The 113,241-nt window shown below is 74.3% G+C and carries 103 protein-coding genes, 5 tRNA genes and 1 pseudogene (2 of these 109 running past the window's edge); 56 read left to right on the top strand and 53 right to left on the bottom strand.

What is annotated here, in order from left to right; translation table 11 throughout:
• Positions 1-193, top strand: the 3' portion of a protein-coding gene (locus GA0070564_RS22735; protein WP_091612322.1) for an OB-fold nucleic acid binding domain-containing protein. 188 nt of this gene lie to the left of the window's left edge; the window shows 193 of its 381 coding nt (coding positions 189-381); its start codon lies beyond the left edge, outside the window; it ends in the stop codon at positions 191-193.
• A 31-nt stretch (positions 194-224) separates the two neighbouring features.
• Complete coding sequence (locus GA0070564_RS22730; RefSeq protein ID WP_091612319.1) at positions 225-908, top strand: DUF3159 domain-containing protein; 684 nt, start codon at positions 225-227, stop codon at positions 906-908.
• An 85-nt stretch (positions 909-993) separates the two neighbouring features.
• Here GA0070564_RS22730 and GA0070564_RS22725 read toward each other — a convergent pair whose 3' ends face one another.
• Together GA0070564_RS22725 and GA0070564_RS22720 are read right to left on the bottom strand one after the other, a co-directional pair.
• A complete protein-coding gene (locus GA0070564_RS22725) occupies positions 994-1,683 on the bottom strand; it encodes a potassium channel family protein (protein ID WP_091612316.1) in 690 nt (229 codons plus the stop codon).
• Positions 1,684-1,687: 4 nt separating this feature from the next.
• Positions 1,688-2,353 (bottom strand): potassium channel family protein, encoded by a 666-nt coding sequence (locus GA0070564_RS22720; RefSeq protein WP_091612311.1) that lies wholly within the window; start codon positions 2,351-2,353, stop codon positions 1,688-1,690.
• 161 nt (positions 2,354-2,514) lie between these two features.
• Between GA0070564_RS22720 and GA0070564_RS22715 the strand changes: the two genes are divergently transcribed.
• The 4 genes from GA0070564_RS22715 to dxs all read left to right on the top strand — a co-directional run bounded on the left by GA0070564_RS22715 (position 2,515) and on the right by dxs (position 9,095).
• Positions 2,515-4,587 carry an APC family permease gene (locus GA0070564_RS22715; protein WP_091612307.1) on the top strand — a complete coding sequence of 691 codons (2,073 nt, stop codon included), beginning with the start codon at positions 2,515-2,517 and terminating at the stop codon, positions 4,585-4,587.
• Positions 4,588-4,655: 68 nt separating this feature from the next.
• Complete coding sequence (locus GA0070564_RS22710) at positions 4,656-5,861, top strand: class I SAM-dependent RNA methyltransferase (RefSeq protein ID WP_091612821.1); 1,206 nt, start codon at positions 4,656-4,658, stop codon at positions 5,859-5,861.
• A gap of 32 nt (positions 5,862-5,893) precedes the next feature.
• Entirely contained in the window at positions 5,894-7,084 is a 1,191-nt protein-coding gene (locus GA0070564_RS22705; protein WP_281182189.1) for an anhydro-N-acetylmuramic acid kinase, read from the top strand.
• A 58-nt stretch (positions 7,085-7,142) separates the two neighbouring features.
• Positions 7,143-9,095, top strand: coding sequence for a 1-deoxy-D-xylulose-5-phosphate synthase (gene dxs / locus GA0070564_RS22700; protein ID WP_091612301.1), 1,953 nt, complete (start codon positions 7,143-7,145; stop codon positions 9,093-9,095).
• 61 nt (positions 9,096-9,156) lie between these two features.
• On the opposite strand, the gene GA0070564_RS22695 is transcribed toward dxs, so the two are convergent.
• Positions 9,157-10,350, bottom strand: a complete 1,194-nt coding sequence (locus GA0070564_RS22695) for a hypothetical protein (RefSeq protein WP_425412515.1) — start codon at positions 10,348-10,350, stop codon at positions 9,157-9,159.
• Between the two features lie 240 nt (positions 10,351-10,590).
• Here GA0070564_RS22695 and GA0070564_RS22690 point away from each other — a divergent pair, with 240 nt between their 5' ends.
• Positions 10,591-12,456: a DUF6311 domain-containing protein gene (locus tag GA0070564_RS22690; RefSeq protein ID WP_425412521.1), complete on the top strand. Its 1,866-nt coding sequence runs from the start codon at positions 10,591-10,593 to the stop codon at positions 12,454-12,456.
• Between the two features lie 10 nt (positions 12,457-12,466).
• Here GA0070564_RS22690 and GA0070564_RS22685 read toward each other — a convergent pair whose 3' ends face one another.
• A complete protein-coding gene (locus GA0070564_RS22685; protein WP_091612291.1) occupies positions 12,467-14,293 on the bottom strand; it encodes a DUF6311 domain-containing protein in 1,827 nt (608 codons plus the stop codon).
• A 64-nt stretch (positions 14,294-14,357) separates the two neighbouring features.
• On the opposite strand from GA0070564_RS22685, the gene GA0070564_RS22680 reads away from it, so the two are divergent.
• The 6 genes from GA0070564_RS22680 to GA0070564_RS22655 all read left to right on the top strand — a co-directional run bounded on the left by GA0070564_RS22680 (position 14,358) and on the right by GA0070564_RS22655 (position 20,270).
• Positions 14,358-15,653, top strand: a complete 1,296-nt coding sequence (locus tag GA0070564_RS22680; RefSeq protein WP_141714844.1) for an outer membrane protein assembly factor BamB family protein — start codon at positions 14,358-14,360, stop codon at positions 15,651-15,653.
• Between the two features lie 11 nt (positions 15,654-15,664).
• Positions 15,665-16,951 carry an outer membrane protein assembly factor BamB family protein gene (locus tag GA0070564_RS22675; protein WP_245670178.1) on the top strand — a complete coding sequence of 429 codons (1,287 nt, stop codon included), beginning with the start codon at positions 15,665-15,667 and terminating at the stop codon, positions 16,949-16,951.
• 72 nt (positions 16,952-17,023) lie between these two features.
• Positions 17,024-17,692 carry a response regulator transcription factor gene (locus GA0070564_RS22670; RefSeq protein WP_091612818.1) on the top strand — a complete coding sequence of 223 codons (669 nt, stop codon included), beginning with the start codon at positions 17,024-17,026 and terminating at the stop codon, positions 17,690-17,692.
• Positions 17,689-18,903, top strand: coding sequence for a sensor histidine kinase (locus GA0070564_RS22665; RefSeq protein WP_245670158.1), 1,215 nt, complete (start codon positions 17,689-17,691; stop codon positions 18,901-18,903). The genes GA0070564_RS22670 and GA0070564_RS22665 overlap by 4 nt, the downstream gene beginning before the upstream one ends.
• A gap of 7 nt (positions 18,904-18,910) precedes the next feature.
• Positions 18,911-19,816 carry an AEC family transporter gene (locus GA0070564_RS22660; protein ID WP_091612274.1) on the top strand — a complete coding sequence of 302 codons (906 nt, stop codon included), beginning with the start codon at positions 18,911-18,913 and terminating at the stop codon, positions 19,814-19,816.
• 67 nt (positions 19,817-19,883) lie between these two features.
• On the top strand, positions 19,884-20,270 hold the full coding sequence (locus GA0070564_RS22655; RefSeq protein WP_091612271.1) for a VOC family protein: 387 nt from the start codon (positions 19,884-19,886) through the stop codon (positions 20,268-20,270).
• Between the two features lie 44 nt (positions 20,271-20,314).
• Here the strand turns inward: GA0070564_RS22655 and GA0070564_RS29475 are convergent, their stop codons facing one another.
• The 5 genes from GA0070564_RS29475 to GA0070564_RS22635 all read right to left on the bottom strand — a co-directional run bounded on the left by GA0070564_RS29475 (position 20,315) and on the right by GA0070564_RS22635 (position 27,264).
• Positions 20,315-20,476 (bottom strand): hypothetical protein, encoded by a 162-nt coding sequence (locus tag GA0070564_RS29475; RefSeq protein WP_176730794.1) that lies wholly within the window; start codon positions 20,474-20,476, stop codon positions 20,315-20,317.
• An 811-nt stretch (positions 20,477-21,287) separates the two neighbouring features.
• Complete coding sequence (locus GA0070564_RS22650) at positions 21,288-22,397, bottom strand: hypothetical protein (RefSeq protein WP_141714842.1); 1,110 nt, start codon at positions 22,395-22,397, stop codon at positions 21,288-21,290.
• 133 nt (positions 22,398-22,530) lie between these two features.
• Positions 22,531-24,597: a 3-hydroxyacyl-CoA dehydrogenase NAD-binding domain-containing protein gene (locus tag GA0070564_RS22645; RefSeq protein WP_091612264.1), complete on the bottom strand. Its 2,067-nt coding sequence runs from the start codon at positions 24,595-24,597 to the stop codon at positions 22,531-22,533.
• Entirely contained in the window at positions 24,594-25,790 is a 1,197-nt protein-coding gene (locus GA0070564_RS22640; protein ID WP_091612259.1) for a thiolase family protein, read from the bottom strand. Before GA0070564_RS22640 ends, GA0070564_RS22645 begins: the two co-directional genes overlap by 4 nt.
• A 160-nt stretch (positions 25,791-25,950) precedes the next feature.
• The gene (locus GA0070564_RS22635) at positions 25,951-27,264 is read right to left on the bottom strand and encodes a ribonuclease D (protein ID WP_091612255.1); all 1,314 of its coding nucleotides are present in this window, start codon (positions 27,262-27,264) and stop codon (positions 25,951-25,953) included.
• 201 nt (positions 27,265-27,465) lie between these two features.
• On the opposite strand from GA0070564_RS22635, the gene GA0070564_RS22630 reads away from it, so the two are divergent.
• Positions 27,466-28,719 carry a S1C family serine protease gene (locus tag GA0070564_RS22630; protein ID WP_091612252.1) on the top strand — a complete coding sequence of 418 codons (1,254 nt, stop codon included), beginning with the start codon at positions 27,466-27,468 and terminating at the stop codon, positions 28,717-28,719.
• A gap of 141 nt (positions 28,720-28,860) precedes the next feature.
• Positions 28,861-29,826: a hypothetical protein gene (locus GA0070564_RS22625; RefSeq protein ID WP_091612250.1), complete on the top strand. Its 966-nt coding sequence runs from the start codon at positions 28,861-28,863 to the stop codon at positions 29,824-29,826.
• 47 nt (positions 29,827-29,873) lie between these two features.
• On the opposite strand, the gene GA0070564_RS22620 is transcribed toward GA0070564_RS22625, so the two are convergent.
• Positions 29,874-30,446, bottom strand: coding sequence for a DUF3000 domain-containing protein (locus tag GA0070564_RS22620; RefSeq protein ID WP_091612246.1), 573 nt, complete (start codon positions 30,444-30,446; stop codon positions 29,874-29,876).
• 189 nt (positions 30,447-30,635) lie between these two features.
• On the opposite strand from GA0070564_RS22620, the gene hemE reads away from it, so the two are divergent.
• The 3 genes from hemE to hemQ are packed head-to-tail and all read left to right on the top strand — an operon-like array spanning position 30,636 to position 33,897.
• On the top strand, positions 30,636-31,784 hold the full coding sequence (gene hemE, locus GA0070564_RS22615) for a uroporphyrinogen decarboxylase (RefSeq protein ID WP_091612241.1): 1,149 nt from the start codon (positions 30,636-30,638) through the stop codon (positions 31,782-31,784).
• Between the two features lie 2 nt (positions 31,785-31,786).
• Complete coding sequence (hemG, locus tag GA0070564_RS22610) at positions 31,787-33,199, top strand: protoporphyrinogen oxidase (protein ID WP_091612237.1); 1,413 nt, start codon at positions 31,787-31,789, stop codon at positions 33,197-33,199.
• On the top strand, positions 33,196-33,897 hold the full coding sequence (gene hemQ / locus GA0070564_RS22605) for a hydrogen peroxide-dependent heme synthase (RefSeq protein WP_091612233.1): 702 nt from the start codon (positions 33,196-33,198) through the stop codon (positions 33,895-33,897). The genes hemG and hemQ overlap by 4 nt, the downstream gene beginning before the upstream one ends.
• Positions 33,898-33,981: 84 nt before the next feature.
• Here the strand turns inward: hemQ and GA0070564_RS29470 are convergent, their stop codons facing one another.
• Both GA0070564_RS29470 and GA0070564_RS22595 read right to left on the bottom strand, forming a co-directional pair.
• Positions 33,982-36,357, bottom strand: a complete 2,376-nt coding sequence (locus tag GA0070564_RS29470; protein WP_176730793.1) for an N-acetylmuramoyl-L-alanine amidase — start codon at positions 36,355-36,357, stop codon at positions 33,982-33,984.
• Between the two features lie 62 nt (positions 36,358-36,419).
• Positions 36,420-36,884 (bottom strand): GNAT family N-acetyltransferase, encoded by a 465-nt coding sequence (locus tag GA0070564_RS22595; RefSeq protein WP_091612227.1) that lies wholly within the window; start codon positions 36,882-36,884, stop codon positions 36,420-36,422.
• Positions 36,885-36,949: 65 nt separating this feature from the next.
• Here GA0070564_RS22595 and GA0070564_RS22590 point away from each other — a divergent pair, with 65 nt between their 5' ends.
• A complete protein-coding gene (locus tag GA0070564_RS22590; RefSeq protein WP_141714839.1) occupies positions 36,950-37,474 on the top strand; it encodes a ribonuclease FAU-1 family protein in 525 nt (174 codons plus the stop codon).
• A 30-nt stretch (positions 37,475-37,504) separates the two neighbouring features.
• Here GA0070564_RS22590 and GA0070564_RS22585 read toward each other — a convergent pair whose 3' ends face one another.
• On the bottom strand, positions 37,505-37,762 hold the full coding sequence (locus tag GA0070564_RS22585) for a Prokaryotic metallothionein (protein WP_088973608.1): 258 nt from the start codon (positions 37,760-37,762) through the stop codon (positions 37,505-37,507).
• A 152-nt stretch (positions 37,763-37,914) separates the two neighbouring features.
• Here GA0070564_RS22585 and GA0070564_RS22580 point away from each other — a divergent pair, with 152 nt between their 5' ends.
• Complete coding sequence (locus GA0070564_RS22580) at positions 37,915-38,190, top strand: early set domain-containing protein (RefSeq protein ID WP_091612815.1); 276 nt, start codon at positions 37,915-37,917, stop codon at positions 38,188-38,190.
• A 60-nt stretch (positions 38,191-38,250) separates the two neighbouring features.
• On the opposite strand, the gene msrB is transcribed toward GA0070564_RS22580, so the two are convergent.
• Complete coding sequence (gene msrB / locus GA0070564_RS22575; protein WP_091612217.1) at positions 38,251-38,661, bottom strand: peptide-methionine (R)-S-oxide reductase MsrB; 411 nt, start codon at positions 38,659-38,661, stop codon at positions 38,251-38,253.
• A 47-nt stretch (positions 38,662-38,708) separates the two neighbouring features.
• Here msrB and ligD point away from each other — a divergent pair, with 47 nt between their 5' ends.
• From ligD to GA0070564_RS22550, 5 genes are all read left to right on the top strand, one after another.
• Positions 38,709-39,737, top strand: a complete 1,029-nt coding sequence (ligD, locus tag GA0070564_RS22570) for a non-homologous end-joining DNA ligase (RefSeq protein ID WP_091612213.1) — start codon at positions 38,709-38,711, stop codon at positions 39,735-39,737.
• Between the two features lie 118 nt (positions 39,738-39,855).
• A complete protein-coding gene (locus GA0070564_RS22565) occupies positions 39,856-43,047 on the top strand; it encodes an FtsX-like permease family protein (protein ID WP_091612208.1) in 3,192 nt (1,063 codons plus the stop codon).
• 46 nt (positions 43,048-43,093) lie between these two features.
• Positions 43,094-45,796: an FtsX-like permease family protein gene (locus tag GA0070564_RS22560; RefSeq protein WP_091612203.1), complete on the top strand. Its 2,703-nt coding sequence runs from the start codon at positions 43,094-43,096 to the stop codon at positions 45,794-45,796.
• On the top strand, positions 45,793-46,791 hold the full coding sequence (locus GA0070564_RS22555) for an ABC transporter ATP-binding protein (RefSeq protein ID WP_091612201.1): 999 nt from the start codon (positions 45,793-45,795) through the stop codon (positions 46,789-46,791). The genes GA0070564_RS22560 and GA0070564_RS22555 overlap by 4 nt, the downstream gene beginning before the upstream one ends.
• Positions 46,788-47,507, top strand: coding sequence for an ABC transporter ATP-binding protein (locus tag GA0070564_RS22550; protein WP_091612198.1), 720 nt, complete (start codon positions 46,788-46,790; stop codon positions 47,505-47,507). The genes GA0070564_RS22555 and GA0070564_RS22550 overlap by 4 nt, the downstream gene beginning before the upstream one ends.
• Before the next feature lie 69 nt (positions 47,508-47,576).
• Here GA0070564_RS22550 and GA0070564_RS22545 read toward each other — a convergent pair whose 3' ends face one another.
• Positions 47,577-48,113 (bottom strand): hypothetical protein, encoded by a 537-nt coding sequence (locus tag GA0070564_RS22545; protein ID WP_091612193.1) that lies wholly within the window; start codon positions 48,111-48,113, stop codon positions 47,577-47,579.
• Between the two features lie 118 nt (positions 48,114-48,231).
• Complete coding sequence (locus GA0070564_RS22540) at positions 48,232-48,684, bottom strand: GNAT family N-acetyltransferase (protein WP_091612188.1); 453 nt, start codon at positions 48,682-48,684, stop codon at positions 48,232-48,234.
• A gap of 72 nt (positions 48,685-48,756) precedes the next feature.
• Here GA0070564_RS22540 and GA0070564_RS22535 point away from each other — a divergent pair, with 72 nt between their 5' ends.
• Positions 48,757-49,269: a potassium channel family protein gene (locus GA0070564_RS22535; protein ID WP_091612811.1), complete on the top strand. Its 513-nt coding sequence runs from the start codon at positions 48,757-48,759 to the stop codon at positions 49,267-49,269.
• Here the strand turns inward: GA0070564_RS22535 and GA0070564_RS22530 are convergent.
• Both GA0070564_RS22530 and GA0070564_RS22525 read right to left on the bottom strand, forming a co-directional pair.
• On the bottom strand, positions 49,196-50,761 hold the full coding sequence (locus GA0070564_RS22530) for an alpha/beta hydrolase (RefSeq protein ID WP_245670177.1): 1,566 nt from the start codon (positions 50,759-50,761) through the stop codon (positions 49,196-49,198). The two genes, GA0070564_RS22535 and GA0070564_RS22530, sit on opposite strands and share 74 nt — an antisense overlap.
• A gap of 51 nt (positions 50,762-50,812) precedes the next feature.
• Complete coding sequence (locus GA0070564_RS22525) at positions 50,813-51,922, bottom strand: ATP-dependent DNA ligase (RefSeq protein ID WP_091612182.1); 1,110 nt, start codon at positions 51,920-51,922, stop codon at positions 50,813-50,815.
• Between the two features lie 135 nt (positions 51,923-52,057).
• Between GA0070564_RS22525 and GA0070564_RS22520 the strand changes: the two genes are divergently transcribed.
• Together GA0070564_RS22520 and GA0070564_RS22515 are read left to right on the top strand one after the other, a co-directional pair.
• The gene (locus GA0070564_RS22520; RefSeq protein WP_091612178.1) at positions 52,058-52,285 is read left to right on the top strand and encodes a hypothetical protein; all 228 of its coding nucleotides are present in this window, start codon (positions 52,058-52,060) and stop codon (positions 52,283-52,285) included.
• A gap of 111 nt (positions 52,286-52,396) precedes the next feature.
• On the top strand, positions 52,397-52,819 hold the full coding sequence (locus tag GA0070564_RS22515) for an SRPBCC family protein (RefSeq protein WP_091612174.1): 423 nt from the start codon (positions 52,397-52,399) through the stop codon (positions 52,817-52,819).
• Here GA0070564_RS22515 and GA0070564_RS22510 read toward each other — a convergent pair.
• On the bottom strand, positions 52,794-53,291 hold the full coding sequence (locus GA0070564_RS22510; protein ID WP_091612170.1) for a GNAT family N-acetyltransferase: 498 nt from the start codon (positions 53,289-53,291) through the stop codon (positions 52,794-52,796). The two genes, GA0070564_RS22515 and GA0070564_RS22510, sit on opposite strands and share 26 nt — an antisense overlap.
• A 134-nt stretch (positions 53,292-53,425) precedes the next feature.
• Here GA0070564_RS22510 and GA0070564_RS22505 point away from each other — a divergent pair, with 134 nt between their 5' ends.
• Positions 53,426-53,938 carry a DUF1990 domain-containing protein gene (locus tag GA0070564_RS22505; protein WP_091612165.1) on the top strand — a complete coding sequence of 171 codons (513 nt, stop codon included), beginning with the start codon at positions 53,426-53,428 and terminating at the stop codon, positions 53,936-53,938.
• A 43-nt stretch (positions 53,939-53,981) separates the two neighbouring features.
• On the opposite strand, the gene GA0070564_RS22500 is transcribed toward GA0070564_RS22505, so the two are convergent.
• The 9 genes from GA0070564_RS22500 to GA0070564_RS22460 all read right to left on the bottom strand — a co-directional run bounded on the left by GA0070564_RS22500 (position 53,982) and on the right by GA0070564_RS22460 (position 64,899).
• Positions 53,982-54,902, bottom strand: a complete 921-nt coding sequence (locus GA0070564_RS22500; RefSeq protein ID WP_091612161.1) for a DNA-3-methyladenine glycosylase family protein — start codon at positions 54,900-54,902, stop codon at positions 53,982-53,984.
• Positions 54,903-55,240: 338 nt separating this feature from the next.
• Positions 55,241-55,909, bottom strand: coding sequence for a hypothetical protein (locus tag GA0070564_RS22495; protein ID WP_091612158.1), 669 nt, complete (start codon positions 55,907-55,909; stop codon positions 55,241-55,243).
• A gap of 201 nt (positions 55,910-56,110) precedes the next feature.
• Complete coding sequence (locus GA0070564_RS22490; RefSeq protein WP_091612155.1) at positions 56,111-56,893, bottom strand: anti-sigma factor family protein; 783 nt, start codon at positions 56,891-56,893, stop codon at positions 56,111-56,113.
• Entirely contained in the window at positions 56,890-57,588 is a 699-nt protein-coding gene (locus GA0070564_RS22485; protein ID WP_091612150.1) for a sigma-70 family RNA polymerase sigma factor, read from the bottom strand. The genes GA0070564_RS22490 and GA0070564_RS22485 overlap by 4 nt, the downstream gene beginning before the upstream one ends.
• A gap of 81 nt (positions 57,589-57,669) precedes the next feature.
• Positions 57,670-58,527: a spermidine synthase gene (locus GA0070564_RS22480; protein WP_091612146.1), complete on the bottom strand. Its 858-nt coding sequence runs from the start codon at positions 58,525-58,527 to the stop codon at positions 57,670-57,672.
• Positions 58,527-59,501, bottom strand: coding sequence for a hypothetical protein (locus GA0070564_RS22475; RefSeq protein ID WP_091612806.1), 975 nt, complete (start codon positions 59,499-59,501; stop codon positions 58,527-58,529). The genes GA0070564_RS22480 and GA0070564_RS22475 overlap by 1 nt, the downstream gene beginning before the upstream one ends.
• An 8-nt stretch (positions 59,502-59,509) precedes the next feature.
• Positions 59,510-61,984: an AAA family ATPase gene (locus GA0070564_RS22470; protein ID WP_091612142.1), complete on the bottom strand. Its 2,475-nt coding sequence runs from the start codon at positions 61,982-61,984 to the stop codon at positions 59,510-59,512.
• Complete coding sequence (locus GA0070564_RS22465; RefSeq protein ID WP_091612139.1) at positions 61,984-63,132, bottom strand: exonuclease SbcCD subunit D; 1,149 nt, start codon at positions 63,130-63,132, stop codon at positions 61,984-61,986. The genes GA0070564_RS22470 and GA0070564_RS22465 overlap by 1 nt, the downstream gene beginning before the upstream one ends.
• Before the next feature lie 18 nt (positions 63,133-63,150).
• Entirely contained in the window at positions 63,151-64,899 is a 1,749-nt protein-coding gene (locus GA0070564_RS22460) for an ATP-binding protein (protein WP_091612135.1), read from the bottom strand.
• Between the two features lie 217 nt (positions 64,900-65,116).
• On the opposite strand from GA0070564_RS22460, the gene GA0070564_RS22455 reads away from it, so the two are divergent.
• Positions 65,117-65,470 carry a PRC-barrel domain-containing protein gene (locus GA0070564_RS22455; protein WP_091612131.1) on the top strand — a complete coding sequence of 118 codons (354 nt, stop codon included), beginning with the start codon at positions 65,117-65,119 and terminating at the stop codon, positions 65,468-65,470.
• Positions 65,471-65,517: 47 nt separating this feature from the next.
• Here GA0070564_RS22455 and GA0070564_RS22450 read toward each other — a convergent pair whose 3' ends face one another.
• Both GA0070564_RS22450 and GA0070564_RS22445 read right to left on the bottom strand, forming a co-directional pair.
• On the bottom strand, positions 65,518-66,144 hold the full coding sequence (locus GA0070564_RS22450; protein WP_091612128.1) for a hypothetical protein: 627 nt from the start codon (positions 66,142-66,144) through the stop codon (positions 65,518-65,520).
• Positions 66,141-66,638 (bottom strand): SigE family RNA polymerase sigma factor, encoded by a 498-nt coding sequence (locus GA0070564_RS22445; protein WP_218104984.1) that lies wholly within the window; start codon positions 66,636-66,638, stop codon positions 66,141-66,143. The genes GA0070564_RS22450 and GA0070564_RS22445 overlap by 4 nt, the downstream gene beginning before the upstream one ends.
• 366 nt (positions 66,639-67,004) lie before the next feature.
• Here GA0070564_RS22445 and GA0070564_RS22440 point away from each other — a divergent pair, with 366 nt between their 5' ends.
• Positions 67,005-68,546 (top strand): M4 family metallopeptidase, encoded by a 1,542-nt coding sequence (locus tag GA0070564_RS22440; protein ID WP_091612119.1) that lies wholly within the window; start codon positions 67,005-67,007, stop codon positions 68,544-68,546.
• Between the two features lie 118 nt (positions 68,547-68,664).
• Here the strand turns inward: GA0070564_RS22440 and yidD are convergent, their stop codons facing one another.
• Together yidD and GA0070564_RS22430 are read right to left on the bottom strand one after the other, a co-directional pair.
• A complete protein-coding gene (gene yidD, locus GA0070564_RS30525; RefSeq protein WP_091612115.1) occupies positions 68,665-69,138 on the bottom strand; it encodes a membrane protein insertion efficiency factor YidD in 474 nt (157 codons plus the stop codon).
• 42 nt (positions 69,139-69,180) lie between these two features.
• Positions 69,181-69,963, bottom strand: coding sequence for a pyrimidine reductase family protein (locus GA0070564_RS22430; protein WP_091612111.1), 783 nt, complete (start codon positions 69,961-69,963; stop codon positions 69,181-69,183).
• Between the two features lie 150 nt (positions 69,964-70,113).
• Between GA0070564_RS22430 and GA0070564_RS22425 the strand changes: the two are divergent.
• The 6 genes and pseudogenes from GA0070564_RS22425 (at position 70,114) to GA0070564_RS22400 (ending at position 76,521) form a co-directional block, all read left to right on the top strand.
• Positions 70,114-70,364 (top strand): annotated as a pseudogene (locus tag GA0070564_RS22425) (IS1096 element passenger TnpR family protein).
• 278 nt (positions 70,365-70,642) lie between these two features.
• Positions 70,643-71,959 (top strand): ABC transporter substrate-binding protein, encoded by a 1,317-nt coding sequence (locus GA0070564_RS22420; RefSeq protein WP_091612107.1) that lies wholly within the window; start codon positions 70,643-70,645, stop codon positions 71,957-71,959.
• 121 nt (positions 71,960-72,080) lie between these two features.
• A complete protein-coding gene (locus GA0070564_RS22415) occupies positions 72,081-73,061 on the top strand; it encodes a carbohydrate ABC transporter permease (protein ID WP_091612102.1) in 981 nt (326 codons plus the stop codon).
• A gap of 10 nt (positions 73,062-73,071) precedes the next feature.
• The gene (locus GA0070564_RS22410; RefSeq protein ID WP_091612099.1) at positions 73,072-73,971 is read left to right on the top strand and encodes a carbohydrate ABC transporter permease; all 900 of its coding nucleotides are present in this window, start codon (positions 73,072-73,074) and stop codon (positions 73,969-73,971) included.
• The gene (locus tag GA0070564_RS22405; protein WP_091612096.1) at positions 73,968-75,392 is read left to right on the top strand and encodes a GH1 family beta-glucosidase; all 1,425 of its coding nucleotides are present in this window, start codon (positions 73,968-73,970) and stop codon (positions 75,390-75,392) included. The genes GA0070564_RS22410 and GA0070564_RS22405 overlap by 4 nt, the downstream gene beginning before the upstream one ends.
• An 82-nt stretch (positions 75,393-75,474) precedes the next feature.
• Entirely contained in the window at positions 75,475-76,521 is a 1,047-nt protein-coding gene (locus GA0070564_RS22400) for a LacI family DNA-binding transcriptional regulator (protein ID WP_091612803.1), read from the top strand.
• A gap of 22 nt (positions 76,522-76,543) precedes the next feature.
• On the opposite strand, the gene GA0070564_RS22395 is transcribed toward GA0070564_RS22400, so the two are convergent.
• Positions 76,544-77,731 (bottom strand): phosphotransferase family protein, encoded by a 1,188-nt coding sequence (locus tag GA0070564_RS22395; protein WP_091612093.1) that lies wholly within the window; start codon positions 77,729-77,731, stop codon positions 76,544-76,546.
• 150 nt (positions 77,732-77,881) lie between these two features.
• Between GA0070564_RS22395 and GA0070564_RS22390 the strand changes: the two genes are divergently transcribed.
• The gene (locus tag GA0070564_RS22390; RefSeq protein ID WP_091612090.1) at positions 77,882-78,583 is read left to right on the top strand and encodes an ACT domain-containing protein; all 702 of its coding nucleotides are present in this window, start codon (positions 77,882-77,884) and stop codon (positions 78,581-78,583) included.
• A gap of 80 nt (positions 78,584-78,663) precedes the next feature.
• Positions 78,664-79,746, top strand: a complete 1,083-nt coding sequence (locus GA0070564_RS22385) for a GNAT family N-acetyltransferase (protein ID WP_091612086.1) — start codon at positions 78,664-78,666, stop codon at positions 79,744-79,746.
• A gap of 119 nt (positions 79,747-79,865) precedes the next feature.
• On the opposite strand, the gene GA0070564_RS22380 is transcribed toward GA0070564_RS22385, so the two are convergent.
• Positions 79,866-81,428, bottom strand: coding sequence for an aldehyde dehydrogenase family protein (locus GA0070564_RS22380; protein ID WP_091612083.1), 1,563 nt, complete (start codon positions 81,426-81,428; stop codon positions 79,866-79,868).
• A gap of 321 nt (positions 81,429-81,749) precedes the next feature.
• Entirely contained in the window at positions 81,750-82,553 is an 804-nt protein-coding gene (locus GA0070564_RS29465) for an LPXTG cell wall anchor domain-containing protein (protein WP_176730792.1), read from the bottom strand.
• Positions 82,554-82,924: 371 nt separating this feature from the next.
• Here GA0070564_RS29465 and GA0070564_RS22370 point away from each other — a divergent pair, with 371 nt between their 5' ends.
• Positions 82,925-85,858, top strand: coding sequence for a glycoside hydrolase family 9 protein (locus tag GA0070564_RS22370; protein ID WP_091612800.1), 2,934 nt, complete (start codon positions 82,925-82,927; stop codon positions 85,856-85,858).
• Between the two features lie 59 nt (positions 85,859-85,917).
• On the opposite strand, the gene GA0070564_RS22365 is transcribed toward GA0070564_RS22370, so the two are convergent.
• A complete protein-coding gene (locus GA0070564_RS22365; RefSeq protein WP_245670157.1) occupies positions 85,918-86,874 on the bottom strand; it encodes an endonuclease domain-containing protein in 957 nt (318 codons plus the stop codon).
• Between the two features lie 63 nt (positions 86,875-86,937).
• On the opposite strand from GA0070564_RS22365, the gene GA0070564_RS22360 reads away from it, so the two are divergent.
• Complete coding sequence (locus GA0070564_RS22360; RefSeq protein WP_141714838.1) at positions 86,938-88,338, top strand: WD40 repeat domain-containing protein; 1,401 nt, start codon at positions 86,938-86,940, stop codon at positions 88,336-88,338.
• 29 nt (positions 88,339-88,367) lie between these two features.
• Positions 88,368-88,898, top strand: coding sequence for a DUF488 domain-containing protein (locus GA0070564_RS22355; protein WP_245670156.1), 531 nt, complete (start codon positions 88,368-88,370; stop codon positions 88,896-88,898).
• A 22-nt stretch (positions 88,899-88,920) separates the two neighbouring features.
• On the opposite strand, the gene GA0070564_RS22350 is transcribed toward GA0070564_RS22355, so the two are convergent.
• Genes GA0070564_RS22350 through bioB form a run of 3 tightly spaced genes read right to left on the bottom strand, consistent with a single transcriptional unit; the run spans position 88,921 to position 90,645 of the window.
• Positions 88,921-89,424, bottom strand: coding sequence for a GNAT family N-acetyltransferase (locus GA0070564_RS22350; RefSeq protein WP_091612074.1), 504 nt, complete (start codon positions 89,422-89,424; stop codon positions 88,921-88,923).
• 5 nt (positions 89,425-89,429) lie between these two features.
• Positions 89,430-89,639 carry a biotin synthase auxiliary protein BsaP gene (gene bsaP, locus GA0070564_RS22345; protein ID WP_091612067.1) on the bottom strand — a complete coding sequence of 70 codons (210 nt, stop codon included), beginning with the start codon at positions 89,637-89,639 and terminating at the stop codon, positions 89,430-89,432.
• Positions 89,640-89,649: 10 nt separating this feature from the next.
• The gene (bioB, locus tag GA0070564_RS22340; protein ID WP_091612064.1) at positions 89,650-90,645 is read right to left on the bottom strand and encodes a biotin synthase BioB; all 996 of its coding nucleotides are present in this window, start codon (positions 90,643-90,645) and stop codon (positions 89,650-89,652) included.
• A 155-nt stretch (positions 90,646-90,800) separates the two neighbouring features.
• Here bioB and GA0070564_RS22335 point away from each other — a divergent pair, with 155 nt between their 5' ends.
• The 4 genes from GA0070564_RS22335 to GA0070564_RS22320 are packed head-to-tail and all read left to right on the top strand — an operon-like array spanning position 90,801 to position 94,950.
• On the top strand, positions 90,801-91,937 hold the full coding sequence (locus GA0070564_RS22335; protein WP_091612061.1) for an 8-amino-7-oxononanoate synthase: 1,137 nt from the start codon (positions 90,801-90,803) through the stop codon (positions 91,935-91,937).
• A 20-nt stretch (positions 91,938-91,957) separates the two neighbouring features.
• A complete protein-coding gene (bioD, locus tag GA0070564_RS22330; protein ID WP_176730806.1) occupies positions 91,958-92,662 on the top strand; it encodes a dethiobiotin synthase in 705 nt (234 codons plus the stop codon).
• A 45-nt stretch (positions 92,663-92,707) separates the two neighbouring features.
• Positions 92,708-94,297 (top strand): sensor histidine kinase, encoded by a 1,590-nt coding sequence (locus GA0070564_RS22325; RefSeq protein WP_091612051.1) that lies wholly within the window; start codon positions 92,708-92,710, stop codon positions 94,295-94,297.
• Entirely contained in the window at positions 94,294-94,950 is a 657-nt protein-coding gene (locus GA0070564_RS22320) for a response regulator (RefSeq protein WP_091612048.1), read from the top strand. Before GA0070564_RS22325 ends, GA0070564_RS22320 begins: the two co-directional genes overlap by 4 nt.
• Positions 94,951-94,977: 27 nt before the next feature.
• Here GA0070564_RS22320 and GA0070564_RS30270 read toward each other — a convergent pair whose 3' ends face one another.
• The 4 genes from GA0070564_RS30270 to GA0070564_RS22300 all read right to left on the bottom strand — a co-directional run bounded on the left by GA0070564_RS30270 (position 94,978) and on the right by GA0070564_RS22300 (position 98,681).
• Positions 94,978-95,793, bottom strand: coding sequence for an ABC-2 transporter permease (locus GA0070564_RS30270; protein ID WP_091612045.1), 816 nt, complete (start codon positions 95,791-95,793; stop codon positions 94,978-94,980).
• Entirely contained in the window at positions 95,790-96,707 is a 918-nt protein-coding gene (locus GA0070564_RS22310; RefSeq protein ID WP_091612042.1) for an ABC transporter ATP-binding protein, read from the bottom strand. Before GA0070564_RS22310 ends, GA0070564_RS30270 begins: the two co-directional genes overlap by 4 nt.
• 69 nt (positions 96,708-96,776) lie before the next feature.
• Entirely contained in the window at positions 96,777-98,000 is a 1,224-nt protein-coding gene (locus GA0070564_RS22305) for a cytochrome P450 (RefSeq protein ID WP_091612039.1), read from the bottom strand.
• Positions 98,001-98,009: 9 nt separating this feature from the next.
• The gene (locus GA0070564_RS22300) at positions 98,010-98,681 is read right to left on the bottom strand and encodes a class I SAM-dependent methyltransferase (RefSeq protein WP_091612035.1); all 672 of its coding nucleotides are present in this window, start codon (positions 98,679-98,681) and stop codon (positions 98,010-98,012) included.
• 182 nt (positions 98,682-98,863) lie between these two features.
• On the opposite strand from GA0070564_RS22300, the gene GA0070564_RS22295 reads away from it, so the two are divergent.
• Both GA0070564_RS22295 and GA0070564_RS22290 read left to right on the top strand, forming a co-directional pair.
• Positions 98,864-99,751: an RAD23 family protein gene (locus GA0070564_RS22295; RefSeq protein ID WP_245670155.1), complete on the top strand. Its 888-nt coding sequence runs from the start codon at positions 98,864-98,866 to the stop codon at positions 99,749-99,751.
• Between the two features lie 84 nt (positions 99,752-99,835).
• Positions 99,836-100,981, top strand: coding sequence for an alkane 1-monooxygenase (locus GA0070564_RS22290; RefSeq protein WP_091612032.1), 1,146 nt, complete (start codon positions 99,836-99,838; stop codon positions 100,979-100,981).
• 15 nt (positions 100,982-100,996) lie between these two features.
• Here the strand turns inward: GA0070564_RS22290 and GA0070564_RS22285 are convergent, their stop codons facing one another.
• Positions 100,997-101,599, bottom strand: a complete 603-nt coding sequence (locus GA0070564_RS22285) for a TetR/AcrR family transcriptional regulator (protein ID WP_091612786.1) — start codon at positions 101,597-101,599, stop codon at positions 100,997-100,999.
• A gap of 238 nt (positions 101,600-101,837) precedes the next feature.
• Between GA0070564_RS22285 and GA0070564_RS22280 the strand changes: the two genes are divergently transcribed.
• The 3 genes from GA0070564_RS22280 (at position 101,838) to GA0070564_RS22270 (ending at position 102,102) form a co-directional block, all read left to right on the top strand.
• A tRNA-Gly gene (locus GA0070564_RS22280) sits at positions 101,838-101,910 on the top strand.
• Positions 101,911-101,944: 34 nt separating this feature from the next.
• Positions 101,945-102,015, top strand: a tRNA-Cys gene (locus tag GA0070564_RS22275).
• A gap of 12 nt (positions 102,016-102,027) precedes the next feature.
• Positions 102,028-102,102 (top strand) — tRNA-Val (locus GA0070564_RS22270).
• Positions 102,103-102,306: 204 nt separating this feature from the next.
• Here GA0070564_RS22270 and GA0070564_RS22265 read toward each other — a convergent pair.
• Positions 102,307-102,531, bottom strand: coding sequence for a toll/interleukin-1 receptor domain-containing protein (locus GA0070564_RS22265; protein WP_091612029.1), 225 nt, complete (start codon positions 102,529-102,531; stop codon positions 102,307-102,309).
• A 554-nt stretch (positions 102,532-103,085) separates the two neighbouring features.
• Here GA0070564_RS22265 and GA0070564_RS22260 point away from each other — a divergent pair.
• Positions 103,086-103,931 carry an AfsR/SARP family transcriptional regulator gene (locus GA0070564_RS22260; protein ID WP_091612026.1) on the top strand — a complete coding sequence of 282 codons (846 nt, stop codon included), beginning with the start codon at positions 103,086-103,088 and terminating at the stop codon, positions 103,929-103,931.
• 88 nt (positions 103,932-104,019) lie between these two features.
• Here the strand turns inward: GA0070564_RS22260 and GA0070564_RS22255 are convergent, their stop codons facing one another.
• The 4 genes from GA0070564_RS22255 to GA0070564_RS29455 form a co-directional block, all read right to left on the bottom strand.
• Positions 104,020-105,504, bottom strand: coding sequence for an MmgE/PrpD family protein (locus GA0070564_RS22255; protein ID WP_091612023.1), 1,485 nt, complete (start codon positions 105,502-105,504; stop codon positions 104,020-104,022).
• A 3-nt stretch (positions 105,505-105,507) separates the two neighbouring features.
• Entirely contained in the window at positions 105,508-106,461 is a 954-nt protein-coding gene (locus GA0070564_RS22250) for a diacylglycerol/lipid kinase family protein (protein ID WP_091612020.1), read from the bottom strand.
• Positions 106,462-106,505: 44 nt separating this feature from the next.
• Positions 106,506-106,602: transfer RNA gene (locus GA0070564_RS29460), tRNA-Glu, on the bottom strand.
• Positions 106,603-106,638: 36 nt separating this feature from the next.
• A tRNA-Trp gene (locus tag GA0070564_RS29455) sits at positions 106,639-106,732 on the bottom strand.
• 288 nt (positions 106,733-107,020) lie between these two features.
• On the opposite strand from GA0070564_RS29455, the gene GA0070564_RS22245 reads away from it, so the two are divergent.
• Positions 107,021-108,016: a bifunctional lysylphosphatidylglycerol flippase/synthetase MprF gene (locus GA0070564_RS22245; RefSeq protein ID WP_091612017.1), complete on the top strand. Its 996-nt coding sequence runs from the start codon at positions 107,021-107,023 to the stop codon at positions 108,014-108,016.
• Between the two features lie 47 nt (positions 108,017-108,063).
• Complete coding sequence (locus GA0070564_RS29450) at positions 108,064-108,228, top strand: hypothetical protein (RefSeq protein WP_176730791.1); 165 nt, start codon at positions 108,064-108,066, stop codon at positions 108,226-108,228.
• 76 nt (positions 108,229-108,304) lie between these two features.
• On the opposite strand, the gene GA0070564_RS22240 is transcribed toward GA0070564_RS29450, so the two are convergent.
• The 3 genes from GA0070564_RS22240 to fabI form a co-directional block, all read right to left on the bottom strand.
• A complete protein-coding gene (locus GA0070564_RS22240; RefSeq protein ID WP_091612014.1) occupies positions 108,305-108,673 on the bottom strand; it encodes a nuclear transport factor 2-like protein in 369 nt (122 codons plus the stop codon).
• Between the two features lie 88 nt (positions 108,674-108,761).
• Positions 108,762-109,271, bottom strand: a complete 510-nt coding sequence (locus GA0070564_RS22235) for a MaoC family dehydratase (RefSeq protein ID WP_245670154.1) — start codon at positions 109,269-109,271, stop codon at positions 108,762-108,764.
• A gap of 5 nt (positions 109,272-109,276) precedes the next feature.
• A complete protein-coding gene (gene fabI, locus GA0070564_RS22230; RefSeq protein WP_245670153.1) occupies positions 109,277-110,059 on the bottom strand; it encodes an enoyl-ACP reductase FabI in 783 nt (260 codons plus the stop codon).
• A gap of 284 nt (positions 110,060-110,343) precedes the next feature.
• Between fabI and GA0070564_RS22225 the strand changes: the two genes are divergently transcribed.
• Together GA0070564_RS22225 and GA0070564_RS22220 are read left to right on the top strand one after the other, a co-directional pair.
• Positions 110,344-110,715, top strand: a complete 372-nt coding sequence (locus GA0070564_RS22225; protein WP_091612007.1) for a nuclear transport factor 2 family protein — start codon at positions 110,344-110,346, stop codon at positions 110,713-110,715.
• Between the two features lie 100 nt (positions 110,716-110,815).
• Positions 110,816-112,303, top strand: a complete 1,488-nt coding sequence (locus GA0070564_RS22220; protein WP_218104983.1) for an MFS transporter — start codon at positions 110,816-110,818, stop codon at positions 112,301-112,303.
• A 68-nt stretch (positions 112,304-112,371) separates the two neighbouring features.
• On the opposite strand, the gene GA0070564_RS22215 is transcribed toward GA0070564_RS22220, so the two are convergent.
• Positions 112,372-113,241 carry the 3' portion of a ketoacyl-ACP synthase III family protein gene (locus GA0070564_RS22215; protein ID WP_091612004.1) on the bottom strand. The gene runs 150 nt beyond the window's last position, so the window shows 870 of its 1,020 coding nt (coding positions 151-1,020); the start codon falls outside the window, past its right edge — the gene reads right to left on this strand; its stop codon occupies positions 112,372-112,374.

Genomic DNA, 113,241 nt, shown 5'->3' with positions numbered 1-113,241 from the left:
CCGGACGAACCTGCCGACCCTCGAGGCCGACCTGTACGACGGCAGCGACGTGGTCACCCTGGTCTGGCTGGGCCGGCGGCACATCGCCGGGATCGAGCCGGGCCGGCATCTGATCGCCCGCGGCCGGGTGGCCGTACGGGACGACCGCAAGGTCATCTACAACCCGCACTACGAGCTGGAGTCGCCGAAGTGACGACGCGGACACGGCGGACGGAAGACCCACGATGACCGCCGGAGCCCAGCGGCCGACGCAGCCGGCGACCGGCGTGCCCGACGAGGAGCCGCTGCCCACCCTCGCCGAGCAGATGGCCGACCAGCTCGGCGGCTGGCGGGGGCTGGTCGAGTCCAGCATCCCCGTGGTGGTCTTCGTGCTCGCCAACGTGATCGGCGACCTGCGCCCCGCGGTGCTCGCCTCGGTCGGGGTGGCGCTGCTGATCGCCGTGGTGCGGCTGGCCCAGCGGCGGCCGGTCCGGCACGCGATCAACGGGCTGTTCGGCGTGGCGATCGGTGCGGCCATCGCCTGGCGCACCGGCGACGAGCGGGACTTCTACCTCCCCGGCATCCTCTACGGCATCGGCTACGGCCTGGCGCTGCTGGTCTCCGCGCTGCTGCGGCAGCCGCTGGTCGGCTGGATCTGGTCGGTGCTGGTGGCCAAGGGGCGCGCCGAGTGGCGGGACGACCCCCGGCTGGTGCGCACCTTCACCCAGCTCACCGTGCTCTGGGGGGTGGTCTGGCTGGCCAAGGTGGGAGTGCAGGCCGCGCTCTACCTGGCGCAGCAGGACACCGCGCTGGGCATCGCCCGGCTGGCCCTGGGCTACCCGCCGTACGCCCTGCTGCTGCTGATCACCGTCTGGACGGTGCGCCGGGTGACCCGGGAGCCGGCGCCGGATCCGCTGCCCGGCGCCTGACGGCCCGCAGAGCCACCGTCCGGCGCTCGGCCGTGCGGACGGTGGGCGGGGCCAGGAACCCGACCCCCGGGGCGCGGCGGCCCGCTCAGCCCGTGCCGCGGGTCCGCTCGACGCTGTCCGGGCCGAGGATCACCGCGCGGACCTCGTCCTCCACCTCGGCGGTGCAGACGAAGACCAGCTCGTCGCCGGCCTCGATCGGGTCGTCCGGGCTGGGCACCAGCACCCGCTTGCCGCGCAGGATCGCCACCAGGGCGGCGTCGCGGGGGATCGGCACCTGGTGGATCGGCTGCCCCACGTAGGGGGCGGTGGGCGGCAGGGTGATCTCGACCAGGTTCGCCTCGCCCTGCCGGAAGGTCATCAACCGGACCAGGTCGCCGACGGTGACCGCCTCCTCGACCAGCGCGGCCATCACCCGCGGCTTGCTGACCGCGACGTCGACCCCCCACTGCTCGGTGAAGAGCCACTCGTTCTCCGCGCGGTTCACCCGCGCCACCACCCGGGGCACCGCGAACTCGGTCTTGGCCAGCAGCGACACCACCAGGTTGACCTTGTCGTCGCCGGTCGCGGCGACCACCACGTCACAGCCGGAGACGTTCGCCTCCTCCAGGCTGGCCAGCTCGCACGCGTCGGCCAGCACCCAGTCGGCGGCCGGCACCCGGTCCGGCCGGAGCATCTTGGGCTGGCGCTCGATGAGCATCACCTGGTGGCCGTTGTCGATCAGCTCCTGGGCGATCGACCGGCCCACGTTGCCGGCGCCCGCGATGGCGATCCGCATGGCTCTACAGCCCTCCTTCCGGCGGCGTCGCCGCCACCGACGTGACCGCCGCGGTGATGTCGTCGGTCACCAGCATGAAGATCTGGTCACCCTCCTGCACGACCGTGGAGGCGGTGGGCAGGGTGCCGATGCCGAAACGGATGAGGTACGCCACCCGGGCGCCCGCCGCGTCCTCCAGGACGCGCAGCGGCCGACCGATCCAGTCCTTGTGGACCGGCACTTCCATGATCGACACGGTGCTGGTCGGGTCGCGGAAGATCTCCACGTTCCCCTCGGGCACCAGGTGCCGCAGCATCCGGTCGGCGGTCCACCGCACGGTGGCCACCGTGGGGATGCCCAGCCGCTCGTAGACCTGCGCCCGGCGCTGGTCGTAGATCCGGGCGGCGACCCGGGACACGCCGAACGTCTCGCGGGCCAGCCGGGCCGAGATGATGTTGGAGTTGTCGCCGCTGGAGACAGCCGCGAACGCGTCGGCCCGCTCGATGCCCGCCTGGCGCAGCACCTCGCCGTCGAAGCCGGCGCCGGTGACCGTGATCCCGGCGAAGTCGGGCCCCAGCCGGCGGAACGCGTCGGCGTCCTGGTCGATCACCGCCACGGAGTGCCCCCGGGACTCCAGGCTGTGGGCCAGGGTCGACCCGACCCGGCCACAGCCCATGATCACGACATGCACGGTGTCCTCCCAAGGTGCGCGCCCGTCGCTGTGGGCGGTGCATCTTTCGAGCCTGCCACGTCCCCGGCGCGGGCGGGGGACCGACCGTACCGTGTCCCATCGGTCCCCGGTGATCAGGCACCCCCACCACCGGACGGGCGGTGGTCGTACTCTTGGCGCTTGTGGCCAGACCCACCTCGCTGCTGAAGCGGCTCCTCGTCGGTCGACCGTTCCGGTCCGACCGGCTCCAGCACACCCTCCTGCCGAAGCGCATCGCGCTGCCGGTCTTCGCCTCGGACGCCCTCTCCAGCGTGGCGTACGCCCCGGACGAGATCCTGCTGACGCTCTCCATCGCGGGCGCGTCGGCCTACCTGTTCTCCCCGTGGATCGCGCTGGCCGTGGTGGTGGTGATGCTCACGGTCGTCGCCAGCTACCGGCAGAACGTGCACGCCTACCCATCCGGGGGCGGCGACTACGAGGTGGCCACGGTCAACCTCGGTCCCCGCGCCGGCCTGGCGGTCGGCAGCGCGCTGCTCGTGGACTACGTGCTGACGGTGGCGGTGTCGGTCTCCTCCGGCGTGGCCAACCTGGGCTCGGTGGTGCCCTTCGTGGCCACCCACAAGGTGTCGGTCGCGGTCGCCGCGGTGGTGCTGCTGACCGCGATGAACCTGCGCGGGCTGCGGGAGTCGGGGACGGCGTTCGCCATCCCCACCTACGGCTTCATCATCGTGATGGTCGGGATGATCCTCACCGGCCTGTTCCGGGTCTTCGTCCTCGGTGACGAGCTGCTCGCCCCGAGCGCCGGCCTGGAGATCCAGGCCGAACACAGCGTGACCGGCTTCGCCCTGGTCTTCCTGCTGCTGCGGACCTTCTCCTCCGGCTGCGCCGCGTTGACCGGCGTGGAGGCGATCTCCAACGGGGTGCCCGCGTTCAAGGCGCCGAAGTCCCGCAACGCGGCCACCACGCTGCTGCTGCTCGGCACCATCGCGGTGGGGATGCTGGTCGGCATCATCTGGCTGGCCCGCCTGACCCACCTCCAGTTCGTCGAGGACCCCAGCACGCAGATCCTCTCCGGGCCCGACGGGTACGTGCAGAAGACCGTCACCACCCAGCTCGGCGAGACGGTCTTCGGCTCCGGCTCGGCGCTGCTCTTCGTGGTCGCCGGGATGACCGCGCTGATCCTCTTCCTGGCCGCGAACACCGCGTTCAACGGCTTCCCGGTGCTCGGCTCGATCCTGGCCCAGGACCGCTACCTGCCCCGGCAGTTCCACACCCGGGGCGACCGGCTGGCCTTCTCCAACGGCATCGTCTTCCTGGCCAGCTTCGCGATCGTGCTGATCGTCGGCTTCCAGGCCGAGGTGACGCGGCTGATCCAGCTCTACATCGTCGGGGTGTTCGTCTCGTTCACCCTCTCCCAGGCCGGCATGATCCGGCACTGGAACCGGCACCTGCGTACCGAGCGGGACCCGGAGGCCCGGCGCCGGATGGTGCGGTCCCGGGCGATCAACGCCTTCGGCATGGCCCTGACCGGCATCGTGCTGGTCATCGTGCTGCTCACCAAGTTCCTGCTCGGCGCCTGGATCGCCATCGCCGCGATGGCGGTGATCTACCTGCTGATGCTGGCCATCCGGCGGCACTACGACCGGGTCGCCGCCGAGCTGGAGCCGACCGAGGTGCGCGGCGTGCTGCCCGCCCGCAACCACGCCATCGTGCTGGTCAGCAAGCTGCACCAGCCGACACTGCGGGCCATCGCGTACGCCCGGGCCACCCGCCCCGACACGCTGACCGCGGTGACCGTCAACGTGGACGAGAAGGACACCCGGGACCTCCAGGCGGACTGGGAACGCCGCGAGCTGCCGGTGCCGCTGACCGTGGTCGACTCCCCGTACCGGGAGATCACCCGCCCGATCCTGAACTTCGTGGCCTCGGTCCGCCGGGAGTCGCCCCGCGACGTGGTCACCGTCTTCATTCCCGAGTACGTCGTCGGCCGCTGGTGGGAGAACCTGTTGCACAATCAGAGCGCGCTGCGCCTCAAGGGCCGGCTGCTGTTCGAACCGGGAGTGATGGTGACCAGCGTGCCGTGGCAGCTCGCCTCCACCGCCGGCAAGAACCTGGACCGGTTGGACGCCACGCTGACCCGGGGACCGGCCCGTGGGCCGCGGGTGGTGCCGCGCGGCACCCTGCCGCCGAGCGTGCCGCCGGTGGTCTCCGCGCCGCCCGGTGAGAGCGGCCCGGGCGCGGGGGAGTCCCGGTGACCGCCGCGACCGGCGGCTCGGGCGTGCCCCGCCCCTCGGCGACCGGGCCGGACGTCGACGGGCGGCGGGTGCTGGAGGAGGCCGAGCGGGTCGAGCTGACCGTCGACGCGATCGCCCCGGGCGGGCACTGCGTGGCCCGGGTCGACGGGCAGGTGGTCTTCGTCCGGCACGCGCTCCCCGGTGAGCGGGTGGTCGCCGAGATCACCGAGCTGCACCGCGGGTTCGCCCGCGCCGACGCCGTCGAGGTGCTCGACGCCTCCCCGGACCGGGTGGTTCCGCCCTGCCCGTACGCGAAGCCGGGCGCGTGCGGCGGTTGCGACCTCCAGCACGTCGCCCCCGCCGCCCAGCTGGCCTGGAAGGTCGCGGTGGTGCGCGAGCAGCTGACCCGGCTGGGGGGCCTCACCGACGCCGAGGTGGACGCGCTGGGCGTGGCCGTCGAGGCGCTGCCCGGCGGTCCGCTGGGCTGGCGGTCCCGGGTGCGGTACGCGGTCGACGCCGCCGGCCGGGCCGGCCTGCTCAAGCACCGCTCGCACGAGGTGGTGCCGATCGACCGTTGCCGGATCGCCCACCCGGCGATCCAGGAGCTGCCGGTGCTGGGCACGCCCTGGCCGGAGGCGGACGCCGTCGAGACTGTCGCCTCCACCGGCGGCGACGTGAGCGTCACCGCCGTCCGTGAGGGGGTCACGACCCCGGTCAGCGGGCCGGAGACGGTCCGCGAGCGGGCCGCCGGACGGGACTGGACGCTGCCCGCGTCCGGTTTCTGGCAGGTCCACCCGGCCGCCGCGGACACCCTGGTCGGCGCGGTGCTGCAACTGTTGGACCCGAAGCCGGGAGAGCGGGCCTGGGACCTCTACGGCGGTGCCGGCCTCTTCGCCGCGGCGCTGGCCGGCCGGGTCGGCGACGCCCGGGTCACCCTGGTGGAGTCCTCCGCCGACGGGGTGGCGGCGGCCCGGCAGAACCTGGCCGACCTGCCCCGGGTGGAGGTGGTCGCCGCCCGGGTGGAGACCGCCCTGGCCCGCCGGCGGATCACCGGCCCGGTGGAGCTGGTGGTGCTGGACCCGCCGCGCTCCGGCGCGGGCGCGCAGGTGGTCCGGGACGTGCTGGCCGCCGGGCCGCGCGCGGTGGCCTACGTGGCCTGCGACCCGGCCGCCTTCGCCCGCGACGTGCGGACGTTCACCGACGCCGGGTGGCGGCTGGCCGCGCTGCGCGGGTACGACCTCTTCCCGATGACCCAGCACGTCGAGCTGGTCGGCCTCTTCCTGCCCCCGGCCTGAGCCCGCCCGGGTGTTAAGAAGGGGCCCTTCCTATGCCGAAAGCGTTAAGAGGGGGCCCTTCCTTGCGGATCGTCGGATTGATGTCGGGGACGTCGTACGACGGGGTGGACGTGGTGGCGGCCGAGTTCACGCCCGACGGGGAGACGCTGCGGATGCGCCCGCTCGGGCACCGGGAGCTGGACTACGACGAGGCGTTGCGGGCCGAGATCGGCGCGCTGCTGCCCCCGGCGGCCACCACGATCGAGGCGGTCTGCCGGCTGGACAACCGGCTCGGGGAGGTCTTCGCCGAGGCGGCGGCGCTCGGCGTGGAGCTGGCCGGCGGGCAGGCCGACGCGGTGGTCTCGCCGGGGCAGACCGTCTTCCACTGGGTCGAGCGGGGGACGGTCCGGGGCACCCTCCAGCTGGGCGCGCCGGCCCGGGTGGCGGCGCGGGTGGGCGTACCGGTGCTGTCGGACCTGCGGTCGGCGGACGTGGCCGCCGGCGGGCAGGGCGCGCCGCTGGTGCCGGCCTTCGACGCGCTGCTGCTCGACCCGGCCGGCGGGCCGCGGGCGGCGCTGAACCTGGGCGGGATCGCCAACCTCACCGTGGTCGCGCCGGACGCGCCGGTGCTCGGGTACGACGTGGGCCCGGCCAACGCGCTGCTCGACGCGGCGTCCCGGCGGCTGCTGGACCGGCCGTGCGACACCGACGGGGCCCGGGCGGCGGCCGGCCGGGTGCACCCCGCCCTGCTGGACCTGCTGCTCGCCGAGCCCTACTACGCGGCGGCGCCGCCCAAGTCCACCGGCAAGGAGTTGTTCCACGCCGGCTACCTCGACGACCGGCTGACGGCGCTCGGCGAGCCGGTGGCCGCCGACGACGTGCTGGCCACGCTCACCGAGGTGACCGCCCGGACGGTGGCCGCCGAGTGCGACCGGCACCGGGTGACCGAGGTGGTCGCCGCCGGCGGTGGGGTGCGCAATCCCACACTGACCGGCCGGCTGGCCGCGCTGGGGGCGGGCCGGTGGCGGCTGCGTACCACCGACGAGCTGGGCGTCCCGGCCCAGGCCAAGGAGGCGTACGCGTTCGCCCTGCTGGGCTGGCTCTCCTGGCACGGGCTGCCCGGCGCGCTGCCCTCGGTCACCGGCGCCCGGCGGGCCGCCGTGCTGGGCTCCTGGACCCCGTCCGGGCCGGCCCGACCCGCCGAACCGCCCGTGCCGCCGCGCCGGCTGGTGGTGTCGGACTGACCTGCGATCGCGCCCGGCCGAGCTGCGCGGTGTCGGACGGCCGATAGACTCTCCGGTCATGAGTGTTGAAGAGGACACGGCCAACCACGGTCGGCTGCTGGACACCGTTCGTGGCCCGCAGGACGTCAAGCGGATGTCCGGGGAGCAGCTGGACATCCTCGCCGCCGAGATCCGTGACTTCCTGATCGCGAAGGTCTCCCGCACCGGCGGGCACGTCGGCCCGAACCTGGGCGTGGTGGAGCTCACCCTGGCCATGCACCGGGTCTTCGACTCCCCGCGGGACCGCCTCCTGTTCGACACCGGCCACCAGGCGTACGTGCACAAGATCGTCACCGGCCGGCAGGCCGGCTTCGACAAGTTGCGCCAGCGCGGCGGCATCTCGGGCTACCCGAGCCAGGCCGAGAGCGAGCACGACCTGGTCGAGAACTCGCACGCCTCCACCGCCCTGTCCTACGCCGACGGCCTGGCCAAGGCGTACGCGCTGCGCGGCGAGCAGCGCGCCGTGGTGGCCGTGGTCGGCGACGGCGCGCTCACCGGCGGCATGTGCTGGGAGGCGCTGAACAACATCGCCACCTCCGGCAACCCGCTGGTGATCGTGGTCAACGACAACGGCCGGTCCTACTCGCCGACCATCGGCGGCCTCGCCGACCACCTCTCCTCGCTGCGGCTCAACCCCGGCTACGAGAAGGTGCTCGACACCGTCAAGGACGCGCTGGGCAACACCCCGTTCGTCGGCAAGCCGATGTACGAGGTGCTGCACGCGGTCAAGAAGGGCATCAAGGACGCGGTCGCCCCGCAGGCGATGTTCGAGGACCTCGGCATCAAGTACGTCGGCCCGGTCGACGGCCACGACGTCGCCGCCGTCGAGTCGGCGCTGCGCGCCGCGAAGAACTTCGGCGCCCCGGTGATCGTGCACGCGGTCACCCGCAAGGGCTACGGCTACCGCGCCGCCGAGGAGGACGAGGCGGACCGCCTGCACGGCCCCGGCGGCGCCTTCGACATCGAGACCGGCAAGCTGCTGGCCGCCCCGTCGGTGAAGTGGACCCACGTCTTCGCCAACGAGCTGGTGAAGATCGCCGACGAGCGCCCCGACGTGGTGGGCATCACCGCCGCGATGGCCGAGCCGACCGGCATCGCCACCCTGGCCCGCAAGTACCCCGAGCGGGTGTACGACGTGGGCATCGCCGAGCAGCACGCCGCCACCTCGGCGGCCGGCCTGGCGCTCGGCGGCCTGCACCCGGTGGTCGCGGTCTACGCGACCTTCCTCAACCGGGCCTTCGACCAGGTCCTGCTGGACGTGGCGATGCACCGGCTGCCGGTCACCTTCGTGCTGGACCGGGCCGGGATCACCGGCCCGGACGGGCCCAGCCACTACGGCATCTGGGACATGTCCGTCTTCGGGGTGGTGCCCGGCCTGCGGATCGCCGCCCCGCGCGACGCGGCCTCCCTGCGCGAGGAGCTGCGCGAGGCGGTGGCCGTCGACGACGGCCCGACCGTCGTGCGCTTCCCGACCGGCACCGTCGCCGCCGACCTGCCCGCGCTGCGCCGGGTCGGCACGGTGGACGTGCTGGCCGAGTCGGCCCGTACCGACGTGCTGCTGGTGGCGGTCGGCTCCTTCGGCCAGCTCGGCATGGAGGTCGCCACCCGGGTCGCCGAGCAGGGCTACGGGGTGACCGTTGTCGACCCGCGCTGGGTCCGCCCGGTCCCGGCCGAGCTGGTCGAGCTGGCCGCCGGGCACCGCCTGGTGGTCACGGTCGAGGACGGCGTCCGGGTCGGCGGGGTGGGCGACGCGCTCGCCCAGGCGATGCGGGACGCCGACGTCCGGGTGCCGCTGAAGGACCTGGGCGTGCCGGCCGACTGGCACCCGCACGGCACCCGGGCCCAGATCCTCACCGACCTGCGGCTCACCGCGCAGGACGTGGCCCGCGACGTGACCGGCTGGCTCTCCGGCCTGGACGCGCAGCCGATCGAGCCCGCCGGCCAGCCCGACGGGGCCGCGGCCCAGAACTGACGTACGGCGCGGGAAGGGGCGGCCCGGGGATCCCCGGGCCGCCCCTTCCGTGTCTTCGGGGTCAGCGACCGCCGACGGAGCGCTGGTACGTCTTGTCGGAGCCGGTCAACCGGAAGGTCTGCCGGTCGGCGGCCTGCGGCACCACCACCAGACCCGGCCGGTCCACCAGTCGGGGGGTGCCCGGCGGCACCGCCAGCGGGGCGTCCAGGTCGGCCTGCCAGGTCAGCACCACCAGCGGGCGGCCGGGCACCGGCAGCACGTACGCCTGCAGCGGGTTGGACCGGTCGGCCCGGGACAGGACCGGCCGGCCGCCGTCCGGTGGCCGGTAGCCCACCGCGCTCATCTCGCCGTGGTCGGTCCGCCAGGCCAGCCGGGTCAGCCGGCCCGCCCGGCGGCCGTCCGGCGCGACCGGGCCGAGCGCGCGTTCGGTCAGCTCCGCAAGCGGCCAGGACTCGGGCACCGAGGCCGGCGCGTCCCGGTCGCCGATCCGGCGCGGGACGCTGCCGAACGGCCCGTCCCGGCCGGCCAGCAGGCAGGTGTCCAGCCCGGCGAGGGCCTGCCGGCCGGAGCCGGTCTCGTCGCGGACCAGCGGGTAGCGCGGGTCGGTGGTGGCGCTGCCCAGGTCGAGCAGCCGGTCGGCGGCCCGGCCCCGGGGCAGCGTGGCGGTCGCCCGCAGCGTCGCGGTGACTCCGACGGCGCGGCAGGCGGGCACGTCCACCGGTTCGCTGAGCCCGTCGGCGACGGACAGCGGCCGGCCGTCCGGCCCGAGCAGCCGCTCGACCCGGGCGGAGGTGAGGTAGCGCCGGCCGGCGTCGGAGACCACCGGCAGCACGTCGGCGTAGACCAGGTAGCCCGGGTCGGTGTACTCGCTGGCCCGGCGGACCGCGTACCGGTCGCCGTCGCGGGCGAGTTGCAGCAGCCAGGAGGCGCCCTCGCCGGGCACGTCGGCGGCGACCAGGGCGACCGGCCCGCCGTCCATCTCACCGGACCAGAGGATGCCGGAGGAGGAGAGGTGGGCCCGGTCGTCCTCGGGGGAGCGCCAGCGGCGTACCGCCTCGGTCACCTCCGCGGTGGCGGCGGCGTCACCGGCGAGGGACCCCCGGGCCGGCCACACCTTCAGCTTGCCGTCCAGGCTGTCGTACCCGACGGGCAGGGTTTCGGGCTTGAGGTCGGCGACCGGGCCGCAGCCGGCGGCGGCGAGCAGCAGGGTGAGCAGCGCGGTGGCCATGGTGCCGCGCCGGCGGGCTGGAGCCACCTGTACGCCCCCGAATTCACGTCGCGGTCGGTGTCGACGGCCCATGGTACGAGACGTCCGTCGGGCGGGATCGGGAAGCGAACCCGGGTATCGTTCGTAACACAAGTGACACCCGTGGGCATTCGCGAAGTATTTCCGCCCCGGTAGACTCCGCAAACTGTGACGTCTACCGACCTACGTGGCGAATCCCCGCCGGCCGTCGACGCCCGACACGTCGAGTCGCACGCCGTTGCCGCCACCCTGGTCGACGCCACAGTGCCGCTGGGCGACCTCCGGCCGGCGCCGCCGACCGCCCCGGCGCCCGCCCGGACCACCCCGTCGCCGGCACCCGTTCCCCGGCCCCGACGCCGCCCGGACCGCCGCGACCTGGCCGTGTACGGCCTCTTCCTGCTGACCGCGCTCTGGGTGACCAGCCGGCTCTGGGCCGACCCGGCCGGCCGGGTGGCGTCGCTCTACAGTAGCGACCCGGCCCAGGTGCAGTTCTTCCTCGCCCACTCGGTACGCGTGGTCCTGCACGGCGACTTCCCGTTCTACACCGACCAGTTCAACTATCCGGACGGCGTGAACCTGATGGCCAACACGGCCATCCTGGCGCTCGGCATCCCGATGGTGCCGATCACCCTCCTGTTCGGACCGGCGGTCTCCTTCGTCACCCTGGTGACCCTGGGCCTGGCCGGCACCGCGACCGCCTGGTACCACGTGCTCTCCCGGCACGTCCTGCGCCACCGGCCGGCCGCCCTGGTCGCCGGCTGGTTATGCGGCTTCTCCCCGTCGATGCTCGCGCACGCCAACTGGCACCCGAACATCATCTCCCAGTTCCTGCTGCCCTTCCTGGTGTGGCGGGCGCTGGCGCTCACCCGCACCACCCGCCCGGTACGCGACGGCGCGCTGCTGGCCCTGCTGGTCACCGCCCAGGCCTTCGTCAACGAGGAGATCCTGCTCTTCACCGCCCTGGGCATCGGGGTCTTCCTGCTCGCCATGGTGGCCCAGCGGCCGGCCCTCTGGCGGTCGGCGTGGCGCCCGCTCGGCGCCGGCCTGGCGGTCTGCGCGGCGGTCGCCGGGGCGCTGCTGGCGTACCCGCTGCACGTCCAGTTCGCCGGCCCGATGGCGTACCACGGGCTCAGCGACGCGGTCCGCGACTACGGCAACGACATCGCCGCCTTCGTCACCCCCGGCTCGGCCACTCTCGGCGGCAACCAGCGGGCCAACGCCAACCTGGCCCCGAACTACTCCGAGGAGAACGCCTTCTTCGGCTGGAGCCTGACCCTGATCGCGGTCGGCATCGTGGTCTGGCTGCGCCGGGAACCGCTGGTCCGGGCGCTCGCCGCGACCGGCCTGTTCTTCGCCGTGCTCTCCCTCGGCGAGCGGGTCTCCTGGTGGGACCGGGACCTGGTCACCGGCCCGTGGGAGCTGCTGGTCCGGCTGCCGCTGCTGGACGCCGTGGTGCCCACCCGGTTCGGGATGATCACCAGCGTGGTGGTGGCCGTGCTGCTGGCCCTGGCCGTGCGGCGGGCCCTCGCGCTGCGGGTGCCGGACCGGCGGACGGTGCGTACCCTCACCGGCGCGGTGCTGGCCGTCGCCCTGCTGCCGATCGCACCGATGCCGTTGCAGGTCGTCTCCCGCCCGGCGGTGCCGGACTTCATCACCTCCGGCCGCTGGCGGCCCTACGTCGGGCCGGAGCAGACCCTGGTGCCGGTCCCGGTGCCCAGCATGGGCAACACCAACGGGATGCGCTGGGCGGCCTCGGCCAACCTCGACTTCAAGATCCCCGGCGGCTACTTCCTCGCCCCGCGCAACGGCAACACCGGCGACCCCGGTCAGTTCGGTGGCCGCCCCAGCGGCTTCGGGGACCTGGTGCAGCAGGTGGCGCGGACCGGCCGGGCGGACCGGCTGGACGAGCGGCAGCGCCGCCGCAGCCTGGACGAGCTGCGGCACTGGCGGGCGGCCGTGCTGGTGCTGCCGGTCGACCAGCCCAACGCCGAGCCGCTGCGGCGCACCGTCGAGCAGGTGGCCGGACCGGGCCGGCGCGAGCTGGACGTCTGGGTGTGGGACGTCCGCCGGCTGACCGAGCCGCGCGGCCCGCGGTCCCGGGCCACCGCCCGCTGACCCGGGCCGGTCAGGGCACCAGCGGCCGGACGTCCCAGAGCCAGACGTCGTCGACCCGGCGGCCCGGGCCGAGCAGGCCGGTGAGCAGTTCCCGCAGGGCCACCTCGCGGGGGTGGGCGCCGAGCACCACCACCGACGCCCGCCAGAAGGTCAGGTCCTCGACCGCCCGGCGGCGGTCCGCCTCCGTCAGCGCCGGCACCCGGCCGGTGTCCACCGTGGCGTAGATCAGCTTGGTGGTCGGCCGGTTCGGGGTGCCGAAGACCCCCTCGCCGTCGCTGTTCGGGCCGATGAAGTAGCCCCCCGGCACCGGAAACTCGTGCAGGGTCAGCGCGCTCCAGCGCAGCGTCGCCAGCCCGTGCCCGTTGTTCGGCACCGGCACCGGCACCAGGGTCCGCCCGGCCGGTACGTACGGCCGCCAACCACCCGAGGTGATGAAGTGCGGCGGCGGGTCCACCGGCTGCGCCGGCAGCGGCCGGGGGACCAGTGGCAGCACGGCCAGCGCGATGGCGGCGTGGCCGACCGGCCGGAGCCAGCGGCGCCGGCCCGTCACGTCCGGCGCGGGGGTCAACGCGTCCCAGGCCAGGGCGAGCAGGACGCCCAGCGCGCCGGCCACCACCAGCGCCAGCCGGGTCGGCATCATCATCTCGACCAGCGGCAGGTCGTCCGGCACGTACGCCCACGGGCCGTCGACGCCGGTCAGCTTCCCGTCGAAGCGCACCTGCGGCCCGATGGAGGCGACGGTGAAGACCAGCACCAGCACCGCGACGACCCGGGCGGCCGGCGAACGCCGCCAGAGCAGCACCAGCGCGGCCAGGGCCAGCAGCACCAGCGGCCAGCCGAACCAGGTGTTCTGCTCGGTCAGGCCGATGGTCCTCTCCACCGCCTCGTCACCGGCCCAGGTGTCCCGGGCGAACGTCACGAACGCCATCAGGTCCTCGCCCCAGCTGTGGAACACCCCGCCCTGCAACCCGCGGTAGGACTGCGGGCCGTTGAACTGGAACCACACCGGGTAGGCGGTCAGCAGCAGGGCCACCGCGCCACCGACGCCCAGGCCGGCCACGAAGACCCCGGCCCGGGCCCGCGCCGCCCGCGGTCGGGCCAGCAGGTAGGTGAGCACCACCACCAGGCAGGCCAGCGCGGTGAGCAGCAGCATCTCCTCGTTGACGAAGACCTGGTACGCCACCAGCAGGCCGAGCACCACGCCGTCGCGCCGCCAACTCCGCCCCGGACCACCGAGCAGCAGCACCCGGGCCACGATCAGCGGCAGCAGGAAGTTGGAGGCGAAGTTCGGCTGGCCGTTGGCGTGGTGCACCACCCCGGGCGCGAAGCCGACGAAGGCGCCGCCGACGAAGGCCGCCGCCCGGGACCGCACCAGGTGCCGGGAGAGCACCCAGTACGCCGTGCCGGCCGTCGCGGCCAGCGCCCCGCCCAGATAGAGGGCGTAGGTGACCTGCGGGCCGAGCAGCAGGGTCAGCGGCGCCAGCGGCAGGGTCACCCCGAGCAGCGAGGTGTTGGCCATCATGTTCACCCCGTCCGGGGCGTTCTGCCGGGTGCTGAACAGCGGGTTCTCCAGGTGCCGCACGGAGTGCGCGCCGTGGGCGAAGAGCCACTCGAACCAGCTGTGGTCGGTCGGCAGGTGGGACGACACCCGGTGCTGCACGTCCACCCAGTAGTTGAGGCAGACGAAAACACCGAGGAGCGCATAGGCTCCGATGGCCAACACGTCGACACGGGTCGGCCGCCGGTGTCGCCGGCCGGCTCCACCGTCGTCGACGGGCCCGTCGACCACGGATTCGGTCGCAGTGTTCAACGAGGGTTCCACCACCGGCACAGCCACGACGCGCCATCGTACAGGCGGGGAGGCGTCGCACCTGCCGGCCCGGGACGGTCGGGAGGTCCTGGTGACGGTCATCGACCTGGGTGAGCTGCGCCAGGAACCCGACGAGGAACGGCGCGAACCGCGGCCGCCCCGGTCCGTCGGGCGACCGCTGCGGCTGGCCCTGGTGCTGGCCCTGGTGGTCGCCACCGTGGCCGGCGCCGACGCCGGCCGGGTCACCGCGCCGACCCTGGTGCCCGCCCCGACCGGCGCCCAGCCCTTCCTCGCCGCGGACCGGCTCTACGTGGCCGAGCCCGGCACCGACAACCAGGGTCCACGCGACCTGGTCGCCTACCCGCTGCCCAGGGCCGGCCGTCGGGGACCGACCCGACCGGCCCCGCTGTGGCGGACCACGATGCCCGGGCGGGGCGAGACCGTCGGGGTGCTGGAGCTGGCCGGGGTGGTCGTGGTCACCGGGCCGACCATCGGCGGCGACACCTACCTGACCGCCGCCTTCGACCGGGCCACCGGCGTCCTGCGGTGGCAGCAGTCCGGGGTGGCGACCAGCGGCGGCCGGGAACTGCTGGTGCAGACGGGCCTGGACGAGGGGACCACCGGGAGGGTCCGCCGGGTCGACCCGGACACCGGGCGGACGCTCTGGTCGGTGCCCACCGCACCGGAGGCGGTGCACTTCGGGTTCCGGGACGACCGGGTGGACCGGCTGGTGCTGGTGCCGGCCGAGGGCCCCGTGGAGGTGTGGGACACCGGGTCCGGGCGTCGACTGCGCAGCGCCGACCTCGCCGCCGGTGCGCTGCCGCGGTACCAGGGCGCCTACGTCGTCGACGACCTGCTGGTCCTCACGCCCGACAACAGCACCCTCGTCGCGTACGGGCTGGCCGGGCTGGACCGGCGCTGGCAGATCGACCTTCCACTGGTCGGCTACCTGGTGCGCTGCGCCGAACTGGTCTGCGCGCTGGGCCAGACCGGCGGGATCCGCGCGCTGGACCCGGCGACCGGCCGTACCGTCTGGAGCGATCCCCGATGGCAGCCGCTCGACGAGCGGGACGGCCGGTTGCTGGTCGCCGAGCCCGGGCCGAGCAGCGTCGTTGCGCTGCGGGTGCTCGACGCAGCCAGCGGCCGCGGCGTGGCCGACCTCGGCGACTGGGAGCTGGTCCGGCGGATGTGGCGCGACGATCCGCTGGTGGGCGTCCGCCGGGCCGGCGAGCACAAGGTGCTGGTCGCCGACCTCGACCTGACCACCGGCGAGGCCGGCAACCTGGACGTGCTGGTCGGCGCCACCGGCGACTGTCAGGCCGGCCCCGCGGTGCTGCTCTGCGGACGCGACGACGGCACGTTCGGCCTGTGGCCGCGGCGGCGGTGACGGGGGTGTCGATGATCGAGCTGGGCGAGCTGCGGCACGAGGACGACGACGACCCACGGCCGGAGCCGGTCCGCGCCGCCCCACCGGCCCGCGCCGCCCGGGTTCTGCTGGCCCTGCTGCTGGTGCTGCTCACCGCCGCCGGGTCCGCGCCCGGTCCGGTCCGGCGGGAGTACGTGACGCTGCCCGGCCCCCAGGTGTCCACCTTCCAGCTGGCCGACGGCCGGCTCTTCGTGGCGGACGGGCCGCAGAGCATGCGCCCGTCGTCGGAGGTGGTCGCCTACCAGGTGCCCGACGGGCGGCGACTGTGGCGGATGCCGCTCGCCCCCGGCCACCGCGTGCTCGGCCTCACCGTCGACGCCGGCATCCTGCTGGTGGCGAGCATCCCGGCCGGCAACGGCGAACCGGTGGCCACGGCCGTCGACGTGGCCACCGGGCGGGTGCGCTGGCAGCGGGCCGGCTACCCGCTCTCCGGCCGGGAGGGCACCGTGCTCCTCCAGTCCGGATCGGGTGCCGGCGCGGGCACCCTCGAGGCGGTCGGCCTCACCTCGGGTCAGGCGCGCTGGAGCCGGCCGTTGCCGACCACCGGATCCACCTTCGAGTACGGCGATCCGGCCGGCGTGGGTCGCTTCCTGGTGATCGATGCCCGGGGTCGGGTGCAGGTGTACGACGCGCGCACCGGTGACCTGCTGGTCGCCGGTCCGATCGCGCCCGCCCGCGCCGGGTTCTACGACCGGGTCGAGACCATCGACGGGCTGCTGCTGGTCCAGGACGGCTCGGGGACGCTGTACGCGTACGGCCTGGACCGGCTCGACCCGCGGTGGCGCCTGCGGCTGCCCGTGGCCTCGCGGGACGGGTGGGGCTACCAGGACTGCGGCGCGCTCATCTGCATGATCTTCGGTGAGTCCGGCGTCCAGGTGATCGACCCGGCGACCGGGCGGATCCGCTGGACCGCGGAGCGGGCGGACGGGTTCTTCCCGGTCGGTGACCGGCTCCTCGTCGGCCTCCTCGCCCAGGGCCAGGAGGCGGAGCTGACCGTCCTCGACCCGGCCAACGGGCGGCTGCTGGCCGACCTGGGGCGCTGGCGGGTTGCCGTCACCGACCCCACCCGGGAGCAGCTGTTCGGGCTGCACCGGTTGAAGGACAGCCGGGAGCTGGTGGCCGAGCTGGACGTCGCCGCCGGTCAGGCCCGGGTGCTCGACGTGCTGCCCGGCTACTGGGACGACTGCGCCACCCGGGACCGGGTGCTGGTCTGCCGCCGGCTGGACGGCACACTGGGCGTGTGGCAGCTCGGCCGCTGAACGCTGGTGCCGGGGCACTAGGTTGTCGGGCAGGTCAGCCGCGTGGCGTGGCGGCCGGCGCGGGAGGTCGGGATGCGGGTACTGGTGGTCGAGGACGAACGCAACCTCGCCGATGCGATCGCGCGGGGACTGCGCAAGCGCGGCATGGCGGTGGACGTCGCGTACGACGGGGACACCGGCCACGAGGCGGCCTTCGTCACCCGCTACGACGTGGTGGTCCTCGACCGTGACCTGCCCGGCCGGCACGGCGACGAGATCTGCGCGGACCTGGTCGCCTCCGGCACCCTCACCCGGGTGCTGATGCTCACCGCCAGCGGCACCGTGGCCGAGAGGGTGGAGGGCCTCCAGCTCGGCGCGGACGACTACCTGCCCAAGCCGTTCGCCTTCGACGAGCTGGTGGCCCGGGTGCAGGCGCTCGGCCGGCGGGCCACCCCGGCCGCGCCGCCGGTGCTGGAGCTGGCGGACCTGTCGCTGGACCCGGCCCGCCGGGTGGTCACCCGCGCCGGCACGCCGGTGGACCTGACCAACAAGGAGTTCGGGGTGCTCTGCGAGCTGCTCAAGGCGCGCGGGGCGGTGGTCTCCAGCGAGGAGCTGCTGGAGCGGGTCTGGGACGCCAACACCGACCCGTTCACCACAATCGTCCGGGTCACCGTGATGACCCTGCGCAAGAAGCTGGGCGATCCGCCGCTGATCGAGACGGTGGTCGGCGCGGGTTACCGCACCGCCGAGGCGGCCGCGTGAGGAGGTGGCGGCCGGACGGCTGGGTGCGGCCCACCCTGCGGCTGCGGCTGACCCTGCTCAACGGGGTGCTGCTGGTCGGCGCCGGGGCGATCCTGCTGATCCTGGCCTGGCTGCTGGTCCGCGACGCGTTGCGCCCCACCGACGAGTTGCTGCCCGGCACCACCGTGCTGCTCGCCGACGGCCGGTCGCTGGACGCCGGGCAGTGGCAGCGGCAGCTGGTCGACGCCGCCTCCCGGGAGCTGCTCGCCAAGGGGCTGGGCGCGCTGGTCGCGGTGGGCGTGGTCGGCGTCGCCGGGGCGTACGCGGTCGCCGGCCGGGCGCTGCGTCCGCTGCACCAGGTCACCGCCACCGCCCAGCGGCTCGGCGAGGCCACCCTGGACCAGCGGATCGGCTGGTCGGGGGCGGACGACGAGGTGGCGGAACTGGCGAAGACGTTCGACGCCATGCTGGACCGGCTGGCCGACTCGTTCGAGGCGCAGAAGCGGTTCGTGGCCAACGCCTCGCACGAGCTGCGTACCCCGCTGGCGGTGATGCGGACCGAGATCGACGTGACGCTCAGCGACGACGAGGCGGACCTGGCTGAGTACCGCCGGATGGCCACCGTCGTCCGGGACGCCTCGGAACGGGCCAACGGCCTGGTCGACGCGCTGCTGCTGCTGGCCCGCAGCGAGGCCCAGGCGGGCCGGGCGCTCGGCCGGCGTACGGAGTGCGACCTGGCCACCGGCGTGGCGAGCGCCTTGTCGGCGGTCCGCCGGGAGGTGGAGCGGATCGGCCTGCGGGTGCAGACCTCGGTGGAGCCGGCGCCGGTGCTCGGCGATCCGGGGCTGCTGGACCGGCTGGTCGGCAACCTGGTCGAGAACGCGGTCCGCTACAACCACCTGCACGGCCGGCTGTGGGTGCGGACCGGCTCGGACGGCCGGCGCTCCTGGCTGGTGGTGGGGAACACCGGCTTCGAGGTGAACCAGGCCGACGTGCCGGGGCTCTTCGAGCCGTTCCGCCGGGGCGGCCAGGAGCGCACCGGGGCGCGCGGGTCGGGGCTCGGGCTCTCCATCGTCCGCGCGGTCTGCGACGCGCACGGCGGCCGGGTGAAGGTGCTCGCCCAGCCGGGCGGCGGGCTGGAGGTCACCGTGACGCTGCCCGCGCCGGGCGCCGCGCCGACCCCGGCGGTACGCTCCGCCGGCCGGCCGGCGGACGGCTCACCGACCCGCTGACCGGCCGGTGCTCGCCGCCTTCGTGCCGATCTGGCTGCTCACCGGCCTGGGTTGGCTCACCGGTCGGCGGGGGCTGCTGGGTGCTGAGGCGGAACGGGTGCTGGGCGGCTTCGTCCTCCACCTCGCGATGCCGGCGGCCCTGTTCACCGCGCTGTCCCGCAGCCGGTTGTCGTTCCACCCGGACGCCCTGGGCGCCTTCGCCGTCGGCACGACGCTCACCATGGTCCTGGGTTTCCTGCTCTGTGCCGGGCCGCTGCGCCGCGGCCCGGGCGAGGCGACCATCGGGGCGATGGCGGCCGGCTACGTCAACTCCGCCAACCTCGGCATCCCGGTCGCCCTGCACGTGCTGGGCGACGTCGCCTTCCTCACCGAGGTGCTGCTGTTCCAGGTCCTGGTGGTCACCCCGGTGATCCTGGTGCTGCTGGACCGGGCGACCGGGCAGGCGCTGCGGCCGGGGCGCCTGGCGAGCATGCCGCTGCGCAATCCGGTGATCGCCGGCCTGGCGCTGGGGGCGCTCTCCTCGGCCCTGCACCGGCCTGCGCCGCAGTGGCTGGCCGGGCCGCTGGAGCTGCTCGGCCAGGCGGCCGTGCCGACTGCGCTGGTGGCCCTCGGGTTGTCGCTGACCACCGCCGGCCCCCGGTCGACCGGCGCGGGCGGCGAGGTGGTCGCGCTCTGCGGGCTGAAGCTGCTGGTCCAGCCGGCGCTGGCCGGCCTGGCGGGCTGGGCGGTCGGGCTCGACCGCGCCGAGCTGCTGGCGGTGGTGGTGTGCGCCGCGCTGCCCACCGCGCAGAACACCTGGGTCTACGCCACCGGGTACGCCCAGGGGGAGTTGGTGGCGCGCCGTACGGTGCTGGCCAGCACCGGGCTCTCGATGGTCACGCTGGCGGTCGCCGGGTGGCTGCTGGCCGGCTGAAATCGGGTTGCGCCGGGGGCGCCCGGCTGGCAGGTTCGGTCGCTCCCACCACCTGGAGGAGCCTGCGTTGAGTTCCCGCATCTACAACGTCAGCGTCGACTGCCGCGACACGTACGCACTGGCCGGCTTCTGGGCCGAGGTCTGGGGGTGTCCCCGGCATCCGGACGACTTCCCGGGCGATCCGGAGGCCCGGCTCGACCCGCCCGGCGGCCCGATGGTGCTCTTCCTCGCCGTACCCGAGGGCAAGGCGGTGAAGAACCGGCTCCACTTCGACCTGGAGCCGACGGATCGGAGCCGGGCCGAGGAGGTCGAGCGCCTGCTCGGCCTCGGCGCGACCCTGGTCGCCGACCACAGTCGACCCGACGGCGGGGGCTGGGTGGTGCTGGCCGATCCGGAGGGCAACGAGTTCTGCGTGCTGCGCAGCGCGGCCGAGCGCGCCGCGACGTCCGGCTGACCCGGCGCGGCCCCGCCCACCGTGGAGCGGGCGGGGCCCCGACGTCAGGACTTCTTCTCGACCTGGCCGCGGATCTCGACCAGCTCGGCCGCGGCCTGCGCACCGGTCTTGAAGTACAGGATGACCATGCCGAGGCTGCCCTTGTCGCTCCAGACGCAGATGCCCAGCGGGACGTTGGAGGCCTCCGCGTCGCCGCACTGGGCCACCCCGCCGAGTGGTCCGGCGTCAGTTGAAGGACGTACGGCTGGAGCATTCGAGAGGACTCCCTTCCTTCAGCCCTCTCTCTAGCGAGAGGGCGGGGCTGGCCCCTGAAGTGCTTCTGTCTTAGCGCTCAACCAAAATCCAGGGTTACCTGCATAGATGTGCCGTAGAGGCGCTTCGAAGCATAGCTGCGGTTGACAGTAAATCGGAACTCGTGATATCTATTTACAGACGTCGAAGCGGTTTGCTGTGGTGGGCTGCTCAAGAGTGGCGTAACGGTGTTCAGTGAATGGAAGGGTTGGGCGTGAAGAGGACGAAAAAGAGAGCTTTCGGGACCGCGATCTGTGCCGCAGTGCTGTCGGTTGGAGCGGTAGCTGTTGCTTCTCCCGCGCAAGCAGCATGGGTCTTCGTCTCGAGCTACGATCACACCACGAATGGGCTTACGGCGTGTACGGCGCAAGCGGCAATCTCCAGTGGCTTCGGTAGTTCGAGGTACCGCTGTGTGGACGTTGGTTACGCCTACCACGTGCAGCGGGAAATCTAGTCAATCGGATCCGCGATTAACTAGATCAGCGTTGCGGAGCAGCCTAGTAGGCGACTTCGTGAGTCATCTGATTCAGGCCGCAAGAATGCCAAAATCGCGTGAAACCGGCAATTTCTTGGTGTCGTTCCTATGGGATCGAAATCGCATTGAATGGTTTGCGCTCCTTCTTGCCAGCCCCTCGGGTATGCGGTAAGGCAGGGCGTAGTCGACGCTATCGATGCGAACAATTGGCCGCGGTGCTCGTGGAAACCTGAGCGCCGTGGCCAATTCCGTCAGGCCTGCTTCTCGATCTGCCCGCGCACCTTGACGAACTGCGCCTCCGCCTTCGCCGCGTCGGAGAAGAAGAAGATCAGCACACCGGTGCTGCCGGTGTCCGCCCAGACGCAGACGCCCATCCGGACGCCGGAGCCACTGCCGTTGCCGCACCGGGCCTTGCCGCCCAGCGGCCCCGGGGCGACCCGGGTCATCCCGGTGAGCGACAGGTCCCGGGTGAGCGCGGTGACCGCGTCGGTCATCTCCTTGCCGGGATCGAGGATCAGGCCCGAGGCGGCGGCCACCATCACCATGTTCCGCTGCTCCGGGCTGCCGTAGAAGGCGCCCACCGTCCCGGTCTGGTTGCGCACGGTCGACCTCATCTCGGACACCATGTCGGCGGCGAGCGCCCGGAGTTGCGGGTCGCTGCTCTTCGGCCGTCCGGAGAGCGTCTTCGGGGTGACCAGCCGGATCCGGGGGAACGAGGAGTCGCCCTCGGGCTCCTCGTCGTCGGTCGAGGGGGTCGGCCGGGTCGTGCCGGGCGAGGCCGCGCCGGTTGCCGCCGGGCGGGCCGAACCGGGCTTGTCGTCGTCGCCGGAGAGCGTCACGTAGGCCAGGCCGCCCCCGCCGAGGCAGAGCACCAGCAGACCGGCCAGGGAGAGGGAGAGCACCAGTGGCAGGCGGGACCCGCGGGCCGGCGGAACCGGCGCCGGGCCGTACCCGTGCTGCGGTGCCGGCGGGTACGCCGGGGCGGGCGGGAACCCACCGACCGGCGGCGGGTACGCCGAGCCGGGTCCCGGCCCGGCCGGCGGGCCCCACGGCGCCCCCGTCGGAGCCCCCGCGCCCGGGTAGGCGGCGGTGTGGCCCGCGCCGGGCGGCCCGGAAACGGCCGGGTAGGCGGCGGTGTGGCCCGCGCCGGGCGGCCCGGGAACGGCCGGGTAGGCGGCGGTCGGGTCCCCGCCCGGGACGCCTGGATACGCGGCCGTCGGGTCCTCGCCGGCGTGCGGAACGGGGACGCCCGGGTACGCGGCGGTGGGCCAGTCGTCGGCCGCGGCCGGCTCGGGCGGCTGTCCGTGCACAGCGGGGTGTGCCGGCTGCCGGGACCAGGGGTCGACCGGTGGTGAGGACATCGGATCAGCTCCAGGCGGAAGGTGGGCGGCTGATCGTAGCCCAGGGGCCGGACATGACGATCGCGGTGGCCGGACCGTCCATCAGGGACGGCCGACCACCGCGATCGCGGGGGAGCGGGATGTCTGGGACGCCTCAGCGCAGGCTGGCGGCTCCGCGCGGCAGGAACCGCTTGCCGGCGACCCGCTCGGAGGTGCCGGTCCGGTCCAGGTACGGCGTGACGCCGCCCAGGTGGAACGGCCAGCCGGCGCCGAGGATCATGCACAGGTCGATGTCCTGCGCCTCGGCGACGACGCCCTCGTCCAGCATCAGCCGGATCTCCTGGGCCAGCGCGTCCAGCGCGTTCTGCCGGACCTGCTCCTCGGTGAGCGGCTGGTCGCCGACCACGAGCAGCTTGGCGACCTCGTCGTTGATCTGGTCGTCGGTCACGATGGGCTGGCCGGAGTCGGCGATCCGCTTGAGGTTCTCGCTGACCGAGAACCGGTCCGGGAACGCGGCGTGCAGCGTGCCACCCACGTGGTACGCCACGGCCGGCCCGACCAGCTGGAGCAGGGCCAGCGGACGCATCGGCAGGCCCAGCGGGTCCAGCGCGCGGTTCGCCACCTCCAGCGGGGTGCCCGCGTCGACGGCGGCGAAGACGGTGCCGAGGAAGCGGGTCAGCAGCCGGTTCACCACGAACGCCGGGGCGTCGGAGACCAGCACCGACGACTTCTTCAGCTGCTTGCCGACCGCGAACGCGGTGGCCAGCGTGGCGTCGTCGGTGCGCTCGCCCCGGACGATCTCCAGCAGCGGCATCATCGCCACCGGGTTGAAGAAGTGGAAGCCGACCACCCGCTCCGGGTGCTCCAGCTCCGCCGCCATCGCCGAGACGGAGAGCGACGAGGTGTTCGTCGCCAGCACCGCCTCCGGCTTGACGATCTTCTCCAGCTCGGCCCAGACCTGCTTCTTGACGTTCAGGTCCTCGAAGACGGCCTCGATGACGAAGTCGGCGTCCGCGAACGCGCCCTTGTCGACCGTGCCGCTGACCAGGCCGTACAGCTTGGCGGCGGTGCCCTTGTCCATCCGGCCCTTGCTGACGGCCTTCTCGATCTGGGTGTGCACGTAGCCGACGCCCTTGTCCACCCGGGACTGGTCCAGGTCGGTCATGACGACCGGCACCTGGAGGCGGCGGGCGAAGAGCAGGGCGAGCTGGCTGGCCATCAGGCCGGCGCCGACGATGCCCACCTTGGTGACCGGGCGGGCCAGGCCCTTGTCCGGCGCGCCGGCCGGCCGCTTGGCCCGCCGCTGCACCAGGTCGAAGGCGTACAGGCCGCTGCGCAGCTCCTCGGAGAAGACCAGGTCCGCCAGGGCCTCGTCCTCCGCCGCGGTGCCGGTGGCGAAGTCGGCGTCCTTCGCCGTCTCCAGCAGGTCCAGCGCCTTGTACGCGGCCGGGACCGCGCCGTGCAGTCGCTGGTCGAGGGTCTGCCGGGCGAAGTAGAGCACGCCCGCCCACATGTCCTTGTCCACCTCGGGCCGGGTGACGTTGACCTCGCCGGAGACCACGCCGGCGGCCCACTCCAGCGACCGCTCCAGGAAGTCGGCCGGCTCCAGCAGCACGTCCGCGATGCCCAGCTCGGCGGCCTGCTTCGGCTTGAGCATCTTGTTCTGCATCAGCGGGTTCTGGATGATCACCTGGGTCGCCGCCGGGATGCCGATCAGGTTCGGCAGCAGCTGGGTGCCGCCCCAGCCGGGGACCAGGCCGAGCGAGACCTCGGGCAGCGCCAGCGCCGCCGCGCCGGACGACAGGGTCCGGTAGTGGCAGTGCAGGGCCAGCTCCAGGCCACCGCCCATCGCCGCGCCGTTGACGAAGGCGAAGGTGGGGACCGCGCTGTCCTTGAGCCGGGCGAAGACCCGGTGGCCGAGCCGGCCGATCTCCAGCGCCTGGTCACGGTCGGCCAGCGCCGGCAGGCCGACGATGTCGGCGCCGACACAGAAGATGTACGGCTTGCCGGTGACCGCGATGAACGCCGGGTCCGCCGCCAGGGCGGCGGTGACCGCCTCGTCCAGGCTGGTCAGGCCGGCCGGGCCGAAGGTGTTCGGCTTGGTGTGGTCGAAGCCGTTGTCCAGGGTGATCAGGGCGGCCGGCTTCGCCAGCCCCGGTACGCGCACCTGGCGCAGCAGCGCCCTGGTCACGACCTCGTTCGGTGCCGCGAGCGCGCTCACTTGTTGCCACCCTCCCAGTGCGGGTTCTCCCAGATCACGGTGCCGCCCATGCCGATGCCGATGCACATGGCGGTGAGGCCGTAGCGGACCTCGGGGTGCTCGGCGAACTGCCGGGCCAGCTGGGTCATCAGCCGGACACCGGAGGAGGCGAGCGGGTGACCGATGGCGATCGCGCCACCCCACGGGTTGACCCGCGGGTCGTCGTCGGCGATGCCGAAGTGGTCGAGGAAGGCGAGCACCTGCACGGCGAAGGCCTCGTTCAGCTCGAACAGGCCGATGTCGTCGATGCTCAGGCCGGCGATGCGCAGCGCCTTCTCGGTCGACGGGATCGGGCCGACGCCCATCACCTCGGGTTCGACGCCGACGAAGCCGTACGACACCAGCCGCATGGCGACCGGCAGGCCCAGCTCGCGGGCGGTGGCCTCGTCGGCGAGCAGGCTGGCGGTGGCGCCGTCGTTCAGGCCGGCCGCGTTGCCCGCGGTGACCTTGCCGTGCGGGCGGAACGGGGTCTTCAGGGTGGCCAGCTTCGCCAGCGAGGTCTCCCGGGGGGCCTCGTCGGTGGTGGCCAGGCCCCAGCCGCCCTCGGCGTCGCGGATGGCCACCGGCACCAGGTCGTCCTGGAGCTTGCCGTTGGCGTACGCCTTGGCGGTCTTCTGCTGCGAGGCGAGCGCGAACGCGTCGGTGCGCTCCTTGGTGATGTGCGGGACCCGGTCGTGCAGGTTCTCCGCGGTCGCGCCCATCACCAGGGCGGACGGGTCGACCAGCTTCTCCGCGATGATCCGCGGGTTGGGGTCGACGCCCTCACCCATCGGGTGACGGCCCATGTGCTCGACGCCGCCGGCGATGGCGATGTCGTACGCGCCCATGGCGATGCCGCCGGCGACGGCGGTCACCGCGGTCATCGCACCGGCGCACATCCGGTCGATCGAGAAGCCGGGAACGGTCTTGGGCAGGCCGGACAGCAGGGCGGCGGTCCGGCCGATGGTCAGCCCCTGGTCGCCGATCTGGGTGGTGGCGGCGATCGCGACCTCCTCGACCCGCTCCGGCGGCAGCTGCGGGTTACGGCGCAGCAGCTCGCGGATGCAGCGGATCACCAGGTCGTCGGCGCGGGTGTTGGCGTACATCCCACCCGCCTTGCCGAACGGGGTGCGGACGCCGTCGACGAAGACGACATCCCGGACTTCACGGGGCACTTGAGCCTCCTTATCGACCATGATTCGGCCTCCGCGCCGACAGGCGGCACAACGGACCGAACGAAGGTCGCCGGCACGGGCGTGGCCCCTCGGATGCTACTCGTCAGTAACCAACCTCGACACCACCCCCCGTGTGGCCCATCCCACACCCACCCCCGGTTCAGGGGGTGGGTTCGGCCAGGGCCCGGGTGAGGTCGGGAAGGAGGAGACCGAGCTGCCACTCGCGGGCACCGAAGCCACGCAGCGTCTCGGCCACGGTGTCGTCGGTGATCTCCTCCGGGGGCTGCCAGGCCAGCCGGCGGATCGAGTCCGGGGCGATCAGGTTCTCCGCCGGCATCCGGTGCTCGCCGGAGATCCGCACCACCACCTCCCGGCAGCGGGCCAGCCGGCCCGCCGCCACCGGATCCCGCTCCGCCCACCGGTGCGGCGGGGGCGGGCCCTCCACCGTCGGCGTGACCGGCAACGCGTCCTCCGGCAGCTGCCGGGCGTCGTCCAGGGCGGCCAGCCACGTCCGGGCCAGCCGGCGCACCGAACGGCCACCGAACCCGGGGAGGGTGAGCAGCGTCTTCTCGTCCTTCGGGTCGAGCTCGGCGGCGGCCACGATGGCCGAGTCCGGCAGCACCCGCCCGGGAGCGGCGTCCCGCCGGACGGCGATCTGGTCGCGGGCGTACCAGAGGGAACGGACCCGGGCCTGCGCCCGCGCGCCGCGGACCCGGTGGATCCCCGAGGTCCGCCGCCACGGCTCCGCGCGCACCTTCGGCGGGCGGGCGCCGTTGCGGACCAGCGCGGCGAACTCCTCCGCGGCCCACGCCGACTTGCCCTGCCGGTCCAGCTCCTCGTCGAGGGCGTCACGCAGGTCGACCAGCATCTCCACGTCGAGCGCCGCGTAGGTCAGCCACGACTCGGGCAGCGGCCGGCTGGACCAGTCCGCGGCGGAGTGGTGCTTCTCCAGGGTGTAGCCGAGCAGCTGCTCGGTCAGCGCCGCCAGGCCGACCCGCTCGAACCCGGCCAGCCGGGCGGCCAGCTCGGTGTCGAAGAGCCGGCGCGGGCGCAACCCCACCTCCGCGAGGCAGGCCAGGTCCTGGCTGGCCGCGTGCAGCACCCACTCGGCCTCGCCGATCACCGCGTCCAGGGCGCTCAGGTCGGGCAGTGGCAGGGGGTCGATCAGGGCCGTCCCGGCGCCGGCCCGACGCAGCTGCACCAGGTAGGCCCGCTGGCTGTACCGGTAGCCCGAGGCGCGCTCGGCGTCCAGGGCCACCGGGCCGCCGCCCGCCGCGAAGCGGGCCACGACCTCGTCCAGTTCGCGCGGTGTGGCCACCGGCTGGGGGGTTCCGTCACGGGGGGCGGTCAGCGGGACGGGGCCGCCGACGGGCTGGTCGGCCGCCGCGTCCGCCGGTTCGGGCGTGGCCGGGGAGGGGACGGCTCCATCACGGCTGTCGACGGCCCGACGGCGCAGGGGTGGTTCGTCGGTCACCTGACAACCCTAGTGCCCGCCACGATCCGGTGTGCGGAGCCGGTCGGCGTGGTGTCCGCGAAGCGGCCGACGGGTGACCCACCGAACCGGACAACGGGGGAGACAAACCCCGTTCCCGCAGGTACGGTCCATCGAGCGTCGTGCCGGTCGAGGAGCCCGAGGCGGCGTCGCGGCAGACGTCCACGGGGAGGCAGAACGATCATGACGGCTTGGTACGGGCCGGGCGGCGCGCCGCCGGGCAGCGACGCCGAGCGCCGGCCGGAGGCCGCCGGTGACGGCCCACCGGGTCCACGGGCGCCGCGGACGGAGCGGCCCTGGCCACCGACCAACGCGTATCCGCCCGCCCCGCCCCCGCCGGCCGGGCCGTCCTACCCGCCGGCGCCGTCCTACCCGCCGGTCGCCGCCGGGACCGCCTGGCCGGCCGCCGGTGAGCAGCACCGGGGCGTCGCCGGGCAGCGCGCCACCGCCCCGCCCGCCGGTACGGCCGTCGCGCCGCCGACCTCCCGGGAGGGCTGGTCCCCGTCGCCACCCACCGGCCCCTGGGGCGGTGTCCCGGCCCCCGGCGCATCCGCCCCGCCGGCCCCGCCCGGCGCGTTCCCCGCCGCGCCCTTCGGCCCCGGTCCGGTCCCGCCCGCCCCGGCCGGCGTCCCGCCCGGTGCGGCTGCGCAGCCGGTCGCTCCCGCACCGTCGCGCCGGCGCTGGGTCGGTCCGGTGGCGGTCGCCGTGGCACTGGTGCTGGCCGTCGTCACGGGCGTCCAGGCGTACCAGATCAGTCGCCTTTCCGACACCGACCGCCGGCTGGAGGCCGGGCAGGACGACCACGGGGGTCGCCTCGACGACCTGACGAAGCGGGCCGACGCGCTGGAGCGGCAGGCCGGCGCCGCGTTCAACCCGGAGGCCATCGCCAGCAGCGTGCTGCCCAGCGTCTTCCGCGTCCGGGCCGGCCAGTTCACCGGCACCGCCTTCGTGGTCGGCCGGCCCGCCGCCGGTGGTGGGGCGAACCTGTTCACCAACTTCCACGTGGTGGAGTCGGTCTGGAGCACCGGCGGCCGCAAGGTCTTCCTGGAGCGCACCGGCCAGCGCTTCCCGGCCGCCATCGTCAAGGTGGACAAGGAGCACGACGTGGCCCACCTGCGGACCACCGCCAAGTTCACCGGCCTGACCACCGCGCCCAGCCCGGTCCGCTCCGGCCAGCAGATCATCGTGGTCGGCGCCCCGCTCGGCCTGGAGGACAGCGTCACCACCGGGGTGGTGAGCGCCTTCCGCAAGGACGAGAGCGGCTCCGGGCAGGTGATCCAGTTCGACGCGCCGATCAACCCCGGCAACTCCGGCGGGCCGGTCATCAACGGTTCCAAGCAGGTCGTCGGCATCGCCACCGCCAAGGCCCGTAACGCCGAGGGCATCGGTCTCGCCGTACCTATCAGGACAGCCTGCGCCGGCTTCCGGATCTGCTGAGCCGCGCGGCTCCCCGTTCGCGTCGACACCGACCGCCCGCCCGGCCGTTCGACGGCGCACGCCGGCCATCGCGCCGGTTCACCTCACGGTCCGCCCGCGGGAAACCCGCACCGGACCAGCAGTGCCCTGGAGGAAGAGAAGATGTCCCAGCCACCGACCGAGCCGGAAGGCTACCGGCCGGCGTACCCGCCGCCGGCCGCCCCGCCCGGTCAGCGCCCGGCGGGTTCCGTCTACGGCAGTCGCCACGGCGGCGGCGCCCACCCGGCGGCCACCCCGCCGGCGCCGAACGCGCCGCACCCGGGCGCGCCGGACCCCGCCGCCGGGGGCGCCGACCGCTACGCCGCGCCGCCGACCTCGGGACCGGCGTACGGCCGGCCGCCCACGCCGCCGACCTCGGGCCCGGCGTACGGCCACTCGGCCCCGACGTCCGGACCGGCGTACGGCCAGCCGTCGGCCCCGCCCGGGTCGAGTTCGCCGTACGGGCAGCCGATGTCGGCCCCGCCCGGCTCGGCGCCTCCGTACGGAGCCCCCACCCCGCCGGTGTCCGGCCCGGCATTCGGGCAGCCCCCGCCCGCCCCGACCACACCGCACCCGGGGTTCGGGCAGCCGGGGCAGACCACCGCGTTCGGGCAGCCGGCGTTCGGGCCGCCGATGTCGGCGCCGCCCGGATCGGCGTCGCCCTACGACGCCCCGACCCCGAAGGCGGGCCGCAGCCGCCAGGTGCTGGTCCTGGCCGTGGTGGCCGGGCTGCTCCTCGTGCTCAGCGGCGTGATGACCGGCCTGTACGTCGCCAAGAGCGGCGAGCTGACCAGCGCCGAGCGCCGGGTCAGCGAGCGGGACGACACCATCGCCGCGAACACCGAGGAGATGAGGAAGCTCCGGGGTGATCTCCAGGGGGCCCGGGACAAGCTGGCCGACACCCAGCAGGACCTCACCGGCACCCGCAACGACCGGGACGAGCAGGCCCGGCAGAAGAAGATCATCGCCACCTGCCTGGACAAGCTGACCACCGCGCTCAACGCGGCGGCGGCGGGCAACCGCAGCGCCTTCGAGACCGCCAGCAAGGGGCTGGACAAGATCTGCAACGAGGCCGAGAACTATCTCTGACCGGGTCACCCCGGCCGTCGCCGCCCGCGGGTGGGCGGCGGCCGGGGTCAGGCGGCGCCGGCGGGACGGCGGTCGGCCAGCGCGGTCACCCCGGGCGGCGGCAGCCCCGCCGTCGAGGCCAGCAACGTGCACCAGGCCATCAGGTGGGCGGTCAGGTTCTCGCCGAGCGGGGTCCAGGACGCCCGGATCTCGATGTCACCGGCCGCCGGGGGGCCGGCCAGCTCGCCGAACCGGGTGGACAGCGTCTGGGTGATGGTGCCACCGGCAGCGCGGTACCGCGCCCCGTGCGCCTCCAGGGCGTCGGTCAGCCACGTCCAGCCCACCCCGGGCAGCAGCGGATCCGCCGCCAGGTCGACCTCCAGGTCGGCGGTCACGTAGGTGACCAGCCGCAGGGTGCCCTGCCACGCCTCGTGCCCGGCCGGGTCGTGCAGCAGGATCAGCCGCCCGGTCGCCACCTCGTCGTCGTCCCGGTGCACCCCGGCGGAGAGCGCGAAGCCGTACGGCGCCAGCCGCTGCGGCGCGCCCACCTCCTCCAGGACGATCTCCGGGCGGCAGGTGGCCGACCGCAGCCCGGAGACCGCGCGGGCGAACGTCTCCGGAATCGCGGTCGGGGGGGCCATGCCGGCAGCCTATGCCCGCACGCCCCCGCCGCCGGCAACGGCACGCCGACGCCCGCCAGGGTTAGGCCCGCCAGGGTCGAGAAGGGGCCCCTGCTCTACCGAATGCGTTAACAGGGGGCCCGTGCTCGCACGTCACAAAAGGCGGCGGGGGTGCGGGGGCGGCCCGCAGGGCGTGGCACGATTGCCGCGATGACCACCGACACCACGGGCACTGCCGCCCGAGACGGAGCCCCCCGCCCCGGCGGACCGGCCGACTCGCCGTTCGTCCGGGCCTGCCGGCGCCAGCCGGTCCCGCACACCCCCGTCTGGTTCATGCGCCAGGCCGGCCGGTCGCTGCCGGAGTACCGCGAGATCCGGGCCAACGTGGCGATGCTGGAGTCCTGCCGCCGCCCCGAACTGGTCACCGAGATCACCCTCCAGCCGGTCCGCCGGCACGGGGTCGACGCGGCGATCCTGTTCAGCGACATCGTCGTGCCGGTCGCCGCCGCCGGCGTCGACCTGGACATCGTGCCCGGCACCGGGCCGGTGGTGGCCGAGCCGGTGCGTACCGCCGAGGACGTGGAGCGGATCCGGCCGATCGGCCGCGACGACGTCCCGTACGTCGACGAGGCGGTCCGGCTGCTCGTCGCCGAGCTCGGCGACACCCCGCTGATCGGCTTCGCCGGCGCCCCGTTCACCCTGGCCAGCTACCTGGTCGAGGGCGGGCCGTCGCGCACCCACGCCAAGACCAAGGCGATGATGTACGGCGAGCCGGAGCTGTGGCACGCGCTCTGCGGCCGGCTCGCCGAGATCACCCTGGCGTTCCTGCGGGTGCAGGTCGCCGCCGGGGTCTCCGCCGTGCAGCTCTTCGACTCGTGGGCCGGCGCCCTCTCCGAGGCCGACTACCGTCGCTTCGTCATGCCGCACTCGGCGAAGGTGCTGGCCGGGCTGGCGGACGACTGCTCCGGGTCGCGGCGCGGCAGCGGACGCGCCGAGCCGGAGCAGTCGCAGCCGGTGCCGCGGATCCACTTCGGGGTGGGCACCGGGGAACTCCTGGGCGCGATGGGCGAGGCCGGCGCCGACGTGGTGGGCGTGGACTGGCGTACCCCGCTGGACGTCGCCACCCGCCGGATCGGCCCGGACCGGGCGGTGCAGGGCAACCTCGACCCGACCACCCTGTTCGCCCCGTGGCCGGTCGTCGAGGCCGAGGTCCGGCGGATCCTCGCCGAGGGCCTGGCCGCCCCCGGGCACGTGTTCAACCTCGGCCACGGCGTGCTGCCGGAGACCGACCCGGACGTGCTGACCCGAGTGGTCGCGCTGGTCCACGAGATCTCCGCCGCCCCGGCGGACCGGGGCTGACCATGACCCGGGCACGGCGGATCGCGATCATCGGGGGCGGGATCACCGGCCTGGCCGCCGCGGTCCGGTTGCGCGACCACGCCCCCGCCGGCACCGAGATCACCGTGTACGAGGGCTCCGGCGCCCCCGGTGGCAAGCTGCGCACCGGCGAGGTGGCCGGGCGCACCGTCGAGCTGGGCGCCGAGTCGTTCCTGATGCGCGACCCGGCCGGCGGGGAGTCCGCCGCGGTGGCCCTGGTCCGCCGGCTCGGGCTGGCCGAGCAGATCGTGCACCCCACCGTCGGGCAGGCCGCCCTCGCCGTCGACGGCGCGCTGCGCCCGATCCCGGGCGGCACCCTGGTCGGCGTACCCGGGGACCTGGCGCAGGTGGCCACGGTCGCGACGCCGGCCGCGGAGCGGGACCGCGACGCCGGCCGCCCGCTGCTCGGCGCGGACGACGACGTGGCCGTCGGCGCGCTGGTCCGGGCCCGCCTCGGCGACCCGGTGGTGGACCGGCTGGTCGACCCGATGCTCGGCGGCGTCTACGCCGGCCGGGCCGACGACCTGTCGCTGGCCACCACCATGCCGGCCCTGGCCCGGGCCGCCCGGATGGAGCACACCCTGGTCGGTGCGGTCCGGGCCGCCCAGGCCGCCGCCCCCCGGGCGCCCGGTGCGCCGGTCTTCGGCACCCTCGCCGGCGGCCTGTCCACCCTCGTCGACGCGGCGGTACGCGCCAGCGGCGCCACCGTGCGCACCGGCGCCACCGTGCGCGAGCTGACCCCGACCCCCGGCGGCGGTTGGCGACTGGTGGTGGGCCCGACCCGCGACCCGCAGCTCGTGGAGGCGGACGCCGTGCTGCTGGCCGTGCCGGCCCGCCCCGCCGCCCGGCTGCTCGACGCGGCCGCGCCCGCGGTGGCCGCCGCCGTCGGCGGCCTCGACTACGCAAGCGTCGCCCTGGTCACCCTGGCGCTGCCCGCGCCGCGGCTGCCCCGGCTCGCCGGCTTCCTGGTGCCGGCCACCGAGGGGCTGCTGATCAAGGCGTCGACGTTCTTCACCACCAAGTGGGGGCACCTCGCCCAGCCCGACGGGCTGGCCCTGGTCCGCGCCTCCGTCGGCCGGTACGGCGAGGAGACCTCGCTCCAGCTCACCGACGACGACCTGGTCGCCGCCGTGCACAAGGAGCTGTCCGGGGTGCTGGGCGACCCGCTGCCCACCCCGGTCGCCGGCCACGTGCAGCGCTGGGGCGGCGCGTTGCCGCAGTACACCCCCGGTCACCTCGACCGGGTGGCGGCGGCCCGGGCGGCGCTGCGCGCGGCGCACCCCACCCTGGTCCTGGCCGGCGCCGGTTACGACGGCGTCGGCATTCCGGTCTGCGTCCGCTCCGGCGCGACGGCGGCCGACGAGATCATCACAGCACTGGGAGGATCGGGGACATGACCGAGCAGACCAACGCCGCCCGACTGCGGGAGCTGAACGCGAGCATCCGCTACACCATGTGGTCGGTGTACCGGTCCACCGGACCGCTGCCGTCCCTGCGGGACAACGTGACCGGTGAGGTCGAGTCCCTCTTCGAGGAGCTGGCCGGCAAGGACGTGGTGGTCCGCGGGATGTACGACGTGGCCGGGCTGCGCGCCGACGCCGACCTGATGATCTGGTGGCACTCGTCGTCCAGCGACGCGCTCCAGGACGCGTACCTGCGGTTCCGGCGGACCACGCTGGGCCGGTCGCTGACCCCGGTCTGGTCCCAGATGGCGCTGCACCGGCCGGCCGAGTTCAACAAGAGCCACGTCCCGGCGTTCCTGGCCGGCGAGGAGGCCCGCCCCTACCTCTGCGTCTACCCGTTCGTCCGGTCGTACGAGTGGTACCTGCTGCCGGACGCCGAGCGGCGGGAGCTGCTCGCCGAGCACGGCCGGCTGGCCCGCGGCTACCCGGACGTGCGGGCCAACACGGTCGCCTCGTTCGCCCTCGGCGACTACGAGTGGATGCTCGCCTTCGAGGCCGACGAGCTGCACCGGATCGTCGACCTGATGCGGGACCTGCGCGCCTCGGGCGCCCGGCGGCACGTCCGGGAGGAGATCCCCTTCTACACCGGTCGCCGTCGCTCCGTCGCCGACATCGTCACCTGCCTGGTCTGACGCCGTCGCGCCGGTCGGCGCCGCGACCGCAACGGGCCCCGGGGGATCTCTCCTCCGGGGCCCGTTCCGCGTTCCGTCAGCGGGTCACCTGATCACGGCGAAGCCGTCCGCGGTGACCGCCGGGCGGCCGGCGGTGCCGACCACGACCACCTCGATGGTGTGGGTGCCGCTGGCCGACCAGCTCTTCGTCCAGACCGCCTGCCGGTACGGGCTGCTGGCCGAGTAGAGGTCCACGGTGCTCACCTTCACCCCGTCGACGAGGATGTCGGCCTGGCCGGAGAGCGGCGACCGGGCGGCCACGAAGGCGATGGAGCGGCCGGTGAACGTCCACTTCAGCGACGAGCCCTTGATCTTCGACGTGGTCGCCAGGTTGCCCAGGTAGGAGCCGCCGCTCACGTCGGTCCAGGTGCCCTTGCGGGTGGCGGACCGCTCCGAGGTCAGCCCGGCGGTGCGGACGCCGTCCACGTACCGGTAGTTGCCGACCTGGTCGACGGCCTTCACCTTCCAGGTGGTGGTCACGTTGTGCGCGGCGGTCCGGGCCCAGCTGCCGGTCGGGGCGTAGACCGTGTTGGACGGGGAGTTGGTGAGCTGGACGTACCGCAGGGCGGTGTTGTCCGCCGCCGTGGCGGTGACGGTGACCGGCATGGTGGCGGTGCTGCTCAGCGTGCCGGTCCGCAGCGTCACCTCGGGGTTCCTGGTGAACGTCGGGGCGGTGGTGTCGCCGACGACGCTCAGGCCGAGGGTGACGGCGCTGCGCTTCATCCAGTTCACCGCGGAGATCTGCACGGTGTGCCGGCCGGGGGCGACCGTGAGCGCCGCCGAGCGGGCGGTGCCCGGCACGGTGGCGGCGACCTTGCCGTCGACCAGCACGTCGAAGCGGGAGATCAGCGCGCTCGGGGTGGCCACCGTCCAGGAGGCGGTGACCGCCCCCTTGGTGTAGTAGGTGTCGCCGGACTTCGTCCCGCTCAGGCTGGTCAGGGCCAGGCCCACGATGTCGGCCGCCTTGGCGCGGATGGCCGGCAGCTGGGCGTAGAGGCTGTCCCCGGGGCACTGGGTGTTGTCGCCGTCGCGGTGGCCGGGGATGCGGTGCAGCGTCAGCGACTGGCCGAGCTTCCACTTGTTGTTGTCGGCGCCGGCGGTGGTGGTGAAGGTGCCCTTCGGGTCGTACTTGTAGGGCGCGAGCTTGTACGCCGCGACGTGCGCGATCGCGTCCTGCACGGCGGTGTCGACGCCGGAGGTGATGTACGTGCCGATCACCGCGATCGACGAGTAGTTGGTGTTGAAGCCGAGGGTCTGCGCGCCGACGACCGGCTTGTCGATGCCGCCCTTGCGCCCCTCGTAGACGGTGCCGCACTTGTCGACCATGAAGTTGTAGCCCAGGTCGTTCCACTTCTTGACCTGCACGTCGTTGGTCATGATGCTGCGCACGATCGCCGCCGAGTCGGCGCAGGCGTAGTCGCTGCTGGTCCCGGTGTGGTGCACCCAGAAGCCGCGGACCTCGGTGCCGTAGTCCGGCGGGTTCTTCACCAGTGACTCGTTGGCGCCCCACTGGGCGCGGGTGAGCAGCTTCGGGACCGGCACCGGGTTGCCCGGGGCGGTGGCGGTCGGGGTGGGCGTCGGGGCCGACGTGGTCGGCGCGGGCGCCGTGGTGGTCGGTGCCGGCGCGGTGGTGGTCGTGGTGCTGGTGGGAGCCGGGGCGGTGGTGGTCGGCGCGGGCGCCGTGGTGGTGGGCGCCGGAGCCGTGGTGGTGGTCGTCGGCGCCGGGGCGGTGGTGGTGGGCGCCGGGGCCGTGGTGGTGGCGGTGGGCGCCGGGTCGGTGGGCGCCGGGTCGGTGGTGGTCGGCTCCAGCGCCTGCACCTGAGCCACCGGCTGGAACCGCTCCGCCGGGCGACCGCCCACGCCGGCGGCGTGCGGCTTGCGGACCCGGGCCGGCTGGCCCGGGTCGATCAGGTCCAGCCGCAGGCCGGCCGGCAGCTTGTTGGTGACCTTGCCGGAGGCCGCCCTGATCCGGACCTCGACCCCGTCGGACGGGCCGGCCCAGAGCGGGTCGGCGGTGCCGCGGGCCGCACCGCGCGCGACCTCGGCCGGGTCCGCGCCGCCCGGGTCGTCGGTGGTGAGCTGCTTCCACGCCGACCAGGTGCCGCTCCGCGCGGCCCTGGTCCGCACCGAGATGGTGCCCTTGAGCAGCGCCTTCGGATCGCTCCAGCTCACGCCCACCATGGAGAACTTCTCGGTGCGCCGCTGCGGCATGACCACCTCGGTGGGGGTTGCCGCCGGCAGCTCGACGGTGTGCAGCGCGGTGGTGACCGGTCCCTCGGCCAGTTCCCACTGCGCCGCCGCGTCCTCCTCGGCGTCCGGCCCGGCCGTCACCATGGTGGCGGTCACCGCCACCGTGGTGGCCACGATGGCGGCGGCTATGCCGCCCGTCCGGCCGTTCCACCTGATCCCCGCAAGTCTCACCGTCGACGTCCCTCCGCGATCCGCGTCCACTGGGGAACCCAGCGGTCCCCGGCGGCCAGACGTTACACGGTGGGCCGGTCTCCCAGGGGGCGGTGCATCGGCGTGTGTGGTATCCCGTCCTCGACGTACTCGGCTCCCCGGACGGTGAAACCGTGCCGGGCGTAGAGGCCGACCAGGTGCGACTGGGCCTCCAGCACGCACGGCCGGTCACCGACGATCCGCAGCGCGGCGGTCATCAGCCGGCCGGCCAGGCCCGCGCGGCGGGCCGCCGGGGCGACCACCACCCGGCCGATCCGGGCCACGCCGCCGGGATCGGCCAGGATCCGCAGGTATGCCGCCGGCCCGTCCGCGCCGGGCAGCCAGAGGTGCCGGGTGCCGGGTTCGACGTCCCGCCCGTCCAGTTCCGGGTACGCGCACGCCTGCTCGACGACGAACACGTCGATCCGCAGCCGCAGCAGGTCGTGGAAGGTCCGGACGTCCAGCTCCTCGAACGACGCCACCCGTACGTCGTCGTCATCCCCGGTCACGCACCGGATCCTACGGCCGTCCCCGACCCGTGGCGCCGTCCGGTCGCTGCGCCTAGCGTGTGGTGATGGGCGAGACGAGGCGGGTCCGGCTGTTCAAGGTCAAGCGCCCGAGTGGCGTCTTCTGGTACGACCTCGAGCCGGTCGCCGAGGACGCCGACGGGACGTGGCTGCGCGGTGCGGTCGGCTCGCCGTGGGGTGCCCCGCACGACCACGGCGTCCTGCCCGTACCGGTGGCCGTGCTGCTCGCGGTGGGCCGTCCCTGGGTGGCGTGGTGGGTCGCCGATCCGGCCGACCGGCGGCTGGAGATCGACGTCTGCCTGCCGGTGGAGCGCACCGGCGTCGACTGGCGCTACGTCGACCTGGAGCTGGACCCGGTGCGCCACGAACGGGATTCCCGCGTCGAGATCGAGGACTGGGACGAGTACGAGGTGGCGTGCGCCGCCGGCTGGATGAGCGCCGACGATGCCGCACTCGCCCGGGGCGCCGCCGAGGACCGTGCCGAGGCGCTCCGGCGCCGGGACGAACCCTGGCAGGCGCGCGGATGGTGGTTGCTGGACGGGCAGGAGCGACCTCGTCCCGCCGGGGCCTGACGGCGTACCGGGAGGCCCGCGAGCGGGTCGTCAGGCGGGGCGGGCGCCGACGGCGTCGCGGATCTCCGCGCCCTCGCCGGTGGCGCTGCGGGCGCAGTGGCCGCAGCAGAAGAAGCGGCCGGAGACCTCGACGCCGTGGCCGAGGATCTTGACCTGACAGTGCTCACAGATCGGCGCCAGCTTGTGCGCGGCGCACTCGAAGGAGTCGAAGGTGTGCACGTCGCCGCTGACCGTACGCACCTCGAAGGCCAGCCAGTAGTCGTTGCCGCAGACCTCGCAGGTCGCCATGGTGAACCCCCCGTGAAAGGACATTTCCGTCAAGGGTGCGGCACCGGTGGCGCGACGGGAGGGGGAAACCCGCAGGTCGGACCTCCACGCGGCGCGTCGCACCGGCGTGTCGGGCGTTGAACCCGGTGACCGCCTCGACCTCGGAGGACCACGTGATCAAGCGGAACAAGCTCTTCGGCAACCAGACCCGGGTCACCTTCTGCCTGCCCCGCGACACCCCACCCGGCACGGTCAGCGTGGTGGGCTGCTTCAACGGCTGGGAGCCGGGGCGGCACGAGCTGGTCGCCCGCCGCGACGGCACCCGCACCGTCACCCTCAAGCTCGCACCCGGCGAGTACCGCTTCCGCTACCTGGCCACCGGCGGTGTCTGGCTCGACGACGACTCCGCCGACCAGGTCGACGACCGCGGCAGCCTGCTGCTGCTCTGACCGGACCGCCGGCCGCCCGCGCCCCCGGTGTCGACCGGGGGAGCGGGGGCGGAACCGGGGTCAGGCGTCGCGCGGCTCCAACCGGATGGAGACCGAGTTGACGCAGTGCCGGGTGTCCTTCGGGGTGAAGCCCTCACCGTGGAAGACGTGCCCGAGGTGACTGTCGCAGCGTGCGCAGCGGATCTCCGTACGCCGCATGCCGAGGGTGTTGTCCTCGATCTCCTTCACCCGCCCGGGGATGGCGTCGTCGAAGCTCGGCCAGCCGCAGTGCGAGTCGAACTTCGTGTCGCTGGTGAACAGCTCCAGCCCGCAGGCCCGACAGTGGTAGACGCCGGAGGTCTTGGTGTCGACGTACTCGCCGGTCCACGGCCGCTCGGTGCCGTGCTCGCGCAGCACCCGGAACTCCTCGGGGCTGAGCCGGACCCGCCACTCGTCCTCGGTGCGGGGCAGTTCGTTCTCGGAAAGACTCACCGGTCAACGGTACGTCGACTGTCGGGGGTGTGGCATATGGTCGCCGAATGGCAGGTAGCGCCAAGGCACCGGCGACCGAGATCGAGGTGGCCGGCCACACCGTCCGGCTGACCAGCCCGGATCGGGTGATCTTCCCGCAGCGCGGCTTCACCAAGTCCGACGTCTTCCACTACTACCTGGCCGTCGGCGACGGGATCACCCGTGCGCTGCGCGACCGCCCGACCACGCTGCAACGCTTCCCCGACGGCGTCGAGGGGGAGATGTTCTTCGCCAAGCGGGTGCCCACCCGCGGCGTGCCGCCGTGGCTGCGCACCACGCGGATCACGTTCCCCAGCGGGCGTGCCGCGGACGAGCTCTGCCTGGCCGACCTGGCGCACGTCGCGTGGGCCGCCCAGATGGGCACCATCGTCTTCCATCCCTGGCCGGTCCGGGCCGCCGACACCGACCGCCCGGACGAGCTGCGGGTGGACCTCGACCCGCAGCCGGGCACCGACTTCGCCGACGCCGTGACCGCCGCCGGTGAGCTGCGGGTCCTGCTCGACGAGCTGGGCGTGACCGGCTGGCCGAAGACCTCCGGCGGCCGGGGCGTGCACGTCTATCTGCGCATCCAGCCCCGCTGGACGTTCACCGAGGTGCGCCGGGCCACCATCGCGCTGGCCCGGGAGCTGGAGCGGCGCCACCCGGCGCTGGTCACCACCGCGTGGTGGAAGGAGGAGCGCGGCGAGCGGGTCTTCGTGGACTACAACCAGATGGCCCGGGACCGGACCATCGCCTGCGCGTACTCGCTGCGCGCCAACGCCCGGGCCACCGTCTCCACCCCGGTCACCTGGGACGAGCTGCCCCAGGTCGACCCGGACGACTTCGACCTGCGGACGGTCCCGGCCCGGCTCGCCGAGCACGGCGACCCGCACGCCGGCATCGACGACGCCGGCTGGGACATCACCCCGCTGCTGGAGTGGGCCGACCGGGACGCCGCCGCCGGCCAAGGCGACCTGCCGTACCCGCCGGACCACCCCAAGATGCCCGGCGAACCCAAGCGGGTCCAACCCTCCCGGGACCGGGACCGGCCGCGCTGAGCCACCGGCGGGATCCGCGGCGGGCCCGGTAACGATCACGTAACGGGCGCGAACCTTTCCGCCTCCGTGGCGGCTCTTCCTGTGCGGCGGCCCGCCGGGGCCTGCGGGGAGGCGTCGGATGAAGCTGGTGTGGAGACGGGCACGTGCCGCCCGGGGTCTGCTGATCGCGGCGATCGTCGCGGCGCTGGTCTCGATCGGACTGGTGACCGGCCTGTCCGACTTCAACCGCCGGGCGGTCGACGCCGGCCAGCGCAGCGTGCTGGCCGCCTCACCGCCCGAGGAGCGCAGCCTGCTGCTCAGCGGGGCCGGAGGCCGCGACGCCGCCGAGTTCGCCGACCGGGACCGCGCGGTACGCGGCTGGCTCGCCGACGGGTTCGGTGGCGCCCCGGTCAGCGTGGTCGCCGCCCGCTCCGGCACCGGCCGGGAACTCACCGGCGACCTCGGCACCGTCGCCCGCCAGGGCGACGACCCCGTCTTCGCCAGCCTCGCCCTCCTCGACGACCTCGCCGGGCACGCCGACCTCACCGCCGGATCCTGGCCGGTGGACGGGGCCACCCCGATGCAGGTGACCATCCCGGAACGGGTCGCCGCGACGCTCGGACTGACCGTCGGTGAACGGGTGCCGCTGCGCGACCGCAGCACCGAGAAGACCAGCCAGGTGGTGGTGGCCGGCACCTGGCGGGCCCGCGACCCCGGCTCGCCGTACTGGCGGCTGGCCCCCGGGGCGAACGCCGCCCCGTCCGGGTCGGACACCTCGTACGGGCCGTTCGCGCTCAGCGCGGCGGACTTCGCGCGTACCTTCCCCGGCTCGACGTCGGCGTCCTGGCTGATCGCCCCCGACCTCGGCGACGTCGAGCCCGGCCGGCTGGACGCGGTCCGCGCGGCGGTGACCGCGGCCGGGAATGAGCTGCCCACCGCCGCCGGACTCGGCTCCTCCGCGCAGACCGTGACCGCGATGGATCAACTGATCGACCGGCTCGGCCGGGCCGACCTGGTGGGCCGCTCCGCGCTGCTCACCCCGCTGCTGCTGATCGTGGTGCTCGGCGGGTACGCGCTGCTCCTGGTCGCCGCGCTGCTGCACGAGGACCGCCGGGCGCAGACCGCCCTGCTGCGGGCCCGGGGAGCGGCCCGTGTCCAGCTCGCCGGCCTGGCCGCCCGGGAGGCCACCCTGGTCGTGCTGCCGGCCGTCCTGGTCGCACCGTTCCTCGCCGGGGAGGCGCTGCACCGGGTCCGCCCCGCCGGCGCCGGCGGTGTTCCGCTGCCCGCGGGGAACACCGTCCTGGTCTGGGCGGTGGCCCTGGCCGCCGCCGCCGGGTGCCTGCTGGCGATGGTCGCGCCCACCCTGCGCGGCGCCCGCTCCTACGTCGCCGACATGGCCGCCGCCTCCCGGCCGGACCGCTCCGCCACCGTGCAGCGGGCCGGCGTCGACCTGGCGCTGGTCGCCCTCGCCGTGCTGGCCTGGACGCAGCTGCGCCAGTACTCCGGACCGCTGACCGGGCGCGGCGGACTCGGCGTCGACCCCCTGCTCGTCGCCGCACCCACCATTGGCGTGCTGGCCGGCGCGGTGGTGGCGCTGCGGCTGCTGCCCCCGGTCACCCGGTTCGCGGAACGGTTCGTCGACCGCCGGCCCTGGACGGCCACCATGTTCGGCATGTGGCAGGCGGGCCGCCGGCCGCACGCCGGCCCGGTGCTGCTGCTCGCCCTCGCCGTGGGCAGCAGCACGCTGGCCTGGTCGCTGGTCACCACCGGCGAACGGTCCCACCTCGACCAGGCCGACCACACCGTCGGGGCGGACCTGCGGGTGACCGAGCGCAACGGCACCGCACCGGCGGACCGGGCCGGCGAGCTGCGCGCCCTCACCGGCGCCCGGACGGTCCTGCCGGCGTGGCGGGACGAGGTGCGCCTGGGCCCCAAGGACCTGCCGACCACGGTGGTCGCCCTGGACGCCGCACAAGCCGGCGGGGTGGTCCGGCTCGACGACCGGCTGGCCGACGAGCCGGTGCCGGCGCTCTACCAACGGCTGGCCCGGGCCCGAGGCGCCCCCGCCGGGGTCGACCTGCCGCCCGGCGCCCGGCGGATCAGCGGCACCGTCGCCACCCCGGTGGAGCGCGCGGCGGTGCCCCACCCGGTCCGGCTGTCGCTGCTGCTGACCAGCCCGGAAGGGCTGGCGTACCGGCTGCCCCTGGGCACGGCGGACAGCTCGGGGCGGCCGGTGCGGTTCGCCGTCGACCTGCCCGACGTCGGCCCCGGCACGCTGCGGCTGGCCGGTTTCGAGGGCGCCGCCGGCGACGCCCTGGGCACCGCGTACGGCCTGCGGGTGGCCGGCCTGCGGGTGGCCGGCGCCGACGGGGCGGCGCGACCCCTCCAGCTGCCCGGCGGGTGGCGGGTGGCCACCGAGCAGGCGGCCCCGAACGACACGGCGACGGCGACCGGGGACGGGCTGACCAGCCGGCACAACATCATCGGCCTCGGCGACGTGCAGTACATCTCCTACGACCGATCCCGGTTCACCGTGGTGCCGGACGGGACCAGCCCGCCGGTGCCCGCGCTGATCAGCCCGCAGGTGCGCGCCGCACTGAGCCTGCGCGACGGGGACACCCTCAACCTCCAGCTCTCCGGCGCCACGGTGCCGGTGAAGGTGGTCGGCGAGGTGGCGGCGCTCCCGTCGGCGGCGGGCGCCGGCATCCTGCTCGACCTGCCCACCGCCACCGACTGGCTGGTGCGGGAGCGGGGCGGGGTGCGCCCGGTGTCCGAGTGGTGGCTGGCGACCGACCCCGGCGGCCACGAGGCCGCGGCGGGGGCCGCCCAACGGCTGACCGGCGTGACCGTCGCCGACCGGCGCGCCACCGCCGAGGCGGCCGCCCGGGACCCGTACTGGCTGGGAGCGCGGACCGGGCTGCTGGCCGCGGCGCTGGGCTGCGTGCTGCTGGCGCTGGTCGGGTTGGGCGTGGACGTCTGGGCGACCGCCCGCCGTCGGCTCGCCGAGTACGCCGTGCTGAACACCCTCGGCGCGACGCCCCGGCTGCTGGCCCGGGCGCTCCTGGCCGAGCAGGCCTTCCTGGCCGGGATCGGGGTGGGGGTCGGGTTGCTGCTCGGCACCGGCGTGGGCGCCACCATGGCGCCGCTGCTGATCCTCACCCCGGCCGCCGGCCGGCCGGTGCCCGAGGCGGCCTTCGTGCTGCCCTGGACGCCGATCGGGCTCACCGCGCTCGGCCTGCTGCTGACCGCGCTCGGCTTCAGCGCGGCGATCGCCCTGGGCATCCGGCAGCGGGTGGCGGCGGCACAACTGCGGATCGGGGGAGACCAGTGAGGTCACGGGTGGACGCGGTTTCCGGCGAGCCGGGCGAGGTGGCGTGATGGGACCGTTCGGGGTGGTCCGGCGGGTCCGGGCCTTCGGGGGCTACTTCCTGCTGCTCGGGGTGCTGGCGCTGGTGACCGCCTTCCTCGCCAGCGGCGTGCCGAGGATGACCAACCGGCTCGGCCAGGAGGGGTTGGACGGGTACCTCACCGCCCAGCCGGCGGCGCAGCGGGATCTCACCTTCCGCGGCAACCAGATCACCGCCGCGGACGGGGTGTCGATGACCGATCTGCGGCGGGAGAACCTGGAGCTGCTGCCCCGGCAGCTGCCCCGGCCGGTGCGCGACGCCCTCGGGCAGCGCTGGTACGAGGCCGACACCGCGCCGGTCGAGGCCGAGGGACCGGACCTGGCCGCGCGGAACCTGAAGGTCGAGCTGACCGTACGCTCCACGCCCGGGGTGCAGGGGACGGCCGACCTGGCGGGTGGGCGCTGGCCGGGGCGCTCGGCCGGCCGGGAGGCCCCGGTCGAGCTGGCGCTGGCCACCGACACCGCCGCGAAGCTGAACCTGCGGGTCGGCAGCCGGCTGCGGCTGAGCCGGATCGGCCCGGCGGCGGACCCGGAACCGGTGACCGCCGTGGTGGTCGGCCTGTTCACGCCCCGGGACCGGGGCGACGGGATCTGGGACGGCCTGCCGCAGACGCTGCGGGTGGACGAGCCGGGCGGTGAGTCCGGGCCGTTCGGGCTGGTCGGGTTGACCGACGCGTCCCACCTGGACCGGCTGGTGGCCCGGGGCTGGAGCGGCCGGTTCAGCTGGCGGTACCGGCTCGACCCGGAACGCGTCGACGTCCGCCGGCTGGACCAGGTGGTCGACGGCATCCGGCGGACGCAGCGCACGCCGCCGCACGGCACCGAACTCACCCAGGGCGTCGACGAGCTGCTCAGCCGCTTCGACGCCACCATCGACGCGGCCCGTACCCTGCTCGCGGTGATCGCCGCCGGGGTGCTGGCCACCCTGGCCGGGCTGGTCGCCCTCGCCGCCGCGCTGGCCGTCCGCCGCCGCCGGGGCGAGTTCGCGTTGATCCGGGCCCGCGGCGGCGGGGTGACCAGCGGCCCGGGGCGCAGCCTCGCCGAGGCGCTGCTGGTGGTGCCGCCGGCCGCCGTCGCCGGCTGGCTGCTCGGCACCCTGGTGCCCGGCGCCCCGGGGAGCAGCCTGCCCCTCACCGTGACCGCGGCCGTCGTCATCACCGTGGCGCTGCCGGTCGCCACGCTGGCCGTGGCCGGCCCGGACGGTCGGCGGGACCTGGTCCGGATGCGGCCGGGCGCCCGGCGGCTGACCGTGGAGGTGTTCCTGCTCGGCCTGGCGGCCCTCGCCGCCGTCCTGCTGCGCCGGCGCGGCCTGGTGCCGGGCACGGTGGACCCGCTGCTGGTCACCGTCCCGGTGCTGCTCGCCGTCGCGGCGGCGGTGCTCGCCCTGCGGCTCTATCCGTGGCCGCTGCTGCTGGCCAGCCGGATCGCCACCCGGACCCGGGGCACGGTGGCCTTCCTCGGCACCGCGCGGGCGGGTCGCTCCGGGGTGGGCGTACCGCTGGTCGTGGTGGTGCTGGCGATCGCCACAGCGGCCTTCTGCGGGGTGCTGGCCAGCGGCGTCGAGACCGGCCGGGATCGGGCGGTCAGCCAGGTGGTGCCCGCCGACGCGCTGATCGCCGGCGCCCGGCTCGCTCCGGACACCGGCGCGGCCCTGCAGCGCTCGCCGGGGGTACGCGCGACCACCCCGCTGATCCTGAACTCGGCCCAACGACTGGCCACCGACGAGGTGGGCACCGACGCCCGGCTCGGCGACGTGACGGTGCTGGTGCTCGACGGGTCCGGGTTCGCCGAGGTGGCCCGTCGCTCCGGGGTGGACGTGGCGGTGCCCGACGCGTTGCGCCGCCCCGCCCCGGGTGCCGGTCCGGTGCCCGCGGTGGTTTCGCCGCTGCTCGCCGGGGAGCTCGCCGAGGCCGGGCTCGACTCGGCGTTCGTCCCCGTCGAGGGTCGGCGGCACCCGTTCCGGGTCGCCGCGACGGTCGGGGACTTCCCGCTCACCGACACCGGACGGTACGTGGTCCTGCCCTGGTCGGCGCTGGCCACCGACGATCCGGAGGCGCCGGTCCCGACCGGCTTCCTGGTCGCCGGGGACGACCTGGACGCCGGCGAGCTGACCCGGATCGGCAACGAGGGGCAGCGGCGCTACCAGTTCGGCAGCCCGGTGGTGGGCAAGGAACCGCCCCGCGACGTCACCGTCCGCACCTGGGCCGCCGAGCGGGAGGTGCTGGGCCGCAACGGCGCCAACGCCCTGCTGGCCTTCGCGTTCGCCGCCGGGGCCGTGGGGGGCACCCTGTTCGGTCTGATCGCGATCGCCTTCACGGTGCTGGCCGGGGCGCGGTCCCGCGGCCAGGTGCTGTCCCGGCTGCGCACCCTCGGGTTGTCCCGGGGGCAGGGCCGAGGGCTGCTGCTGGTGGAGCTGGTGCCGCTGGTGGCCGTCGCGGTGCTCACCGGAGCGGTGACCGGCGCGCTGCTGCCGCTGCTGCTCACCCCGTTGCTGGGGCTGTCCGCGTTCACCGGTGGGGTGCCGGTGCGGGCCGCCTTCGAACCCGGCCTGGTGGCGGGCGCGGTGCTGCTCGCCGCGGTCGCCCTGGCCTTCGCCGTCGCGGTCGAGGCCGTGAACAACCGTCGGCTGCGCCTCGGTGAGGCGCTCCGGCTCGGAGAGGAGAGCGCGGAATGACAGTCACCGCCGACACGGCCGGCGTACCCGACCTGGCCACTCTGCAACGACGGGCCGCCCAGCGGGCCGCGGAACGGGCCGGTGGGCAGGACCGGCTGCGCGGGCACATCGTCTGCGACGGCCTGGTCCGGATCTTCAAGACCGAGGGGATCGAGGTCGTCGCCCTCCAGGGGCTCGACCTGGTGATCGACCGTGGTGAGCTGGTGGCCATCGTGGGCGCCTCCGGTTCCGGGAAGTCGACCCTGCTGAACATCCTCTCCGGGCTGGACACCCCGACTGCCGGCATCGCCCGGGTCGCCGAGTACGACCTGCTGTCGCTGTCGAACCGCAAACGGCTGTCCTACCGGCGGGAGGTGGTGGGCTTCGTCTGGCAGCAGACCGGCCGCAACCTGCTGCCGTACCTGACGGCGGTGGAGAACGTCGAGCTGCCGATGCGGCTGGCCGGCCGCGGCGGCGGGTCCCGGGCCCGACGGGAGCGGGCCCGGGAACTGCTCGACCTGGTCGGCGTCGGCTACTGCGCCGACCGCCGGCCAGGTCAGATGAGCGGCGGTGAGCAGCAGCGCTGCGCGGTGGCCGTGGCGGTGGCCAACGATCCGGAGGTGCTCTTCGCCGACGAGCCGACCGGCGAGCTGGACGAGGCGACCGGCGCGGAGGTCTTCGCGGCGTTGCGGACCATCAACGCCGAGCTGGGCGTCACCATCGTCGTGGTCACCCACGACCACGCCGTGGCCGGTCAGGTCCGTCGGACCGTCGGGATCCGCGACGGCCGGACCGCCACGGAGGTACGCCGGACCGCGCGTCTGGACGCCGACGGCAACACCGAGCTGGTCAGCGAGGAGTACGCGGTGCTGGACCGGACCGGCCGGATGCAGCTGCCGGTGGCCTTCGTCGACGCGTTGTCGTTGCGCGACCGGGTCCGGCTGAACCTGGAACCGGATCACGTCGAGGTACGGCCGGGCGCCGACGGCCGGCAGGAACGGGGGAGTGCGAAATGAGCGAACAGGTGGCGGTGGCCGACAGTGGACTGCCGGTGACCGGGGACGTGGTCCGGGTGGAGGGGGTGAGCCGCAGCTTCGGCCGGGGCGAACACGCGGTGCACGCCGTACGCGACGTGTCGTTCACCGCCCGCCGGGGTGAGCTGGTGGTGGTCCGGGGCCGCTCCGGTGCCGGCAAGACCACCCTGCTCAACCTGATCGGCGGGCTGGACCGGCCGGACTCGGGTCGGGTCCGGGTGGCCGGTCACGACGTGACCGCGGCCGGCGAGCGGGAGCTGCTGGAGCTGCGCCGGGGCACGGTAGGTTTCGTGTTCCAGACCTTCGGCCTGGTGCCGATCCTGTCCGCGGCGGAGAACGTCGGGGTGCCGTTGCGGCTGGCCCGGGTGCCGGCGGCCGAACGGGACCAGCGGGTGGCGGTGCTGTTGGAGCTGGTCGGGCTGGGCGGACAGGCACGGCAGCGACCGTACGAGCTCTCCGGCGGCCAGCAGCAGCGGGTGGCGGTGGCCCGGGCCCTGGCCAACGAGCCGGCGCTGCTGATCGCCGACGAGCCGACCGGCCAGCTCGACTCGGAGACCGGCCGCTCCATCATGGACCTGCTGCGCGCGGTGGTGCACGCCCGGGGGATGACCGCCCTGGTCGCCACCCACGACCCGGCCCTGATCGAACTGGCCGACCGCACCCTGACCCTGCGCGACGGTCGCCTGGCCCCCGACTGATCCCCACCCACCGGGCCGGCGTCGTGGGGGGGGGGGGGGGGGGGGGGGGGGGCCACCGGCGGCCCGGAGTCAGGGTCGGCGACGGCGGTGGTGCGCGACGGTGACGGCGAGCAGCAGGGGGCCCCAGAGGAGCAGCGGGGTGTAGCAGGCCAGCAGCAGGGCGAAGCCGGCCGGGGAGAAGCCCATGTCGTTGCCGCGGACGAGTACGCCCCAGGTGGCGTACCCCCAGATGAGGGTGACCGCGACGGCGCCGGCGGTGGCGACGGTGACCGCGAACGCGGGCGGCACCCGCCGGCCGCCGAGCAGCGGCAGCCGGCGGGGCAGGACCTCACCCCACGGGCGGACCAGTCCCAGGGTGAGCAGGGCCAGCGCCTCGGAGACCAGGCTCAGCGAGACGATGTAGAGGTTCTCCCAGCCGTGGACGCGCACGGCGGCGCCGCCGGCGTACGCGCCGATCGGCACCCCGGCGACCAGCGCGAGCCGCCACAACCCCGACGGCAGGACGACCAGCGGAACCAGGTGGGCGACGCGGACCGCCCAGGCGGGCGACGGTCGGCCGTCGCCCGGGTGTACGGCCGGTGCGGTCGGTGCGGTGACCGTGGACATGGCGGCTCCTCGCTGGTCGGCTACCCACCCAGCGTGGCCCGATGCTCCCCGGCGACCCTCCCGCCCGGCGGGGAACAGCCTCCCCGGGGCGGGGGAGAAGCGCCCGACGCGGTGCGCGTCAGAGCGCCAGCTTCATCCCCTCGTGGCTGGCCACGAAGCCGAGGCCGCGATAGAAGCGGTGCGCGTCGGCGCGGGTCTTGTCGGTGGTGAGCTGCACCAGCGCGCAACCCCGCCGCCGGGCCTGGTCGACCGCCCAGGCCATCATCTCCCGGCCCAGGCCCTGCCCCCGCAGGTCCGACCGGACGCGTACCGATTCGATCAGGGACCGCTCCGCGCCGTGCCGGCCCAACCCGGGGATGTAGGTGACCTGCATGCAGCCGACGAGCTCGCCGCCCCGGTCGGCGACGATCAACTGGTTGCGGGGGTCGGCCGTGATGTCGGCGAAGGCCCGTTCGTACGCCTCGTCGACCGCGGTGAAGTCGCGGGCCCTGCCCAGCACGTCGTCGGCGAGCAGGGCGATGACGGCCGGCAGGTCGGCCCGGGTCGCCTCCCGGAAGAGCACGTCGGTCATGCCGGCAGCCTGGCACACCGACTGCCGCCGATGTGATGGTGTCGTCGGCGCCCGCCCGGCACCATGTGCGGCATGGACATCCTGCTCGCGCCGTTCCGGGCGATCTACCGAGGCCTCGTGTGGTTCGCCAACTCGCCGCGCACCCTGATCACCTCGTACCTGCTGATGATCGTGATCGCGGGCGTCCTCTACAGCCAGTTCGAGCACAAGAGCGCCGCCGACTCCGTCTGGTGGGCGGTGGTCACCGCCTCCACCGTCGGGTACGGCGACATCTCGCCCGCCACCTTCGCGGGGCGGTTCCTCGCCGCGCTGCTCATCTCCACCATGGTGCTGCTGGTCATCCCGTTGATCACCGCGCACTTCGCCAGCCGACTGATCGTCGACGACGACGCCTTCGAGCACGCCGAGCAGGAGGAGCTGAAGGCAGACGTACGCCGGATGCGGGCGCTGCTGGAGGAGTTGGCGGCCCGGCAGGGCATCGAGCTGCCCGAGCTGCCACCCCGTACCCCGGTCACCGGGCCGGGCAGCGCAGCCCCTGCCGGGGAACGGCCAACGAGATCAGGTACGCGTCGACGGCGTCGGTGATGCAGCCGGTCTGCGGGTAGGCGGTGTGTCCCTCGCCCTCCCAGGTCAACACCTGCCCCACGCCGAGCATCGAGGCCAGCGCCGGGGTCTGCTCGTACGGCGTGGCCGGGTCACCTGTGGTGCCGACCACCAGGATCGGCGGCGCGCCGACCGCCTTGCCCGTCGGGTACGGGTCCCGCTGCCCGGGCCACTCGACGCAGCCCAGCATCCCCACCGCCAGCGAGGGACCGAAGAGCGGGTACTTCTCGCGCCACTGCGACTGCAACTGGCGGATCCGCTCCCGGCTCGGCTTCTCGGTCTCGTCGGCGCAGTTCACCGCGAGGTTGGCGTCGAAGAGGTTGGTGTAGTGGCCGTCCTCGCCCCGACCGGCGTACGCGTCGGCGAGCTTGAACACCTCCGTCGGGTCGCCGCCCTGCAACTCGTCGATCGCCTTGGCCAGCTCCTGCCAGCCGGTCTCGGTGTAGAGGGAGGAGATCACGGCGTAGAAGACCCACCCCGAGGTCGCCACCCGGCCGTCGGCGCCCCGCACCGGCGAGACCTTCGCCTTGTCGATCGCCGTGGTAACGGCGGCCCGGGCGTCCGGCGCGATCGGGCAGCGGCCGGCGTTGGCGGCGCACCACCGGTCGAAGTTGTCGAAGGCCCGCTCGAAGCCCCGGGCCTGGCTCTCCGAGCCGGCGACCAGCTTCTGCTGCGGATCCACCGCCCCGTCGAGCACCAGGGCGCGCACCCGCTGCGGAAAGAGCTGCGCGTAGGTGGCCCCGAGCAGGGTGCCGTAGGAGTAACCGAGGTAGGTCAGCTTGTCGTCACCCACCGCGGCCCGGACGGCGTCCATGTCCCGGGCCGCCTGCTCCGTGCCGTAGAGCGGGAGCTGGTCGCCGTACCTGTCGCCGCAGCCCCGGCCGATGCGCTGGTTGAGGGCCACGAAGTCGTCGAAGGAGCGCTGGCTCACGGGATCGGGGTCGTAACCGAAGCTGGTGTCGAGCTCGGCGTCCGGGATGCACTTCACCGGGCTGGACCGGGCCACCCCGCGCGGGTCGAAGCCCACGACGTCGAACCGGTCGGTGACCGAGGCGGGCAGCCCACCGAAGGCCGAACCGAAGGAGAGGTAGACGGCGGTGTCCACGCCGGACGCGCCGGGGCCGCCGGGGTTGATCACCAGCGAGCCGAGCCGGTCCCGCTGCTTGGTCGAGCGCGCCCGGATCAGGGCGATCTCGAAGGTCTCCCCGGCGCCCGGGCCGGCGGTGGCCCCGGCGCCACCGGTGCCCCAGTCACGGGGTACGGCCACCTTCGCGCAGTCGTACCGCATCCCCGGGGCGCCCCGGCCGACCAGCTCGTCGGGGATCTCCGGGCAGGGCCGCCAGGTCGGCGTGGTGCCCGGCGCCGCCGCAGGCCCCGCCCCCTCGGTCTCCGGCGAGAACGCCGGCAGGGTGCAGCCGGCGGCGACCAGCGCCGCGGCGGCGAGCCCGGCGAGGGTGAGCCGGACCCGGCGGATCCGGTCGGGAAAGCGGGTCACCTGGACCTCCGTGATCGTGTCGACGCCAGGCTACCGGCCCGGCCCCGGCTCCACGGTCGCCGCGGGGTCACCGCGCAGGACCTGGTCCACGTCGTAGCGGATCGGGCGGTCGAGCTGGTCGTAGCCGCAGGAGCGGGGATCCCGGTCGGGCCGCCAGCGGACGAACTGCGCGGTGTGCCGCAACCGGTCGCCCTCCATCGCGTCGTAGCCGACCTCGGCCACCAGCTCCGGTCGCAGCGGCTCCCACTCCAGGTTCTTCGTGCCGGTCCACCGGCTGACCCCGCCCGGGATCCGCTGGCCCCGCTCGTGGTCGCCGTGCACCCAGGGATGGTCGCTCCCGACGTCGCGGTAGGGCTCCAACTCGGTGAGCAGCTCCTTGCGGCGGGCCGCGGTGAACGACGAGCTGACCCCGATGTGGTGCAGCAGCCCGCCCTCGTCGTAGAGGCCGAGCAGCAGCGAACCCACCACCGGGCCGGACTTGTGCCAGCGGAAACCGGCCACCACCACGTCGGCGGTGCGCGCGTGCTTGACCTTGAACATCAGCCGCTTGCCCGGCTCGTACGGCAGGTCGGCCGGCTTGGCGATCAGCCCGTCGAGCCCGGCGCCCTCGAAGACGTCGAACCAGCGACGCGCGGTCTCCGGGTCGGTGGTCACCTGGGTGACGTGCACCGGTGGGCGGACCCCGGCCAGCGCCGCCTCCAGCCGGGCCCGCCGGACCGGGTACGGCTGGTCGAGCAGCACCTCGTCGTCGAGGGCGAGCAGGTCGAAGGCGACGAAGTCGGCCGGCGTGGTCTCGGCGAGCAGCTTCACCCGGGAGGCGGCCGGGTGGATCCGCTGGGCGAGCAGCTCGAAGTCGAGCCGGGGCTGGCCGTCGGGACCGTCCCGGCGGATGACGATCAGCTCGCCGTCGACCGCGCACCGCTGCGGCAGCTGTCGACGGGCCTGCTCGACCACCTCGGGGAAGTAGCGGGTCATCGTCTTGCCGCCCCGGCTGGCCAGCTCGACCTCGTCGCCGTCGCGGAAGATGATGAGGCGGAAGCCGTCCCACTTCGGCTCGTAGGTCATGCCGTCGGCGGTGGGCAGGCGGGGAACGCTCTTGGCCAGCATCGGCTCGACCGGCGGAGTGATCGGCAGGTCCACGGCGACAGTCAACCAGACGCCACCGACAGTCGTGAGGCACATCACCTTGGCCCGCCGGGCGGCGTGTCCCGCCCCGGCCCACCTCGTCCCCTCCGGGCGGATCGCATCCGCCCAGGTCAGAGCTACCTTCGCCGGATGCGGGAGTGGGTCTGCGGGTGCTGTGGCCGCTGGCGGGTGAGCGTGGAGCTGATCCGTGGCCGCCACCGGTACCGGCTGTCGCACCGCTACCGCCCCGAACACGGCGGCGGCCGGAACGTGCTCGGTGAGGCCGGCTCGGTGACCGAGCTGGCGGAGCTGCTGGCCCGGCGTACCCCGATCGGCCTGGCCGACCTGCACGAGACCGACCTGCGCGAAGCGGGCTGACCTGGTCCCGGCAGGTGGGGGACGACGCGGATCGACGTCCGGCGTTACGCTCGCCGCAACGGCCACCCGAGCGCGGCGGCAGGTTCCCGGCGACCGGCGAGGGAGGGGCCCATGCGGTTCGAGGCGACGTCCGAGGTGGCCGCAACGCGGGAGCGGATCTGGGCGGTGACGGTCGACGTCGAGCGCTGGGCGGAGTGGACGCCCTCGGTCACCCGGGCCCGCCGGCTGGACGCCGGCCCGTTCACCGTCGGCTCGGCGGCCCGGATCGAGCAGCCCCGGCTGCGACCCGCGGTCTGGCGGGTCACCGAGCTGGTCGAGCCGCACTTCTTCCGGTGGGTCTCGCGCAGCCCGGGCGTGCGTACCCTCGCCGAGCACCGGCTGGAGCCGCTGCCCGACGGCCGGGTACGGGTGGTGCTGAGCGCCGAGATGAGCGGCCCGCTGGCCGGGCTGGCCGGTCGCCTCGGCGGTGGGTTGTTCCAGCGCTACCTGCGGCTGGAGGCCGACGGCCTCAAGCGTCGCTGCGAGCAGGGCTGACCGCCGGCTTCTCCAGCAGCGCCAGCCGGATCCCGTTCGGGTCCGGCCGGTGGCCGACCACCCGGTAACCGGTGCGGTGGTAGAGCCGCAGGTTCTCCGCGCTGTCGGCGCCGGTGAAGAGCGCGAAGCGGGCCACCCGGCCGCCGTACGCGGCCTCCAGGGCGGCCAGCAGCCGACCACCCACCCCGCGGCCCTGCTGGTCGGGCGCCACGGCGAGCCGGCCGACGTGGGCGACCTCCCCGTCGGCCCGGCCGCGGACCGAGCCGACCAGCCGGGTGCCGTGCCGGGCCGCCAGCACCACGACGGCGGGGTCGGTCAGCGCGGCCACCACCTCGTCCAGGGTCTCGGTCAACGGCGGCAGGAACGGGTCGGCGTAGCGCTGCGCCTCGACCAGGTACGCGGCCCGCTGCACGGTGAGGATCTCGCCGGCGTCGTCGACGCCGGCCGGGGCGATGATCGTCTCGACGGTCACCCGTGCAGCCCACCACACCGCCCGTCGCACCCGAGGAGCGACCCGCCCGCCGCACCGCTCGTCGCGGTCACCGGGCGGCCCGCCCGCCGCGCCCGTACGCTGGCGGTGTCCCGCCCAGCCGGAAGGTGGCCACGGTGTCCGAGCTGACGTACCCGCAGGTGGGGGCGACCCGCGACGGGCGCCTGCCGGCCGGCTACCACCACCTGCGCCACCGGGTCCGGCTGCCCGACGGCTGCTTCGCCACCGCGGCGGAGGCGGTGCTGAGCTGGCGGCTGCACCGGTCCGCCGGGGTGGTCATGCGCACCGACGCCCCGCGCGCCGCCGTGGGCGTCCGGGTCACCCCCGGGCTGGGGGTCGGCCCGGCCCGGGTCTGGGGGCCGACCGAGGTGGTGTGGGTGTCCGACGAGCCGGACCGGGCCGGGTTCGGCTACGGCACCCTGCCCGGGCACCCGGAGCGCGGCGAGGAGGCGTTCCTGGTCCTGCGGGAGGCCGGCGAGGTCTTCTTCGAGGTACGCGCGTTCAGCCTGCCGGCCCGCTGGTACCTGCGCGCCGCCGGACCGGTCACCCGCGCCTTCCAGCAGGCGTACGCCTGGTGGTTGGGGCGCACCCTGCGCCGGCTCTGCGCCCGCCGGCCGGCCCCCCGCTGACCCGCGCCGGCCGCTCCGGTCGGAAGCGGGCCGAGCGGCCCGGTCAGAAGCGGGCGAAGGAGCGGATCGAGGCCCGCGGTCCGTAGCGCGGCGCGTGGATCCCGGCGGCGGCCAGCAGCACGCAGACCCGGCCGCGGTGGCCGCGGAACGGCTCCAGCAGCTCCAGCATCCGGGCGTCGTCTCCCCGCGCCTCGCCGGCCAGCGCCCAGGCCACCGTGTTCGGCACGTGGTAGTCGCCCACGCTCACCGCGTCCGGATCGCCGTACGCGACCCGGACCACCTCGGCGGCGGTCCACGGGCCGATGCCCGGGACGGCGGTCAGCCGACGGGTCGCCTCCGCCGCGTCGGCGCACCGCTGGAGCCGGTCGGCCAGCGCGGCGGCCCGGCGCAGCGTGTCGGCGCGGCGCTGCTCCACCCCGAACGGGTGGAAGACCCAGTACGGCGCGGCGGCCACCGCTGCCGGCTCCGGCGGCAGCAGCAGCGGTTGCAGCGGCCCCGGCGCCGCCTCGCCGAAGTGCCGGACGGTCGCCGCGTACGCCCGGTAGGCCTCCTTGCCGGTGACCTTCTGCTCGAAGATCGCGCGCAGCACCCGGGGGAACACCACCCCGGTGGCGGGCATCCGCAGACCCTGGTGCGCGGCGGCGAGGCGGGCCACCACCGGGTGCCCGGCGGCCAGCTCGGCGAACCCGGTGAGGTCGTCGCGGAGCCCGGCGATCGCGTCGGCCCGCTCCACCAGCCACCCGCCGCCCGGGCCGTACCCCTCGGCGACCAGGGCGCCGGCGGCCGGGCGCAGGCAGAGCGTGGCCGGGCCGGCCGGGGTGCGCAGGGCGAGCCAGAAGGTGCCGGCGGCGATCCGGGCGCACGGGTCGTAGGGGCTGAAGGTCAGGGCGTGCACCGTCGCGGCCAGCCGGTAGCCGGGCGGCGGGCGCAGCTCCCGGGTCGCCACGGGATCGGTCGGGGTCACCCCGACACTCTGCCACGCCACCGGTGGCGTGACGCGCGACACCGCCGACGCGTGGGCGTCGGCGGTGCCGCCATCCGGAGCGGGCCGGCCGGGGCCGGGGGAGGAGGCTGGGGGACCTCGGCGGGGTCGCCTGCTGGCAGGGGCGTACCCGCCGCTCTCCACGCACCGCTGCGGGGCTCGTCGGGGGAGGGACGGTCGCGGCGCCGGCCCGCGGGCGGGCCGGCGCCGTACCCGGGACGTCCGGGCGTTGCCGGTACGCCGGCGTCCAGGTCCGCGGACGGTGGCCGGTCGCGCCCTCCCCGGCTGCGACCGGCCACCGCGTACCCCGGCTGCTGGAATCAGTACGAGTAGCCGGAGCCGCCGGCGTCGGAGCCGCCGCTGTCGGAGCCGCTGTTGTCGGCGGGCGGGGCGACCGGGGTGGGGGTGCCCTTCGGCAGGCAGGTCAGGTTCTTCTTGCCGGTCGGGGCGACCACGAACCAGGTGCCGCCGACCCCCTGGCCCTTCCACTGGCCGGGCTTCTTGTCGCCGATGTAGCGGTAGAGCGGCCAGCCGCCCAGGGTGATCTGGCGGGTGCCGTCCTGCCGGGTCACCGTGCCGACCTTGTCGTCGGAGACGCCGTTGAGCTGCGGGTTGCCGTCGGTCAGCGCCGGGGGCCAGACCTTCGCGCACTTGTCCACGCAGTTGGACGAGGGCGGGTCGGCCGAGTCCTTGTCGAACCGGTAGAGGATCCAGCCGTCCTGGTCGGTCACCACGTTGCCCATCCGGGCCACCTTCTTGCCGTGCAGCTCGTCGGTGAGCCGGACGTCGGCGGGGGGCGCCTGCTCGGTGGTCGGCGGCGCCTCCGTGGTGGCGGCGGCCTCGGGTTCGACCGCCGCGGTGGGCCCGGCCGCGGCCACGGCGACCGGCTCGGCGGCGCTCGAGTTCGTCGCGTCGTAGCCTGCGGGAGCGCAGGCCGTCAGGGCGACCATCGCGCTGGCGACGACGACGGTCCGCTTGATGTGTGCCACGTGCCCTCCTCATTCTTGGCAGTTCGCCCAGTAGTACGGGAGGTTCGCTGTCAAGGTTGAACGTCCATGAGTGGCTCATTTCACAGCGGACCGTTGAACCGTCCGGCCCTCTCCTCCGTGCCGGGCCGGCCACCCGACGCGGGACACGGAGCGGCGCCGGTCGATTGCCACCGACCGGCGCCGCTCCACCTGCTCCTCGCCCTACAGTGGGAACGCCACCAGCGGGCTCGCCACCCCGTTCGCGTCCACCGACTCGACCTGCACCCGGGCGATGTCCGCCCGCGCCGCGGAGGTGGATGCCTGCAACTGCAACGGCTGCGGATTGGTGTTCGTCCCGTAGCCGGTGCCCGGCACCGACCAGCTGGAGAGCACCTCGGTGGTGTCGTTCTTGCGGATCACCACCATCCGGCAGGTCCGCGGGCCCGGCAGCCGGCTCAGGTTGAAGCTGATCGCCGTGCCGAACTCCTTCGACTCCAGCCACAGGTCGGCCTTCACCCCGGTGGCCGGATCGGTCCGGCTGATCGGGTCGACCTCCGGCACCTCGCTCGGCCCGCCCACCCCCGGCCCGGAGCGGGTCGGCCCCGGCGTCGGCTCGTCGACCGGCCCGGTCGGCTGGACCGTCGGCAGCGCCTGCGGCGGCGCGGGAGAGTCGCTGAGGGTGGCGACACCCACCCCGGTCACCCCGGCGACCGCCACCACCGCGGCGGCCGTGGCGAGGACCTGGCGCATCCGGGAACGCCGCCGGTGCGCCCGGACCGCGACCAGCGTACGGTCCAGCAGGGCCGGATCCGTCGCCGTCTGCTCCAGCGCCATCATCGTCTCGCCGTCGATGCCGGAGAGCAGCCCCACCACCGGCACCATGGTCTCCAGCTCGGCGGCGCACGCCCAGCAGGTGGCGAGGTGCTCCTCGAACCGTTCGGTGTCCTGCTGGTCCAGCACGCCGAGCGCGTACGCGGCGACGTCCATGTGGTCGGCCCGGCTCATTCCGTCACCCCCCTCTCCTGCAGAGCCGTGCGCAGCGCGCGCAACGCGTAGTAGACCCGCGACTTGGCGGTGCCGAGCGGAAGGCCCAACTCCTCGGCCGCCTCCGGCACCGTCCGGCCCCGGAAGTACGTCGCCACCAGGATCTCCCGGTGGGACTGGCTCAGCGTACGCAGCGCGTCGGCCATCGTCATCGTGCGCAACACCCGGTCGGTGCTGTCCGCCTCGGCGAACGCCGTCAGGTCCCGGTCGTACGTCTCCGCCGGCCGGGCCTGCTCACTGCGGTGCTCGTCGATGGCGATCCGGCGGGCCACCGTCACCAGCCACGGCCGCAGCGAACCCTGGCCCTGCACGCCCAGCCGGTGCGCGTTGCGCCAGGCACGCAGCAGCGTCTCCTGCACGATGTCCTCGGCGCGCTGCCGGTCACCGCCGGTCAGCCGCATCACGAAGGCCAGCAACGGTCCCGCGTGCTCGGCGTAGAGCAGCCGGACCAACTGGTCGGAATGACTGGCCTCGGTGGACGTCGCCTGGTGGCGCCCGGGCGCCGGTCGGGGCGTCACCGGGTCATTCTGGCGGTCGGTGGGACGTGCGTCGACCCCCCGACCGGACCTGGACGCGCGCGACTGCGGTTGGGCCCGGGCGGACATCCACTCGGGCCGCACCATGTCGCCGTGCCAGCCGGCCGCCACCGCGTGCATGCAGACCTCCGGTGTCGAATGACATCAGCCGGCCCCCACGGGCATGGCCGCCCGGTGGTACGCAGCGCCGCGCCGAACGGATCAACGGCGGACGGAAAAAATCCCCGGCGGCGGTGGGGTGGAGTCGGTGGCGTCGACGTCGCGTACCACAGGTGCGCCGGAGGCGAACCGGTCCAGCTCCGCCCCGGCCAGCACCCGGCCGGGGAACCAGTCGCCGGCGGCCCGCCGGGTCAGCTCCGGCACCGGCGGCTCGACCCGGCTCGCGACCAGCACCAGGTTGCCGTACCGGCGCCCGCGCAGCACGGCCGCGTCGGCGACCAGGCAGGCCCGGGGCAGCACCGAACGTACCGTGGCCACCTGCGCGCGGGCGTGCCGCAGCGGCGGCCCGTCGGCGACGTTGGCCAGGTAGCAGCCGTCCGGACGCAGCACCCGGGCCACCTCGGCGGCGAACTCCACGCTGGTCAGGTGGGCCGGGGTGCGGGCGCCGGCGAAGACGTCGGCGACCACCACGTCGTAGCTGGCGTCGCGGGTGGACGCGACGGTGGCCCGGGCGTCGTCGACGCGTACCCGGATCCGCGCGTCGGCGGGCCAGGGCAGCTCCCGGCGGACCAGCTCCACCAGCGCGCCGTCCACCTCGGACACCCGCTGGGCGGAACCCGGTCGGGTGGCGGCCACGTAGCGGGGCAGGGTCAGCGCGCCGCCACCCAGGTGCAGCACCCGCAGCGGCGCCCCGGCCGGGGCGACGAGGTCCAGGGCGGCGGCGAGCCGCCGGACGTACTCGAACTCCAGGTAGGTCGGGTCGGCCAGGTCCACGTGCGACTGCGGCGCGCCGTCGAGGAGCAACGTGTACGACCGCGGGCGGTCCGGATCCGGCACCAGCTCGGCCCGGCCGGTGTCGACCTGCTCGACCACCCGGTCGGTGGAACGTTTACGCCCCATCAGCGCCGCAGCCCGCCGGCCCGGGCGGCCGTGTTCAGCGCCCGGTGCAGCAGCCGGGCGTCGCCGAGCAGACCGCGCAGCCGCCGCTCCAGCCCGGCGATCGGGATCAGGTTCTGCGGGGCCCGCGGGTCCTTGTACGGCGTCGAGGCGAACCGGGGGAGGGTGACCAGGGACAGGTCGGCCAGCTCCACCGCCTCGGCCACGGTCAGGTCGGCCGAGCACTCCATCCGGACGATGCCGGCCCAGGGCGCGCCCACCGCCACCGGCAGGCGGAGATACCACGACCAGCCACCCCAGGCGGTGCCGAGCTTGAACACCGGGCAGCGCTGGCCCGGTCGCAGGCCGGTGACCACCGCGGTGAGCCGGGCGTCCAGGTACTGGCTGTGCTGGGTCTTGATGTAGCCCAGCGTCCGGGGCAGCTGCCGGCGGCTGCGCAGCGGCCCGTCCACGACCAGCAGGTCCCCGTCGGTACGCGCCGCGTCGGAGACCGCCACCTCCAGCGCGGTCAGCGGCCCCTGCACCGCGGCCGGCAGCTTGCTCAGCTCCCCGGTGCCGCCGACCCGGTGCACCGGGTAGCGCACCTGGCCGCAGACCACCTCCTCCGCCGACGGGCTGGCGGTGAACAGGCCCCGCCCGACCCGGGCACCGGCCAGCTCCGCGGCGCCCCGTTCCAGGTCGCAGCGGACCACCCCGGCCGCGTACGAGGCGGCGATGCCGGGGAAGGACGCGCCGTCCTCCTCGGCCGTCCAGACCGAGGCGTCGATCCGGCGTACCCCGTCGACCAGCAGCACCACGTCCGGGGCCACCACCCCGGGCCGGACGTCGATCGCCCGCCAGTCGACGGCCGGCAGCTCGGCGTCGGCCTCGACCTGGGCGCTGCTCGGGGCCGCCGGTCCACCGGCCGCCGCCTCGAACGACGCGCCGTACGCCGGATCCCACGCGTCCACGAAGAACCGCGGCGCGGGCGCGCTCACCGGCCCGGTCAAAGGCCCGTCCGTTCCACGCGGGCTGTACGGGCGTCCTTGCGGACCTCGAAGCGGACCGGGATGCGTTCGGCCAGCGCCGGCACGTGGGTGACCACGCCGACCATCCGGTCGCCGCGCGCCGCCAGACCCTCCAGGGTGGCCGCCACCGTGTCCAGGCTGGCCGCGTCCAGGGTGCCGAAGCCCTCGTCCAGCACGATCGACTCCAGGCTGGCGGCGGTGGTGGAGAGCCCGGCCAGCTGCTCCGACAGGGCCAGCGCCAGGGCCAGCGACGCCTGGAAGGTCTCGCCGCCGGAGAGGGTGCGCACCGCCCGGCGCAGCCCCGCGTCGTGGTGGTCGACCACGAAGAACTCGCCCTTGTCGTGGACCAGGTCGTACTGGCCCTGGGACAGCTCGCGCAGGATCCGCGAGGCCCCGTCGACCAACAGGTCCAACGCCTCCGCGAGCAGCCACCGCTCGAAGTTGTTGGCCCGCAGGTGCCCGGCCAGCGCCCGGGCCACCTGGGCGGCGTTGCGGTGCTCGTCGCGCTGGGTGTGCAGCTCCGCGGCCTGCGCCCGGCGCTCCTCCAGCCGGCGGTGCGCCGCCTCGGCCCGCTCCGCCGCCACCGCGACCGCCCGGACCGGGTCGTCGGCCGGCGGCAGGCCGGCGTCGGCGAGCAACCCGCCGATCCGCTCCCGCACGGCGGCCGCCGCCGCCTCGGCGCCGGTGACTGTGGCGGCCAGCCCGGCCCGCTCGGCGCGCCGCTGCCCGGCCTGCCCGTCGGCCCAGTCGACCAGCGCCGTCCAGGCGGCGGCCACGTCATCGCGGTCCGCGGCCGGCGGGCCGAACCGGGCCAGCCCGTCGCGGGTGGCGTCGAAGTCCCGCCAGGCGGTGCGCAGCCGCTCCTGCGCCGCGTCCAGGCCGCCCCGGGCCCGCCGGGCGGCGTCCCGACCGCCGCGGACCGCCGCGCCCGCCTCGTCCAGCGCCGTGCGCAGCCGGGCCTGCTCGGCCAGCGCCGCGTGCAGCGCCTCCGGGGTGGCCGCCCCGGCGAGCTGCCCGTCCAGCTCGGCCAGCCGGGACCGCAGCTGGTCGTGCTGGGCGCGGGCCCGCACCAGCACCCGGTCCAGGTCGCGGGCCGCCGCGTCCCGCTCCGCCACCAGCGCCTGCGCCGCCTGGGCGGCGGCCCGTGCCTTCTTCCCGGCGGCGGTCGCCGCGGCCACCGCCGAACCGGCCGGCACCGGCGGCACCGCGCCGACCGGCTGCTCGCAGACCGGGCAGGGCGCCCCCGCGCTCAGGTGCGCCCGCAACGCGACGGCCTGGTCGGTCGCCTTTGCCTCCTCGTGCGCCCGGAACGCCGCCTCCAGCTCCGCCTCGGCGCGGGCCGCCGCGTCCCGGGCCGCGCCGAGCGCCGTCGCCGCCGCGTCGTGTTCCCGCTGCGCGGCATCCAGCGCCGAGCGGACCGTGCCGGCCTCCGCGGTCAGCCGGTCCCGGTCGGCGTACGCCCTGAGCAGCAGCCGCAGCGTGCTCTCGTCGCCCGCGCCGGCCAGCTCGCCGCGGAGCTTCTCCTCCCGCTCCTCGGCCAGCGCCACCGCGGCCGTCGCCCGGTCGGCGTCGGCCTGCGCGGAGGTGACCGCGTGGGCCACCTCGGCGACCCCGGCGGGGGAGCGCACCCCGGCCAGCCCGGCCAGGTCGGCGTCGAGCGCCGCCAGCGCCGCCCCCGCCTCGCGGACCGCCCCCCGGGCCTCCTCCAGCTCGGGTACGGCCGCCTCGACCGCCGCGGTCAGCTCCCGCATCCGGGCCACCTGGCCGGTGGCCGTCGCCAGCGCCTCGTCGTCGACGTCGGCCAGCCCGGCGAGCATCCGGTCCACCTCGTCCAGCCGAGCCTCCGCCTGGCCGGCCCGCTCGGTGGCCCGCTTCTGCACGTCCTCGTAGACGCCCAGCCCCAGCAGGTTCACCAGGATCTGCTGCCGGGTGGCCGGCTTGGCGTGCAGGAAGTCGGCGAACTGGCCCTGGGGCAGCACCACGCAGCTGGTGAACTGCTCGTACGGCAGCCCCACCGCGGCCAGTACCGCCGCCTCCATCTCGGCGGCCGTGCCGGCCATCACCTCGCCCAGGTCCTCGGGGCTGAGCCCGGTGTCCAGCTTGGTGACGTCGAAGCCGTCCGGCATCAGCTGGAGCCCGGCGCCGGCGGTCTTGACGTTGCCCCGGCTGTCCCGGCGCACCACCCGGGTGGCCACGTAGCGTGCGCCGGCGGACTCGAAGACCAGCCGCACCCGGGCCTCGGTGGCCGACGGGGCCAGCGCATTGGCCAGCCCGCGCGCGCCGCCCCAGCGGGGCACCGTGCCGTAGAGGGCGAAGCAGATCGCGTCCAGCACCGTGGACTTGCCCGAACCGGTCGGCCCGACCAGGGCGAAGAAGTCGGCGTCGGTGAAGTCGACGGTGGTCTCGTCGCGGAAGACGGTGAAGCCCGCCAGGTCCAGCCGCATCGGGCGCATCAGCGCTCGACCCCCTCGAGGAGCTCGTCGAAGAGCTCCCGGACGCCCTGGTCGGTGTGGCCCTTGCTGTCCAGGTAGTCGCCGAACAGCTGCCGGGGGGAGCGGCCGGCCCGCTGGGCGGTGCGGGTGCCGCTGCCCGGGGCGGGGACCAGCTCCGGGTCGATCCGGATCTCCAGCGCGTTGGGGAGCAGCTCCTGCACCTCCTCGCGCAGCCCGGCCCGGGGCTGCTCGCGGACGAACACCCGCAGCCAGCCCTCCGGGGCCTCGGCCTCGGCGAGCTGGGCCAGGGTGCCCCGCACCGTACGCAGCGGCACGGCCGCCGGCACCGGCACCTCGCGGATCTGCGCGGCGGTGGTGGCGGTCACCTCGACCAGGGTCACCGACGGGATGTTCTCCTGCTCGCCGAAGTCGACCGCGAGCGGGCTGCCGCTGTAGCGCACCGGGCAGGGCCCGATCACCCGCTGCGAGCGGTGCAGGTGGCCCAGCGCGACGTAGTGGGCGTTGCCCGGGAAGACCGTGGCCGGTACGGCGTAGCCGAGCACGGTGTGCGCGTCCCGCTCGCCGCCGCCGGTGCTCGCCCCGACCACTGTCAGGTGGGCGGTGACCAGGTGCACCCGGTCCGGCTCGGTGAACCCCTCGGTGAGCCGGCCCAGCAGCCGACCCAGGTGGTCGGCGTAGGTCTGGTTGGCCTCGGCGGGGGTCAGGTCGTACATCTCCACGGCGCGGACGGCGTACCGCTGGGACAGGAACGGCAGCGCGGCCACCTGCCAGCGTTCGCCGTCGGCGGTCACCCCGTCGATCACGTGCTCGGCCGGATCCTCCCGGACGCTGCCGCGCAGCACGATCCCGGCCGCCTCGGCCCAGGGGCGCAGCGCGTCGAGGGCCTGACCGTTGTCGTGGTTGCCGCCGATGGCCAGCACGTCCGCGCCGGTGCGGCGCAGCGCGGTCAGCGCCCGGGTGACCAGCCGGGTCGCCTCCGGGGTCGGCGCGGCGGTGTCGTAGAGGTCACCGGCGACGATCACCAGGTCGGGGCGTTCCGCCCGGGCGATCTCGATCACCCCGGCCAGCACCTGCTTCTGCTCGTCCAGCCGGGACCGGCCCTTGAGGACCTTGCCGACGTGCCAGTCCGAGGTGTGCAGGATCTTCACGGGATACGCCTGGCCCTTCTAGAACGGGATGTCGTCGTCGGCGGAGCCCGAGCCGACCACCGCGAACGGGTCGGCGGACTGGGTGATCGAGCGCAGCGTCTGCGAGGGTGGCCGGCCCGCCTCGGAGACCCGGGTCGCCCAGGCGGGGAAGGGGAACTCCAGGCAGAGCGGGACCGGGATGTCCGGCTGGTTGACGAACATGGTGCCCGGCTTGGCCAGCAGCGCCCGCTGGCGCTGGGCCGGCGGGAGGAAGCCGTACTCCGGGCGGGACGCCTCGGCCGGGTCGAGCCGGCCGACCACCCGGATCGCCGAGTTGGTGACGATCCGGCGCTCCACCTCGCTCGCGGTCTGCTGGGCGCCGACCAGGATCACCCCGAGCGAGCGGCCCCGCTCGGCGATGTCCAGCAGCACCTCCTTGATCGGGGAGGAGCCCTCGCGGGGGGCGTACTTGTTGAGCTCGTCGAGGACGACGAAGAGCAGCGGCTTGGCGGTGCCGGCCTTCTCCTTGCGCTCGAACTCGCTCTTGAGCGTCACGCCGACCACGAACCGCTGCGCCCGGTCCGGCAGGTTGTGCAGGTCGACCACCGTGACCTGGGCGCTCTCCGTGGTGTTGATCGAGTGCGGGCGGCGGGTGGCCAGGTCGCCCCGGATCAGCCGGCCGAGGTCCTTCTTGCTGTTGATCAACCGACGGGCGAACGCGTTGACCGTGCCCAGCCCGACCGCGCTGCCGGCCCAGTCGGCGCGGGTCTCGTCGTCGTTGAGCTGCTCGACGACGTGGTCGACCAGGTCGGCGTACGTCCCGAGCCGGACCCCGTCGATGCTCACCCCGCCGTCGGCCGGCTGGGCATGGCGGGCCAGGTGGGCGGCGACCGAGTGGACCACCATCGTGTACTGCTGGCGTTCGTCGTCGGCGTCGGCGAAGACGTAGGGCAGCAGGCGGTCGGCGCAGAACTCGGTCAGCGTCCAGTAGAAGCTGTCCACGCCGGTGAGCCGGCTGGACACGTCGGGCGTGCCGGAGGAGTCGCCGACCCGGGGCGGGGCGTACACCCGCACGTCGGGGAAGGCCCCGGCGTCGAGCCCGAGCTTCGCGTACGCGGCGCGGGTCGGGTCGTCGAGGCGGGCGTTGGGGTGGTCGAGGAAGAGCAGGTCCTCGCCCTTGACATTGAAGATCAACGCCTTGGCGTTGACCGCGTCGCCGCCGAGCACCCCGGAGCGGAAGACCGAGTAGAGCAGGAAGGTGGCGAAGCTGGTCTTGGTGGCGACCCCGGAGATGCCGGAGATCGAGACGTGCGCGCCCCGGGTGCCGTCGAGGAAGTCGGCGTTGAGGTAGACCGGGACGCCGTCGCGGCCCATCCCCATCGGGACGCGCCGCTCCATCCGGTCGAAGTGCAGTGCCCGGGCCCGGGCGTCGCCCTCCGCCCGGTAGACGGTGGCGCCGGGCGCCGGCGGGACGTAGAACTCCGGGTCGACCCGGGTGGTGGTGATCTCCGCGGCCTCCTGCACCTGGGCCGGGAGGGTGCCGTCGGCGATGGCGAAGACGTCGGAGTCGAACTGGGCGCCCTCGTGCCGGGCCCGGACCTGGGTGACCACCCCGGCGATCGTCACCGGCTCCCGGTCGGGCAGCTCACGGCGGGTCACCACCACGTCGTCGAGCTGGAGGTAGCTGTCCGGGGAGACGGCCGTCCAGAACTGCAACGGGGTGGCGTCGGCCGTGCCCAGCACCCGGCCCACCGGGTCGCCGGGGCCGTCGCGCAGGTCGTCGGTCATCGGCGGGCTCCGGTCGGCTGGTCGTCTCGGTCAGGGCACACGCCTGCATCCTGCCCGAGGGATGTGACAGGTTGCCACGCGACGCGGCGGAGGACACGCCCGGCAGGGCGTGACCGGCCCGACTCATCCGCCACAGCGCCACCGCCCGGGTACGCAGCGTCGCCGTCCGGTCGGTTTCAGGGTGTTTCGGCGGGCCGGACCGGGGCACCATCCGCCCATGTTCCCAGCTGAGAATCTGCGCGACTGGCGCGGCGAGAGAGTGATCGATCCGCAGGACGACAAGATCGGCGACCTGGAGGCGATCTACGTCGACACCGCGACCGACCAGCCGGCGTTCGCCACCGTCCGGGTCGGCATCCTGGGCCGGCACCGGCTGGTCTTCGTGCCGCTGGACGGCGCGACGGTGTCGCCGGCCGCGGTGCGGGTGCGCTACCCGAAGAAGCAGGTCGGTGACGCTCCGTCGATCAGTGAGGACGGCGAGCTGACGGCGACCGACGAGCCGTCGGTGTTCGCGCACTACAACCTGCCCTACGACACGGTCGCCGGGGCGCGCCGCCTGGCCCGTCGCTGACGTCGTACGCCCCGCCGGCGGTATGGCTCCGCCGGCGGGGTGACCGGTCAGTCGTCGACCGGCTGCACCCGCTCGCCGACGGCCACCCCGAAGGCACCCGTGGCGGGCATCGGCAGGCGGCCCCCCGTGCCGTCGTCGGCGCCGCCGGCCCGGAAGGTGAGCACGCTCGGTCGGCCCACCCGCACGCCGAGGCGGCGCCAGCCGTCGGCGGTGGTGGACAGGCCGGCGCCGCAGGTCGCCGTGGAGAACGGCCGGCCGTTGACCCGGATCTCCAGCCCGACCGACCGGTCCGGCGCCGGGCAACTGGTGGCGACCACCAGGTCGAGGGTGGTCGGGGTGACGGTCAGCCGGCCGGTGCGGGCCGGCAGGGTGATCCGCGCGGAGGCCAGCGCGCGTACCGCGTCGTCCCACTGGGGGAAGCCGTCGACGGTCGGGTCCGGGGCCGCGGTGGGCGCCGGCGGGCCGGCGGGCGGTGGCGCCGGGTCGGTCCGGGCCGCGGCGACGCCGCCGATCGCGACCAGGGCGAGCGTCGCGCCGGCCACCGCCGTGCCGCGCCGGCGCAGGCGTCGCCGCGCCACCCGCCGTCGTACGCCGGCCAGCCGCTCGGCGTCCACCGCCGGTGCGTGTCCCGCCGACCGCTCGGCGAGCACCGTCCGCAGGTCCGTCTCGTTCATGCCAGCGCTCCCTCGGGGCTCAGCGTCTCGTCCAGTCGCAGCTTCGCCAGGGCCTTGCTGGCCTGGCTCTTCACGGTGCCGGGGGAGCAGCCGAGGGTGTCGCCGATCTCCGTCTCGGAGAGGTCCTCGAAGTAGCGCAGCACCAGCACCGCCCGCTGCCGCCGGGGCAGCCGGCCCAGCGCCCGCCAGAGCTGCTCGCGGTCGTCGAACCGGCTGTGCGGGTCCGGCTCGGCGGGCGGCTCGGGCAGCTCCCCGGTCGGTCGCTCCCCGCTCCACCGCCGCCGCCACCACGAGGCGTACGTGTTGACCAGGATCCGGCGCACGTACGGCTCCGGGTCGCCCTGCACCCGCGACCAGGCCTCCCAGGCCCGGGCCAGCGCGGTCTGGAGCAGGTCCTCGGCGAGGGCGCGGTCGTGGGTCAGCAGGTACGCCGTGCGCAGCAGCCGGGGTGACCGGCTGATCACGAACTCGTCGAACCCATCGGGTGGTGTCACGGGCAGCCCTCCACAGCGTCTGTCGCATGGGGATACCGGTCGGCGGGCGCCCCCGGTTGCCCGGTGCAGTCGTCGATTTTCGGGCCGCCGCGCGCCCCACCGGCCCGCCGGAACCGGCCCTGACCTGCGGCGATGAACGGCTGGCGAAAACTCGTGGAAAAAATATTGGCCGAAGGGCGTGACAGGGAAGGGCAGCGAGGCGCAAAAATAGCCACAGCGCATCGACGATCTTTCGAACGTCGATCCCCATGCGCCCCGTCGTGGCCCGCTACCTGCGGAACCTCGACCGATCCGCCATGCACGACCGGCGGATCGTCGTCGGTCGGCACCCCCCCCGACCGGCAGTCCTAGCGAAGGCAGGATTCCATGCGTCGTACCACTGTACTGAGCGGCCTCGCCACGGCCGCTCTCCTGGCCGCCGCCGTCACGGCGCCGACCTCGGCCGGTGCCGCGCCGGGCGTCTCCGGTGACGCGTTCACCCGCGCGGTCGCCCAGCTCAAGGCCCACTCGGGCGCCGGGCTGGTCGCCGACGGCTCGTCGTTCACCCTCAAGAACACCGCGACCGACGCGAACGGCACCGAGCACGTCCGGCTGAACCGCTACCAGGACGGCCTGCCCGTCCTCGGCGGCGACACCGTGGTGCACCTGGGCAAGGGCAACGCCTGGAAGGGGTCGAGCCAGGCCATGGCCGCCGCCCCGACCAAGGGCGCCAAGGCCAAGGTCAGCGCCGCCGCCGCCGGCCGCACCGCGCTGGGCGCCTCCACCGCCGCCGCCCGCCGCGTCGACGGCAGCCAGCTGGTCTACGACGCCGCCGCCGGGGGCACCGCCCTGGCGTACGAGGTGGTCGTGGGCGGCGCCTACGCCGACGGCACCCCGAGCGAGCTGCACGTGCTGGTGGACGCCACCAGCGGCAAGGTCCGCGACTCCTGGGAGGGCGTGCAGCGCGACGGCACCGGCAACACCTTCCACTCCGGCAGCGTGACCGTTGGCAGCACCCTCTCCGGCGGCACCTACCAGCTCGCCGACGCCACCCGAGGCGGGCACAAGACCTACGACCTAAACGGTGGCACCAACGGCACCGGCACCCTGGTCACCAACGCCGGCAACGTCTTCGGCGACGGCACGCTGAGCAACCGCCAGACCACCGCGGCCGACGCCGCGTACGGCGCCCAGAAGACCTGGGACTACTACAAGAACACCTTCGGCCGCAGCGGCATCCGCAACGACGGCGTCGGCGCGTACAGCCGGGTGCACTACAGCAGCAACTACGCCAACGCCTTCTGGAGCGACTCCTGCTTCTGCATGACCTACGGTGACGGCGGCTCGGGCTGGTACCCGCTGACCTCGCTGGACGTGGCCGGGCACGAGATGAGCCACGGCGTCACCAGCAACACCGCCGGCCTGCGCTACAGCGGCGAGTCCGGTGGCCTCAACGAGGCCACCAGCGACATCTTCGGCACCCTGGTCGAGTTCTACGCGAACAACGCCAAGGACCCGGGTGACTACCTGATCGGCGAGAAGCTGCGCTCCAGCGGCACCCCGCTGCGCTACATGGACAAGCCGTCCAAGGACGGCTCGTCGGCGGACTGCTACAGCAGTGGCGTCGGCCGGCTCGACGTGCACTACTCCTCGGGCGTGGCGAACCACTTCTTCTACCTGCTCGCGGTGGGCAGCGGTTCGTCGACGTACGGCAACAGCCCGACCTGCAACGGCAGCACCGTCACCGGCATCGGCAACGCCAAGGCCGGCGCGATCTGGTACCGCGCGCTCACCACATACATGACCTCGCGGACCAGCTACTCCGGTGCCCGTACCGCCACCCTGTCGGCCGCCCGGGACCTGTACGGCGCCGGCAGCACCGAGTACAACACCGTCGCGGCCGCCTGGTCCGCGGTGAGCGTCAACTGATCGCCTAACCGGCGCCGGTGGCCTCCTCCACCGCCGGCGCCGGAGGGCAGCGCGTCGACGACGGGCGCGGGCACGCCGACCGGCGTACCCGCGCCCGTCGGTCTGCCGGGTGGTGGGATCAGCCCGGGACCGGGTCCGCGCCGCGGGCGCCGCCGGGCCGGCAGCGCAGCAGCCTCCGGACGGCCAGCGCGGAGCCCCGTACCGCCCCGTGCCGCCGGACGGCCTCACCGGCGTAGTGCGAGCAGCTGGGACTGAACCGGCAGCACGGTGGCCGGCCGGCGCTGATCCGCCGCTGGTACACCTCGATGGCGGCCAGCAGGGCCCGGGCGGGCGCGCGCCCCGGCCCCGGTGCGCTCGGCCGCGTCGCGCCGATCATCGCGGTGCCGAACCGCGGCAGCAGGACCAGGGCCGCGAGCAGGCAGTTGCCGTCCAGGCCCTCGGCGACGCAGCAGCCGGTCTCCAGCAGGCAGGCGTCGCGCAGGCAGGAGTTGGACCGGTAGCGGGGTCCGCCGTATCCGTATCCGTATCCGTATCCGCCGTAGCGCGGATCGTAGCGGCTGCTGCGGCGCGGGTCGTAGCGATACCAGGGCATACGTCGATCGGTACCCCGGCGATCCGGGCCTAACCCGGCCGCTCAACCGGCCGAGGTCGCGCCGCCGTGAGCAGGCTGGTCCTGATCGCGGGTGTAGCGCAGCATCAGCACGCCGTCCCCGGCGGTCAGCACGTGCCGCAGGCCGAGCTGCCGGGGCGCGCTGGCGTCCCCGGCGGTGATCCGCCCCGGCCCGGCCCCGGCCAGCAGCGGGGCGACGGTGAGGCAGAGCTCGTCGACCAGGTCGGCGGCGGTGAGCGCGCCGAACAGGTGCGGACCGCCCTCGCAGAGCAGCTCGGCGAGGCCGCGGCGGCGCAGCTCGGCCAGGCCGGCGACGAGGTCGACGTCGGCGCCGCAGCGCACCAGGTCGGCGACGTCGGTCAGTCCGGGTGGTGGCTGGGCGTCGTCGCGGGTGAGCACGATCGGCCGGACCGGTGCGTCGGCGAAGCACGCCTGGGCCGGGTCGAGGTGAAGCGATCCGGAGACCACGACCAGGGTGGGGCAGTCGGTCAGCCCGTGCTCGCGCCGCCAGGCACGGCGCTGCTCGTCGAGGCGTACCGCCCGGTAGCCCTCGTGCCGCAGGGTGCCGGCGGCCACCACCAGCCCGTCGCAGAGCATCCGCAGCAGGCCGAAGACCCGCTTGTCCGGCGCGCCGGAGAGGCCCTCGGAGTAGCCGTCGAGGGTGACCGCGCCGTCGACACTGGACACGAAGTTCACCCGCAGGTGGGGGTGGCCGGCCCGGCCGTAGAGCGCGGTCAGCTCCGGGTCGGTCAACGGCGCCCCGGATGGCTCCGGCCAGGCCCGGACGATCGGGATTCCGACGCTCATCCGCCGGCCGGACCGGTCACGGGAGGGTTGGGTTCGGGGGTGCGGTGCTGGCAGTCGCACCACTTCCGGCCGGGACACTCGTCGTGCCGCCGCTCCCGGCACGCTCGGCAGATCATGCCGGCAGCCTATGCGGTGGCGGGAGGGGGCAGCATGCCGCGTCGGGTCTTCCAGCTGAAGGTGTCCCTGGGCGGGGTGCGCCCGCCGGTCTGGCGGCGGGTGCTGGTGCCCGGCGGCTTCACCCTGGACCGGCTGCACCACACCTACGACTTCGGTTGCTGGCCGCGTCGGCCGATCCCGGGCATCCGGAGCACGACCGGTTGCGCGACCGGGCGGGCGACGGCTTCGACCCGGAGGCCTTCGACGCCGGCCGGGTGAGCACGCTGCTGCGCCGCCTCTGCTGACCTGGGCGCCGCGCCGTCCCTCGGGGCGTCCGACGGTATGTCCGGGATCCGGATGGTGCATCCCGGTCAGCGGATGACCTCAGGCGGTAACGAAATGGGAACGCTCCCACGGCGGTATTGACACCCACGACACCCCCCGGCAATCTCATGGGAGCGCTCCCGGGGGTGACGCGGGTCTCTCCGCCCACCGCCCCGGGGCCCGCCGCCGGTTCCACCGGCGGCGGTCGCGCACGCAGCAACCCCCCACCACACCCAGCCTCACCGAAAGAGGGGTCAGGATGAGCGTTCCAATCCGTCGCCGGCGTTTCGCGGCCATCGCGCTCGCATCCGTCGCGGTGCTCGCCACCGCCACCGCCTGCGGCGACGACTCGTCGGACAGCGGCAGCAGCAGTGACGGTCCGGTGAACCTGGTCGTCGACGTCTTCGGCGACCAGGGCTTCGGCTACGACGACCTCTACAAGCAGTACGAGGCCGAGCACCCGAACGTGAAGATCACCGAGCGCGGCAAGGGTCTCGGCCTCGGTGACTACAACACCCGGCTCACCCAGCAGATCACCGCCGGCTCCGGCGCCGGCGACGTCGTCGCCCTCGAAGAGGGCACCATCGTGCAGTTCTACGCCCAGGCCGACAAGTTCGTGAACCTGGCCGACCACGGCGCGAACGACCTCAAGGGCAACTTCCTGCCGTGGAAGTGGGAGCAGGGCAGCACGCCCGACGGCAAGGTGCTCGGCCTCGGCACCGACGTCGGCTCGATGGCGGTGTGCTACCGCAGCGACCTGTTCAAGGCCGCCGGCCTGCCCACCGACCGGGAGCAGGTCGGCGCGCTCTGGCCGACCTGGGACCAGTTCATCGCCGCCGGGCAGAAGTTCGCCGCCGCCGACAAGAAGCACAAGTTCGTCGACTCGGCGACCAACTTCTACAACGTGGTGCTGATGCAGACCGCGGGCCAGGGCACCGGCTACACCTACTACGACAAGAGCAACAAGCTGGTCATCGGCGAGAACCCGGACGTCCAGGCGTCCTACAACCTCACCGCGAAGATGATCGCCGCCGGGCTGTCGAACAACCTCCAGTCCTTCTCCAACGAGTGGAACGCCGGTTTCAAGAACGGCACCTTCGCCACCATCGCCTGCCCCGCCTGGATGACCGGCGTCATCAAGGGCCAGGCCGGTGACGCGGCCGCCGGCAAGTGGGACATCGCCAAGGCCCCGGGCAACGGCGGCAACTGGGGCGGCTCCTTCCTGGCCGTGCCCAAGTCCAGCAAGCACGCCAAGGAGGCCGCCGAGCTGGTGAAGTTCCTGACCAGCAGCAAGGGCCAGACCGAGGCGTTCAAGAAGCTGGGCAACCTGCCCTCGTCGCCGCAGGCGCTGGCCGACCCGGCCGTGGTCGACGCCACCAACGACTACTTCAGCAAGGCGCCGATCGGCAAGATCTTCGGCACCGGCGCCAGCGAGCTGAAGCCGGTCTACCTCGGCCCGAAGAACAACGCGGTGCGCACCGCCGTGGAGAACAGCCTCCGCGCGGTCGAGCAGGGCAAGTCCGCCGAAGAGCAGTGGCAGGCGGCGTTGAAGAACGGCGAGGCCGCCGGTAAGTGACCCGGCCGGACCGTTCGCGGGTGGCGTCGACAGCGCGGCTGTCGGCGCCACCCGCGGCGCCCGGACAGCCCCGGCGCCGCCCCTGTGGGTGGGCGGCGCCGACCGAGGAGAAGGACCCGCGATGAGCCTCGACCTGCATGCCGTGGCGCCCCCCGACCACGGACCCGAGCGCGGCGCCCGGCCCGCGCACCGCCGCCCCACCTCGCTGACCCGGCTGGACCTGAAGTACTCGCCGTACCTCTACGTCCTGCCGTTCTTCGTCATCTTCGCCGTCTTCAGCGCGTACCCGATCGCGTACACGGTCTGGATCGCGCTCACCGACCGGTCGCCGCTGAACGCGACGATCTCCTTCGTCGGCCTGGACAACTTCGTCGAGCTGATCACCGACGACCCGCAGTTCTGGAACGCCGTGGTGAACACCTTCGGCATGTTCCTGCTCTCCACCGTGCCGCAGCTGCTGCTGGCGCTGGTGCTGGCCAACGCCCTCAACCGGAAGCTGCGCGCGCAGACCTTCTTCCGGATGGCCATCGCCATGCCGATCATCACCTCCACCGCCGTGGTGGCACTGATCTTCTCGATGATCTACGCCAAGGAATTCGGCCTGGTCAACTGGGTGCTCGACACCGTCGGCCTGGACCCGATCGACTGGCGGGCGAACCGCTTCGCCTCCTGGTTCGCCATCTCCACCATGGTCGACTGGCGGTGGGTCGGCTACAACGCGCTGATCTACCTGGCCGCCATGCAGTCGATCAGCAAGGACATGTACGAGGCCGCGTCGCTGGACGGCGCCTCCCGCCGCCGGCAGTTCTGGTCGATCACCGTCCCGCAGCTGCGCCCGACGATCATCTTCACGCTGATCATCTCCACCATCGGCGGCCTGCAGCTGTTCACCGAGCCGCTGCTGTTCACCAGCGGATCCGGCGGCCTCTCCGGCGGCTCCGAGGGACAGTTCCAGACCATCACCATGTACCTGCTCGACGTGATGAACCAGCGGTTCCGCTGGGGGTACGCCGGCGCCGTCGCGCTCGTGCTCTTTCTGCTCATCGCGCTGATGTCGACGGTGAACTACCTGCTGGCCCGCCGAATCAGCTCCGACAAGTGAGGTTGCGCAGATGACGACCACGACGCTCCGCCCACCCGTACGCCGGCCGGCCGGCCCGCCGCGCGCCTCGCACCGCTCCGATCGGTTGTGGAAGGCGAGCCCGCTGACCTGGTTCGGCCTCGTCCTCGGGGTGATCCTCTCGCTCTTCCCGTTCTACTGGATGATCGTGATCGCCTCGCGGACCAACGACGCCGCGAACTCCTGGCCGCCGCCGTTCCTGCCCGGCGGCAAGCTCGGCGACAACATCCAGCGGGTGCTCGCCAACGGCGACGCCAACATCGTGAAGGGCCTGCTGAACTCGTTCCTGGTCTCCGGCACGATCACCGTGGCCACCGTCTTCTTCGGCTCGCTGGCCGGCTTCGCCTTCGCCAAGCTGCGCTTCCGCGGCAAGAACGCGCTGCTGCTGATCATCCTGGCCTCGATGATGGTGCCGATCCAGCTGGGCGTGCTGCCGCTCTACATCCTGATGGCCAAGCTGGAGTGGCTGAACACCATGCCGTCGGTCACCGTGCCGTTCCTGATCGGCGGCTTCGGCATCTTCATGATGCGCCAGTACGCCGAGCAGGCCGTGCCGAACGAGCTGATCGAGGCGGCCCGGGTCGACGGCTGCTCCACCTGGCGGGTGTACTGGCACGTGGTGGCCCCGGCCCTGCGTCCCGCCGCCGCGGTGCTCGGCCTGCTCACCTTCATGGAACAGTGGAACCAGTTCTTCTGGCCCTTCGTGGTGCTGGCCGACCCGGCCAACCCGACCGTGCAGATCTCGCTGCGCAGTCTGAACACCGCCTACTTCGCCGACAACTCGCAGATCTTCGCCGGTACGTTGATCGCCACCCTGCCCCTGTTCGTCGTCTTCGTTCTGTTCGGCCGCCAGATCATCGGCGGGATCATGGAAGGTGCCGTGAAGTCTTGAGCAATCCGGAGAGCCCGCACGGTGTCGACGTCCTCGACCAGGGTCCGGCGCTGCGGTTCCCACCCGGCTTCCTCTGGGGTGCGGCCACCGCCGCGTACCAGATCGAGGGGGCGGCGACCGAGGACGGCCGGAGCCCGTCGATCTGGGACACGTTCAGCCACACCCCGGGCCGCACCGTGGCCGGGCACACCGGCGACGTGGCCTGCGACCACTACCACCGGATGCCCGACGACGTGCGGCTGATGGCCGACCTGGGCCTGAAGTCGTACCGGTTCTCGGTCTCCTGGCCCCGGGTGCAGCCCGGCGGTTCCGGCCCGGCCAACCAGCGCGGCCTGGACTTCTACCGCCGTCTGGTGGACGAGCTGCTGGCCAACGGCATCGAGCCGTGGCTGACCCTTTACCACTGGGACCTGCCCCAGCCGTTGGAGGACGCCGGCGGCTGGCCGGCCCGGGACACCGCGGGCCGGTTCGCCGACTACGCCGAGCTGGTCGCCGACGCGCTCGGCGACCGGGTGACGTACTGGACCACGCTGAACGAGCCATGGTGCTCGGCCTTCCTCGGGTACGGCTCCGGTGTGCACGCGCCGGGGCGTACCGACGGGGCCGACGCCGTCCGGGCCGGGCACCACCTGATGCTCGGTCACGGGCTGGCCGTCCGTGCGGTGCGGGCGTCCCGCCCCACCGCGCAGCTCGGGGTGACGGTCAACCTCTATCCCGTCGACCCGGCCACCGACGCCCCCGCCGACGCCGACGCGGCCCGGCGGATCGACGGGCTGATGAACCGGTTCTTCCTGGACCCGATCCTGCGTGGGTCGTACCCGGCGGACCTGCGGGCCGACCTGCGGCAGGTCACCGACCTCGGGCACGTCCGCGACGGCGACCTGCCGATCATCTCCACCCCGCTGGACATGGTCGGGGTCAACTACTACAGCCGGCACGTGGTGGCCGCCGCCGAGCCGGGGGCGGTGCCCGACCCGACGCCGTCCTGCTGGCCCGGCAGCGAGGACGTCCGCTTCGTCGACCGGGGCTTCCCGGTCACCGACATGCAGTGGGAGATCGACGCCCCGGGGCTGCTGGAGACCCTCCAGCGGGTGCACCGGGACTACACCGACCTGCCGATCTACGTCACCGAGAACGGCTCGGCCTTCGTCGACACCGTGGTCGACGGTTCCGTCGATGACGCCGACCGGCTGGCGTACTTCGACGGGCACCTGCGCGCCGCGCACGCCGCGATCGAGGCCGGCGTCCCGCTGAAGGGCTACTTCGCCTGGTCGCTGCTGGACAACTTCGAGTGGTCCTGGGGCTACACCAAGCGCTTCGGAATGGTCCGCGTCGACTACGACAATCAGGCACGAATCCCCAAGTTCAGCGCCCGGTGGTACGCCGAGGTGATCCGACGCAACGGTCTGGCCGCACAATAGGCGCAGAGGCCAGCCAGTAACGGACGGCCCGGCACCGGCGCCGATGGTGGTGCCGGGCAGTCCGACGTCGGAGGAGCACACGATGACAACGCAGCGCACCCGGTCGCTCGGGCGCCCGACCCTCGATGCGGTCGCCGCCCGCGCGGGCGTCGGGCGCGGCACGGTATCCCGTGTGGTCAACGGCTCACCGCAGGTCAGCCCGGAGGCCCGGGCCGCGGTGCAGCAGGCGATCGCCGAGCTGGGGTACGTGCCGAACCGCGCCGCCCGGGCGCTGGTCACCCAGCGGACCGACTCGGTGGCGCTGGTGGTCTCCGAGTCCGGTGAGCGGGTCTTCACCGAGCCGTTCTTCGCCGGCATCGTCCGGGGCGTCAGCTCCGGGCTGCTGGAGACCCCGATGCAGCTCTGGCTGGCCATGGTGCAGTCGCCGATCGAGCGGGAGCGGGTCGAGCACCACCTGACCAACCAGCACGTCGACGGGGTGCTGCTGCTCTCGCTGCACGACTCGGACCCGCTGCCCACCCTGCTGGAGGAGCGCGGGCTGCCCACGGTCCTCGGCGGCCGGCCGGCCCGGATGCTGCAACCGGGCGCCCAGCCGGCGTACTACGTCGACATGGACAACGTCGGCGGCGCCCGGCAGGCGGTGGAGCACCTCTTCGCCCGCGGCCGGCGGCGGATCGCCACCATCGCCGGCCCGCAGGACATGGGCGCCGGCCTGGCCCGGCTCTCCGGCTACCAGGAGGCCGTGAAGGCCGCCGGCGCCTCGGTGGACCCGGACCTGATCGCGTACGGCGACTTCAGCGAGGGCAGCGGGACGGCCTGCATGCGCCGGCTGCTGGAGCTGGCGCCGGACCTGGACGCGGTCTTCGCCGCCTCCGACCTGATGGCCTTCGGCGCGCTGCGCACGCTGCGCGAGTTCGGCCGCCGGGTGCCCGAGGACGTGGCCGTGGTCGGCTTCGACGACGCGCCCATCGCCCGGCAGGCCGAGCCGCCGCTGACCACCGTCTTCCAGCCGGTCGAGGAGATGGGCCGGCAGATGGCCCGGCTCCTGGTGGCCCGGATCCGCGGCGACGACGTGCCCGCCGAGCGGATCCTGCTGGACACCAAGCTCGTCCACCGCGCCTCCGCCTGACCCCGGGGCCGGGCGGCGGCGGTCAGCGGGTGCGGACGGCCTTCAGGCCCTGCTCGACCAGGGGGGCGACCATTTCGCCGATCCGGTCGAAGCCCCCGCCGAGGGTCTGCCCGAGGGTGTGCCGGTAGTGGATCCCCTCGCAGATCACCGCCAGCTTGAAGCAGCCCAGCGCCACGTGCCAGTGCAGCGGGCCGACGTCGACGTCGCTGCGGCCGGCGTACCGGTCGATCAGCTCGGCGCCGGTGGGGAAGCCGGCGCGCGGACCGATGCCGTCGGCCACCGGGTTCCCCTCGGCCAGGTCGCTGTCGCCGAGCACGCTCCAGTACGTCAGCAGCAGCCCGAGGTCGGCCAGGGGATCGCCCAGGGTGGCCATCTCCCAGTCCAGCACGGCCCGCACCGCCACCGGGTCGACGGTGGCCATCAGGTTGTCCAGCCGGTAGTCGCCGTGCACGATCCGCCCGGTCACCACGCCCTGCGGCACGCTGGCGGCCAGCGCGTCGCGCAGCTCGTCGATGCCGGGCAGGTCCCGGCTGCGGGAACGGTCGAGCTGCCCCGCCCAGCGGCGTACCTGCCGTTCCAGGTAGCCGTCGGGGCGGCCGAAGTCGGCCAGCCCGACCGACGCCGGGTCGACCGTGTGCAGGGCGGCCAGGGTGTCCATCATCGCCATCGCCAGGTCGCGGCGCTGCCCGTCGGTGAGCGGGTCGGTCTGCACCCGGCTGCGCAGCACCTGCCCGTGCACCCGCTCCATCAGGTAGAAGGGCGCCCCGATGACCCCGGGGTCGGCGCAGAGCAGCAGCGCCGCCGGCACCGGCACGTCGGTCGGGGCCAGCGCGGAGATCACCCGGTGCTCGCGGGCCATGTCGTGCGCGGTGGCCAGCACGTGCCCCAGCGGCGGCCGGCGCAGCACCAGCTCCCGGTCGCCGACGCGCAGCAGGTAGGTCAGGTTGGACTTCCCGCCCGCGATCAGGGTCCCGTTCACCGGCGCGTCGGCCAACTCGGGACGGTGCTGCGCCAGGTAGGCGGCGAGCCGCTCCAGGTCGATGCCCTTCGGGGACCCCTTGGCGGGCGGCAGGTCGGCCGGTTCCCCGCCGGACGCGTGCTCGGCGGCGGGGCGGGGGGCGGGGGCGGTCCCGGCCACCGACGGAGGGCCGGAGGGGCGGGGGGAGGCCGGGTCACCCGGCCGGAACGCGTCGACGGCCGGATCGGTCATCCGAATAGTTGATGGCAGCTCAGCTTTCTTGTCAAGGTCGGATTTTTCGCCCGGGACACCGCGCGGCAACAGGGGCGAAACGGACCGGGGGCAGGCTGGGGCCCAGCCTGCCGGCCGTCACGGGCCGGCCCGCCGAGCGGAGGGACGGAAATGTTGCTGCGAGTTCGGGTGACCCTGCCGGACCGACCCGGCACCCTCGGCCAGGTGGCCCGGACCCTCGGCGTCTCCGGCGCCGACATCGTCCAGGTGGTCGTCCTGGAACGCCTCGGCGGCCGGGCGGTGGACGACTTCACGGTGGTCTGGCCGGGCGCCGCCCGGGTGGAGCGGCTGCTGGCCGGCCTGGCCGCCATCCCCGGGGTACGCGTCGACGGGGTGTGGCGGGCGATCGGCGCCCCGACCACCACCGGGCAGGACGCCGAGCTGCTGGCCCAGATCGCCGCGAACCCGACCGACGGGGTCGCCACCCTGGTCGACGCGGTTCCCGGGCTGCTCGCCGCCGACTGGGCGGTGGCGGCGGTCGTACCCCTGGACTGGGCCTCGCGCGACGGCGGCGGCACGGCGACCGTCGGGCAGGCCAGCTGGCGGGCGCCGCAGCCGCCCCGGCTGCCGGAGGTCACCCCGCTGCGGGCCCGGTCGCTGACCGACGCGGACGGCACCCACTACGCGGTGGCCCCGTTCGGCCGGGCCGGGCTGGTGCTGGTGGTGGCCCGTGAGCACACCGAGCCGCTGACCGCTGCCGCGTTCCACTCCACCGAGGTGGACCGGCTCGCGCAGCTGGTCCGGGCCGGCGCGGTGATCCTCGGCGACCGGCTGGACCTGGTGGGCGTCCCGCCGGTGACCACCATCACCTGACCCGTCCCGGCACGTCACCCGCGGGCAACGGCCCGGCAACAGGCGGCCGGCAGGGTGGGACGCGGCGAAGGGAGCGAACCATGGCGCTGTGGCGGATCCGGGCCACCGTGGACGACCGGCCGGGTTACCTGTCGGTCCTCACGGCGAGTCTGGCGTTGCGGGGGGTCAACATCCTCACCGTGCAGGTGCACACCACCGAGACCGGCGCGGTCGACGACTTCCTCGTCGACGCGCCGGACGCGCTCGGCGAGGCCGACCTGGTGGCGGCGGTCGAGCGGGGCCGGGGCCGGGACTGCTGGGTGGCGCGCAGCGAGGCGCGTGGCCTGGTCGACCAGCCGACCCGGGCGCTCGGGCTGGCCACCCGGCTGGTCGGCGACCCGGAGGCGACCGGCGCGGTGCTGCGCGCCCTGCTCGGCGCCGATGAGGTGAGCTGGCGGCCGAACCCGCCCGGTGACCGCGGCGGAGCCGGCGGGTCGACCATGCGGCTGGCCGACCCGGCCGGCGGCTCGTACGCGCTGCGCCGGGAGGAGCCGAGCTTCACCCCCGCCGAGTACGCCCGGGCGCAGGCGCTGGTGGAGCTCTCCGCCGCGGTGGCCCGCCGCGACGCCGACCGGGTGACCCTGGTGCTGCCCGACGGGGCCGAGGTGATGGTCCGCCCGGCGACGGCGGAGGATCTGCCGGCCGTGGTGGAGCTGCACGAGCGGTGCTCGCCACGGAGCCGGCAACGGCGCTACCTGGGTGGCGCGGCGACGCCGTCGCCGGCCCGGCTGCGCCGGCTGCTCGACCCGGCGCGGGGCCTGACCCTGCTCGCCACGGCCGGCTCCGGCGGGGCGGCGGAGCCGGTGGTGGCGATGGCCAACCTGCTCGGCGAGGGTGACGAGGCGGAGGCCGCGCTGCTGGTCCGCGACGACTGGCAGCGCCGGGGCCTGGGCACGGCGCTGCTGCGCCGACTGCTCGGGCACGCCGACCGGGCCGGTTACGCGGCGCTGGTACTGCACGTGCAGGCGGACAACACGCCGATGCTGCGTACTCTGCGCCGGCTCGGCCGCCCGGCGTCCACCGACCGCGACGGCTCCCTGCTCACCCTCACCGTCCCCCTGGATGCAAGGAGGGGTCCCCTGTTAACGCCTCCGGTAGAGGAGGGGCCCCTTGTTAACAGCTGACCGCCGGCTCGTCCGGGTGCCCCACCGGTTGACGGTCACCGGTTACGGCGGCTCTGGGAGACGTTAAGAGGGGCCCCCTGCTATGCAGAATGCGTTAACAGGGGGCCCCTCCTTGCACCTCAGGTGGTCGGGTAGCTGCTGTAGTCGGGGAAGTTGCCGTAGAGCCGGCCGCCGCCCACGGTGACCGCCTGGACCAGCAGCTCACCGCCGACGAAGGCGCCCTTCCAGGAGGCACCCCGCCCGCCGAACGGCTCCTCCCGGTCGCCCCGGGAGCGGGGCTTGTTGATGCCCACCTTGAACGCCTGGAGGTCCACCGCCAGCTTGCCGGCGAGCTCCTCGTCGTCGCAGGCGAGCGAGGCGACCAGCGCGCCGTTGGAGGCGTTCATCGCGGCCAGCAACTCGTCGGTGGTGTCCACCACCACGATGGTGTCCACCGGCCCGAACGGCTCGGCGTGCATCAGCCGGGACCGGCCGGGCGGGGCGAGCAGCACCGCCGGGGCAACGTACGCCGAGGTGTCCTGGCCGTCGAGGAAGGGCGCGCCGTCGAGCCGGCCCCGGTGCAGCGGCACGGCGCCGCCGCGTACCGCCTCGTCGACCTTGCGGCGCAGCTCCTCGGCCTTGGCCGCGCTGATCAGCGGGCCGAAGTCCAACTCGGGCAGCGGGTCGCCGGCCGACCAGTCGTCGCCGACGGCGAGCGGGTGTCCGAACCGGACGGAGCGGACGACCGGCAGGTACATGTCGAGGAACTCGTCGACCAGGTCGCGCTGGACCACGAACCGCGGGTATGCGGTGCAGCGCTGCTTGCCGTACTCGAAGCCCTTCTTCAGGTGCTTCGCCAGCATGTCCCACTGGGAGAAGTTCCAGATGCCCCAGGCGTTCAGGCCCTCCTGCTCGATGAAGTGCCGCTTGTCGGTGTCGAGCAGCGCGGCGGCGACCTTGCCGCCGTTGGAGCGCCCGCCGACGAATGCCACGGCGCCGATCTCCGGGGCCCGGACCAGCACCTCGGAGAGCTCCTCACCGCCGCCGGAGAGCAGGGTGGCGGGCAGGCCGGCGCGGCGCATCAGCGCGTGGGCGACGGTGAGGCAGACCGCGCCGCCCTGGGAGGGGGTCTTGGCGATGACCGCGTTGCCGGCGAGCAGTTGCACCAGCTCGGCGTGGACCAGGACGCTCATCGGGTAGTTCCAGGAGGCGATGTTGCTGACCGGGCCGGCGAGCGGTTCCCGTCCGTCGGCGAGCATCCGGTCGATCTCGTCGACGTACCACCGGACGCCGTCCAGGGCCCGGTCGACGTCGGCGCAGGCGAGCCGCCACGGCTTGCCGATCTCCCAGACCAGCAGCAGGGCGAGCAGGTCACGGTGGGTGGTGAGCGCGTCGAGGGCGTCGACCACCCGGGCCTTGCGGTCGGCCAGGGCGGTGGCGGCCCAGTCGCGGTGCGCGGTGGCGGCGTGCGCCACGGCGGCGCGGGCGGTGTCGGCGTCCACCCGGGGCAGGTTGACCAGGACGGTGTTGTCGATCGGCGTCCGGACCGGGCTGGGCGTGCCGACCGGCTGCCACTGCCCGGAGAGCAGGTTGTGCAGGGTGGGTACGCCGTCGACCTCGGCCCCGAAGGCCTCCGGGGTGGCGGCCACGGCGCGGGCGAGGGTGTCGGACCAGGCGGTGCCGTCGGCGAGTCGTAGGGCCATCGCGATCTCCTCAGGGTCGACCGGGGGAGCGGCGGCGTCGATGGCACCGCTGGTGTCGCGTACTGTCCCGCGCGGCCGTTCGGCCGGGCAACCGTACGCTCGTATCCCAGGACGGCCGGTCCACGTTCACGTTCCGTCCGGTGGTGTGCCCGGGGTGGAGTGACGCCGCTGAACAGCGACTACGCCGAAGAGTTATCGACTCACGTCGATGATGTGATCCAGTGCTCAGCCGGTTACCGATCGGTAGGCGAAGGGGCCGGAACGGCGACGACCGGCCACCGGAGGGAGGTCCGACGGCCGGTCGTGGATGCCGGCGTGAGATCAGCTGGTGAAGGTGATCCTGTCCCGACGGCGCCGCAGCACCATCAGCGCCACGCCGCCGCCGATCAGGGCGAGGCCGGTCAGCGCGGTGCTGGTGGCCGCGACACCGGTCAGCGGGAGGCCGCCGTCGGTCTCGGTCCCGCCGCCCCCGCCGCCCATCGGGGTCCCCGGCGACACCGGGGTGTCCGACGGCGAGCCGGTCGACCCGCCGGGGTTCGGCGACCCCGACTCCGACCCGGACGGCGTCGGCGACTGCGACTCCGACGGGACCGGCGACGGCGACCCGGTCGACGAGGCCGCGCACGGCTGGAGCCAGAACACCTTGTGCTTGGCGTCCGAGGACTTGCCGTCGACCAGGTCGACGTCGAGCTTGATGTGGTAGCCCTGCTTCGGGTGCGCGGTGGCGCCACTGAGGTCCAGGTCGCCCGCGGAGAGCTTGATGACCTCGTCGTGGTCGTTCTCCGCGCCCGCGGCGGCGTCGGTGCTGATGACGTGGCTCTTCGTCGACCAGACCTCGACGGCCTTGCCCGAGGGGGGCTGCGCCGAGAGGGTGATGTCGGCCTGCTGGCCGGCGTCGAAGTTGAAGAACTCGAGCTCGAAGTCGCAGGTGACGTGGGGCTGGTTGTCGACCTTGTCCTCGAACTCGCGACCGTCGATCTTCACCGTGCCGTTGTCGCCCGGCGGGTTGTGCCCACCCGGGCCGGTGAGGGAGGCGGTCGCCCACGCCGGAGCGGCGAAGGCGAGGGAGGCAGTGGCGGCGGCTGCAGTCAGGGCCGCGCGCGCCACGTGCCGACGCTGTGGCATGAAAAATCCTCCGGGATTGGTAGAGGGGACGTGACATGTTCCCATGAATGCGCGCGGAGGGCGACCTCGGACGAACGGTCTGAGCTGCGAATACTCGCCGATGCGACGACGAAATTGAGCACATTGGTCGCCCATTCCAGGCGTGTCGTCGTAACGGAAAAACCGCGCCTGACGCTCCGCGCGGATGGCCGCGGCGCGCCGGGCTCTCTTCACAAACCGGCAAGAGCCGGTTTACATTGTCGAGCATCCATGGGAGCGCTCCCGGGCTCGCCTGGTCACCCCCACCACCACCGCCGCACGGCAGCGTCGACCCGGACGCCGTTCCTCGTCCGACCGGCGCTGCCGTGCGGTGCCACCGACAGGAGTCCACCGTGCACCACCCGACCCGGCCGCCCGGTCCCGGCCGAACCCGGTCGCGCCGCCTGCTCGCCACCGGCGCCGCCCTCCTCACCACGCTGACCGCACTGGCGGCCCCCGCCACCGCCGCCCCCCGCACCACCACCCCCGCCGCCGTCCACACCGGGGCGGTTCGCGCCGACGGCGCGCGGACCACGGCCGCGCTGGCCGCGCCCACCTTCAACTACGCCGAGGCGTTGCAGAAGTCGCTGTTCTTCTACGAGGCCCAGCAGTCCGGGAAGAAACCGGCCTGGAACCGGGTCTCCTGGCGCGGCGACTCCGCGCTCACCGACGGCGCCGACGTCGGCCTCGACCTCACCGGCGGCTGGTACGACGCCGGCGACCACGTGAAGTTCGGCTTCCCGATGGCCTTCAGCACCACCATGCTGGCCTGGGGCGCGGTCGAGTACCGCGACGGCTACGTCGCCTCCGGCCAGCTCCCACACCTGCTGAACAACCTGCGCTTCGTCAACGACTACTTCGTCAGGGCGCACCCCGCCCCGAACGTGCTCTACGGGCAGGTCGGCAAGGGCGACGACGACCACAAGTGGTGGGGGCCGGCCGAGGTGCTGCCGATGGCGCGGCCCGCGTACAAGATCGATGCCAGCTGCGGCGGCGCGGACCTGGCGGGGGAGACGGCGGCCGCGATGGCCGCGTCCTCGATGGTCTTCCGGCCCACCGACGCCGCCTACGCCGACAAGCTGCTCACCCACGCCAGGCAGCTCTACACCTTCGCCGACACGGTGCGGAAGAGCTACCACGAGTGCATCACCGACGCGACCAGCTTCTACCGGTCGTGGAGCGGTTACCAGGACGAGTTGGTCTGGGGCGCGATCTGGCTCTACCGGGCCACCGGCGACGCCACCTATCTCGCCAAGGCCGAGAGCGAGTACGACAAGCTCGGCACCGAGAACCAGACCACCACGAAGTCCTACAAGTGGACCCTCGCCTGGGACAACAAGCAGTTCGGGGCGTACGTGCTGCTGGCCAACCTGACCGGCAGGCAGAAGTACGTCGACGACGCCAACCGCTGGCTCGACTGGTGGACCGTCGGCGTCAACGGCTCCCGGGTCAACTACTCGCCCGGCGGGGAGGCCGTCCTCGATTCCTGGGGCTCGCTGCGGTACGCCGCCAACACCGCCTTCGCCGCCCTGGTCTACGGCGACAAGACCTCCGACGCGACCCGCAAGGCCCGCTACCACGACTTCGCCGTCCGGCAGATCAACTACGCGCTCGGCGACAACCCGCGCAACTCGAGCTACGTGATCGGCTTCGGGAACAACTCCCCGCGCAACCCGCACCACCGCACCGCGCACGGCTCGTGGTGGGACAGCCAGACCGTACCCACCGAGACCCGGCACGTGCTCTACGGCGCGCTGGTCGGCGGTCCGTCGTCGGCCAACGACGCGTACACCGACAGCCGCTCGGACTACGTGATGAACGAGGTCGCCACCGACTACAACGCCGGCTTCACCTCCGCGCTGGCCCGGCTCTCCCAGGAGTACGGCGGCACCCCGCTCGCCGGCTTCCCGGTCGCCGAGCAGCCGGACCTGGACGAGTTGACCGTGGAGACCACGGTGATGCAGGCCGAGACCCGGGCCACCGGCCTGAAGGCGGTCATCTACAACAAGTCGGCCTTCCCGGCCCGGGCGCTGACCACCGCGAAGTTCCGCTACTACTTCCGCCCCGACGGCACCGGCCCGGTCACCGTCACCCCCGGCTACACGCAGGGCTGCCCGTCGCCCTCCACCGCCCGCCAACTGTCGGGTGACATCTGGTACGTCGAGGTCGACTGCACCGGCTACACCATCGCCCCGGCCGGGCAGTCGCAGCACCGGATGGAGGTCCAGTTCAAGATCGGCGTGCCGGAGGGCGGGACCTGGGACCCGACCAACGACCCGTCGTACTCCGCCACCGCCGGGCCGAACCGGAAGGTGCCGCTCTACTCGGGCGGGGTCCGGGTCTGGGGCGAGGAGCCGGCACCGGCCACCCCGGACACCACCGCGCCGAGCACCCCCGGCGCCCCGGTCGTCTCGGCGGTCACCGCCACCGGGCTCACCCTGACCTGGCCGGCTGCCAGCGACACCGGCGGCAGCGGGCTCGCCGGCTACGACGTCACCCAGGCGCAGGCCGGCAGCGACGCGCCGGTGCTGCTCCGCTCGTCGACCAGCACGCTCGCCGTGACCGGGTTGGCGGCCGAGCGGACGTACACCTTCACCGTGGTGGCCCGCGACGGCGCCGGCAACCGGTCGGCGGCCTCGCCCGCGGTCACCGTCACCACCCCGGCCGCACCCGCGCCGGACACCACCGCGCCCACCGCGCCCGGCGCCCCCACCGCCTCGGCGGTCGGCCCCACCGGGCTCACCCTGGCCTGGGGCCCGGCCACCGACAACGTCGGCGTCACCGGCTACCGGGTCTACCGCGGCGGCACCGTCCTGGCCGGCTCCACCACCGGCACCAGCCTCGCGGTCATCGGCCTCACCGCCGCGACCGCGTACACCTTCACCGTGGTCGCGGTGGACGCGGCCGGCAACGTCTCGGCGGCGTCCGCGCCGGTCACCGTGACCACCGCGCCGCCGCCCGCGTCGGGCGGCTGCACCGTCGGGTACGTCACCAGCGACTGGTCCACCGGCTTCACCGCGACCATCACCATCACCAACACCGGCACCACCGGGACCAACGGCTGGACCCTCGGGTTCAGTTTCCCCACCACCGGTCAGAAGGTCGGCGGCGGCTGGTCGGCGAACTACACCCAGACCGGCACCGCGGTCACCGCCTCGAACCTCTCCTACAACGGGACGCTCGCTCCGGGGGCGTCCACCAGCATCGGCTTCAACGGCAGCCACACCGGCTCCAACCCGAAGCCGACCGCCTTCACCCTCAACGGCGTCCCCTGCACCGCCTCCTGAGCTTGCGTTTCGCGATCTTGGACAGTTTCCGTTCGCAGTGAACGGAAACTGTCCAGGATTCACGTCCGGGGACGCCAGCCGGCGGCCAGCAGGGCGTGGCGGACGGTGGTGGCGACCTCGTCCGGGCGGGCCCGGACCAGCCAGGCGGGGAAGCGGAGGATCCGGTCGCCGGAGGTCCAGACGTCGTTCTGCCGGCGCATGTCGTCCGCCCACTGCCGGACGTCCATGTGGTGCGCGCCGTCCACCTCCACGTGCAACCCCCACTCCCGCCAGTACGCGTCCAACCAGCGGGTCCGCCCGGACCGGTCGGTGCGCCGTTCCTGCAGATCGGGCGCGGGTAGCCGGTGCCGGCGGCAGAGGCGGACGAAGTGGAGCTCGGACAGCGCCTGCGCCCCGCCGGCGATGTCCGCGATCGTCCGACGGATCAGCTCCTGCCGCCGGGCCCGGGGCAGTTGCGCCACCATCGCGGCGATCTCGTCCGGCAGCACCCGCCGCTGCTGACAGGCCGCCGTCAGCACCAGCTGCGCCTCCTCGACGCCTCGCGCCCAGCCGGCCGCGTCCACCACCGCCCGAGCGGTGACCGTCCGGGTCGGCCGGGCCCGTTGCAGGTGCGTCGCGGGCAGCACCGACGTGCGGTGCACCACGACCGCAGGCATGTCCACCGGCAGTCCACGCAGTGCCCGCCCCGCCCGACGGTCCGCCGGAACGAGCACGTGCAGTGGTTCCCGGCGCAGCCCTCGTACGCCCGCCTCGGCGGCGGCCGTGACGCCGGCCAGCACCGCCTGGGGACCGGCGGCGAGGACGGCCACCCAGAGCTGCTGATCCCGGGTGAGCCGGCCGTTGCCGGTGAGCAGGACGCCCCGACAGACCGACCGCCACCGGCCGGAGCGGACCAGCCCACGGATCGTGCCGGGGGTCAGCAGCCGGCCGGCCTGGGACGTGGTCACCACCCCTGCCTGCTCGAAGGTCAACCACTCCAGCGTGTCCGCCTCCTCGGCGGGCAGAGTCCGCACCACCCGCCCGACTCTGCCCGCGAACCCGACGATTCCGCTGCCCCGCTGCCCGTCCCCGGGCCGACCTTGGACGTTTTCCGTGAGGTGCCCGGCCGGATCGGGCTGCCGTACATGTGGCAGGCCACCGTGGACCGGGATCCGCCCGGGCCGGCCGCCCTGCTGGTGGCCGGCGGCGGCCTGGGACTACGCGGGATCGACCTGCTCGACCACGAGGGGAAGGTCGCGGTGATCGGCCGGGACGGCCGCTACCGGATGCTGCTCCACGGCGGCGCGGAGAGCAGCGCCGGGGAGGACGTGCAGCTCTCCCCGGACGGGCGCTACGTCGCCGACGCTCTCGGCGACGGCTGGCTGGAGACCACAGACCTGACCGACGGCTCGCACCGGGCCTATGACGGACCACCGGACGGGGGCGGCGGCCTCCCGGTGACCTGGGCACCCGACGGCCGGTCGATCGTGGCGCTGGACAACCGCTACGAGCCGGTCCTCGGCCGGGACGCCGACGGGCAGGACATCTACTCGATTCGGCTGGTCCTGCTGGACCTGGACAGCGGGGCGACCCGGGTGCTGGCCGAGGAGCGCAGCGACCGGTGGCCGGTGCGTACCGCCTCGCTGGCCGCGTTCACCCCGGACGGCGCCCGGCTGCTCACCACCGTCGGCGACACGGTGAGCCTGCGCGACCGGACCGGCCGGGCGCTCTGGTCCCGCCGGCTCGGACCGCGTCGGGTGCTCGCCGGCAGCGGGGCGGTCAGCCCGGACGGCGCCCGGGTGGCCACCGTCGAGCTGGACGGCTGCCGTACCGGGTGCAGCGCCGGGGAGTTGGGCGCCCGTACCTGGCGGTTCGGTTGGCTGGACACGGCCACCGGGCGGGACACCACCGGCCCGGCCCTGCCACCGGTACGCGGCCAGGCCGTCCGCGCGCTCGGCTGGCGTACCGGCACCGACCTGGTGGCGCTGCGGTACGAGCCGAACCCGCAGGACGGCATGGACACCGTCGAGTGGAACGACACCGGCTGGTGGGAGACCGGCCACGTGCAGCTGCTGGCGCTGCGCCCCGACGGCGGCACCGAACTGCTGCTCGACCCGCCCGCCGAGGTCTGCGCGCTGGACGTACCCCGGGACCTGCTCGCCGCCGGCCGGTTCGGCGGCCCGGCGGTCCGCGCCCGCCCGTTCCCGGCCCGCCCGATCATCGTCCTGGCGGCCGTGCCGTTCCTGCTGCCGCTGGGCGTGGTGGCGCTGGTGCTGCTGCTGTGGCGAGGTCACCGTCGGCGCGGCCCGGTGGCCGTGCCCGCGCCGGTGCCGCACTGGCAACTCCCGGTCGGCTCGGTGCCGCCACCCCGCCGCACCCCACCCGACCCGCCCTGGCCGTCCGCGGAAACCGGCCCGACCGGAGGAACCGGGCCGTCGGCGGGAACCGGGTCGTCCGTGGGGAGCGGGCCGTCGGCGGGAGCTGGGCCCGGTGGTGGGTGAGGGAGGCCGATCCGGGGCAAGCTGAGCTGGTGGAACCGGAACTGCTGACCGTGGGGCACGGCGCCGCCGACCGGGAGCGGATGGGCGAGCTGCTGGCCGGCGCGGGCGTCGCCCTGGTGGTGGACGTCCGGCGGTACCCGGCCAGTCGCACCAACCCGGACGTCCGCCGGGAGGCGCTGGAGGAGTGGCTGCCCGGGCGGGGCATCGACTACCGCTGGGAGCCGCGCCTCGGCGGCCGGCGACACGTCCCGGCCGGGGAACCCGAGCCGGACACCTGGTGGACGGTGGCGGCCTTCCGGGCGTACGCCGCGTACACCCGCACCCCCGACTTCGACGCGGCGCTCGACGCGGTCCTCGCCGACGCGGCGCGGCGGACCACCGCGGTGATGTGCAGCGAGAGTGTGTGGTGGCGGTGCCACCGGCGGCTGATCGCCGACGTGGCGGTGCTCGGCCGCGGCGTCGAGGTGCGGCACCTGATGCCCGACGGGCGGCTCACCCCGCACCGGCCCGCCGAGGGCGCCCGCCGCCGCCCCGACGGCCACCTGCTCTGGGCCGGCTGACCTTCCGTGCCGCCCCGCCGAGTCAGTCCGCCAGTTCGTCGGCGAGCAGGTCCATCAGCAGGCCGTCGTGCCAGCGCCCGTCGGGGCCGCGTTCGTAGCGGCGCAGGATGCCGACCGGCCGGAACCCGACCTTCGCGTACGCCCGGATGGCGGGGGTGTTCGCCGCCGCCGGGTCGATGGTGAACCGGTGGTGGCCGTGTTCGTCGATCAGGTGCCGGGTCAGGGTGCGGATGGCGTCGCCGCCCAGACCCCGGCCGCGTACCTCGGGGTCGAGGAAGATGTCGATGCTGGCGTGCCGGTATTCCGGGTCGGACTCCTCGCCCCACTGGATGGCGCCGACCACCCGCCCGTCGTGCTCGACGGCGTAGACGGTCAGCTCGTCGTCGAGGTCGGCGCGGATCGTGCCGGTCAGGTCGTCGTCGCCGCGCCACCAGCGGCGTACCTCGGGATGGGCCCGGATGGCGGCGAGGACGGCCACGTCGTCGTCCGCCGCCGGGCGCAGGGTGACCGATCGTCCGCGCAGCATCCGGCTCAGCCCTCCGTCGCGCCGTGCTCGACGCAGAGCGCCGACCAGCCCACCGGCAGCACCTGCACCTTCATCCGGCGCCGGCAGTGCGCGCAGTAGCGCGGCGGCTCCAACGCCCGGGCCGCCGCGCAGGCGGTGTGCGCGCCGGTGGCCGCGGCCTCGCCGCAGCGGTCGCACCAGGGTGCGACCGCCGCGGACTGGGAAAGTTCCGTCACTGCTCGGCCCTCACAGGGTGGCGGAGAGCGCCTTGACCGGCATCTTCAGGTCGTCCAGCAACTCCAGGTCGGCGTTGGCCGGCCGGCCCAGCGTGGTCAGGTAGTTGCCGACGATGACCGCGTTGATGCCGCCGAGCAGGCCGTCGCGGGTGCCCAGGTCGCCCAGGGTGAGCTCCCTGCCCCCGGCGTAGCGCAGGATGGTGCGCGGCATGGCCAGCCGGAACGCGGCGATCGCCCGCAGCGCGTCCTTGCCCTCGACCACCGGCCGGTCACCGAGCGGGGTGCCCGGGCGGGGGTTGAGGAAGTTCAGCGGGACCTCGTGCGGGTCCAGCTCGGCGAGCTGCGCGGCGAACTCGGCCCGCTGCTCCAGCGTCTCGCCGAGGCCGAGGATGCCGCCGCAGCAGACCTCCATGCCGGACTCGCGGACCATCCGCAGGGTCTCCCAGCGCTCCTCGAAGGAGTGCGTGGTGACCACGTTCGGGAAGTAGGAGCGGCAGGTCTCCAGGTTGTGGTTGTAGCGGTGCACGCCCATCTCGACCAGCTCGTCGACCTGCTCCTGGTTGAGCATGCCGAGCGACGCGGCGACCTGGATGTCGACCTCCGCCTTGATGGCGGCCACACCCTCGCGCATCTGCTTCATCAGCCGGGCGTCCGGGCCGCGGACGGCGGCGACGATGCAGAACTCCGTCGCCCCGGTCTTCGCGGTCTGCCGGGCCGCCTCCACCAGGTTGGGGATGTCCAGCCAGACCGAGCGGACCGGCGAGGTGAACAGCCCCGACTGGGAGCAGAAGTGGCAGTCCTCCGGGCAGCCGCCGGTCTTCAGCGAGACGATGCCCTCGACCTCCACCTCCGGGCCGCACCACCGCATCCGCACCTCGTGGGCGAGCTGGAGGGCGGCGGGCAGGTGCTCGTCGGGCAGGTTCAGCACGGCGAGGATGTCGGCCTCGTCGAGGCCGACGCCGTTCTCCAGCACCTGGGTACGGGCGCGGTCGAGGATCTCTGGCATGGCTCGTACCCTACAAGGCCCGCCGACCGGCGGGAACGGCCTCCGGGCCCGAGCGGCGGTGTGCCGGGCGGGTGCGGCCCGCGCCACGCCGGTCACCGGCGGGCCGGGTGGTAACTTCGCCCCTCGGAAGCGGGCGGCGGAGGAGGGGCGACGGCATGGGTGACTGGCTGGCGGCGCTGGACCGACGCGCCGACCTGCGGGCCAAGGCGGGACTCACCCGCCGGCTGCGGCCCCGGGCCGCCGGCGACCCGGTGGTCGACCTGGCCGGCAACGACTACCTCGGCCTGGCCACCCACCCGGAGGTCACCGCCGCCGCCGCGCGGGCGCTCTCCGCGTACGGGCTGGGGGCGACCGGGTCGCGGCTGGTCCGCGGCTCCACCGACGCCCACCACGCGCTGGAGGACGCGCTGGCCGACTGGCTCGGCACCGCCGGGGCGCTGGTCTTCTCCTCCGGCTACCTGGCCAACCTGGCGGCCGTGCGGGCCGTGGTGCAGCCGCGCACCCTGCTGGTCTCCGACGCCCACAACCACGCCTCGCTGATCGACGGCTGCCGGATCTCCGGTGCCGAGACCGTGGTCACCCCGCACGCCGACGTGGACGCGGTGGCCGCCGCGCTCGCCGCCCACCCGGGCCGGCCCGCCGTGGTGGTTACCGAGTCGGTCTTCTCCGTCGACGGCGACCTCGCCCCGCTGGCCGAGCTGCACGCGACCGCCCGGGCGCACGGCGCGCTGCTGCTGGTCGACGACGCCCACGGGCTCGGCGTGATCGGTCCCGAGGGCGCCGGCGGGGTGGCCGCCGCCGGGCTGGCCGGGCAGCCGGACGTGGTGCTCACCGCCACCCTGTCCAAGGCGCTCGGCGGTGCCGGTGGGGTGGTCGCGGGCCCGGCGCCGTTCGTCCGCCACCTGATCGAGACCGGTCGTACGTTCATCTTCGACACCGCCCCGCCGCCGGCCGTGGTGGCCGGCGTGCACGCCGCCGTCGGGTTGGCCCGGGCCGGCGGGGGGCTGCGCGCGGAGCTGGCCGAGCGGGCGGCGCTCGCGGTGCGCCGGCTGCGCGCCGCCCGGCTGACCGTCTCCGACCCGGACGGGGCGGTGGTGTCGGTGACCGCGCCCGGCCCGGAGGCCGCCACCGCCTGGGCGGCGGACTGCCGCGACCGGGGCGTCGCGGTCGGCTGCTTCCGGCCGCCGTCCACCCCGGACAGCCGGTCCCGGCTGCGGCTGACCATCAGCGCCGGGGTGCCCCGGCCGGACTTCGAACGGGCTTTGGACGTCATCGTGGAGTGTGCCCCTTGAGTGGAGGATGGCAGGGGCCGGTGCTGGTCACCGGCACCGACACCGAGGTCGGCAAGACCGTGGTCACCGCGGCGATCGCGGCGGCGGTGCAGGCCGCTGGCCTCCGGGTCGCCGTGATCAAACCCGGTCAGACGGGTACGGCCACCGGGGACCCCGGTGACGTCGACTCGGTGACCCGGCTGGCCGCCCCGTCGACCGGTCGGACCCTGGTCAGCTATCCGGACCCACTCGCCCCGCTGGCGGCGGCCCGGGTGGCGCAGATGGAGCCGCTGGAGCTGTACACCGCCGTCGACGCGATCCGCGCGGAGGCGGAGAAGCACGACCTGGTCCTCGTCGAGGGGGCCGGCGGGCTGCTCGTGCCGATGGGGTTGCGCCCCTCGGGCGAACCGTGGACGGTGGCCGACCTGGCCGTGTCGCTCGGTACGCCGGCGGTGGTGGTCGCCCGGGCGGGCCTGGGCACGCTGAACCACACCGCGCTGACCCTGGAGGCGCTGGAGCGTCGGGGCGTTCCGGCCGGCGTGGTGATCGGCGCCTGGCCGGCCGAGCCGGAGCTGGTGCACTGGACGAACCTGACCGACCTGGTGCCGAACCTGCTCGGCGCGGTGCCGATGGGCGCCGGCGCGATGGACCCGGGGGTGTTCCGCCGCTCCGCGCCCGGCTGGCTCACCCCGGACCTGTACGGCGTGCTCGACGACTGGCGGGCCTGGGCCGAGGAGATCAGCTGACCTTCGTCGGTGCCGGCGTCGGTCGGGCGTCGGTAGCCTGACGCCGTGTCGGGCTGGCGGGACGGACGGATCGGTCGGGTGCTGCCCGACGTGCTGCTCTGGGCCGTGCTGGCCGCCCCGGTGGCGTACGCCCGGCTCACCCCGCCGTACGAGCCGTACGTCGCGGTGCTGCTGCTCGGTTCGCTGCTGCTGCTCGCCGCCGCCGTGGCGGTGGGCCGGCGGGCGCCGCTGGTCTCGGTGGTGCTGGTGCTGGCCGGTTCGGCGGACGGCAACTTCGTCTTCGCCCTGCTGGCGTTCGCCTACCTGGCCGGGCGGCGGGGGGCCCGGACGGCGCCCGCCGTCGTGCTCTTCGCGGTGGTGGCCGCCGCCGGGACGGTGCTGCACCTGGCCGTGCTGGGCACCGGCATGGCGACCTGGTTCCTGCTGAGCTGCGTGCTGCTCGGCGCGGGAGTGTTCCCCTGGCTGGTCGGCCGGTACAACCGGCAGCGGCACGAGCTGGTGGTGGCCGGTTGGGAGCACGCCGAGGCGTTGGAACGGGAGCAGCGGGGCGCCGCCGAGCGGGTGCGGCTGCGGGAGCGGGCCCGGATCGCGCAGGACATGCACGACACGCTGGGCCACGAGTTGAGCCTGATCGCGTTGCGCGCGGCGGCGCTGGAGCTGGCCGACGACCTGCCCCCGGCGCACCGGGCGGCGGCCGGGGAGCTGCGGGCCAGCGTGGCCGGGGCGACCGAGCGGCTGCACCGGATCATCGGGGTGCTGCGGGAGGCCGCCGACCCGGTCGCCACCCGGCCGGCCGGGGCGGACCTGGTGGAGCTGGTGGACGGCGCCCGGGAGGCCGGCATGGCGGTCACCCTGCGGGTGGCGCCCGACGCGGCCGGGCTGCCGGCGGTCACCGGGCGGACCGTCCACCGGGTGGTCCGGGAGGCGCTCACCAACGCCGCCCGCTACGCCCCGGGCGCCGCGGTCACGGTCACCGTGAACGGTGGGCCGGGCCGGTTCCGGGTACGGGTGGTCAACGCCACGCCACCGGAGGGGCCGCTGCCCGGCCCGCCGTCGCACGGCTCCGGCCTGGTCGCCCTCGCCGAGCGGGTGCGGCTGACCGGCGGGGAGTTCACCGCCGGCCCGACCGGGGCCGGCGGCTTCGCGGTCGACGCCCACCTCCCGACGGACGCCCACCTCCCGACGGACCTCCCGGTCGACGTGCGCGCGCCGGGCGGCGGGGCGGCGGGCGGGCCGGCCGCCGAGCCGTCGCGGGCCGACCCGGCGGGTGGCCCGTCGACCGGGCCGGGGGAGCGGATGCGGGCCGCCCAGCGTGGGGCGCGGCGCAGCCTGCTGGTGGCGCTCGCCGCGCCGCCCGCCGTGGCGCTGGCGTTGTCGCTGGTCTACTACCCGCTGGCCACCGCGGGCGCGGAGCTGGACCGCCCGACGTTCGAGCGGATGCGCAGCGGCACGCCCCGCGCCGAGCTGGCCGGCCTGCCCCGAAGGCAGGTCGAGGCGCCCGCCGACGCGCCGCCCGCCGCCGCCGGCACCAGCTGCGAGTACTACACCGACGGCAACTTCCCGCTGGCCCGGCCGGTCTGGCGGCTCTGCTTCGCCGACGGCCGGCTGGTCGACAAGGAGCGCTACGACAGATGAGCGACACGATCCGGGTGCTGCTGGCCGACGACGAGGCGCTGGTCCGTGCCGGAGTGCGGGCGATCCTCGCCACCGACCCGGGGATCGAGGTGGTCGCCGAGGCCGGTGACGGCGGGCAGGCCGTCGAGCTGGCCCGGGCGCACCGGCCGGACGTCGCGCTGCTGGACATCCGGATGCCCCGGCTGGACGGGCTGGCCGCCGCCGCGGAGCTGCGCCGGCTGCTGCCCGGCACGGCCACCGTCCTGCTGACCACGTTCGGCGAGGACGAGTACGTGGTGCGGGCGTTGGGCGCGGGAGCCGCTGGCTTCCTGCTGAAGTCGGGCGATCCGCGGGAGCTGATCGCCGGGGTGCGGGCGGTGGCCGGCGGTGGCGCGTACCTGTCGCCCCGGGTGGCGCGGCGGGTGATCGAGTTGACCGGCGAGCGGATCGCCCGGGTGCCGGTCGCCCGGGACCGGACGGCCGGGCTGACCGAGCGGGAGCGGGAGGTGCTCGGGCTGGTCGGTGCCGGCCTGTCCAACGCCGAGATCGCCCGCCGGCTCTTCCTCACCGAGGGCACCGTGAAGGGGTATCTGACCAGCATCTTCACCCGGCTGGAGGTGCGCAACCGGGTGAAGGCGGCGATCCTGGCGTACGAGGCGGGGCTGACCGGCTGACCGGCCGGCCCCGCCTCCCGCACAACGTCAGGCGTCCCGCCGGCGCAGCGCCCACCGGCCGGCGGCCAGCGCGGCGGCGGCCCAGCCGGCCAGCACCAGCAGCCCCACCACCGCCGGGTACGGGTCACCGTCGCCGGTCATGAAGTGCCGGCCGGCCACCCCGGGGAACCCGTCGGCGATCCGGGTCAGCACGGTGATGTCGGGTTCCTGCAACGACAGCGGGACGATCATCAGCACGGCCAGCAGCACGATCAGGGTGAGCACCGCGCTGCGCAGCACGGCGCCCAGCCCGAGGGCCAGCACCCCGACCAGGGCCAGGTACGCCGCCACGGCCAGCACGTCGCCCACCGTGGCGGCCACCGGCGTACGGCCCCACGGGCCGAGCACCGGGACGGCGACGGCCACCCCGATCAGGCCGAGCAGCAGGCCGTAGGCGAAGGTGACCGCCCCGGTGACCACCGCCTTGGCCGCCAGCACGGTGCCCCGGGACGGGGTGGCGGTCAGGGTGGAGCGGATGGTGCCGGAGGTGAACTCGGTGGTGATGGCGAGCAGGCCGAGGGCGAGCACGGCGTACTGGGTGAGGTCCAGCGCGTCGATCGCCACGCTGCCGGCGGTGACGATGCCCCGGTCGTCGGTCGGGTCGGCGCTGGTGTTGGAGTTCTGCGCGTAGATGGCGAGCTGGGCGGAGGTCGCCGCCATCAGCAGCACCCCGGCCAGCAGCGTCCACCAGGTCGTCCGGATCGACACCAGTCGGGTCCACTCCGCCGCGACGGCGCCGGCGAGCGCCTCGCCCCGCCGGGCTGCGACGGCAGGGGCCGCGACGGTGCGGACGGCGGCGCTCACCGGGCCACGCCCGAGGCGTACTCGACCGCGTCGGCGGTCAGCTCCATGAAGGCCTGTTCCAGGGTGGCGGTCACCGGGGTCAGTTCGTGCAGCACCACCCCCAGCTCGTACGCCAGGTCACCGACCCGTCCGGCGGTGACGCCGGTGACGGTGAACCCGCCTGCCCCGTCCCCGTCGACCGCGGCCCCCTCGGCGGTCAGCCGGGCCGCCAGGCGGGACAGGCCCTCGGGCTGCGGCCCGCGCACGCGTACCGATCCGCCGGTGGCCAGCAGCTCGCCGACCGGTGCGTCGGCGATCAGCCGGCCCCGCCCGATCACCACCAGGTGCCCGGCGGTCTGCTCCATCTCGCTCATCAGGTGGCTGGAGACCAGCACGGTCCGCCCCTCGGCGGCCAGCCGGCCGGTCAGCTCGCGGATCCAGCGCACCCCGTCCGGGTCCAGCCCGTTGACCGGCTCGTCGAACATCAGCACCGGCGGGTCGCCGAGCAGCGCACCGGCGATGCCGAGCCGCTGCGCCATGCCGAGGGAGAGCGCCCGGCCGGGCTTGGCGGCGGCCCGGTCGTCCAGGCCGGCGAGGGCGAGCACCTCGTCGACCCGGCGGCCGGGGATCCCGTTGCTGCGGGCCAGAGCCAGCAGGTGCGCCCGCCCCGACCGGGCCGGGTGGACGGCGCGGGCGTCGAGCAGTGCCCCCACCTCGTGCAGCGGTCGGCGCAGCTCCCGGTACGGGCGACCGGCGACCAGCGCCCGGCCGGCGGTCGGGGCGTCCAGGCCGAGGACCATCCGCATGGTGGTGGACTTGCCGGCGCCGTTCGGGCCGAGGAAACCGGTGACCCGGCCGGGTGCGATGTCGACGGTCAGGTCGTCGACCGCGGTCACCGGCCCGAACCGTTTGGTCAACCCACGAAGTGTGATCATGCGTCGACGCTATGGTCGGGCGGGCCGGTCGCGCGGCTGTCGAAAGGGTCCGACCGACCCTGACCTTCGTCAGGTCGCGGCGGCGCCGACCTGCTCGGACCCGACCCCGGTGTCGGCCGGCGGAACGGCGCCGGTGCGGCGGACGACGAAGGCGTCCGGCATCCGGAAGGTCAGGTTGTCCGGGCACCAGGGGGCGCGGAGCACGGTCACGTCGTCCAGCAGCGGCGCCGCCTCGGTGACCACCACGGCCGCCTCCAGCCGGGCCAGCTGGTCGCCGACGCAGCGGTGCGCGCCGGCGCCGAAGGCCAGGTGCCGGCGGGAGCCGCGCTGCCCGGGGCGGAAGTCGGCGGGCGCCTCGACGACGGTCGCGTCCCGGCCGGCCCGGGCCAGCCAGAGCACCAGGCTCCGGCCGGCCGGCACCGACACGCCGGCGAGTTCGGTGTCCACGGCCGCCACCCGCCGCCAGGTGACGATCGGCGGTTCCAGCCGCAGCCCCTCCTCGACCACGTCGGCGACGTCCACGCTGCCGTCGCGCAGTCCGGCCCGGACGGCCGGCTCGCCGGTGAGCCGGTGCAGCAGCAGGGTGAGGAACTGCGAGGTGGTCTCCTGCCCGGCGACCAGCAGGAAGAACAGCGCGCCGACCACCACGTCGGGGGAGTGCCCGGCGGAGCGCAGCCGGGCGGCCAGGCCACCCCCGGTGGCGGCGAAGTCGCGCAGCACGGTGTGGAACCGGCCGACCTCGCCGGCCAGGGCCACCTGCCGCTCGGCGTGCAGCGGAGCCCAGAACAGCTCCAGCGCCGCCCGGGCGAAGTCCTTGACCGCGCCGACCGGCGCGTCGGGCAGCTCCACCAGGCGGGCCAGGACCAGCAGCGGCAGGTCGGCGGCGAGGTCCGCGTACAGGTCGACCGGGTCACCGGCGGCCAGCGCGGCGGCCAGCCGGGTGACCCGCCGCCGGACCAGGTCGGTCAGCCAGGGGCGTTGCGCGGCGACCCGCTGTGGGTGCAGGGCCTCGGCGACGATGCCGCGGATCTCCGGATGACTGGCGCCCGAGTTGTTGGCCAGCGTCGGTGGCAGCCGGAACCGGTGCCCGGCGAGCACCCGCAGCGCCGCCACCGGCATCGGGGTCACCGCGTCCAGGGCGTTGTCCGGACGGAACGTCACCGGGTCGGCCAGCACCCTGCGGACCAGCGCGTGCCGGGTCACCACCAGCTGGGGTACGCCGGCCGGGTCGGGCAGCGTCGCCACGTCCGGCCACGCATCGTCGACGGTCTCGCCCCACCCCCGGAACAGCACGGCGACACGCTAGCGGGCGGCTCCCGGCAGGCCAGGGTTCAGCTCCCAGACGGTGGTGTGCTTCACCCGTACGCTCTCCAGCGCCTCCGGCACGGGCACGTCGTACCCGGCCAGCTCGCGGAACCGGTCGCGGGGCAGGAAGGCCCGGTCCGGGTCGCCGACCAGCACCCGGGCGCCGCCGGTGCGGGCCGCCCGGAGCAGGAAGCGCAGCATCCGCTTCGCCATCGCCTCGCTGTAGAAGGCGTCGCCGACCAGCACCACATCGGCGTCACCGGCGTCGCCGTCGAGGATATCGGCCAGCTCGGCGTCGACGCGTACCCCGTTGGCCTCGGCGTTGAGGGCGACGGCGGCGACGGCCCGCTCGTCGATCTCGACGGCGCGGACGGCCGCCGCGCCGGCGCGGGCGGCGGCGATGGCGACCAGGCCGGAGCCGGAGGCCAGGTCGAGCACCCGGCGGCCGGCGACCACCTCCGGGTGGTCGGTGACATAGCGGGCCAGGGCCTGCCCGCCGGCCCAGGCGAACGCCCAGAACGGCGGCGGCTGGGCGCTGTGGAATTCGCCCTCGGTCAGCTCCCAGAGCCCGATCGGCTCGTCGGCCTGGTGCAGGCGGACCTCGGGGACGAAGGCGACCGGGCCCAGCCGTGCGTGCAGCCGGACGAAGGCCGCGGAGATGTCGGACACCCGGTGATTGTCCCCGGGCCGTGATCCCGGGCGTGTCGCGGGTCGACGGTGACCGGTTCACCACCGTCGGTGAGATCACCGCCTGCGGTTGCGGCTGGGTGCGAACACGCCCGTCTACCGGCCGGTCCCCGCCGCTCGTAGCGTCTGGGGGAGGGACGCGACCGACGGGAGGGCAGGCGGTGGTGAGGGTGTGGCGGTGCGCGCTTCGGGTCGGGCTGGTGCTGGCCGGGGTGCTGTCGGCGGGGGCGGTCGTGGCGCCGCCCGCGCAGGCGGCGCCCGGCTTCGCCACCGAGCTGAGCGGGCTGCCGGACGAGTTCGCCGCGGGGGACGGGGTGCGGACCGTCTCGGCGGTGGTCTCCCGCACCGACGGGGGCGGCTGCCTGAAGGTGCGCTGGTCGCTGGTGCTCAGCGTGCGGGGGTTGCGACTGGACCAGGTGCGGGTGGACCGGGTGGAGGACAGCGGCTCGTTCCCGCTGGACGTCCGGGCCGACGGTGACGTCGCCCGGTTGACCGACCGGCAGCTCGACCCGGGCACGCTCTGCCCGGACCGCACGGTGACGGCCCGCTACCGGGTGGCGTTCGCCGGGGACGTCGCGCAGGGCCGGGTGACGCTGGCCGCCGAGGCGTACGACGAGCAGCTGCGCCTGCTGGCCCGGCAGACCGCCACCCGGTCGGTGCTCGGCGGGTCCGCGCCCACCGCCGAGCCGACGGTCGAGCCGACGGCGGAGGGGGTGCCGACGGTCGAGCCGACGGCGCGGACCGTGCCGACCGAGGAGCCGGTCGAGGAGGAGAGCACGCCGGCGCAGGTGCCGGCCGCCGAGCCGCCTCCCGCCGGGGGCGACGCGGGCCGTCCGGTCTCCCGGGCGGGAGGGTTCGGCGTCGTCCAGGCGGCGTTCCTGCTGGGCGGGCTGCTGCTCTTCCTCGGGGTGGGCCTGCTGCTGCGGCTGCGCTCCCTGGTGCGTACCACCGGGGACGAGGAGGCCGACGCCGCGCCGGCGGGGCGGGGCTGGGAGCGGGTGGCGCCGGCCGCAGCGGGCCGGGGTCGTCGGTGGCGGCCAGCCCGGCACTGATCGACACTTTACAAAAAATGCCCTCTTGTAAAACGCCGGGGTCGCTGCCAGCATCGACGCAGGACCCCGGACAGGAGGCTTCCCATGGCCACCGACGCGCACCCGATCCGCCCGCCCGCCGCCTGGCGGGACCCCCGCAAACCCCTCTGGCCACTGGCCCTGCTGGTCCCCGCCCTGCCGTTCCTGGGCTGGTGGGTCTGGCACGGCACCGGCGCCGCCTGGGCGTGGTGGCTCACCCCCGGCGTGGTCTTCGGCCTGATCCCGCTGGTCGACCTCCTGATCGGCGACGACCGGCACAACCCGCCCGACGAGGCGGTGCCCCGGCTGGCGGCCGACGGCTACTACCGCTGGCTGACCTACCTCTACCTCCCCGCCCAGTACGCCGCGCTGGTGCTGTGCTGCGCCGTCTGGGCCCGGGGCGGGCTGTCCTGGCCGGCCGGCGCCGGCCTGGTCGCCACCGTCGGGGTGGTCAACGGCATCGCCATCAACACCGCCCACGAGCTGGGGCACAAGCGGGAGACCCTGGAGCGCTGGCTGTCCAAGATCGCCCTGGCACCCGCCGGTTACGGGCACTTCTTCGTCGAGCACAACCGCGGCCACCACACCCGGGTCGCCACCCCGGAGGACCCGGCCAGCTCCCGGCTGGGGGAGAGCTTCTGGGCGTTCTGGCCGCGTACCGTCCTCGGCAGCCTGCGCTCGGCCTGGCGGCTGGAGACCGCCCGGTTCCGGCTGCGCGGCCGCAGCCCGTGGACCCACCGCAACGACGTCCTCAACGCCTGGGCGATGACGGCGCTGCTCTTCGCCGTGCTGGTCGTCGCGTTCGGGCCCGGGGTGCTGCCGTTCCTGCTGCTCCAAGCGGTGTTCGGCTTCTCCCTGCTGGAGGTGGTCAACTACCTGGAGCACTACGGCCTGGCCCGGCAGCGCAACGCGGCCGGCCGCTACGAGAAGGTCGATCCGCGGCACAGCTGGAACAGCGACCGGACGGTCACCAACGTCTTCCTCTTCCAGCTCCAGCGGCACAGCGACCACCACGCCAACCCGCTGCGCCGCTACCAGACCCTGCGCAGCTTCGACGCCTCGCCGCAACTGCCCGCCGGCTACGCCACCATGGTCGTGGTCGCCCTGATCCCACCGCTGTGGCGCCGCCTCATGGACCACCGCGTCCTCGCCCACTACGCCGGTGACGTCACCCTGGCCAACGTCCATCGCCGGACCGCCCGGCGGGAGTGACCCCGCTCCGGGCGGTCACTCCAGCTCGGCCGGATCCACGCCGAGCTCCCGGGCCGCCACCAGGCGGATCCAGGACGCGAGCTGGCGGCGGGAGATCACCCGGTCGTGGACCGCGAGCTGCACCGCCAGCCCGTCCATCACCGCGCTGATCCGCCAGGCGGCGCCGGCCGGGTCGGTGCACTCGAAGGTGCCCTCCCGGACACCGTCGGAGATGACCGCGGCCAGGTCCTCGCGCCACCGCAGGTCGAGCCGACGGGAGACCTTCTCCAACTCCGGGGTACGCAGCGACTCCGACCACCCGTCGATCCACATCGACCAGGACGTCGACCGGCCGGCGGGGGCGTAGAGGCGCAGGATCCGCCGCAGCTTGACCAGCGGCGGGGCGGCCGAGCGGATCACCGCGTCGAGCCGGGCGAGATCCTGCTCGGCCGCGTACGCGAAGGCCTGCGCGAGCAGCCGGTCCTTGGTGGCGAAGTGGTAGAAAACCAGGGCCTGGCTCACCCCGGCGGCCTCGGCCACGTCGGCCGTCCGGGTGTTGGCCAGCCCCCGTTCGACGATCACGTCGCAGGCCGTCCGCAGCAGGGCATCCAGGCGGATCTCGGCGGCACGTCTCGTCACACCGGTCACCGTAACCCATCCAACCGACCACGAGCCGTCACTGAGGTGCCTGTCGTGCCGTCCGGGCCGAAAGCGGACAGCGGGTGCGGCACCGGGTGCAGCACCCCCATGACGCAGGCTCCTAGGACGCTTTAGGAGTGGTGGCCGACCGCGGGACGCGCCGGAGGCACCCCGATTTGGCATCGCTTCCGGCGCTGGGCTAAAGTTCTCATCCGTCACCGGGAAACGCCGGGGGCGTGCGGACGTAGCGCAGCTGGTAGCGCATCACCTTGCCAAGGTGAGGGTCGCGGGTTCGAATCCCGTCGTCCGCTCGGAGCTGCCGCCACGCATGACGGGGGCAACCTCGGTGGAGTGGCCGAGAGGCGAGGCAACGGCCTGCAAAGCCGTCTACACGGGTTCAAATCCCGTCTCCACCTCGGCGTTGACGAGGGCGATTGGCGCAGTGGGAGCGCGCTTCCTTGACACGGAAGAGGTCACTGGTTCAAACCCAGTATCGCCCACCAGAGAAAAAGGCTGGATCATCGTGATCCGGCCTTTTTCGTGTTCCTGGTGGCGCCCGTCAGTCGAGGTCACCGGACGGCGGGCCGGCGGCGGTGGGGCGGTGCCGCTGGATCCAGAGCCCCAGGCGCTTCGCCTCGCCCGCCTTCCCGAGAGCGCGCAGCACCCGTACGAGGTTCTCGGCCGCTCCCAAGGTGTCCGGATGGTCCTCACCGAGGATCCGCCGACGACGCAGGTAGGTGGGCGGTGCGGTCCAGCGCGTCGTTGATCCGCAACGTCGCGTTGTCGCCCGCGGCCCAGTCCCACACGTCGAGTTCGACGGAGTAGCCGGCCGCCCTCAGGTGCCAGGTCGCCCACTCGGCCCAGGCCCGGTCCGGCCCCGCGTACGAGACGAACAGGTCCAGTGGTGCCGGCCGCTTCTTCGTGCCGCTCATCCGGACAAGCATTGCGTACCGGTGGCGTCACGGCATCACCCGAACCGACCGCCCTGGCGCCGGCGGCCCGCCCCGGCGGTCGGCGCGGGCGACGGGCGGCACGCACGGCATCGACGCAACTCACTGTGATCTCCTGACATCGGTCCGTTAACCTGCGTTAACGCGTCGATCGGCCCGACCGGCGCTGCTCAGTTCCGCCGACAAGGGCCGCCGAATCATGATCCATCGAGGCGTGTCGAGATCGTCATCTTCGTGACTGTCCGTTGAATTATCCCGGAGGTCATTGCGTTCGGCGCGCGGTTCAGGGAAGTTGTCGTCGGCGGTCATCGATTCCGTGGTCGCCGACACGTCGCTCGTAGTCCGTATCTCAAAAGGAGTGGATGGGAAGTGGCAGTGCTGGTGTCACCCCTCCGACACCGCAAAGCTCTTGCCCTGGTCGTCCCATTTCGACCGACACCGGGTGTCGGATCGGCTCCACTCCTGTTCGGCGTAAGGGAGTTCACTGGTGGGGCGGGGTCGATGTAAGATCGATCCGGGTCCATATCGTTCTGGTAATGGAACAGGCCGACATTGCGGCCGAATGCCTGGGGGTGTTCTTCGTGGAGAGAACCGTCGAGTTCTCCATTCTCGGTCCGATTGAGATCCGCGTGGACGGGGACGTCGTCGAGGTCAGGGGAGAGATCCAGCGGGTGCTGCTGATCGCCCTGCTGGCCAGTGAGGGGCGGCTGTGCAGCACAGGCGCCCTGATCGACGAGCTGTGGGGGGAGAACCCCCCGCGCAACGCGGAGAACGCGCTGCAGGCCCACGTCAGCCGGCTACGTCGCCGGCTGGAGGCCGCCGAGTCCCGCAGCCAGCGCCACCGGCTGGTCAGCTCGCCGTCGGGCTACCGGCTGCTGGCCGACGAGGACGAGGTGGACGCCCTGCGGTTCCTGCGGATCATGCGGGAGGTGCGGGACCAGCCGCGGATGGACCCGGCGGAGGCGGTCCGCAAGCTGCGGTCCGCGCTCGCCCTGTGGCGCGGCCCCACCTTCGACTCGTTGACCGGTGGCTCGATCTGCCAGTCCGCCGCCGCCCGGTACGCGGAGTCCCGGCTGGCCGTGCTGGAACTGCTCTACGACAACGAGCTCAAGGTCGGGCGGCACTGCGAGATCATTCCCGAGCTGCGCGAGCTGACCGAGACCAGCGGCCTCAACGAGCGCCTCTGCGAGCAGCTGATGGTCGCCCTCTACCGGGCCGGCCGGCAGACCGACGCCCTGGCCGTGTACCGCCAGATGTGGGCCCGCCTCAAGGACGAGATCGGCATCGACCCGTCGCCGACGTTGAAGCGCTACGAACGTGCCATCCTCACCCACCACCCCGGCCTTCGCCGGACCGCCGACCACCTCGCGCTGCGCCACTGAGCGACGTCGGACCGGGCGGGCCGCCACGGCGGTCCGCCCGGTTCCGTCGTGGTGCGGCGGGAAGCGTCGGTCGCGGTCCGCGGCCGGGTCAACGCGGGGCGGGTACGCGCGGCAGCGACGCCGCCACCAGCCGGGCCACCTCGGGCCCCGACAGCTTCGCCAGGTCCGCCCACGCGTCCGCGGTGGCGGGGCTGCCGCCGTGGGTGAGGTACTTGTGCCGCATCAGCTCGCCGTGCCGGGCCCGGGTGTCCGGCCCGTTGCCGCCGACCGGGATGTCCTGCACGGCCCGGTGGACGGCGCCGTCGGTGAGGCCGACCGTGACGTGCGCCGGGGTGCGCTTGACCGCGTCGGCGAAGTCCACCGCCGGGGCGCCGGCCGGGTCGAGCAGCTCCGCCAGCCGGGCGCCGCCGAGCTGGCCGAGCCACTCCACGGCCCGGGGCCCCGCCTCCCGCAGCGCCTCGCCGAACGGGGCGGTGGAGTCGAACAGGGCCCGGGTCAGCCGGGCGTCGTGCCGCAGCCGTACCCGGGCGGCCAGCTCCCAGCGGCGCGGGTCCCGTACCGCCGGCTCCTGGAAGTCGGCGACGGTGAGGTCGCCGGTGAGCAGCGCCGTCGCCACGCAGTACGGCACGGCGAGCAGCAGCGAGCTGAGCGCGGCGCCGGGGCCCTCGGCGTACCGGCCGGAGCGTTCGCCCACGTGGACGGTGTAGACGGAGGCGTCGACGTCGATCCGGTCGAGCCGCTCCAGCCAGTCGCCGGGCAGCTCGGGGTGGAGCCGTACGGCGCAGTCGACCGCCGCGTCGACGCCCGGGCCGCCCGGGCGGACCTTGAACGACAGGGTTTCGGTGTGCCACCGCTCGCCGAGGCCACGGGTGAGCACCTCGGGCAGCGGCACGGTCGCGAAGCGGCTCAGGAAGCCGTCCGGATGCTCCAGTACGTCGTCCGGGCCGCCCAGCCCGACCGCCGCGGCGTCGCAGCTGTCCATCGCCGTCCGCACCGGCGTGAAGGCGTTGAACAGCTTCGCGTCGCCGCCGAGGAAGGCGTGCATGACCGGCCAGGGTGGGCTGCTGAAGGCCAGGCTCAGGGCGTCGGTCCACCGTTGCGGCGGGGCGTCCTCGCAGCGCAGCCGGCCGGCGACCCCGCCGGCGAGGTGGGTGTGCAGGGCGCTCTGGCCGCGCAGCGGCCCGAGGGTCGCCGCCGCGGTGATCCGGGCCGCGCACTCGTTGGCCGCGATCACCGCGGCCAGCAGCCGACGCCCGTCGAGCTCCCGCGCCCGGGCGTACGCCAGCGGCACGGCGACCGTCGAGTTGCCCAGGTGCCCGGCGTACGCGGTGTCGTCGAGGTTCAGCCACGAGCCGAGCGCGGCGAGCACGCAGGCCGCCTGCCGGGGGTCGGCCTGCAGGGGCGGCCCGTAGGCGCGGACGAGCCGCCCGCCGAGCGGGTGGGCGAGGCCGGCCCGGATCGCGGCGAGCTGGGAGAGAAGCTGGCTGCCGGTCAGCTCGACCACCCGCTCGGGTACGTCGGCGAGGTCCAGTCGGGCGGCCCAGGACGTGAGGGTGCGCAGCAGGCTCGGCACGACTCACCCGGCCGGGGTGGGGAACCGGCAGGCCACCGCGAGCGCGCCCGGCACCACGTCCAGGGTGTACGCGGTGCGGTCCCGGTCGAGCAGTTCGCCGTCGTGCTCGAACCAGATCGGTGTGCCGTCGGTGCGTTCCACGGTGATCGTCCGGCCGCGGGCGTAGACGACGCCGGGCTCGCGGACGTGGTCACCGGCGAGGATCAGCTCCGGCACCCGCAGCGGGTCGACGCCGTCGCCGATCACGCAGACGTCCAACTGGCCGTCGTCGAGCACCGAGTGCGGCAGGAGCTGGTACGTGCCGCCCCGGTAGCGTCCGCCGCCGACGTTGACCAGGATCGTGCCGCCCTCGTGGACCACCCGGCCGTCCACGCTGACCCGGCCCGGGTAGGGCACGCCGTCCCGGCAGGCCCGGGTGAACGCCTCCTGGTAACGGGCCGGACCGGCCACGCGTACGGTGCGGGCGATCTGGAGGGCCTCGGCGACGGTCCCGGTGGCGGCGCCGAGCAGGACCAGCTGGTCTCGCTCGCGGATCCGGGCCAGGTCGAGGTGGCGTACCCGGGAGTCCTCGCCGCGCAGCGCGGCGTCCACCGCGTCGGGCCACGGTTCGGCGCCCCACTGGGCCAGGTAGTTGGAGTTGCCGGTCCCGGCCGGTACGACCAGCAGCGCCGGCCCCGCCGGCGTGGCGGCCCCGACCAGGCCGGTCACCACCTCCCGGACGGTGCCGTCCCCGCCGACGGAGACCACCACGTCGGGTCGCTCGGCGCCTGCGGTGCGGGCGGCCGCGGCGACCACCCGGGCGGCGTCCCCGACCTCGGTGGTGCGGTGCAGGCTGACGCTGTCCAGGTGCTTGCGACAGCGGGCGAGCACCTCCTCGACCAGATCATCGGTCACCCTGCCGGCCGCCGGATTGGCGACGACCAGGCCGCGTGCGAAGGGGCGATCGCGCGTGGGCATGACAGCTTCCCGTCTGCTCGGCGGCCGGTACGTGTCGCGTGGTGTGGCGGAGAGGGCAGGATTCGAACCTGCGTGGGTCGCGGACGACCCGGCCGGACCGCGAGGGTCCGGTCCCCGGTGGGCCACTACGGGCACCTCTCCTGGGTGGTGCGGTGGTGCGGGTGGTGCGGTGGTTCGCGGAGAGGGCAGGATTCGAACCTGCGTGGGTCGCGGACGACCCGGCCGGACCACGTGGGTCCGGTCCCCGGTGGGCCACTACGGGCACCTCTCCTGGAATTGCTTTGTGTTTCTCGAGGAATCCGTTCCGGCCTCCCTCGCAAACAAAGAATGCCTCATCGTGCTGACGTTCCGCTGACAAGGTGCTGACGTATTCACCGGCCGGTTCCGCCGCATTCGACGCATACTCATTTCCACCCTTGCCAACAAAGCGGGCCTGTGTCATATCTGATGGAGCGTGCGCCTGGTTCGGTCGCCTCGCCGGCGGCCGGATCCGAACTCGGAGCCGGGCGGGCCGCTGTCCGAGTTCGTCCTGTATGCCTGCCTGAATAGGAAGTGCGTGATGACCGGAACAATTTCCCCCTCAGCGTCGGTGCTCGAGGCCGTGCGCGGTCCCGGCGTGGACAATCCGAGCGCTTTCCTGGGCGCCAGCAGCGGAAACTCGGTGTTCACCGCGCCGGGTCGCCGAGGCGTGATCGTCTACCGCGTCGCCGGCGCGTACCTGGTGCAGTTCGGTGGGGTCTTCGCCCCGGCCGAGGAGCAGGACGGGCTGCTGGCGGCCTTCGTCGAGTTCGCGGCCGAGCAGGGGCGGTCCATCGTCTCGATCCAGTTGCAGCGCGCCGACGCCGAGCGCTACGCCCGCAACGGCTTCACCGTCAACCAGGTCGGTGCCTCGTACGCGGTCGACCTGGCGCACTTCACCCTGGCCGGCACGAAGTTCATGCGACTGCGCAACAAGATCTCCCGCGCCCACCGCGCCGGCCTCGTCGTGCGTGAGGTCCAGCCCGAGCAGTGGTACGACCGGATGCGCCAGCTCGACCAGGTCTGGCTGCGCAGCAAGGGCGAGCACACCCCCGAGCTGCAGTTCCTGGTCGGCGAGTACGGCGGTGAGATGCAGGCGTACCGCCGGCTCTTCGTCGGCACCATCGACGACGAGTTGGTCGGCTACATCTCGTACTCGCCGGTGTACGGCAGCCGTCCGGGGTGGATGCACGACCTGAGCCGGCGGCAGCCGTCGGAGACGCCGGGACTGATGGAGGCGATCAACAAGACGGCGATCGATACGTTCCGCGCCGAGGGGGTGCCCTGGCTGCACTTCGGCTTCACCCCGTTCACCGGGCTGGACGACGCGCTGGAGCTGCCCGGGCACAGCGTCGCGTTCAACCGGTTCATGCACCTGCTCTGGACGTACGGGGAGCAGGTGTACCCGGCCCAGTCCCAGCTGTCCTACAAGGAGAAGTGGGCGCCGGACGTGGTGCTGCCGGAGTACCTGGCCTTCCAGGGCCGCGCCAGCGTGGCCGGCTTCGCGCACGTGTTCCGCGCCTGCGGCGCGTTCTGACGCCCTCCGACCCCGTACCGTCGATCCCTTTCCGAACGGAGCCCGAGATGCCCGACCAACCCGATGCCGCCACCCTCGAGGCCGCGCACATGGCCGTGTTGCAGATGTTCGGCGCGGTCTGCGCCGAGCCCGACAACCCGGCCGTCGCCGAGCAGGCCGACCAGTCGCTGTGGCGCCTGGACGAGTTGCTCGCGGCGGCCGCCTCCTCCTGACGCGCGCCCGACCTCCGGCGGCAGGCGCTCGAAGCGCCTGCCGCCGCCGCGCGTCCCGCCCCGCATCCCCACCCGGTCAGTGCGGGGCGAGGGCGTCGATGAAGACGTGCACGTAGCGCAGCCGGCCGTCGTCGTCGGCCACCGCCACGTCGCAGGTGACCAACGTCCGGTGCGCCCGGCCCGGCCGTACCACGGCACAGCCGAACCGGGCGACGTTGTGATGGGCGTCGACGGTGGTGAGCAGGCGGACCTGGTGCCCCTCGAACTGGGAGCGGGCGGTGCCGACCAGCGCCTCGATGGCGTCGTGGCCCACCATCACCACCACCGGATCGGTGTAGACGCCGCGCTCGGACCAGATCGCCGGGATCTCCCGGCGGCGGACGTCCGGGTCCGCCTCGTTCCAGAGCGCGACGTACCGGTGGACGAGTTCGGTGACGGTGGGCAACGGGGCGCTTCCCTCCAAACGGTGTGGCGCGGGATCAGCCACGGTCAGCCGTCGGGATGGCACGAACAGATCGCCCCCGGCCGATTCGTCAGATGGTAGCGGCAGATGCCCCTTTCGTGGCCCCCACCGCGATCGTGGCGTCCACCGTGTTCGTCACCGGTTGATAGAGGAAGGTGAGTTCCGCCCGCAGCGCCGGCTCCGCGTCGGCCACCTCGACGTGCACCGTGAAGACCGCCTCCCACCAGCCTCTCGGGCGGCTCTGCGCGGCGGTGAGCACCACCCGGCCGCGGACCCGGTCGCCGACCCGTACCGGGTTGCTGAAGCGGAGCCGGCCGACACCCTTGTTGAGGATCAGCTCGACGCCGTCGACGGCGAGCACCTCGAAGATCATCGCCGAGGTGAGGCTGAGCGCCAGGAAACCGTGGGCCAGGGTGGTGCCGTACGGCCCGGCGGCGGCGAGGTCCGGGCGGGTGTGGATCCACTGGCGGTCGCCGGTGACCTCGGCGAAGGCGTCCACCCGGCGCTGGTCGACCAGCTGCCAGGCGGAGCAGCCCAACTCCTGCCCGACCAGGCCGGCGAGCTCCGCCGGGGTCGCCACCCGCCTCATCGGACGGCCCCACCGGCCACGGCGTGCGCGCCGCCGTCGACGTGGATGACCTCGCCGGTGACGGCGGGCAGCCAGTCCGACCAGAGGGCACAGATCGCCCGGGCGACGACCGAGGTGTCCTGGACGTCCCAGCCGAGCGGCGCCCGCTGCTGCCAGGCCGCCTCGAAGGTGTCGAACGAGGAGATGGCGGTGGCGGCGACGGTGCGCAGCGGCCCGGCCGCGACCAGGTTCACCCGGGTGCCCTGCCCGCCGAGGGCGTGCGCCAGGTAGCGGCACGAGCTCTCCAGCCCGGCCTTGGCGACGCCCATCCAGTCGTATCCGGGCCAGGCCTGGCCGGCGTCGAAGTCGACGCCGACCAGCGACCCGCCGCCGGCCTTGGCCAGCAGCGGGGCGAAGGCCCGGCCGAAGGCCACGAAGGAGTACGTCGAGACCTGCACCGCCGGGCCGACCTCGTCCCACGAGGCGGTGAGGAAGTTGCCGCCGAGCGCGCCGGGCGGGGCGTAGGCGATGGCGTGCAGGATGCCGTCGAGCCGGCCCCACCGGCGGTCCAGCTCCTCGGCCACCGCGGTCAGGTGCTCCGGCCGGGTGGCGTCGAGTTCCAGCACGTCGCAGGCCGGTTCCAGCTTCTCGGCGAGGTACCGGGTGATGCGCAGCCCGCGGCCGAACCCGGTGAGGATCACCTCGGCCCCCTGTTGCTGGGCCAGGCGGGCGGTCGCGTACGCGATCGACCGGTCGTTGAGGGCGCCGGTGACGAGCAGGCGCTTTCCGTCCAGGAGCACAGCGGCCTCCGGTGACGAGGGGAGTGTGCCGGCCGGGGTGTGCGGTCGCACGGCGGATGGCTGGTCGACGGGCGCGTGCCGCGGCCGGGCGGGGTCGAGCAGGAGCATGACCGGCCGGGCTGACGACCGCGTGACACGTCGCTGACGTCCCCTCGGGGGGGCTCAGGTCAGCGGCTGCTTTACCGCCAACGTAATCGACTGGGGGCGGTGGGTCATGGGAGGTTCGGTTCGTCGAAGAGCGCCGCCACCGCACGGCGGCGTCCACGTACCGGAGGGAGAAGTCCGTGAGCGACCTGGCCGAGCTGGTCGGTAACTACCTGGAGATCTGGAACGAGGCGGACCCGCAGGCGCGGGAGCGGAAGATCGCCGAGGTGTGGGCGGAGAACTGCTCCTACACCGACCCGCTGGCCGCCGTTCAGGGGCGCGCGGGGGTCGCGGCGGTGATCAGCGGCGCCCGGGAGCAGTTCCCGGGCTACGAGTTCAAGCTGATCAGCGCCGTGGACAGCCACCACGACATCGCCCGGTTCACCTGGGAGCTGGTCCCCGCCGGCGGCGGCGACTCGCTGGTGATCGGCTTCGACGTGGCGGTGGTCGACGCCGACGGCCGCATCCGCGACGTCTACGGCTTCCTCGACAAGGTTCCCTCGGCGGCCTGACCGCACCGGCCGGCGGCCACGGTGGCGCGTACCCGACGGGTGCGTCCCGTGGCCGCCGTCGGCGGTCGTCCGGCGACCCGTACACGACAGGAGCGCCACCATGACCACTGGCAGGCAGCAGGAGCTGCCCCCGACCGAGGCGACGGCCGTGGCCGAGCCGGCGGAGCGGGCACCGGGATGGGGCACCCTCTGGGTGGTTCTCACCGGCATCTTCATGATCACACTCGACTTCTTCATCGTGAACGTCGCGATCCCCTCGACGCAGGCGGACCTCGGGGCGAGCGCGGCGCAGATCGAGTTCGTCGTGGCCGGCTACGGCCTGGCGTACGCGGCCGGTCTGATCACCGGCGGCCGGCTCGGTGACCTGTACGGGCGGCGGCGGATGTTCAGCATCGGCCTGGCCCTGTTCACCCTCGCCTCGGCCGCCTGCGGGCTGGCGCCCGACGCCGGCTCGCTGGTCGCCGCCCGGATCTTCCAGGGGGTGGCGGCGGCCGCGATGGCCCCGCAGGTGCTGGCCATCCTCGGCGTCGTCTACACCGGCAGGTACCGGGCCGCCGCGTTCAACGCGTACGGCCTGACGATGGGGATCGCCGGTATCTTCGGGCAGCTCATCGGCGGTGCCCTGATCCAGTCCGACCTGGCCGGGCTCGGCTGGCGGATGTGCTTCCTGATCAACCTGCCGGTCGGACTGGTGGCGTTGCTGCTGGTGCCCCGGGTGGTCCCGGAGTCCCGGGCCCCGGGCCGGGAACGCCCCGACCTGGTCGGCGCGCTGCTGATCACCCTCGGTCTGGTGGCCACGGTGCTGCCGCTGGTCGAGGGGCGGGAGCGCGGCTGGCCGATGTGGACCTGGCTCAGCCTCGCCGCGGCGGGACCGCTGCTCGCCGTCTTCGCCGCGTACCAGCACCGGCTGGCCGCGCGGGGTGGCGCGCCGCTGATGAACCTGGCGCTGTTCCGGCAGCGCGCGTTCGGCGCCGGCATCGTGACCACGCTGGTCTACTACTCGGGGATGGCGTCGTTCTTCCTGGTCTTCGCCCTCTATCTCCAGCAGGGTCGCGGGCTCAGCGCGCTGGAGGCCGGTCTGATGCTGGTGCCGCAGGGGCTCGGCTTCATGGCCGCGTCCTTCTTCGCCGGCCGGCTGGCGGCCCGACTGGGCCGGCAGGTGCTGGCCGTCGGCGGGGCCGCCCTGGCCCTCGGCGTGCTGGGCCTGGACGTGACCGTGGAGCAGATCGGAATCAGCGGCAATCCGGTGCTGCTGGTGCCGGCCCTGGTGGTCGGCGGCGTCGGGATGGGGCTGGTCATGGCGCCGCTGGCGTCGATCGTCCTGGCCGGGGTGGCGCCACGGCACGTCGGTGCGGCCTCCGGGGCGCTCTCCACCGCGTTGCAGGTGGGCAACTCGGTGGGGGTGGCGCTGATCGGGGTGGTCTTCTACGGCGCGCTGGACGACCGTACGGGCGCCGACCGCTTCCCGCACGCGTACCTGCTCAGCTCGGTGCTGCTGCTGGCCCTCGCCGTGGCGGTGGTGGCCCTGGTGCAGCTGCTGCCCGGACGTCGCGCCCCGGCGCCGGCGCCGGCGTCGGCCACCGCCTGACCGTCCGGCCAAGAACAGGTCGGGGACCGTCCGCGCCGCGGACGGTCCCCGACCTGGCGGTCGGTGGGTCACCAGCGCGGCAGGTCGGTCACCTCCAGCACGGCTGCGGTGAAGCTGAAACCGACGCCGACCCCGATCAGCAGCACGAGGTCGCCCGGGGCGACCAGCTGCCGCTCGAACAGGTGGTTGAGGCCCGCCGGCTGGTCACCCGCGCCGAGATGCCCGACGGTACGGCCGAACTCCCACAGGCTCTTCTTCTCGCCGAAGCCGAGCAGGTCGTAGTTCTCGCCCTGGCCGCCGCCCCGGTGGATGAAGGGCACCACCGCACGGGCGACGTCCTCCGCCCCGACGCCGGCGTCGGCGAGGGCCTCGTCGCGGACCCGGAGCATCTGCGCCTCGATGCGTTCCCAGGAGCCCTCCGCCTCCGGCGTGGCGGCGTGCTCCGCCGCCCGCCGCAGCACCTGCACCGGTGCCTCCTGCCCGGGCGAGGTGCCGAACGGGGTGCTGCCCCGGCCCCACTTCTCCAGGGTGTTGTCCGCCGCCGCCGCGCAGGAGAGCAGCCGGGCCACCCCGGAGCGGGTGGAGAGCGCCAACGCCGTGCCGGCGTCGCCGAAGATCGTGTAGAACTGCGATCCCCACCGGTTGAACGCCGGTGCGGCGAACCGGTCGCCGGTGGTGACCAGCGCGGTCTCGGCGGCCCCGGCGGCGAGCTGGCCGGCGGCCAGGTGCAGGGCGCCCATGCCGCCGTTGGAGCGCTGCTGCACGTCGAAGGCGAGCGCCCGGGCGCCCAGCGACTGGTTGGCCACGTAGCTGGCCGAGGCCCACATGTCCAGGCCCTGGTACCAGAGGCTGGCGTGCAGCAGCAGGTCGTACTCCTCGGGTGGGATGCCGGAGCGGCGGACCGCGACGCGGGCGGCCTCGACCGCCATGTCGGCGGC

The sequence above is a fragment of the Micromonospora mirobrigensis genome, assembly GCF_900091555.1.
Lineage (GTDB): Bacteria > Actinomycetota > Actinomycetes > Mycobacteriales > Micromonosporaceae > Micromonospora > Micromonospora mirobrigensis.
Note: the sequence above shows the minus strand (reverse complement) of the source record. Positions and strands in the feature narration are given on the sequence as shown.

Bases quoted from the DNA above. Each gene is read 5' to 3' on its own strand.
- GA0070564_RS22730 (WP_091612319.1), top strand. From the start codon at position 225: ATGACCGCCGGAGCCCAGCGGCCGACGCAGCCGGCGACCGGCGTGCCC.
- GA0070564_RS22725 (WP_091612316.1), bottom strand. From the start codon at position 1,683: ATGCGGATCGCCATCGCGGGCGCCGGCAACGTGGGCCGGTCGATCGCC.
- GA0070564_RS22705 (WP_281182189.1), top strand. From the start codon at position 5,894: ATGCCGAAAGCGTTAAGAGGGGGCCCTTCCTTGCGGATCGTCGGATTG.
- dxs (WP_091612301.1), top strand. From the start codon at position 7,143: ATGAGTGTTGAAGAGGACACGGCCAACCACGGTCGGCTGCTGGACACC.
- GA0070564_RS22675 (WP_245670178.1), top strand. From the start codon at position 15,665: ATGATCGAGCTGGGCGAGCTGCGGCACGAGGACGACGACGACCCACGG.
- GA0070564_RS22670 (WP_091612818.1), top strand. From the start codon at position 17,024: ATGCGGGTACTGGTGGTCGAGGACGAACGCAACCTCGCCGATGCGATC.
- GA0070564_RS22650 (WP_141714842.1), bottom strand. From the start codon at position 22,397: ATGTCCTCACCACCGGTCGACCCCTGGTCCCGGCAGCCGGCACACCCC.
- GA0070564_RS22630 (WP_091612252.1), top strand. From the start codon at position 27,466: ATGACGGCTTGGTACGGGCCGGGCGGCGCGCCGCCGGGCAGCGACGCC.
- GA0070564_RS22625 (WP_091612250.1), top strand. From the start codon at position 28,861: ATGTCCCAGCCACCGACCGAGCCGGAAGGCTACCGGCCGGCGTACCCG.
- GA0070564_RS22620 (WP_091612246.1), bottom strand. From the start codon at position 30,446: ATGGCCCCCCCGACCGCGATTCCGGAGACGTTCGCCCGCGCGGTCTCC.
- hemE (WP_091612241.1), top strand. From the start codon at position 30,636: ATGACCACCGACACCACGGGCACTGCCGCCCGAGACGGAGCCCCCCGC.
- hemG (WP_091612237.1), top strand. From the start codon at position 31,787: ATGACCCGGGCACGGCGGATCGCGATCATCGGGGGCGGGATCACCGGC.
- hemQ (WP_091612233.1), top strand. From the start codon at position 33,196: ATGACCGAGCAGACCAACGCCGCCCGACTGCGGGAGCTGAACGCGAGC.
- GA0070564_RS22590 (WP_141714839.1), top strand. From the start codon at position 36,950: ATGGGCGAGACGAGGCGGGTCCGGCTGTTCAAGGTCAAGCGCCCGAGT.
- GA0070564_RS22585 (WP_088973608.1), bottom strand. From the start codon at position 37,762: ATGGCGACCTGCGAGGTCTGCGGCAACGACTACTGGCTGGCCTTCGAG.
- ligD (WP_091612213.1), top strand. From the start codon at position 38,709: ATGGCAGGTAGCGCCAAGGCACCGGCGACCGAGATCGAGGTGGCCGGC.
- GA0070564_RS22565 (WP_091612208.1), top strand. From the start codon at position 39,856: ATGAAGCTGGTGTGGAGACGGGCACGTGCCGCCCGGGGTCTGCTGATC.
- GA0070564_RS22560 (WP_091612203.1), top strand. From the start codon at position 43,094: ATGGGACCGTTCGGGGTGGTCCGGCGGGTCCGGGCCTTCGGGGGCTAC.
- GA0070564_RS22555 (WP_091612201.1), top strand. From the start codon at position 45,793: ATGACAGTCACCGCCGACACGGCCGGCGTACCCGACCTGGCCACTCTG.
- GA0070564_RS22550 (WP_091612198.1), top strand. From the start codon at position 46,788: ATGAGCGAACAGGTGGCGGTGGCCGACAGTGGACTGCCGGTGACCGGG.
- GA0070564_RS22545 (WP_091612193.1), bottom strand. From the start codon at position 48,113: ATGTCCACGGTCACCGCACCGACCGCACCGGCCGTACACCCGGGCGAC.
- GA0070564_RS22540 (WP_091612188.1), bottom strand. From the start codon at position 48,684: ATGACCGACGTGCTCTTCCGGGAGGCGACCCGGGCCGACCTGCCGGCC.
- GA0070564_RS22535 (WP_091612811.1), top strand. From the start codon at position 48,757: ATGGACATCCTGCTCGCGCCGTTCCGGGCGATCTACCGAGGCCTCGTG.
- GA0070564_RS22520 (WP_091612178.1), top strand. From the start codon at position 52,058: ATGCGGGAGTGGGTCTGCGGGTGCTGTGGCCGCTGGCGGGTGAGCGTG.
- GA0070564_RS22515 (WP_091612174.1), top strand. From the start codon at position 52,397: ATGCGGTTCGAGGCGACGTCCGAGGTGGCCGCAACGCGGGAGCGGATC.
- GA0070564_RS22490 (WP_091612155.1), bottom strand. From the start codon at position 56,893: ATGAGCCGGGCCGACCACATGGACGTCGCCGCGTACGCGCTCGGCGTG.
- GA0070564_RS22485 (WP_091612150.1), bottom strand. From the start codon at position 57,588: ATGCACGCGGTGGCGGCCGGCTGGCACGGCGACATGGTGCGGCCCGAG.
- GA0070564_RS22480 (WP_091612146.1), bottom strand. From the start codon at position 58,527: ATGGGGCGTAAACGTTCCACCGACCGGGTGGTCGAGCAGGTCGACACC.
- GA0070564_RS22470 (WP_091612142.1), bottom strand. From the start codon at position 61,984: ATGCGCCCGATGCGGCTGGACCTGGCGGGCTTCACCGTCTTCCGCGAC.
- GA0070564_RS22460 (WP_091612135.1), bottom strand. From the start codon at position 64,899: ATGACCGACGACCTGCGCGACGGCCCCGGCGACCCGGTGGGCCGGGTG.
- GA0070564_RS22455 (WP_091612131.1), top strand. From the start codon at position 65,117: ATGTTCCCAGCTGAGAATCTGCGCGACTGGCGCGGCGAGAGAGTGATC.
- GA0070564_RS22450 (WP_091612128.1), bottom strand. From the start codon at position 66,144: ATGAACGAGACGGACCTGCGGACGGTGCTCGCCGAGCGGTCGGCGGGA.
- GA0070564_RS22440 (WP_091612119.1), top strand. From the start codon at position 67,005: ATGCGTCGTACCACTGTACTGAGCGGCCTCGCCACGGCCGCTCTCCTG.
- yidD (WP_091612115.1), bottom strand. From the start codon at position 69,138: ATGCCCTGGTATCGCTACGACCCGCGCCGCAGCAGCCGCTACGATCCG.
- GA0070564_RS22430 (WP_091612111.1), bottom strand. From the start codon at position 69,963: ATGAGCGTCGGAATCCCGATCGTCCGGGCCTGGCCGGAGCCATCCGGG.
- GA0070564_RS22420 (WP_091612107.1), top strand. From the start codon at position 70,643: ATGAGCGTTCCAATCCGTCGCCGGCGTTTCGCGGCCATCGCGCTCGCA.
- GA0070564_RS22415 (WP_091612102.1), top strand. From the start codon at position 72,081: ATGAGCCTCGACCTGCATGCCGTGGCGCCCCCCGACCACGGACCCGAG.
- GA0070564_RS22410 (WP_091612099.1), top strand. From the start codon at position 73,072: ATGACGACCACGACGCTCCGCCCACCCGTACGCCGGCCGGCCGGCCCG.
- GA0070564_RS22400 (WP_091612803.1), top strand. From the start codon at position 75,475: ATGACAACGCAGCGCACCCGGTCGCTCGGGCGCCCGACCCTCGATGCG.
- GA0070564_RS22395 (WP_091612093.1), bottom strand. From the start codon at position 77,731: ATGACCGATCCGGCCGTCGACGCGTTCCGGCCGGGTGACCCGGCCTCC.
- GA0070564_RS22390 (WP_091612090.1), top strand. From the start codon at position 77,882: ATGTTGCTGCGAGTTCGGGTGACCCTGCCGGACCGACCCGGCACCCTC.
- GA0070564_RS22385 (WP_091612086.1), top strand. From the start codon at position 78,664: ATGGCGCTGTGGCGGATCCGGGCCACCGTGGACGACCGGCCGGGTTAC.
- GA0070564_RS22380 (WP_091612083.1), bottom strand. From the start codon at position 81,428: ATGGCCCTACGACTCGCCGACGGCACCGCCTGGTCCGACACCCTCGCC.
- GA0070564_RS29465 (WP_176730792.1), bottom strand. From the start codon at position 82,553: ATGCCACAGCGTCGGCACGTGGCGCGCGCGGCCCTGACTGCAGCCGCC.
- GA0070564_RS22350 (WP_091612074.1), bottom strand. From the start codon at position 89,424: ATGCTGCGCGGACGATCGGTCACCCTGCGCCCGGCGGCGGACGACGAC.
- bioB (WP_091612064.1), bottom strand. From the start codon at position 90,645: ATGCCAGAGATCCTCGACCGCGCCCGTACCCAGGTGCTGGAGAACGGC.
- GA0070564_RS22335 (WP_091612061.1), top strand. From the start codon at position 90,801: ATGGGTGACTGGCTGGCGGCGCTGGACCGACGCGCCGACCTGCGGGCC.
- GA0070564_RS22320 (WP_091612048.1), top strand. From the start codon at position 94,294: ATGAGCGACACGATCCGGGTGCTGCTGGCCGACGACGAGGCGCTGGTC.
- GA0070564_RS22310 (WP_091612042.1), bottom strand. From the start codon at position 96,707: ATGATCACACTTCGTGGGTTGACCAAACGGTTCGGGCCGGTGACCGCG.
- GA0070564_RS22290 (WP_091612032.1), top strand. From the start codon at position 99,836: ATGGCCACCGACGCGCACCCGATCCGCCCGCCCGCCGCCTGGCGGGAC.
- GA0070564_RS22265 (WP_091612029.1), bottom strand. From the start codon at position 102,531: ATGAGCGGCACGAAGAAGCGGCCGGCACCACTGGACCTGTTCGTCTCG.
- GA0070564_RS22260 (WP_091612026.1), top strand. From the start codon at position 103,086: ATGGAACAGGCCGACATTGCGGCCGAATGCCTGGGGGTGTTCTTCGTG.
- GA0070564_RS22250 (WP_091612020.1), bottom strand. From the start codon at position 106,461: ATGCCCACGCGCGATCGCCCCTTCGCACGCGGCCTGGTCGTCGCCAAT.
- GA0070564_RS22245 (WP_091612017.1), top strand. From the start codon at position 107,021: ATGACCGGAACAATTTCCCCCTCAGCGTCGGTGCTCGAGGCCGTGCGC.
- GA0070564_RS29450 (WP_176730791.1), top strand. From the start codon at position 108,064: ATGCCCGACCAACCCGATGCCGCCACCCTCGAGGCCGCGCACATGGCC.
- GA0070564_RS22220 (WP_218104983.1), top strand. From the start codon at position 110,816: ATGACCACTGGCAGGCAGCAGGAGCTGCCCCCGACCGAGGCGACGGCC.